This window comes from Brevibacillus sp. LEMMJ03 (assembly GCF_007197875.1).
Taxonomy (GTDB): domain Bacteria; phylum Bacillota; class Bacilli; order Brevibacillales; family Brevibacillaceae; genus Brevibacillus; species Brevibacillus thermoruber.
This window is the reverse complement of record NZ_VKJN01000009.1, coordinates 1-112907: the sequence shown is the minus strand read 5'-3', so window position 1 is coordinate 112907 and position 112907 is coordinate 1. Positions and strand designations below refer to the sequence as shown.

Here is a 112907-nt window from a genome sequence, read left to right as displayed (position 1 = left end):
CTTACCGCGGCGGCCGTCTTCGCTCCCGATCCCGCCTGGCTGTTCGGGGTGATGCTGCTGCGCTCCTGTGCCATGGCCGTCAATGCCCCGGCCCAGCAGGCGCTGACGCGTCACGTCGTCCCCCCGGAACAGCTGTTGCGGGCAGCATCGCTCAACGGCACCGCCTATCAACTGGGCAAACTGCTGGGCCCGCTGCTGGGCGGAACCATGGCCGCCTTCGTCTCCCCGTCCGCCTGCCTGATCGTCAACGCCTGCAGCTTTCTGCTGTCCGCCGCCATTCTCTCCTCCGCCGGAAACGTGGAGGAAGCACGGCCGACAGCCGCAGCGCAGGAGGAGCGGTCCGGCTTCGGCGAATCGTGGAAGGAAGGATGGCAGATCCTTATTCGCAGCCGCGTGCTGTTTGCGAGCACGCTCTATTCCCTGATCGCCCTGATGGCCGTCCAGTTGGTGGATGCCCAGTTCGTGGTCATTTTGCGGGAAAAAGCGCCTGCCCATCCGGAGCTGCTCGGCTGGAAAACCAGCGCGATCGGCTTGGGGGCGCTGCTGACGGTGACCGGGCTCGGCCGGTTTCGCGAGATCACTGCGTACGGCTGGGTGCTGGGGGGAGGGGTGCTGCTGATCGGGGGAGCATTTGCCTGGCTGGGGCTGTACCGGCCGGGGTCCGGGATTCACTGGCTGTTGATCGCAGCCTTTCTCGCCGGCGTTGGCACCGGTCTCACCTCAGTCGGCTCTGCCTACCTGCGGCAAAAGGAAACGCCCAAAGAAGCGATTGGGCGTGTGATGGGCATTTTCGATTCGTTGACGAGCGCGATCTTCATCGCCGCCCCGCTGCTGGGCGGTTTGCTGATCACCGCCTGGGGCGCCAGCCTGTCGTTTCAACGGATCGGCTTCCTGATCGCGGCGATTGGGGCGGCAGGCATTCTGCTGCAGCGGGTCATCTGGGGACGCCGCCGCACCGAGGCGGCTAGCGTCCAGGTCTCAGCCGAATGATGCGGTCGTCTCCGGGCCTAGGGTCACCGCGTCCATCCCGGTTGCTGGTCAGGAGGTAGAGCGAACCGTCCGGCCCTTCCACGACATCGCGAAGCCGACCGTATTTATTTTGGTAAAAAACGGAAAACGATTGGACGGCAGAGGGGTTCCCCGGGTCCAGGGCGACGTTCAGGATTTGTTCGCCGCGCAAATTGGCGACCAGCAGCCGCCCTTGCCACGGCCCTCTGGTGACAAATGTCATTCCCGCAGGGGCCCAGGTGGTGTCGCCGCTGTGCAGGATCGGCGCTTTCATGCCGGCGGCCTGCTGATCCCCCTGGATGACCGGCCAGCCGTAGTTGCCCCCCGGCTCGATCAGGTTGATCTCGTCGTGGGCAAAGGGGCCGTGCTCCGAACTGTACATGCCGCCATGGGACGGACTCCAGCCGATCCCCTGCGGATTGCGGTGCCCCCAACTGTACACCGGTGATTGCGGAAACGGATTGTCTGCCGGTATCGTGCCGTCCAGGTTGAGGCGCAGGATTTTCCCCGCCAGACTGGAGCGGTCCTGGGCCCGATCCGGGACGCGCGCATCGCCGGTGGTGACGTACAGCCGACGGTCCGGTCCGATTTTCAGTCGTCCGCCGTTGTGAATGACGCTCCCCGGAATCCTGTCGATCAGCACCTTGTCTACCCGCGCCCGATTGTTCTCCTCCCGCAGCCGCACGACACGGTTGTACGTGCTGCCTCCCTGGCGATAGGTGTGGTACACGTACAGCCAGTGGTTCGCGGCAAAATCCGGATCGACGACCAGCCCCAACAGCCCGCCTTCCCCTTCGCTTATGAACGGCGCGGGAAAGGTAATGAGCGGTTCCGGAAGCAGCCTACCCTGCTGGATCACGCGCACGCTCCCCGGCCGCTCGGTAAAAAAGATGCGCCCGTCCGGGGCAACGTCCAGCGCCCAGGGCACATTCAGGTTGTCCGCCAGCGTCTCCGGCGTGTACGGCACCTCCTCGTCCGCCAGCACTGTCGGACGGGGAGCCGCGACGACCGGTTCCGCCGCCGGACTCTCCTGCCGTTCCACGCTGTTTGCCTCACACCCGCCGGCGGCCGTCAAGGCGAGAGCCGCAGCGGCGGCCATCATCCACTTCCTCATCTCATCCCTCCGACATCCATCTTTTCTGTCAGTTTGGTCATTTCGGCCCCTGTTCAAACGGCGGTCAGGATGACTCTCCCACTCCTGCAGGCTTTTTTCTACTTTTATCCAGTTTTTTCTGCTACGCTCCCTTTCGGAAGGAGCGTGATTCCATGGTGCATTCCTGCTTCTACTTGGTGCGGAAAAGTCGTCTTCCCCGCTACACGCGCAAATTTATCCGCTTTCGGATTCCGTTTGTGCTGGAAGAGACACACCGCATCATCAGCATCCCAGACGGCTATGTGGCCCTGGTGTTTCCGGATTTGCCCGCACGCCAATACCAGCTTGTTTTCCGGACGTTTGGCTATGACGGCCTTCCTTATCTGCATGTGTAATGACCTCGCTCTCGGAAAGGAGGTGATTGCCATGACGAAGCATCTGTACTTTTCCGTTCGTCTCCAGGACGCGGTGCACTTCATCCGGGTATTGACCAGCCACGGCATTACGCGTTACCATCTGGAGCCGCACGATGAACATGTCGCCTTTGTGTTCCGCAGCGTTTCTGCTGTCCGGTACACCATGCTCCGACATGTCTTTGGTGCAGATGGCAAGTCCCGTCAAAGCCGTTGACAAGCGGGCCGGCGTTCCCATGAGGGGGCGCCGGCCTCCTTACCTTCTCCCCCAAGCAGCAGCACAGAAAAAAATTGGTTCCCTGCAGAACCAATTTGCATTCGGCTATTCCGGTTGAATCATCCTCCGTTCCGCCAACTGCCGCTGCAGCAGGTACTTGCGCAAGGTGTGGAAATACCTGGAGCTGATGCCGACAATTTTGCAGCCGTAGAAGTAATGCGGTCCCTCGACACGCTCGTGGATCACCTGCAGGTCAGCCTGTACGATGCCGTCGGCGCGATTGCGGCCGTACAGCTCCACGTAGAAGAACAGCTTCCGTTCGTCGGGAACGGGCTTGTTGGTGCGGATCGCCAATCCCCCCAGGCTCAGGTTGACGAGATCCACCTTTTGATAGGAAAAGGCATTGGCCGCGGCAGGATCAACGGACTGATACTGGATCCAGCCCTGGACGTCCATGTCAAACCGCGGATAGCGGCGGCGCTGCTCGCGAAATTCCAAGACGGTCGGCGAGTGGAACAAAAAGAGGCGATTGCGTTCTTTGGCCAGCACCACCGCCTCAAAATTGCTGATGGTGTCGTAATTGCTGGTTCGCAAACAAGGCAGTTGGTCCCCCACCGTCACTTCCACCTGGTCGGGAAAGACGGCCTCGATGAGGTCGCCCTCTTCATAGGTAACGCTGCCTTCAAACAATTGCTTGCCTTTTCGAATTTGCAAGATGCTTTCCATCTGCAGTCTCCACCACTTCACACAAAAATTTGCCGGCTTTTCCGGAATGACTTCACGCGATCGTTTTCACGGAAAATGAGGTATAATGGGAACATTGACAGATAGGAGGTTACAGAACCAATGAGTCGTTATCAATGGATTACATTGGCGTTGGCACTTGCCGTGGCCGCATGCTTCATCGGGGTAGGCGTGGCCATCGGCGAACGCAGTTGGCTCGGCGTGGTCGGCGGAATCGTCGGGGCTTGCGTCCTGATGGGACTCGGCTTTTCCTACAAGCGCAAACACATGCGCTGACCCTCCAGCCTCAGCGCCGAACGAGCAGGCTGTTCACGTAAAACAGCACGGAAGGCAACCCCTTGGCCTGTTTCAACAGCTCTCTGGCAATGGTGTAAATGTGCGGCTGGCTCCGGTTTACCTTGCGATCGGCGAGGTAAAAGGCGACCAATCCGTCCACGATCATACGGTGAAACGCAGGATTGGGCAAGCGGTCGACGCTTGCCTTTGCTTGTTGAATAAAGTACCGCATTCGCTCCGTCGCTTCCTGCTCCGAGGCGTAATAGCTGACAAAGTTGAGATCTCCGCCCAACCGGTCCTCTTCCAGGTCGATCAGGTAATCCAGCAGGATGTGCAGCCCGCACACCCACGGAAAGTAGGCCGCGTTGACCGCCTCGATCTCTTCGTCCCGGATGTGCGGCTCCGTCGCCAGGCAAAACAGGGCAAAGATGCCGATCGTCGATCCTGTAACGGCGGCAAACTCCTGCCAGTACAGATCCCGGTGCCGATCCTTGTGCTCGTCCCACCAGGCGAGCAGCCGTTTCTCCCGCTGATCGTGGGCGATGTGCTTGTACACCTGCAGGTCGCTGTAAAGGCAGGACAGCTCCAGCACGCGCGGCATGATTTTGCCGTAGCCGGGAAGCTGCCCGGCATGGCGCTGGCTGGTCAGCACGAGGTCGGCCAAAAAGCCCCCGTCGTCCTTTTCCTTGCGAAACCGGTAGTAATCCCGCAGCGGAGCGCCGGGCGTCAGGGCGTCCTGCATGGACAGGTGAAGCTGCCGGAAGTCTTCGGGATCAAGCGACGTGCTGCGGTCGCAGAGATTGTCCAGGTAATCGCTGATGGTTTGGTAGGCTACGATAAGCGGTACGACGACCTCGACGTGAGGGACCACCTGAGCGGCGTAGACGGATCCTCCCTCGCAGTGGAATTTCTTGCTCTCCATGCTGGACAGCGCCTGCTTGCGGAGTTCCGGGTCCGGAATCGCCTGCGCCCGCCGGTACCAGGCGGCGAACTCCCGCTCCAGCACAGGCCGGACATGGCGGTAGATCCTGTACAGCAGCTGCCACGGTTGTCGTAGTTCCCTCACGTCATTCCCTCCTTACACACATAGCACTATCTTACCACAAATGCCCTCTCTTCTCCTCATTGTTGCCCCGTGCATGCCAAATTCTTCACACCTTCCGAAAAGAAGGGGAACACCTCCTGCCGGAGCCATCTGTCACCAGGCTTGAAAGGGGGAAGGAACGTCATGAGGTGATCGCCAAACGCTATCCGATCAGCCGTTTTGCTTCCAGATAAAGCACCAGGATGAATTTTTTCGCGTTGATCCGGATGGACGACGGAGCCGGTTCGATCCGGGTCTCCAGCTCCATCATCCGTTTGCGCACTTCGGTAAAGTCAAAAAAGGTGGTCGCGTAGCTTTCAAACTTCGGATGGGAATAGTCCGTCAACCCGAGCGACGCGAGGTGGGTCAGCGCCTGATAGATCGCCCGGCGCACCCGCTGCTCCGCGGCCTTTACCTCTTTTTGCACGTCGGCGGCCGCCGCCTGCCGGCCCAATTTCTCCACGGCCACGCTGGCAAAGATGTCTTTCAGCGCGGGAAACCTGTAGTCGCCGGCCTCTTCCTTTTCCAACCGGTACAGGTAGTCCAGCATGTCCAGCAAATCCTTGCTGCCGCTCTCCCCGATCATCCCCAATTCCGTCAGCAGGAATTTGCCCGCCGTGCGGATCGTCTTTTCCCGCAATGGCTGCTCCTTTCGCTCGCCGCCCGCACCTCCGGTCAACACGCTGAGCGATCGCTGGATGCCCTCGATGGAGCGCTGCAGCAGGATGCGCTCCCGCACCTTTTGCAGGACGCTGATCACCTCCAGTCGGTTGATCGGCTTGGTGATGTAGTATTCGATTCCCTGGGAGTACGCTTCCGCGATCATGTCCTTGGATTCAACCTGTGAAATCATGACGACGCGGCCGGAAAAGCCGGCCAGGTGCCGAACCGTCTCAATCCCGTCGCGGTTCGGCATCAACAGGTCGATCAGCAGGATGTCGACTCCCTTCAGTTCCAGGTAGTTTTTGTCGATCCGCGAACCGTCCTCCGCCTCTCCGGCCACTTCCCCCAGATCAGCGTCCTCGATGATGTGAGCCAGCATCGAACGGATGGCCGGATCGTCATCGGCAATGAAATAGCGCATGTCATCATCCTTTCTGCACAAGATGGGCGACCGGCAGGCGAATGATGAAGACAGCGGCGTACCCGTCCGTGTTTTCGCAGATCTCGACGTGCCCCTGCAGGGTTTCCGCCACTTCCCTGACATACGAGAGCCCGATCCCGGTGGACGGTTGGCCCGACACGTCGAACTTGGTGGTAAACCCGGGCTTGAACAGCAGTTCCTTGTCCTTGACGGCGATCCCCGGTCCGTCGTCGCCGACCGCAAACCGCAGCCACTCCTGCCTCTCGTCCAAAGTGGCGGAGACGGCAACCGTACCGCGCTCCCGGATCGCTTCCACGGCGTTGGCGACAAGGTTGTTCACCAACGACAGGGTCGTGTAGATGTGGCAGGGCAGTTCGGGCGCGTCCACGCGAGCCTCAAAGCGGATGTCCTTGCCCAGCAGGCGGGCGTACTTTTCGTTGGCGCGGACGATGATGCGGATTAGTTCTCCCAGCGGCAGGTAGTCCTTAGCGTTTTCGTCGGAAATCAGCTTGGACAGACCGGCGTAAATCCGCTGGTTGTCCTTTTTCACCTCGTGCACCTGCCCGGCGATGCGCAGCGCCTGCCGGGCGAAGGCCTCGCCGTTCTCGTCGCGGGCGCTGTCCTTCATTCGGCGGTACAGATCGTAACACTCCCGCGTGATCTCCTCCACCTGCCGCAAGGTTTTTTTCAGATGAACCGACTCCTCGTACAGGCTGGCGATCAGCATCAGCATGCGCTCGCTGCGGATGCGCTGCTGCTCCTCCATCCACTTGGCCTGGCGGAGCTGGATCACGTTGAAAAAGCTGAGCACGAAAAAGCTGCGAATCAGCGCGATCGCCGACACCGGCCAGATCACCGAAAGCTGAAGCACCGCCTCCCACGACGACGCGCGAAACAAGAGCTCCACCAGGTTGCCCCCTATCTCCGCCAGCGTCGCCAGCCCGCCGACCAAAAGCGGCCGGTGATGCCGCTCGTTGACGCGAAACAGCGAGAAGAGACAGGAATACGTCACGTAAAAGAAAAAGGCGGGCAGGTGCATGTGGATCGACGCAAGCAAGTCAAAGCGCTCGGACCCCAACCAGTCGAGCCCCACCCGGAACAGCACCACCAGGCAGCCGGTCAGCGGTCCGCTCACATACGCCGGGATCTTGCGCAGCCACAGCAGGAAAAAGAAAAAGGCGGTCGTGCCAAAACTCACGCGAAAATCGTCCTGAAACGGGTGAAATTTCAACTCGCCTGCGATCGGCACGGCAATCAGCATCAGCATGAGGATGTATACGCTTTCTCTCATCGGTTTCCGCTTTCGTTTCAAGAAGGTTTCGACATTATTTTATATTTTACTATATTCTTCTATAGATTTTTGTAGTTTTTTGTAGGTATGCGCTTACACTGACCAGGAGTATAGTCCCTTATTTTCCGTAGAAATATTGTATTATTGCGAAAAAAGGGTACTATAGGATATGTATGATTATTTACATAAGGGGGAATTTTCATGAAAAAGCGCAGTCTGCTTCTCTCTCTGACGCTGCTCGTAACAATGTCGCTCATGACGGCATGTGGCAGCGGCGGAAACAATGCGCAAGGGGGCCAGGGCGGCAATTCCGGCGGCGGCAGCAGCGATCCGAGCCAACTGATCATCGCGACCGGCGGCACCGGCGGCACCTACTATCCGCTTGGCGGGGGCATGGCTGATCTCATCGGAAAAAACGCCGGCGTAACGGCGACAGCCCAAGCCACCGGCGCTTCGGCAGAAAACATCCGCCTCATCCGCGACAAGAAAGCCGATATTGCTTTTGTCCAAAACGACATTGCCGAGTACGCAAGCAAAGGCACCAACATGTTCGCACAAGACGGCAAAATCGATTCGTTCCAGGCGATGGGCGCCCTCTACAACGAGACCATTCAGATCGTCGTCTCCAAAGACAGCAACATCAACAGCGTCGCCGACCTGAAAGGCAAGCGCGTCTCCGTCGGCTCTCCGGGCAGCGGAACGGAAATGAACGCCCAGCAAATCCTGGAGGCGTACGGCCTGACCTTTGACGATCTGAAGCTGCAGCGCCTCTCCTTTGCCGACTCCGCGAAAGCCATTCAGGACGGCCAATTGGACGCCGCGTTCCAGACGGCCGGCACGCCGACCGCAGCCATCACCGAGCTGGCTGCCACCACAGGCGTGAGAATCATTCCGGTTGACGCGGACAAGATTGACGCGCTGATCCAGAAGTATCCGTTCTACGTGAAAACGACGATCCCGGCCAACACCTACCAGACCGTACCGGAAGAAATCACCACCGTCTCCGTCAAGTCGATGCTCGTCGTCCGCTCCGACCTGAGCGAAGACCTGGTGTACAAGGTAACCAAGGCAATCTTTGAAAACACCGACAAACTGGGTCATGCCAAGGCAAAGGAAATCAAGATCGAAGACGCGCTGAAAGGCGTCAGCCTGCCGGTACACCCGGGCGCGAAAAAGTTCTTTGACGAAAAAGGCGTAAAGTAAGACCCCATGTTTCTGCGCAAACAGGTAGGAACCGGGAAAGGGCGGACGTCGTTCCGCCTTTTCTCCTTCCTTCTTTTGACCGCTGTCATTCTGGTGGCTCTCATCCCCATGTTCCCCGCTCTGGTCGTTCGCGACACGGAGACAAACCGGCCGGTTTGGAGCGGCCGAATCGCTGAAAACGGCACATTTGCCATACGCTGGACTCATTCCATCAACCGCACGCCCGTCGTGGAGACGTACCGCGTCCGAAACGGGCAGATCATTCTATCCGAACTGACCTTTCAGGATTACGGGATCGGCATGGAAAGCCAACTGGCTCCCGGTGAACACCTGATCAGCCGTGACGGTCTGTTTCGCATCGTCAACATGAACCGCGCCTTCCCCGCCCTCCATCTGTTCATCGGGCAGGTGAGGGCTCATCATACACTGCTGTTCGCCGGACGGGAAATACCGCTCGCCGACGTGGACAACCCTGGCGCGGCGGTAACCATCCGGGTGGAGAAGCGTTCCATCTTGCAAGCGATTGGAGGGTACTAGATGAGCACGCAACACATGAGTCAACAAGAAATGGAACAGTTGATTGCGCAGTACGACAAGGAATCCGCCGTGCGCCAACTGTCCGGCCCGATGAAGTGGATCACCTTCGTCCTGCTGGTTCTGTTTTCCGTCTACCAACTGTCCAGTTCGCTCTTTTTTACACTGCCGCCGCAGATTCACCGCCCCATCCACCTGGCGTTTGGCCTGGGGCTGGTCTTTCTGCTCTACGCCGGCCGCTCCAAGGGAAACAACAGCGGCAAAGTAGGGATCGTCAACATCATCCTGTCCATCGTCGCCGTCCTGGTATCGCTCTACTGGGTCATCGATTACGACGGGCTGGTGATGCGTACGGGGAACTACACCACGCTCGACCTGGTGATCGGGGGCATTGCGATTCTCCTGGTGCTGGAGGCGTCCCGCCGCGTCGTGGGCCTGCCGATCTCCATCATCGCCTCCCTCTTTTTGCTGTACACCTACTTCGGCCCGTACATGCCCGGCTTTTTGGAACACCGCGGCAACGACGTCGACCGAATCATCGGCCATTCCTACTACACGCTGGAGGGGATTCTCGGCACGCCGCTCGGGGTGTCGTCTACGTTTATCTTCCTGTTTATCCTGTTTGGCGCCTTCCTGGAAAAGACCGGCGTCGGCGAATACTTTAACGATTTGTCGCTCGTGATCGCCGGACGCCGCATCGGCGGACCGGCAAAGGTGGCCGTCTTCTCCAGCGCCCTGCAGGGAACGATCAGCGGAAGCTCCGTCGCCAACGTGGTGACGTCCGGTGCCTTCACCATTCCGATGATGAAACGCCTGGGTTACCGTTCCGAGTTTGCCGCCGCCGTCGAAGCATCGTCTTCCACCGGCGGACAGATCATGCCGCCGGTCATGGGCGCCGCCGCCTTCCTGATGGCGGAGTTCATCAACGTTCCGTACCTGGAGATTGCCAAATCGGCTGCGCTGCCGGCTATCCTGTTCTTCACCGGGATCTGGATCATGACGCACTTCGAAGCCAAGCGCCTCGGGCTGCGCGGCCTGTCCCCGGAAGAGCTGCCGGACAAAAAGGAAGTGCTAAAGAAGCTGTATCTGCTGCTGCCGATTCTGGTGATCATCGTCGTGCTGATGATGGGCGTCTCGGCAGAGCGCTCCGCGATCATCGGAATTGCGTCGACGGTCGTCGTCGGCGCGTTCCGCAAAGAGACGCGCATGTCGCTCGCGGACATCCTGGAAGCGTTCGCCTCCGGTGCCCGCACCGCTCTGGGCGTGGTGGCGGCAACGGCCTGCGCCGGCATTATCGTCGGGACGGTCACGCTGACCGGCATCGGGCTGAAACTGGCCAACGGCTTGATTGACCTGGCGGGCGGCATTCTGTTTCTCACCCTGTTCTTCACCATGATCGCGTCGCTGATCCTGGGGATGGGTACGCCGACCACGGCCAACTACATCATCACGTCGACGATCGCGGCTCCCGCCCTCATCCAGATGGGCGTGCCGGACATCGCCGCGCACATGTTCACCTTCTACTTCGGAATCGTCGCCGACATTACACCGCCGGTTGCGCTGGCGGCGTTCGCCGCGGCGGGTATCGCCAAATCAAAACCGATTCAGACCGGCGTGGAGTCGACAAGGCTGTCCATCGCGGCCTTTATGGCACCGTACATCTTCGTGCTGTCGCCGCAGCTGCTGTTGATCGACACCACGTTTTGGGAATCGGTGTGGGTGATGATCACCTCCACAATCGGCATGATCGGTGTAGGCGCCGGGCTGATCGGCTTCTGGATGTCGAAGCTGAATCCGCTGGAGCGTCTCCTGGCGATCGCGGGCGGCGTCCTGGCCGTGATTCCCGGGCTGGCCACCGACTTGTCAGGCTTTGCCCTGCTGGCGCTCGTGTTTGGTCTCTCCTATTACAAGGGGCGCAAGGAAAAGCAGCAGATTCAGGTTGCTTCGTAGCATGTGCCATACGGTTTCCTGAAGCCATTTCAGGCTGTCGATGCCATCTCGACAGCCTTTTTCTTTTTTTACGCGAAGCAGTCAAAAAAATAGCTCTCCTCTTATCCCAGACGGGCCAAGTCGGAGAGCTACATTTTTTTCATCACGTTGCATCAGTATTGTCCAATGGGGTGAATAAGGGTCTTGGATTTCCCTTCATGTTTCACGGGGTGGTTTGGCCAAATCGGAAGCTGAAAACGGTTAAACACAGCTTGTTACTCTAACATTTGCTCAAGAATTTTTTCACCTTTTTTATAAACGGATCCGTCGAGTGTAAATCGGTACAGAACCATCTTTTTGCTCTTGGTGTCATATATCCATAAAAACCTGCTGCCATCTTCCAAAGTGGAATGCAAGATGACAGCATCACCACTGGACAACGCCCCATCCTGAGCGAAGGGCGGCTCTGATAATTGCGGTTTTGTCTGAAGATGACCGATGATTTGTGTTGAAGTCCATTTTGTCACCTCTGCAAACGAAAGGATTCCGTAAACAACCGTCACTGTTAGTACAGAAAGTAAAATGCCTACCCATATTTGAAACCAGTTGCTTTTTATCATCTCAAATCCTCCTTTATTTGATGGGGAAAGCTAAAACAGCACCATAAACGGTGCTGTATCCCCCCTATCTTCTAAACCTTCATTTCCCTTTTTGCCTACTTCTCTTCCGGTTGGCCGTCAACAAACCATTCCTTACCGTTGTCGCCCGTCTTGGACTTCAATTCTATTTTCACTGATGTTTTGTCGTCCCCACGTTGGAAAAGGATCGTTGTTTGGGTTACATCCTTATCGACCAACAACAGAGTCTCATAGTCGCCAATCTTATGGTGAGACATTGCTTGATGCAATGCTTCCGTGTAGCTGACCTGTTCGCGCGTATCAAGTTTGTCCCAAATATGATGGTTGTCCGCATACTCTACCTGATCCAAGCCGTTTGTATCGATGTTGAATGCTGCAATGGCGGCATTCCAGGTTCTTTCCAGCAGCTTGTTTGTCTTCTCAGATCGATGATTCTTTATCTGGTCTTCCGGTTTGATTGTTTTGCTTTCCTTCTTTTGCGCATCCACATAGTAGGGTGCACTTCCCATTCCGACACCTGTGAGTATCGCCACGGTAAGCAGTGATGGAAAAACTGCCATGCGCTTTTTCAACGAAAAAACCTCCTCTTTTCTACCGCCCACCCACATTTCTGTATAGGCTCTCGCATACGTTGTCCCCTATGAACCAATGGTACCTGCATCACCTCTCCATGGTTGATCATCACGGCCGTATGAGATACTTACTCCTGTTCCTGGGACACCGTTGCCGTCTGTACACATCCTCCAATGGAACTTGATGCACCAATTTCTGGAGCAACAAAGCAACGATTCGATATGTATTTCTTTGATGCAAAGGGGATTCTGAAAAATGTGTTCGCGAAATGTTTCCGGGACAGGGAACAAAAGCGGAATGTACAGCTTGTGGAATGAGAGACATTCATTTAGGTTCCAGGTGCATCCTTTAGTGCGATACTATTTACAATTTTTGACGGACACAAGACCACTTGCGTTTCATCATAAGTGTGTAATGCCTGTCTTTCTCCATTTACAGGCGCGTTTCGCGGGATCATCCTGTTTGCAGAACCACCACAATTTACACCCGACATGGAAAACGGGCCCCCTCTCCAGGGACCCGTCTTTTTACTTGCGAATCAACCTCGTCCAGCCCTCGTCCTGCTCCACCTTCTGCTCCTTCATCAGCTTGCCCAGCGCCCGCTTGAAGGCTGACTTGCTCATCGCGAACTTCTCCCGGATGATGTCGGCCGGCGTGTCGTCCGTGTACGGCATCGCGCCGCCCCGGTCGATCAGGTAGTGGAGCAGCTTGTCCGCGTCTTCTGCGTACCGGACTTCCTTGCGCGCCTGCATGGAGCCGTTCAGCCGGCCGTCCGCGCGCACGTAGATCACGCGGCAGCGGACCGACTGCCCCAGGCGGAGCGGTTCCGTCATCTCGTCGCGGTGGACGAACAGCACGTGCTCGTCGTCCGTAAACAGGAACGCTCCCTCCTGGATCACTTTGTAGACTGTACCTTCCACCCACTTGTTGTGCATGTCGCTGTCGGCCGGGACGGCAATCCGGCTGATTTCCTCCTCTGATGCCGGCTTGGCCAGCAGGCGTCCCTGCTTGTCCCGCTTCAGCGTCACCAGCAGGCGGTCACCCGTGCGGGGCCATTCCTGCCGCATCTTGGGGAGATCATCCACGAACAGCAGCAGGTGCTTCTTGATGCCGTTGTCCAAAAAGACGCCCAGGCGCGGGGACACATCCACCACTTCCAGCCAGCCGTACTCGCCCCACGAGACGTAGGGCATCTGCATGGTAGCCGCCAAACGATTCTCGTGGTCGTGGTAGAGAAAGACGTCCGCCTCTTCGCCGATCCGGAGCGGGCCTTCCGCTTCGCTCCGGTGGAGAAACACCTCGTCCTCCCCCTCGTGAAGAAAATAGCCGATATCCGTCTGCCGCGCCACCGTCATCGTCACGGTCATGCCCGCCTGGAGGTTGGCCGGGGCGGCTTGCGCCCGGTTTTTGTTGTGCCTCTTGTTCATTCCGTCATTTCCTCTCTCTCCTGTTTGCATCCTAACTATACCCAACCGGCGGCGATCCATTCCACAACTTTTTGCCCATCCCGCAGAAAATTCGGCCAAACAGGCAAGTCCGGCCGGCGATCACATATGTATGGATTGTACCGGTTCCGCCGTGTAACCAACCGGTCATGACCGTCGTATTTACTGGCAGCCACTACCAGTCTGAATGGATGGGAGCGACTCGCGATGCTTGTGCTTCTGGAACATATCATTCTCGGCATCGTCCAGGGGTTGACGGAGTTCCTGCCGATTTCCAGCACCGGTCATCTGGTGCTGTTCCGCAAGCTGTTCGGTCTTCAGGAAGCCGGCCTGCTCTTTGACACGATGCTTCACTTCGGGACGCTGATCGCCGTCGTCATTGTGTTTTGGCCGGAGATTCGTCACGTCCTGACCAACCCGACCGGCAAACTGGCCCGCCTGCTGGTCGTCGGCACCATTCCCACCGCCGTCATTGGCCTGGCGTTTGAAGATTTTTTTGAGGAGATTTCCCGGACCGGTGTGACGATCGGTTGGGAGTTTCTCGCCACGGGGGTCATCATCTGGGCGGTGGAATCAATGCGCAGGGGGACGCGGACGTTCGACGAGATCAACTACACGGACGCCCTGATCATCGGCACGCTGCAGGGCGCCGCTATCCTGCCCGCCATCTCCCGCTCCGGCCTGACGATCGCCGGTTCGCTTTTGCGCGGCATCAATCGCGCCGATGCGGCCCGCTTCTCCTTTTTGCTGTCGCTTCCGGCCATTCTGGGGGCAACCGTGCTGCAGACGCTCAAGCTGGTCAGGGAACCGGTGGAAACGGCCGCGATGATTCCGATGCTGGTGGGGACGATGTTTGCCGCCATCGCCGGATACGTGGCCATACGCTGGATGCTGAAGATCATCAGCACCGGCTCGATGAAAGGCTTTGCCGTCTACGTCTGGATCCTGGGCATCATCATCCTCGCCCTGCCGTATTTGGGCGGATGAACGAACAAAAAGCCGGCGCTGGCCGCCGGCTCTTTCACTTTATGTGCTCCTTGTCTCCGTACCGGCCGGCCACCAGTTTGGCCACCAGCAGCACGATGCCGTAAAACGCCGTGGCCAAGAGCGATGTGGCCAGCCAGGTGGCGGTTCCCAAGAACAGGTAGAGCAGGACGTGAGCGACAAAAATGCCCAACAGCCATATCCCGATGTTCATCCTGTTGATAAAGGCGACCAGACTGCGCAACCAACAGACACCTCCAACTTGTGCAGATACTGTTGTTATTGCCCTTGCGGCCGCTTCTTATCCCCGTCCGGCCAAACTTCCGGGTCCCGCTGTCCCTCCTGCACCTGAAAGCCCGCCCGCTCCAGAATCTCCGCCAGCACATCCAACGGCGTGTTGGCCACCTGAGCAAACATCCGTTTCGTATACAGATGCTGGGCGTGGGGAAAATCGTCCGAAAGCTGCCTGCGCAATTTTTTTCCGCTGTGGTCCTCATCCGTAAACACGTACACCTCGTCGGCCGTCTCCAGTTTTTCCGCAAGCTGTCCCGCCTTGTCCGCGCTGTATGACCCGTACGTGCAGTAGATCAAAACCGGTTCGGCCAATACCTGCAGAAGCCGCTCCCTGTCCGTTTTCCCCTCGACGATGATGACGCGTTCTTCCACGCGGCCACGCCTCCTTTTCCAGCGAGGTGATACGTTTAGTATACCCGTTCCAAAAGCGGCCGGAAATAGACCGGCGGGAACATCTGGCTGCGTAACACGGACGCATGCCGGGGGAAGCTAAAGGTGAACCAGGGGGAAAGGAGCGTGCAGCATGGCACAGTGGAAAAGCGCCAAAAACTTGAACCAGAAAGGCTTGGCTGTCACCGGCCTGACCAGCAGCACGGTCGCCGACGACACGCACACGGAAGACAACCAGGGAGCTTCGCAGCAGCGCCAGCAGAAGGAGCATCCCCGGCCCATGTAGGGACCGCCTGTCACATGAACAGCCGTCTTATCACAAGGCGGCTGTTTTGGTACGGATGGGGCGAATCGCTTCCCGTACGTGCCCCGGTTTTTTTACCCTTCCCACACCCTGCTGACCTCTCGCAAATCGGTGCCGTCGAACGACAATCGGTAGATATCCGGCATGGAAAGTTGCTGCCAGAAATGATAATCGTACCGTTTGTCAAAAACATTCATGAGTAATACCATCAAATTGCCATGGGTACCAATGACGACATTCTTTCCGGGAAACCTGGCCAAAACCTGTTCCGTTGCTTTGATTCCCCGTTTTTGGGCAGCGGCATTCGACTCTCCGCCTTCCCATGAAAAATGCTCGTCTTCCCATACCCGTGCGACGGCGTATTGAAAATCCTCTACGGGTTTTTCAGACAAGATTCTTTCCTTGAACCCTTCCTCGATCTCAACCTCTTTCCCAATGTAATGGGCAATTCCTTCGACGGTTTGAATCGCTCGTCTGTACGGACTTGAAATGACATGATCAACATTCGCCTGCTTTAGCAATTCGGTTACTTTTTTCGCATCGTGACAGCCGCGTTCGGACAATGGTCGGTTTCTTTCATCCGGCGTATAAACGGAATGGGCGTGCCGTACAACATACAGATTGGTTCTCATAAGGTTCTTCCCCCAAAGAGATTCCCTATTTTGTTTCATTGTATCATTACGGATTCATCATCATCACCGTGTGCCTTGAGCCAGCATCAGCCATGCTCGTCCTGGACAGCGTAGTTTTCGTCATCGTTTCACCTTCGCGGGGGACTGTCCGGGTATCCGTTCTTTTTATCGCCAGTGCTGTCCGAGTTGTGTGCTTGCATGGATGAACAGCTTGGGCCGATGACCATATCCACATCGACCACATTTTAGGCATCGGTGAACAAGAGGGGATATTGGAAAGTGAATATCTCATACAGGAATGGGGATTGCCGAAACATATCGTTGTCATCTCCGGAAGTGGGCATTCGTGGGTGGCCTTCGACTACCGAAACACAAGAGAAGACCCCCCAGTTATATTCATTGATGCTGATCAAAAGCAGATCATTGAATTGGCGCCCAACTTTGATTCCTTTTTGCAGGGGTTATACCTGGAAGAAGTGGAAACGGAAGACGTTGATCCAGAACATCCTGCAAGAAATTGGACCATGGAGGAAATGACCACAGCCTTGGCAAGTAATGATGAGCTGGAGGTCTGCCATGCGTTGGACTATCTGTATGCCAATCCGACAGGACACGCTGCCTTCATCGAACAGCAGCTAGTGACTCTCCTCCAGCATGCAAATCTGGAAATGAAACAGATCGCAGCCAATTATGCTTATCATTTTCATGAAAAAGGGGTCCTTTTTCTTTTGGCGATCATCCCCCCTCCTTTTTGAGCAAACAAGATTCCCCTCACATGCACATGTACGAGCCTTGCGAAAAAGTGATTGCATTCCACCATTTCATGTCATATAATCTCACATAACAAACAAAATGTCAGTTTATCTGACATCAAAAAGGAGTGGATTGCATGGAACCGACACTGCCTCTTCTCGCCTCCGCCGTGGATGCCACCTGGGTGATGGTCTCCGCCGTTTTGGTGATCTTCATGCAGGCCGGATTCGCGCTGCTGGAGGCCGGGTCGACGCGCATGAAAAACGCCGGACACGTCGCCGGCAAAACGGTCCTGACGTTTGGGATCTGCACCTTGGCGTTTTGGGCCCTGGGCTTCGGCCTGACGTTTGGAAACGGCAACTCGTTTATCGGACTGACCGGCTTTTTCTTCAACGGAACGGAGGAACAGGCGGCTGCGGCCTACGAATCCCTTTCCTTCGCCAACATTCCGGTCGGGATCAAGTTCCTGTTTCAACTGGCTTTTGCGGGCGTCTCCCTCTCCATCGCCTGGGGCGGCTTCGCCGAGCGCGCCAAGCTCTCCGTCTACGTCGTTTTCGGAATTTTGTTTACGATCTTTATCTATCCGGTAGTCGGCCATTGGATCTGGGGGGGCGGATGGCTGGCGGAACACGGCAAGCAGGATTTTGCCGGATCGACGGTCGTCCACCTGACCGGGGCGACGGCCGCCCTCGTCGCCACCGTCCTGCTCAAGCCGCGCCTCGGCAAGTACAACAAGGACGGCAGCTCCAACATGATACCCGGCCACAATCAGGTCTACACCACGCTGGGGGTCATCATCTTGTGGATTGGCTGGTTTGGCTTCAACGCGGGTTCCACGTTCGGCTCCGTCTCCGGCCTCTTCGGCCACGTGGCGCTGACGACCAACCTCGCGGCCGCGTCCGGCGCGGTTGCCGCCCTGGGCATCGCGTGGGCCGTCACGGGGAAAGCAGACATCCCGAGCATGCTGAACGGCGTGCTGGCCGCCCTGGTGGCGATCACCGCTTCCTGCGCCTTTGTGGAACCGTGGGCTGCCGTTGTCATCGGGTCCGTGGCAGGTATTCTTACATTCTATACCGCCATCTGGTTTGATCGGATGGGCATTGATGATCCGATCTACGCCTTCTCCGTCCACGGCATCGCCGGCATCTGGGGAACGCTGTCCAACGGCTTTTTTGCCGCCCCCGCCCTGGTCGAAAAAGTGGGCGTCGGGATGCCGGGCCTGTTCTACGGCGGCGGCTTCCACCAACTGGGCGTTCAGGCACTGGGTGTATTTTCCGCGCTGGTGTATGTGCTGGTCGCTTCGTACGTCATTCTCGCCATCATGAAGAAAACGATGGGACTTCGCGTAACCGAGGAAGAAGAGGTGATGGGCCTTGACCTTAGCGAACACGGGGGATACGGATATCCCGAACTGCTGCAGTCGGAGCGCCCTTACGTCTCCGCCGCCCAAGGGCGATCCACTCATTCTCTCACCTGAGGACTGTCACCGCATCGCTGACACCGGTTCGTTTCAGGAGCTGCTCTCCCTGCGCCGGGAGCTTTTGGACCTGTCCAGGCTGGAGGGGGTGAAGCGGGCCGGGGAAATGGCTCCGTACGCCGTGACCGTCAACCTGATCCACGACCGGGTGATCCGCCAGGGCGTGCTGCTCGCCGTGCGCCACCTGGCGAAAATGGGCGTGGGTACGCCGCCCGTCCCGTTCGCCTTTCTCCAGTTTGGCAGCGGGGGGCGAAGCGAACAGGCCGTCATCAGCGATCAGGACAACGGGCTTGTCTACCGGCTCCCCAACGGCATGGACAAACGGGAGACGGAGCGTGTGGAAGGCTACTTTCACCTGCTGGGGGCAGCCATCGTGCAGGGATTGGAACAGGTGGGCTATCCGCCCTGCCACGGCAACGTCACCTGCGTGTCCGCCCGCTGGCGCGGCAGCACGGACCAATGGATGGAGCGCCTCGCCGCCTGGGCCGCCGATCCGGTGTGGGAGCACGCCCGCTATCTCCTGTTGGTGGGCGACGCCCGCGTCCTCTGGGGGGAGCCGGACGTGGTTGCGCCGCTGAACAGGCAGTACCGGAGGCTTCTCGCCCACAACCCGATTCTGATCGGCAGGCTTGTGAGCAACACCCGCTTCCACCGGATTCCGCTCACCTGGCTGGGCCGGATCGCTCCGGACATCACCGGCCGCTACCAGGGAGCGATCAACGTGAAATACGGCGTGTATCTGCCGATCGTCAACGCCGTCCGCCACTTCGCCCTGGCCCACGGCATCCACGCCGCCTCCACGCTGGAGCGGCTGGCGGCCCTGCGGGAAGCGGGCGTCTGGCCGGAGCCGTTCTGCCGGGAGGTGGAGCACCACTTCCGGCTGCTCCTGGGCCTGCGGCTGATCGCTCCGCTGCACTGGCGGGACGGCACCTACGCCAGCAACAGCTACGTCAAACTGTCGGAGCTGTCGTCGGATACGCTCTCGATGCTGCGCGAGACGATGAAGCTGGCGCTGCGGCTGCAGGACCGGACCAAAAAACTGCTGGCCGCATACCCGGAGTAGGGAGGTGCCGGTTATGCCTACCCGAAACCTGTGGGGTCGCTTGTGGCACATGAGCCGGGCCGCGGAGGCGGCACGGATGCCGGCAGCGGAGCGGGACGGCAGCGATCTGGGGCTGGCCGCCTTTCTCCGTTCGCTGCGGCGCGAACGAAAAGAAACGGGGGCCCGCCTGCCGCTCGCCGATTTGGAAGTGGTCGTGGTCGATCTGGAGACGACCGGCTTTTCCCCTGACCGCGGCGACGCCATCCTCTCCATCGGTGCCGTGGCGATGCGGGGAGAGCAGCTGCTCTTGGGAGAATCGTTTTACAGCCTGGTCGACCCCGGCCGGCCGATTCCTCCCCACGTCGCCTCCCTCACCGGGATACGCGACGAGATGGTCCGCACCGCGCCCGATCCGGCTGCCGCGCTCCAGCGCTTTTTCCAGTTTGTCGGCGACCGGCCGCTGGTCGCCCACCACTCCCGCCACGAGCGGCAGTTTTTTCGCGCCGCATTATGGAAGCATGGCCGTCGGCGGTTTTCCCACCGGCTGCTGGACACCATGCTGTTGGTCCGCCTGTCGGGTGAGGTGATCGGCAGCAGTTCGCTGGACGCCCTGTGCGCCGCCCACGGCATTCACATCTCCCGCCGCCACCACGCCTACTGCGATGCCGTCGCCGCCGCCTCCCTCTGGGGGATATACCTGGGAAAGGCGATTCGGCGGGGGTACACCGATCTGGGGGAGATTTACGAGGAACTCAGATAGAAAGGCTGTCCGTCAGTCTCGCCGGACAGCCTTTCGTCATGGTTCCTCCACAAACACCTCGTCGCCTTCCGACACCCGCCCCTGGGTGACGACGGACGCGTACACGCCGAAGTGGTTGCGGTGCCGCTTTACCACCGTTTTCAGCACGGCCGGATGGATCTCCAGCGTATCCGGGTCGATGTTGACGGACATGCAGCGTTCGCAAGGCTTGTTCACCTGCAGTTCCACGTCGTTGATGCGCAGCCGCCTACCCAGCCAGGCATCCTCGGCGAACGGCGTGTCCTCATCCAGCACGACTACGAAATTGGCCCGGAAGCGGCGGGGGTCCAGGCTCTCCCGGCCAACCAGGCGGGCGATCTCCCGCAGCGAGGCATCGGTCACCAGCAGGACGTGATCTTCCCAGTTTTCTCCGCCTTCACGCGGCGTGCTGCGCACAGCAGTCACCGGCCGTCCCGTCGTCTCGGCCACCTTGGCGAACAGCGTCTCCTCCCAGCCGTACACAGTGCCGTCCGGCGCGGTCACGCGCACCTCCGGGTAGGCGTCCTCGCCGCTCTCACCCGCCAGCCGGGCGGTGTAGCCCAAGATGCCCGGAACCGCGTCCGCACTGAGACACTTGCCGTTCCTGGACTCATCCCGGAAGTAATAGCCCCGGTCGCCGTACACGCCGAATGCATCCACGCGGCACGTCGTCAGCCGCTCGCCGCGCATTGCCTTGACGGGATGGCGAAAAATCGCCGCAAGCGTCCCCACTTTTTTCATCCCAACCGCCTCCTCCGCCTGTTTTCGGCGTTTATCCCGTAATAAACGAATTGCGCACCCGGCTCCAAAACGTGAGCCGCTTGTAGCGGGCAAACTTCACTTTGTCCATGCCGACGCGGCAGGTGATGGAGCACACGTCCCGCCAGACCGCCTGCTCCCGGTCCAACCCGATCATGATCTCCGGATTCATCACGATCAGTTCGACCTCATGGTGCTTGGGCAGTACCAGCGAGCTGTTGATCGTCCGGTACGCCTGATTGTTGATCGACGCGATCTCCGAGAGCTGGATCGCTTCGATGGATGGATGGACGAGCGCTCCGTTCACCGCTTTGTTATACGCCGTGCTTCCGGACGGGGAAGAGACGATCAGGCCGTCTCCGCGAAACGTTTCAAACTCGTCGCCGTTTATGTACACACAGGCCACCAGCGTGGACAGGGACGCGTTGCGGATCACCAGTTCGTTGAGCGCCCATTTGTGAATGATGCGGCCGTCGCGGGTCAGAATGCGGCACTGAACGGTGGGGTACTCGGCAACAAACGGCTCCGTCTGCTGCTTCAGCGCCTGCACGAACGCATCCAGCTCATTCGGCCGCCAGTCCGCGTAAAAGCCCAAATGGCCGGTGTGGATGCCGACGTACGTCGGCTCAAAGCCGTATTGATGCACCGCCTCCAGCAGCGTTCCATCCCCGCCGATGGAGAGCACGAGATCGGGCCTCTCGCCCTCCTTCTGGACAAAGCGGTACGGGCTGTCGGCTCCCAGCAGTTTTTCCTTCAGCTCCCGTTCTACCTCCCGGGAGTAGTCGTCATTCCGCAGTACGGTGGCGATTTTCATGGTGGTCTACCCTCACTTCTGCACATAACAAACAATCGTCATGCCTGCTATTCACAATGTCACAGGAACACTCCGGCGGCCGGGATACCGGGCGCGGGCTACCAGCGCTCCGCCGCAAAACGGCCGGCGCGAAACTCCTCCAGTCGGCGCCTCGTCGCAGGCGACAACTGCTCCGGCAGTTCCGACCAGGCAAAAAAGCGCATGTCCGCCACTTCCGGGTCCGTCTCCGGCCGTTCATGCTGGCGGTACCGGGTGACGTGGAACAGCGCGATGTGATCCCGCTTCCCTTCCCGCTCGCTGTAGTAGAGGTGGCAGAGCCTCATCTCCCTCGCCTCTACGCCGCACTCTTCCCACAGCTCACGCCGGGCCGCCTCCAAAAACGTCTCTCCCTTTTCCACTCCGCCGCCCGGCAAATACCATCCGCCCACATACGTGTGGCGCACCAGCAGCACGCCTTTTTCGTCGTCCGTGACAATCAGCCGGACGCCCAGCGTCAGCGGCTTGCGGATACGCCAATACAGTTTGAGCAGCGGGTAGTACCAGGCCATCGTTTTCAACTCCCTGAAGGGAATCCATTCCTGTTGCTACCATTCTACACCACCGCGGAATCCCCCGCCATAGACAGGGCCCCCGGCAGGTCAGACCGGTGCTGGCCGGCGAGCCCCGGAAGCGGCGGGCAGGTCCATCCGGCGGGCGGAGCTGGCGTCGTCCGCAAAAAAAACGAGCCCCTGCCCAAGGCCCGTTTGATGCTACGCAAACCGTTTTTCCAACTCTCTGACGATCGCCTCCGCCTTGCGCATCCAGACCTGTTCCACAGGCGCGTCCTTGTCCGCCGGCTCCTGGAACTGGTTCATGGCCGCCGAAGCGACGGGCACGTAATAGCCGATGTCTTCCTCCACACCGGTCTGGTAGACGTGTTTCAGCACAAACGGCGTGCCCAGTTCCAACCAGGCGTCCGGGCTGTCCAGTTCCCCTTCCTTGACCGTCACCGGCAGCCGCAGATACACCATCCCCTGATCGTCCAGCTTGCGGTCAAAAAATCCCCGGTGGTAATCCCAGTTGGCCAGGGTAAAGCCGTTCGGTTCGAGCGACTCGCGAAAGTATCCGAACGTGCCTCTCGTTCCCGTCAAACTGCTGTCAATCGGTTGCATCTCCATCCCTGCCTTTCCGGATTCTAACCGGTAGTGTGCGACAAACGGCGCGGTTGTACTCAACCAACGGGGAAAATGGAAAAAGCCTCCCGCCGGAAACAGCCCGGCAGAGGCTTTTACATTTGCTGGTTCCATGGTCAAATCAGGGCAATCGACAGCAGGGTAAACAGCGCCAGGGGAATGACCTTGCGGCGACAGCGGCGCTTTTTTTTCTTGAAAACAGGCGCCTCGTACACGCCGTACGGAACATACGGGTAGAACGGAACGTAGGGATAATCGGGCGGGTATGGGTACGGACTGACGTCAGTATACGGGCTTACCTGGGGATACGGGCTGCCGTACAGATTGATGTTGTTTTGCAGCGTGACGTTGCCCTGGGGACCGACGGTTTCATAGGGACTGACCGCTTCGTACGGGCTGACCGCCTCGTACGGGCTCACCTTCTCGGCAGGCTGTTCGTACGGACTGGCTTCCTCGTAGGGGCTCACCGCTTCGTCAGGTTTGCCGGGCGGACCGGCCGTCTCATAGGGACTCACCATTCCGTACGGGCTGGCATCGGGGCCGCCTGTTTCGTAGGGACTCACCAACCCGTACGGGCTGACGTTGGGACCCGTCTCGTAGGGACTCACCAACCCGTACGGACTGACATTGGGACCTGTCTCGTAGGGACTCACCAACCCGTACGGACTGACATTGGGACCTGTCTCGTAGGGGCTCACCAACCCGTAGGGGCTGACGTTGGGACCCGTCTCGTAGGGGCTTACCAACCCGTACGGACTGACGTTGGGACCTGTCTCGTAGGGACTTACCAACCCGTACGGGCTGACGTTGGGACCTGTCTCGTAGGGGCTCACCAACCCGTACGGACTGACATTGGGACCGGCCGTACCGTATGGACTGACGGCATTGCCGCGAGGCGGGCATCCGTTATGCGGCCGCGGTTTTTGCGGATACCGGCTGGAGACCTGCTCCACCGCTCCCAGATCTTCGTCCGGCCCCTCGTCGTTCTCCTCGATCTCCACGTAGACGTGGAAATCGTCAACATCGAGGATTTTGCCCTCGTACACGCGGCCGTCCAACGCTTCGATCCGTACCTTTTGCCGCGCGTGCTCCTTGCAAATGTTCTGCACGGTTTGGCGCATATCCTTCAACATGCTGACCGCCGCCGGTTCAGCCTGAAACAGTTGTTTTTGCGACGACTCCATGAAAACTCCTCCCCTCTTGTTGTTTCTGTATTACGATATACGGCTGCGTGTGGGGAGGTGTCTATTTTTCCAGGCAAGTCTAGCCCATTTTGCGGCCCAACCATTCCTGAATGGCAACCAAGGCGCCCCAGCCCGGCACCCCGAACACCCCCTTTTGGCCAAGCCAGCGGCGAAACGAAAAAACCGGCGCCTTCTTAGGAGAAAGCACCGGTCTTATTATGGAAGGAAGATCGTTTACAACGAGACGCCCGCAAATCGTTCGGGCAAAAACGGCTGCAGCCGCTCCGCCCTTCCCTGTTCCAGATAATCCGCCATCAGCTTGGCCGTGATCGGGGAGAGCAGGATGCCGTTGCGGAAGTGGCCGCCGGCGAGCGACAATCCCGTCCATCCCGGCACCGGCCCCAACAGCGGCTTGCCGTCGGCGGTAGCGGGGCGCAGTCCGGCCCACGCTTCCAAAAACGGGGAAGAGGAGAGCGCCGGCACATACGGCATGACGCCGTTGAGCACGCCGGTCAATCCCGCCAGCGTGACCTCCCGCTGGAAGCCGGCCTCGTCTTCCGTGGCGCCGATGACGATTTTGCCGTCCCGTTTGGGCGTGATGTAGCCCGTGCTGCCGAAAATCACCGTGCGCAGCGGAATCCCGGCCGAGGCAACCGCCGCGATCTGTCCGCGTACCGGCCGAACGGGAATGGACAGCCCCAGCCAGCCCATCATGATGCCGGCCCATGCCCCGGAGGCGATGACGGTTTCGTCGGCCCGCAGCGGTCCCGCCGTCGTCTCGACGCCCACCACCCGGCTTCCTTCCGTGGCGATGCCCGTCACCACGCAGCCGGAAAGCAGCGTCACGCCCCGCCGCCTGCACGCCGTCACCAGCGCCTGCAGCAGCAGCCGGTTGTTGATGTGCCCTTCGGACGGCGAGTGGATCGCCGCCACCGCCCGATCCGTCAACAGCGGTTCGACGTCCCGGATGGCCGCTCCGGTCAGCCAGTGGACGTCGTAACCGCTCTCCCGCTGCCAGGCGAACTTTGCGCGCAGCCGCTCCGCTTCCTCCTCCGTCAATGCCACGGTCAAAAGCCCGTCGACGCTGAGCTGCACGTCACCGCCCGCCTCCGCTTCCAGCTCCGCCGCCCACTCCGGATAGAGGCGAAGCGAATCCATTCCCAAATCAAGCAGCGGTCCGGGCTCGGAAAACTCCTTGAGCGGAGCCAGCATTCCCGCCGCCGCGGAAGACGCCTGGCCGCCCCATGGCCCCTGCTCTGCCACCGTGACGGACAACCCGCGCCGCGACAGTTCGTATGCCAGACTTAATCCGATGATGCCTCCGCCTACGATCAAACAATTTGTCATGGTTCTTCCTCTCCTCGCTGGAACTGCGCCCCGCCCTGCCGTGCGGCGAAGCCTTGGTAAACGGCCGCCATCCCCCGCCCGCCGATGCCGCCCCGCCGGACGAACGCATGCGAAAAGCCCACCTTCCCCGGCAGGAAAGGTGGGCCGATGCGCATCCGCAAACACAGACAGCTCTTTTGCTTGCAACCACTTCCCTGCGCCAGCATGATCTGGATCAGGTGCAAAGGGTCGACGGTCAATCGCTTCCGTCCTCTCAGCCCTGCGTGATGGACTCCCCCAGTTGCTTTCCGTTATGTCGTTTACACCCTTCAGTATAGACCGGTGGCCGCTCCCTGGCAAGAGCGCGGCGCTCAGTCCTCGTCTTTCACGTCGTAGCTTTCGGGAATGGGTTCGTTCCTGGTCGCTTCCTCCCATTCCCGCAGCTTGCGGATCTGCTCCAGATGATGCTGGAACTGGTCCTTGTTGATCAGGTATTCTTCGCCGTTGTGAACGGCACGGATGCGTCCCTCGCGGATTTTTTCCAGAATAAACGTCTCCGGCAGTTCCAGGTAGGCGGCGGTCTCGGCCACAGTCAGGTAGGTCTTACTGTTTTCCACGCAGTCTCGCTTCCAGTTCCGCTTTTTGCCGTTCGTACCCCGGTTTGCCCAGCAGGGCGAACATGTTCGCCTTGTAGGCTTCCACCCCGGGTTGGTCGAACGGGTTGACCCCGAGCAGATAGCCGCTGATGCCGCACGCCTTTTCGAAGAAGTAGATCAGTTCGCCGAGGTGATAGGCCGTCGCTTCCGGAATTTCCACCACGAGGTTGGGCACGCCGCCGTCCACATGGGCCAGGAGCGTTCCCTCAAACGCTTTTTTGTTGACGAAGTCCATGCCCTTGCCGGCGAGAAAATTCAACCCGTCGAGATCGTCCGGGTCTTCGCCGATCGTCACGTCCACCGCCGGCTTGGACACGGCCACCACCGTTTCAAACAGGTGGCGCAAGCCGTCCTGGATGTACTGTCCCAGCGAGTGCAGATCGGCGGAGAACTCGGCGGAAGCGGGAAAAATCCCCTTGCCGTCCTTGCCTTCCGACTCGCCGAAAAGCTGCTTCCACCACTCGGCAAAATAGCGGAACTGCGGCTCGTAGCTGACCAGGAGCTCCACGGTTTTGCCTTTGCGGCAGAGCGCGTTGCGGACGGCCGCGTACTGGTAGCACGGATTCTCTTCCAGGACGGGCGTCAGGTAGCGCTCGCGGGCGGCCGCCGCTCCCTGCATCAGCGCGTCGATGTCCGCGCCGCTCACGGCGATCGGCAGGAGGCCCACCGCGGTCAGCACGGAGTAGCGTCCGCCGACGTCGTCGGGAATGACGAAGGTTTCGTACCCTTCTTCGTCCGCCAGCCGTTTCAATGCGCCCCGCGCCTTGTCCGTGGTCGCGTAGATGCGGTTTTTCGCTGCCTCGCGCCCGTATTTTTTCTCCAGCCAGGCGCGAAACAGGCGAAACGCGATGGCCGGCTCCGTCGTGGTGCCCGATTTGGAGATGACGTTGATAGAGACGTCCTTTCCTTCGAGAACGTCCAGCAGGTGGGAGACGTAGACCGGGCTGAGATTGTTGCCGACGAAGTAAATCTCCGGCGTGCGCCGTTTGGCTTTGGGCAGCAGGTTGTAAAAGTGGTGGCCCAGCACGTCCACGGCGGCCTTGGCGCCCAGGTACGAACCGCCGATCCCGATGACCAGCAGCACGTCGGACTCCGCCTGGATTTTCGCCGCTGCCTGTTTGATCCGTTCAAATTCGTCCCGGTCGTAGTCGACGGGCAGATCGACCCAGCCGAGAAAATCGCGGCCGGCCCCCGTCTTTTCGTGCAGCAGCTCGTGGGCCTGTTTGACCGCCGGGGCAAGCTGCGCCCATTCGTGCGGCCGGACAAAGCCCAGGGCGTTCGAGTAGTCGAAACGAAGCGCTTGGTTCATGGCTCCCTCCCCAATAGACGTGGTTGTTTCTGCTTCTCATCTTATCATGTTTGCCGCCGAACCGGCAGCGCAAGAAGTCCGATCTGTCCATCCATCATGGATTCGCCGCATAATTGTGAACATTTTGTGAACAACCTGTACCCGTTGTTACCTTTTCCCTCCAGCCCCGTAAAACCATTCGAACCTCATAACATGATTGGGCAAGGAGACAGGAACGTATGAAGAAACGCTGGTGGATCGTCGGCTCCGTCGCTGCCGTACTGGCCGTGGGAGCCGCAAGCATGACCCTGATGGGCTCACAGCAGGCAGCGGGAACGCCTGTCAGCGTGGGAAAGGTCACCACGGCCGCGCTGGAGACCAAGGTACTCACCTCCGGGATCGTCACCGTCGAAGACAAGCAGCGGATATACGCCAACGTCAACGGAATCCTGCGCGAGTTTGCCGTGAAGGAGGGGGATGCCGTCAAAAAGGGACAGGTCATCGGCAAGATCGACACCTCCGACGTGGAAAGCCGGATCATGGAGATCGACGCGCAGATCGAACTGGCCCGGGCCAACCTGTCCAAGGCACAGGCCGGCAGCGAACCGGAAGAACTGGCGCAGGAGCGGGAACGCGTCGCCCAGGCGGAGCGGGATTACGACAACGCCAAACGGGAGTACGAACGCATCCGGCAGCTTCATGAGTCGGGCGCCACGACCCAGCAGGAGCTGGACAAGGCGAAGGCGCAGGTGGACTCGGCGCTGTCCGCGCTCAACGTGGCCAGGCAGCAGTACGCGCTGAAGCAAAAAGGGCCGCGCAGGGAAGAGATCGCCTCCCTAGAGGCACAGATCAACTCCCGCCTGGCGGAGAAGGCCCTGCTGGAGAAAGAACGCGTGCAAAGCGTGCTGGTCGCGCCGGCCGACGGAACGGTCATCGAACGGGCCGCAGAAAACGGCCAATACGTGAACAAGGGAACGGAAATCCTGACGCTGGCCAATCTGAACCATCTGCTGATCGAGGCGGACATCAACGAGTCCGACGTCAGCAAGATCAGGCTGGGGCAGACCGCGGTGATCGAAGGCAGCGCGCTGGGCAAGCAAAAGCTGAGCGCCAAGGTGATCCGCATCTCCCCGATCGCCGTCACAACGCCAAACAGCTCGGGACAAGGGGAGAAGACCCGGGTAAAAGTGACGCTGGAACCGAGCGGCGACCTGTCCGCCTTGAAACCGGGCTTCCACGTCGACATCGACATCTCCGTGGAAAAGATCGACAACGCCCTGCAGGTGCCGATCGAAGCGGTTCAGCAGGAAGCGGACGGCAGCACGTTTGTCTGGGTGGCGGAGAACGGCGTGGCGAAAAAGCGGAAAGTGACCGTGGGTGTGGAAAACGAGCTGTTCGCTGAGATCAAGTCGGGATTGAAAGGGGACGAACAGGTGATTCTCGGTCCGTTTGACTCCCTCCAGGAGAACGCCCCGGTCCAGCCATCCGCGGAACCGCAGAATTCGGGCATCTAACCTGTTCGGAAGAAAGGAGGTCGACCGATGCTGCACGTCGAAGGCCTGACAAAATCGTACAAGACGGGCGAGTCGGTACTGCCCATCCTGAAAGGCGTCTCGCTCACCGTGGAAAAAGGGGAATTCGTCGCCATCATGGGGCCGTCCGGCTCCGGCAAATCGACATTCATGAACATGCTCGGCTGCCTCGACAGGCCCGATTCCGGCACCTACACGCTGGACGGGATTGAGGTCAGCAAACTGACCGACAAGCAGCTCGCGCAGGTGCGCAATCAAAAAATCGGCTTCGTCTTTCAATCCTTTAATCTCCTGGCCCGTTCCACGGCGCTGCACAACGTGGAACTGCCGATGATGTACGCCGGCGTAGGACGGGCGGAACGGCGAAAACGGGCGCTGGAGGCGCTTGGGCGCGTCGGGCTGGCCGAGCGCGTCCACCACAAGCCGACGCAGCTATCCGGTGGCCAGCGGCAGCGTGTGGCCATCGCCCGCGCGCTCGTCAACCGGCCGTCCATCCTGCTGGCCGACGAGCCGACCGGCAACCTGGACAGCCGCTCCGGCACCGAAATCATGGCCATGTTTCAGGAACTGCACGGCCAGGGCGTCACCATCATCCTGGTCACGCACGAGCCGGACATCGCCCGGCACGCGGAACGCATCGTCACGTTCAAGGACGGCGTCATCATCCGTGACGAACGGGTGGAAAACCGGCTGATTGCCGTTCCGTCCGACGAGGTGATCACGACATGAACGTCTGGGAAAGTTTTCGCAGCGCCCTGGAAGGCATTTGGGCGAACAAGATGCGCTCCGGCTTGACGATGCTGGGGATTGTGATCGGGATTACCTCGGTGATCGCCGTCACCGCGCTGGGGGAAGGCGGACAGAAAGCCATCGTCAGCGAGATGGAGAAATTCGGTCAAAACTCGTTCAACGTCTTCGTTGACTTCGACAGCAAGGAAGAGCATGCGCCGGACGACCTCACCGTGGAGGACGCCGACGTGCTGAGCAAAATCAGTCCCAACATCGAGCACATCGTGCCGATGAACCAAACCACGGCGATGCTCAAGGGGCCGAAAAAGGAAGAGCGCGTCAACCTGTACGCCACGACGGCCGATTTTCCGAAGGTGCAGCCGACCGTAAAAGTGTCCAGGGGACGTTTTTTCAGCGCGGCGGATGACAAAGAGCTGCGGGCGGTGGTCGTCCTCGAGGAGGAGCTGGCGACGAAGCTGTTCGGCCGGATGAACCCGTTGGGCCAGCGCGTCCGCATGGGCAGCACCTCGCTGGTCGTGATCGGCACGTTCAAGGAGGACAAGTTTCGCTTCGACATGGAGCAGTCCTACAGCGCCTACGTGCCCATCCGGTTTGACCAGAGCCGGTACGAAGAGCCGTGGGTCAGCTACCTGATCGGCAAGGCGACCGACAAGGAGTCGGTCAATGCCGCCATGCAGCAGTCGATCCAGTACCTGAGCCGCAAGCACCAGAAAGAAGGCCACTACCGGGCCGTGAGCATGCAGCAGCAGGTCAGCCAGTTCAACCAGGTGACCGGCACACTGACGATGGTGTTCAGCGTGATCGCGGGCATTTCGCTGGTCGTCGGCGGCGTGGGCGTGATGAACATCATGCTCGTCTCCGTCACCGAGCGGACCCGCGAGATCGGCATCCGCAAAGCGCTGGGAGCGCGGCGAAGGGACATTCTCGTCCAGTTTTTGATCGAGTCGGTGATCGTCTGCCTGATTGGCGGTCTGATCGGCGTCCTGCTCGGCCTCGGCACCGCCGCGCTGATTTCCTACTTCGCCAAGCTGCCGCCGCTCATGTCCTGGCACAGCGTGTTTATCGCCTTTGCCTTTTCCAGCGCGATCGGCATCTTCTTCGGCCTCTATCCGGCCAACAAGGCGGCCAAGCTGGACCCGATCGATGCGCTGCGCTACGAATAACGCCACCTTCGCTGCGGCTTTTCGCCAAGCCGCACGGGAGCGTCCGCCGACCTGATGGCCTGATCCCGGACGGGACGCAAAAAAAGCACCTGCAAGCGCTACGCTTCAGGTGCTTTTTCAATAGAGGGCAGGGGTGTCCGTGACCAGCTTCAGGAGAAAAAAGAGCGTAATCCCCACGCTGGCCACCGTCCACCAGAGCCATTTGCCTTCGGGCTTGCCCTCCTTGTAGATGCCGATCAGCCGCCAAGTGCCTACCGCCACGCAGAAGATGCTGACAAGCAGCAGGATTGTCCCCACAGGGCTCCCCCCTTTCCTTCTTTTAGCTATATGGGAAAGGCGGGGAAAAAATCCCTGTACGCCGCCTATCTGTCCCTCTTCCCCAGCCGGGACAAGATATCACGTCCCCGCTCCTTGACGGATTCATCCTTGACCAAGAGCTGCCGCTTTTTCATCAGGCCGTTTTTCGACGTGTCCGGCCGCTGCTTCCGGCCGCCAGCGCCCGCCGTCAACTGTACTTGCCTCCGCCTTTTTTGTCGTACTCCTCCAGCAGTTCGGCAAAGCTCTTGTTGCGCTCCCGCTCTTCCTGCTCCCGCCGTCTGCGCTCCGCCGCTTCCTTCTCCTCCCGCTCGCGGGCAGCCTGTACCTCCCGCTCCAGCATTTTCAGCTTGTCCAGCGCTTCCTGGCTCAGCATCTCTTTCAGGTTCAGACCCGTTTTCGCCTCCGCGGCAGCCGGTTGTGCAGTCGGCCGCTGCGGTTTGCGCTGTTTCTTTGCCATGGACCATCGTCTCCTTTCACCGTTGCCTGTTCATCATCACTGCCGCTTCCGGTCATACTAACACCATGCGACACAAGAGGAGGGCAGATGATGGTACGAAATAAGGAAAAAGATTTCGGCAAGACCCCCGAGATCCGCGGGCCGAAAGCCCAATCCGAAGCGGTCCGCTCTGACGGCTCCATCAATAGTGAACCACAAGAGCGGCTAAAAGAAAACCGGTAAGAATGACACGCGCGAAACAACCGCCGGGCCTTTACTTCGCGCGGCGGTTGTTTCTGGACTTCCGTTGACCGGGGCCGCCGACGGGCGGACGCTCCTGCCTGAGCAGGGTAAGCTTCTCGGCAAACCGGAACTGGCAGCCGGCTTTCCACAGCCGTTTGGCCATGTCCCGCTCCGTCTCCCGCCGCGGCAGTTCCTTGAATCCCCCCGCCTTGATCAGCGCCGCACGGGGAATGGACACGTGCTCCGTGCCAAACAGCACCCAGGGTCTCCGGAATCCTTCCAGCCTGGTTCCAAACTTGTCGCAAATGACCTGCCGCCGATCCGCTTCCGGGCAGGGCAGGCCGATGTGAAACGGCAGTCCGCTGGCAATCTGTTTTTCTTCCAGGAGCGGCACCACGCAGGCGCTGGAATGGGGCCGTTTGATCTGCGGGTAATGTTCCAGCCAGGCGCTGCATTCCTCCATCTGGGCCGGGCTGAATCGCGGATCGTAGACGGAATAAATACGGCGCTCCCCCAATCCCAGCAGGAGCTGCTTCGCTTCCTGCGCGTGAACGTGCTGGTGGGTGCCGACAAACTCCCGAGGCACGATCATGCTGCCGGACAGGAAGACGATGATCTCCCCCTTTGCCCGGGAAATGCCCGCGTTCAGCAGACGGTGCATCGCAAGCCGTCTCCGGAATCGCTGACAGTGCAGGGAATAGTGGGCAGGGAAGGCGGTCACCTTATCGCTCGTGTCGTCCTGGGACGCGTTGTCCATGACGATCACTTCAAATTGGTCAAACGGCGTATACTACAGGTTGAGGCTGAACAGGGTGTACAGGAGCCGATCGGCCGCATTTCTTGTCGGAATGACGACGCTGGTAAACATCGGATCTCCCCCTTTTTATACCCTATGCACGACCGCGTCCAATGGAACGGGAGCAGTCTGGCCGTGCCTGCGCATTCGCGAAAAGGCCGAGTCGAATGCTCACAACACAACCTTCGCCGGGAGGAGGTGCTCACGATGGACCGCAAGCAAAAGACGGAAGTGAATGAAGACGTCTCGATCGATGGCACGCTTCCCCATCAGATCAGCGCACCCGATTTCAAAAACTCGACCCGCTCCATGCAAAAACCGTTCGTCAACGAACACGGCGTCGTGATTGGCGACAGCTTCTACAATTCGCCCGAATCGCCGCTCAACCAGTGGAGCACGGAGACGGACCCGTCCGTCATGTCCGGCGACAAATGGGTTCACCCGACCAACGACATCGGCTGGAACACGGCGGAAAACAAGGGTCTGCTGGAAGACAAGCCGCCCAAAGGGGTGCCGTTCATGCACCCGACTCACGACGTCAGCATCGGCAAGGATTGACGACGACGCTTGCGCCGCTGTGCCATCAGCGGCGTTTTTCCCGTTTATGGTACAATGGATGTACATGACCTGTGAGAGAGGAGTCCCATCATGAGCATCCACGTGACCATCGAACCGGCGTTTGCCCAGGCCTACCAGCGATACGCCGGATTTCGCCCCGGCGACACGCTGCGCCTGTACGTCCGCACGGGCGGTCCCGGCACCGGCGGCCTGTTTTACGCGATAGAAAAAGACGAGGTTCAGCCGGGCGACGCGGTCTTCGAGGTGGAGGGCATGCGCTTTGTGATCCGCCCGAACGACTTCTGGTACTTTGACGGCGCCGAACTGCGCTACAACGCCTTGTACGGGGAATACGGCTTTACCTTTCACAATCCGCGGCTGGACGCGTAGACACATCAAAAGCCGCCAAACCGGGCCCGCAGCCAGCCGGCCCCTTGCAGAGAAACTTTCCCCGCTGCTGTTCGTATATCCGGATGACAGCCTAGCATTACCGTTCGGGAGGAACTGGCATGAACAAAACCAGGTCGGCTCTATTGGCCCTTGGCGCTTTTCTGCTAACCAACCTGAAGTGGCTTGTGGGCCTCTTGAAATTTTCCAAATTCGGCACCACGCTGCTGTCGATGATCGTCAGCCTGTGGGCGTACGCCATGGTGTACGGCTGGAAATTCGCAGCAGCCATCGTCTATCTGATTTTTGTCCATGAAATGGGGCACGTCATCGCCGCCAAACGAAAGGGGATCAAAACGTCGCCGGCCGTGTTCATTCCCTTTGCCGGGGCGTTTATCGCGATGAAGGACCAGCCGCGCGACGCCGGCACCGAAGCGTACCTGGCCTACGGCGGGCCGCTGGCGGGCATGCTCGCCTTTTTGCCGGCCCTTCCCCTCTACTGGTGGACGCATGATCCGTTCTGGGCGCTGGTGATCTACCTCGGCGCGCTGCTCAACCTGTTTAACCTGCTGCCGGTCTCGCCGCTGGACGGCGGGCGGATCGTCTCCGTGCTGTCCACCAAACTCTGGTTCTTCGGCCTGCTCGGGCTGGGCGCCATGCTGTTAGCCAGCCCCGGTCCGATGATGGTCTTCATTTTTGTGATCGGGTTGATTACCTGGTGGAGCCGTGCGCGGGAAGGGTACCGGCAGCGCGTGCTGCGGTACGAAAAAGAAAAGCTGGAGGGCGTACTGCAGGAGATTGCCCGCTGGCCGCTTCTGGACTCGTCGATCGAGACCCGGGAACGGCTCTACGCCGAGAAGCAGGAGGCGTTCGCCGCCCAAGCGCCCAAAGGCTTCCTGATCCCGTTTTTGCAGGATGACAAACGCTTTGTCCGCGACCGCATCGCCATGGACAAGGAGTATGCGGAGCGGACCTGGGAATTGTTCCGGAAGTGGGAGCACGAACCGGTGCTGTTCGTGGACGGCGATCCGTCCCGTCCCGCTCCCTCCGCGCTGCTCACCGAAGCGGACCAGGCCGCCCGCCAACGGCTGGCCCAGGTGGAGGAGCTCCTGCACCGTCTGACGACGTATTATGAGGCACCGGCCTCCACCAAGTGGAAAGTGCTGATCGCCTATCTCGCCCTGGCCGGCGTGCTCTCCGCCTTCTTCGTCTACGGCCAGCACCTGCTGCACGTGCGCTGACGAGCCGCCTTTTCCGTACAGGCCTCTGCGGGCCGTTGCGGGAGCAAAAACACGTGAGACGGCCACCTTACCGCCGTTTTTCCCGGGCAGCGGGTCCCCAGGGGCCGGGACGCCGGTTTTTCGGCTTTGTGCATCAGGGGCCAATCTTGTATCATAAAAAAAGAATCAATCAAAATATTCCAGAGAGGATGACTGTTTGCTTGGAGAGTATTCCGATAGTGCTGAACCTGCTGCTTGTCGCTTTTCTCGTCTTTCTGAACGGCTTTTTCGTAGCCGCCGAATTCGCCCTCGTCAAAGTGCGCCAGACGCGTTTGACCCAACTGGTGAATGAAGGGCACAAACGGGCCGGCTTCGCGCAAAAAGTGACGCAAAAGCTGGACGCCTACCTGTCCGCCTGCCAGGTGGGGATTACGCTGGCCTCGCTTGGTCTGGGCTGGGTCGGTGAACCGGCGATTGCGCACATGATCGTCGAGCCGCTGCTGCACAACTTCGCGCTGCCCGACTACGTGATTTCCGCGATTTCGTTCGGCGTGGCCTTTGCCATCATCACGTTCCTGCACATCGTGTTGGGGGAACTGGCGCCGAAATCGCTGGCCATTCAGAAAGCGGAAGCGACCTCGCTGTGGGTGGCAGCACCGTTGATGCTGTTTTACAAGATAATGTACCCGGCCATCTGGGTCCTGAACGGAACCGCCAACCGGCTGCTGAAGTGGGCCGGACTGGAACCGGTGTCCGAACACGAAGCGGCCCACACGGAAGAGGAAATTCGCCTGCTGGTCAACCAGAGCCATCAAAGCGGCCACATCGACCAGACCGAACTTTCGCTCGTGGAGCACGTGTTTGACTTTTCCGAAACCCTGGCCCGGGAAGTCATGATCCCGCGCATCGACATGGTTTGCCTGTATACCTCCAACACGTTCGAGGAGAACCTTGAAATTATTCGCACCGAGCGCCACACGCGCTTTCCGGTGGCGAACGAAGATAAGGACAACATCGTCGGGTTTGTCCACGCAACCGACTTTTACCTGGCCGCCCTGCAGAACAAGGACGTGCGGCTGGAGGATTTCCTCCGCCCCGTGCTGACCGTACCGGAATCGATGGAGATCAGCCACGTGCTGCGGCTGATGCAGAAAAAGCGCTCGCAGTTGGCGATCGTCATCGACGAATACGGCGGAACGGCCGGTCTGGTCACCATGGAAGACATCCTGGAAGAGATCGTCGGCGACATTCAGGACGAGTTTGACACGGACGAACGTCCCGACATCGAAAAGACGGTCGACGGCCTGTCCGTCGCCGGGAAGACCCTGCTGACCGATCTGAACGACCACCTGCCGTTTGAACTGGTGTCCGAAGACGTCGATACCATTGGCGGCTGGCTGTACAGCCAGCTCGAAGAAGAGATTGCCGTCGGCGCTTCCGTCGAGTGGGAAAACCACCTGTTTACGGTCACCGACATGGACAATCACCGCGTGACGCGGATCGCAATCAAACAGTTGGTCCCCCCCGAAGCAGAACAACAGGAATCGCAATTGACGGTGGTGTAACAGCATACGACCGCAAGCCGGCATCTGCATTCGACAGATGCCGGCTTCTTCATGGTGAAAGACGTTTTCGCCCAGGCGGACTCCACGTATGTTTCGCGGGCCGCTAAAACAGCAGGAAGCCCAGGCTGATAATCGCGCCGGTGACGAACAGCATCATCAGGCAGTACCCCATGATGTCCCGCGCCCCCAGCCCCGCCAGAGCGAGTACCGGCAGCGCCCAGAACGGCTGGATCAGGTTCGTCCAGGCATCGCCCCAGGCGATCGCCATCGCCACTTTGGCATGGGAAACGCCCAGTTCAGTGGCGACCGGCATCATGATCGGCCCCTGCACCGCCCACTGACCGCCGCCGGAAGGGATGAAGACGTTGAGCAGGCCTGCGCTCCAGAAGGTAAACAGCGGGAAGGTGGTTGGCGTGGAGATGCTGATGAACCACTGCGAGATGCTGGCGGCCAGCCCCGACCCGGTCATCATCCCAATGATGCCGGCGTAAAACGGAAATTGCACAACGATCCCGGCGGTCGCCTTGACCGCTTCGTTCATGGCGTCGAGAAACTTGCGCGGTGTACCGTGCAGCAATATGCCGAGGAACAAAAACCCGAAGTTGACGATGTCCAGGTTGAGTTTGAAGCCGTTTTTCACAAAGTAGGCGATCAGAAAGACCAGGCCCAACGCGGAGATGAGCACGGACACGATCCGGCTGTTCTCCAGCCTGGCGGCGGGACTGTCCTCTGCTGTCGCAGCAGACGCGGCTGCCGTCTCTTCATGATCGATGCCCGGCCCCTTGTACACCACCGTATCCTTTTCCGCCGGCATCATCATCCGGTTGATCAGCGGCAGGGCGATCATGATGGCGATGACGATCGTCAGGTTCATCGGCGAAAAGAGCGTTTCCGACGTGGGAATCACTCCGATGACGTCCTGCAGGATGTGCTTCTCCGTGGCCACCGTCAACGGGACGGATCCGGACAGTCCGCCGTGCCAGACGACAAAACCGCCATACGCGCTGGCGATGAGCAGACGGTAATCCACTTTTTCCACCCGCTGGGCGATTTCCCGGGCCAGCAGGGCGCTGATGACGATCCCGAACCCCCAGTTGATCCAAGCCGCCAAACAGGAGACCAGGCTGGTCAGGACGATTGCCTGCCCCGGTGTTTTGACGGTGGAAGCCACCGAGCGCAATCCCCGCTTGCACAGGTCCGTGCTGGCCAACGTATGACCTGTGACAAGAATCAGCACCATCTGCATGGTGAAGCTGAGCAGTCCCCAGAAGCCGTCTCCCCAGTACGTTACCATCTCCAGCGGCGACTTACCGTTGACGGCCATTCCGGCAAAAAAGACGACGAACGTAAGGATAATGGCGAAGATAAAGGCGTCGGGCAGATAGCGCTGCACCAATCGGACCGACGCGTTGGTCATGGCTTGAAACACGTGACATTTCCCCCTTTTCGAAAGAATTGGCTGCCTTCCATTTTTGGAAGTAGCAAAAGGCATGCCAACCGTCAGCGAGGACAGGAGCCGCTTGGATGTATGCGCTTTCAAAACAATACTTGCCGGTCATTGACTACTTTTTGCACACGTTGACTCCAGTTTGCACAGTTCGTGTGCGTAACGGTGCAGCCCGTGTGCGTGTGGTCGGCACCTCTACTCCCACTCCTGACCGTCCAGCCCGTACGCTTCCAGCTTGTACAGGAGCGCGCGGCGGGAAATGCCCAGCCGTTTGGCCGTCCGCAGCCGGTTGCCCCGCTCTTTGCGCAGCGCGCGGACGATCGCTTCCCGCTCCACCTCGCGAATGATGTCCCGCATCGTCCGATTCTCGATGCGGATCGCGGCGAGGCCGTCTGCTGCGCCAGCCGGTTCGTTTTCCCTCGGGTGCACCTCCACGTGCTCCGGCAGGATGGCGGAGCCGCCGGCCAGCACCAGGGCGCGTTCGATGGTGTTCTCCAGTTGGCGGACGTTGCCCGGCCAGTCGTACGCCATCAGGACGTCCAGCGCAGCGGGCGAGAGATAGCAGCCCTCCTTGCCCAGCTCCCGGCCGTATTTGGCGAGAAAGTGCTGCACCAACAGCGGGATGTCTTCCTTTCGTTCCCGCAGCGGCGGCATGTGAATGGGAACGACGTGCAGCCGGTAGAACAGGTCTTCGCGAAACTGCCCCCGCCGTATCAGCTCCCGCAGGTCCCGGTTGGTGGCCGCGATGATCCGCACGTCGACCGGCACGGGTTCCACGCCGCCCAGCCGAACCAGCGTCCGATCCTGCAGCACGCGCAGCAGCTTGACCTGCAGCGGCATGCTCAGCTCGCCCACCTCGTCGAGAAACAGCGTGCCGCCGTCCGCCAGCTCAAACAGCCCCGGTTTGCGGCCGGCCGCCCCCGTAAACGCGCCCCGTTCGTAGCCGAACAGTTCGCTTTCCAGCAGGGTTTCCGGGATGGCGCCGCAGTTGACGGGGATCATCGGCTTGGCCGCGCGCGGGCTGTTGGCGTGTATCGCCCGGGCGATCAGCTCCTTGCCCGTTCCGCTCTCTCCCTGGATCAGCACCGTAGCTTTGGTCGTGCTGACCCGCCCGACCAGCTTGTACACCTCCTGCATCGCCGGACTCAACCCCACCAGCCCCGGCTGGTCCGTCAGCTCCTCCGTCGGCCTCCTGACCGCCCCCGCCGGTTCGTCCGGCTCGCGCTGATGCACCGCTCTGGCCACCACCTGCTTGATCCGTGCCACGTCAAACGGCTTTTGCACGTAGTCAAACGCTCCCAGCTTCATCGCTTCCATCACGTCCGCGGCGGACCCGTAGGCGGTCATCATCACCACGCTGGGACGCGGCCCGTCCACCTGCTGCAGCCGCCGCAGCGTCTCCATGCCATCCGGCTCCGGCATCCTGAGATCCAGGAGCATCACCTCGGGCCGAAAGCTGCGCACCAGTTCCAGCGCTTCCGCTCCGCCGGACGCCTCTCTCGTCTCGTACCCCGCCCTGCGCAGCGTCGTCGTCAGCGCCTTACGCACATTGGCCTCGTCATCGACCAGCAGCACCCGTTTTTTCATCCTCTTCCTCCTTTCTGTCGGTCGCCGGCAGCGTCACCGTGAACCGGACTCCTCCCGGCACGTTGCGGGCGCTGATCTGTCCCCCGTACGCCTGGACGATTCGTTGGGAGATCGCCAGCCCCAGCCCCGTCCCGGCCGGTTTGGTGGTAAAAAACGGATCAAACACGGACAGCAGGTGTTCTTCGGCGATGGGCGGGCCGTCGTTGGTGACGTGGATGCGCGCCTCCCGCTCGTCTCCCTCCGCCTCCACCCTGACGCTGCCGCCGTTCGGCATGGCCTGCTGCGCGTTGATCAATATGTTGAGAAACACCTGTTTCAGCAGTTCCGGCGAGGCCAATACAGCCGGCAGAGAAGCGGCGTACGTCTTTTCCACCGCAATGCCCTGCCTGGCCATGCCCGGCTCCACCAGCGCCAGCGTCTGGTCCAGCACGTCGCAAACGGACGAGGGGACGTGCCGCTCCTCGTTGGGGCGGGCGAACAGCAGCAGCTCGTCCGCAAAGCGGTTCAGCCGCTCCACTTCTTCCACGATGATCCCGGTGTACTCGCGGTTGTCGTGTCCGGGCGGCCATTCTTCCTCGAGGATTTGCGCAAACGCCTTGATCGACGTCAGCGGATTGCGCACTTCGTGGGCGATGCTGGCGGCCAGCTCGCCCACCACGGCCAGCCGTTTCGCCTGCGCCAGCTTGGCCTCCATCCGCTTCCACTCCGTCCGGTCGTCCAGCACGGCGATGGCACCCAGCACCTCTCCCGCCGGTCCGCGCCAGATGGAGGTGGTCACGTTGACAACCTGTGCTCCCCGCTCGCGGCGGGCGGGCCGCCACTCCGCGTCCCGGGCCGTCCGGCCGTGATGCAGGGCGTCGGTCAGCGCAGCCACCAGCACCTCCTCCTCCGCAAAGATGTCCGTATACGTCTGCCCCACCGCCTGCTCGGCCGCCAGTCCGGTCATCCGGGCTGCCGCGTCGTTCCAGGCGGTGATCCGTCCGCAGTGGTCAAGCGCGACGATGCCGCTGTCCATGCTCTGCACGATCGTCTCCGTATGGCTGCGGCTCGCCTGCAGGTCACTGGCCAGCTTGTTGATCGCGTCGGAAATCTCCCCCGGCTCGCCGTCCAGCCGTTTCATGCGAAAGGACAGGTCAAACCGCAGCCGCCTCAGCCCCGCCTTGATCTCGGCCAGGATCACTTCCAGCCGGTGCATGAGCAGACCGCTGGCCGCCGCCGCCACCATACAGCCGATGCCCAGGATGGCGTAGATGCTCTTCCGCATGCCCGCGAGCTGCACGTCGATGCTGCTCATCAGTTCGTTGGCCCAGGCGTAGCCGATGATCCGGCCATTGCGGGTCAGCGGGTGCATCGCGTTCATGATGTTCCCCCGCACCTGCTGGCCGACCGCCACCTCGACGACGCCGTCACGCATCACCCGCCGCCCGGGATGGTCGGGAGGGATCGACTTGCCCACGTAACGGCTCATCTCCTCGCTGGGATCGTACGTCACGATCGCGTCCAATCCCGCCGCGTAATAGCCGACCCCGATCCCCGGATGTGCGGCGGCGAGGCGGTCCGTCAGCGGCGCCAGAGCCCGGTTTAACGCCTCGATCTGCTGTTCCCGCGGCGCCGCCTGCATCCCCCGTTCCCGGAGCATGGCGTCAAAATCTTTCGACAACACGTAATCGAGCTGCTCCGTTACCGCGATCAGTTTTTGCTTTTTCTCCTCCAGCAGCGCCTGCTCGGCCGCTCTCAGCAAAACCGCTCCGGTGACGAGAATCGGCAGCACGGTCACGGCGATGACGGAGGCGACAAAGCGGATGCGGTACAGGTATGCTTTCACGAATGAATCCCGTCCCTTTTTGCTTTTGCCTTTTGGTGTGATCCTATTCTATCATACAACTGTATCCGTTTTTGAGATGTGCGAAAGGAGCTTGTCCATGATTCGAGTCTTGTTTGTCTGTCTCGGCAACATCTGCCGCTCGCCGATGGCGGAAGCCGTCTTCCGCCGGCTGGTGGAGGAGGAAGGGCTGGCGGAGCGAATCGCCATCGATTCGGCAGGCATCGGCGGATGGCACGCCGGTGAGCCGCCGCACGCCGGCACGCGCAAAGTCCTGAGCGAAAAGGGCATCCCGCACGACACCCTGCGGGCCCGTCAGATCACGCCGGTGGATTTTTCCGAATTTGACTACATCGTCTGCATGGACGAGGAAAACCTGTCCGCGCTGAAGCGCATGGCCCCGCCCGGCAAAGCTGTTTACCGCCTGCTGGACTTCGCGCCGCACCTGCCGGAGAGCGACGTGGAAGACCCGTATTACACCGGCCGGTTCGACTACGTCTACCAGTTGGTGGAGGCGGGCTGCCGCGGCCTGCTCGATCATATCAAGGCAAACGAAAGCCCCTCTGCGTGAGGGGCTTTTGCCTTATAGCCGCAAATCTATATGCTCGGCACACATCCCAAAAACGCTCTTTGGACATGTGTCCTTGCTCGGATGATCCGTCCTCCGCGTCACACCGCCACCGTCTCGTTCCCCGCCTGTTGTGCCAACCACGCGGTCGTTCGGCTGATCAGGCGCTGATACGCGTCGTGGGCGGAAAACGTATGATCGCCGCGGACGATGACCTCTGTCTCGCAGCGCCCCGTCTGCCGCAGGCGCAGCTCCCGTTCATAGTGAAAGACGGAATCGACCGGGATGACCTCGTCGCGGTTGCCGTGCAGGAGCAGCACGTCTCCTGTAAACCGCTTCGCCTCCCGCAGCGGTTCATATCCCCGCAGCGACTGGAAAAACGTATCCCGCAGCACGTACCCGCGATGGTCGGTCTGGCCGTACTGGAGCGCCTCCCGGTAGGATTCCTCTCCGACAATGCGGACGATGTCCTCAAACGGGCGGAGAACCGGCGCCCACAGCACCAATCCGTCCACCCGGCTGTCCCGGGCCGCGGTCAAGAGCGAGACGGCACCGCCCAGGCTGTGCCCGAGCAGAATCAGCTTGCCGGGAGCGCCCGATTCCATGTTCCTCACATGCTCCAGGACATCCCGTGTCTGCCGCAGCAGCGCATCCATCCCGCCCGCACCGTATTCACCCTCGCTCTCGCCGCATCCGGCGTAGTCGAACCGTACCACGTTGAAGCCATGCGCGGCCATGTCCCGTGCGGCTTTGACAAACAAGCGGTCCACACCGATCCGGCTGCCGACGAAGCCGTGGCAGATCAAGACGGTGATTCGGGAGAAAAGGTCCACCTGATTCCTGCAGCAAAAAAAGGACAGCGTGTTTCTGACGCTGTCCCTTCTTGTTCGTCCTGTCTGTCAATCAGGAAGCTTGTACCTGTTTGATGAACTCCTTCATCAACTGCGGCAGATCGTTCCAGGCATGGCCGGAAATCAGGTTGCGATCCACATGGAAGCGGGTTTCCACGTAGGTCGCCCCCGCTGCCTCCACCTCCGGACGGCACGCCATGTAGGCGGTCATCTTCCGTCCCTTGATCTCGTCAGCGATCACCGTCAAGGCCACGCTGGCGTGACACAGAATCATGATCGGCTTATCCTGTTGGAAGAAATGGCGGGCGATGCGGGGAAAATCCTTGTGCATCCGGATGTGTTCCGGAGCGCGCCCACCCGGAATGATCAGCGCGTCGTATTCTTCGGGGTTGATCTGTTCAAACGAAGCGTGGGCTTCCACCTGGTAGCCCCGTTTTTCCGTAAACGTCTGCCAGTCTTCAAAGTCGTGCACGACGGTATGGAGTACCTTTTTATCCGTAGGGGAAGCGATCGTTACCTCAAATCCTTCCTCCAGGCATCGATAATACGGGTAATACACTTCCAGTGCTTCCACGGCGTCGCCGGTCAGGATCAGCACTTTTTTCGACATTCTTGCGCCACTCCTTTACAATGGGTTATGTGACAGAAAATATTATAGTCATGTACGCCATCCTTTGGAAGCATGCACTTTTTCGTGCGATGGTTACGAAAAGGGTACTTTTGACGAAATACAAGCGAGCAAGGAGAAGGACATGTCTGACATTCGAAAAGAAATTCGGGAAAAAATCCGAAACGGAGATTTCAACTGCGAGAAGGAACTGACGCTGTCCATCATCAGCGGCAAGTGGAAAATCGTCATCCTGTGGCATCTCGGGGTGGAAGGGCCGCACCGCTTCAGCGAGCTGCAGCGGCTGTTCCCCAAAATTACCCACAAGATGCTGACCAGCCAATTGAAAGAATTGATCGAGGACGGCATCGTTCATCGGGAAGTCTACCCGGAAGTGCCTCCGCGTGTGGAGTATTCCTTGACGGAGCTGGGGATGACCCTGCTGCCCATCATTCAGATGATGTACGAATGGGGGAAAAAACGAATGGCCGCGATCCAAAAAGAGATGGGCCTCGCTGAACCGGAAGCCGAAGAGCCGTCAAAAAAGGGATAGCCGCTTGCCGCGCTATCCCTTTGCCTTTCCTTATGGTTATGGCTGCACGCTGTTTTTCGGCGGTGCCGCCAGGTCGCGCAAAATAGCCACTTCCACCCGCCTGTTTTTGGCCCGCCCTTCCGGCGTCGCGTTGCTGGCCACCGGATGGTACTCGCCCATGCCGGTCGCGCTGAACTTGGCCGGGTCGAGCTGCTTGTTTTCCAAGAGGACCTTCAAAAAGTTGACCGCCCGTTTGACGCTCAGGTCCCAGTTGGAGGGAAACTCCGGACGGTGAATCGGGACGTTGTCCGTATGTCCGGTGACCGTCACCTTTTTGGGGTGGGGCACCAGCATCGCCGCCAATTCCGTCGCCAGCTTCCGCGCCTCCGGCTTGAGGTCGGCCTTGCCCGAATCAAACAGCGCGTTGTCCAGGATGGTGATCAGGAGCCCTTCTTCCGTCATCCTGGTCTGGAGCTTGTCTTCCAGCTTGTTGCTGATGATGTATCCTTCCATCTGCTGCTGCAGCTTTTTCAAGTCTTCCGTTTCCTTGCGAATGGCCTCTTCCAGCTTCCGCTCTTCTTCCGTCTTTTCCCGTTCCGCCTGCTGCCCCTTGTGCAGGGTCTGCTGGGCGAGGGTCGGATCGAGCGGCACCGGGCTCGGCTGGTTCAGCACGCTCAGCCCGCCGTTCAGCGCGACGTTGAAGGAGCGGACCAGTTGGTCAAATTTCTGCGCATCCAGCTTGCTGGACGCAAACAGGACGATGAACAGCGCGAGCAAAAGCGTCAGCAGGTCTGCATACGGAATCAGCCAGGTCTCGTCCATGTGCTCCTCGTGGTGAGCCTGACGTTTTTGTCGTCTAGCCATTTACCACGGCCTCCTCCTCCTTCTTCTCATCCTTCGCCCCCACGCGTTCCTGGGTCGGGATGTAGACCAGGAGCTTTTGCTCGATGGCCGCCGGCGATACGCCCGCCTGAATGGAGAGCAGCCCCTCCACCATGATCTTCTTGATCTCGATTTCCTGCTTGGATTTGCGCTTCAGCTTGTTGGAGAACGGGTGCCACAGCACGTACCCCGTAAAAATCCCGAGCAGGGTAGCGACGAACGCCGCCGCGATGGACTGCCCCAGCGCATTGACATCACTCATGTTGCCCAGTGCGGCGATCAGGCCGACCACCGCCCCCAATACCCCGAGCGTCGGGGCGTAGCTGCCCGCCTGGGAAAAAATTTGCGCGCCCGCTTGATGGCGCTCCTCGATCGAGTGGATTTCTTCATTGAGCACGTCGCGGACAAACTCCGGTTCGCCGCCGTCGATGATCATCTTCATGCCGTTTCGCAGGAACGGATCTTCAATCTCATCGGAGGTGTTCTCCAGCGCCAGCAGGCCTTCGCGGCGGGCGATGGAGGCCCAGTTCATGAACTGGTCGATCAGCTCCCGCTTGGACGGCAGCTTTTGTTCGGTAAACAGTACGCGAAACAACGCCGGAATCCGTTTGATTTCCGACAGGGGGAACGCGTTGAACACGGAGGCAGCCGTACCCACGATAATGATCATAAACGCTGCCGGATTGATCAACGATGTCAGGCTGGCGTGTTTCAGCACCATCCCGACACCTACTGCGAGGATGCCTAGTACAATACCGATCAAGGTCGACTTTTCCATGGTGACACTCCCTACTTCCCGTAATCAAAAATCTCTATATATATGGTTTCGGTATTTCCGCTCCGGGTTGTGAGAGGAAGTTGAGGAAAAATCGAAACTCTTTGTGACGCCACGGAGCCAAACCGCTCAGCCAAACCACTGAATCAGCCCGATCATGACCAGGAGGCCGATAATAAACGAAAAGGTGGCCGACCGCTCGTGCCCGTCGCCGTGACTCTCGGGAATCAGTTCCTTGTAAACGATAAACAGCATCGCGCCGGCGGCAAACGACAGGCCGTAGGGGACCAGTCCCTCCACAACCGCCGTCAGGTGGTAGCCGACCAAGGCGGAGACGACCTCCACCGAGCCGGTCAGCGTAGCGAGCAGGAACGCCTTGAAGCGGCTTACCCGCTGATTGATCAGAAACAGGGCGACGAGGAAGCCCTCCGGGGCGTTTTGCACTCCGATCGCAAAGGCGATCAGCCCGCCCAGTCCGGTCTGCTCGGCGGAGTAGCTCACCCCCACGGAGAGCCCCTCCGGTATGTTGTGCAGCGTGATGGCCGACAGAATCAACACCGCCTGCGTATCCATCGAGATGTTGACCCGCGTGTGCTCCAGTTCGATGTGCGGAATGACGCTTTCCAGCACGGTCAGCACAAGCGTTCCGGTCAACACGCCGAGACAGACGACGACAAACCGCTCTTCCGCCAGCGCCTGCGGAATGAGACTGAAGGTGGCTGCCGCCATCATGATGCCCGCTGTAAAGGCAAGCAAGATATCCCGCCAGCGGTGCGTCACCGTTTTAAAAAAGAGAATCGGCAAGGCTCCTGCGCCCGTGGCCAACGCCGACAGCAGACTCCCGATGACCAGTTGTTCCATTCCCACTCCTCCAGCGCTTCGTGTCGACGATACCCACATGATACCACGGAGAGCGGACAGGAAGGAAACAGGTAGGTGTCCGTCGATCCCGGGCGCCGGACTCCCGGATCCCCTCTTTTCCGCCTGCACGCAAAAACAGCGCCGTCCAAAACGGCGCTGTCAGTGTCCGAGAGCGAGTATCTGTTCCGTCCGCTTTTCTTCGTTCAGAAGCGGGCATGTGTAGCAGCACCGGCCTCCCGCCAGGCGGTACTGGAAGCAGCATTGGCGGCGGATGCGGATCGGCCGGTCCGGCTGCTTGGGATGGGAGACGACGGTAAAGCTGGTGTCAAGCGGATTGCCTGTTGTCAGGCCGAACAGGTCCGGCCCGGCCTCGCGGCAAAGAAAACGGAAATCGGCGGCAAGCTGCCCGCGAAGCGCAGACAGCTCGTCCCGCTGCTGCCAGTCCTCGTAATAGTAGTGCACGATGTAGGCGGTATGCGCCCACAAAACGTTCGCGTGTATGCCGGTAACCGCAGACAGGGTCGCAATCAGCGGTTGAACCGTTTCGGCAAAAAAGCGGCGCAGCACCTGTTCCCGCCAGACGTCCCGCCCCGGGCCGCCGGGCGTGCTGACACTCCCGTCGCGCAGGACAAACCGGGGAAGGGCCCAGTTTTTCTCAGCGGTCAAGAGAACGTTGCCCAGCGACAAATCGAGCCCGGCCGAATGGACGGACATGGCGTACAAGCCGCCGCAAATCACGGTCAGGAAGCGTTTGAAGAAGATGGACGCCGTCACCACGGCCGTGGGGGAACCGATCTGCTCGCCCACCTGGCGCAAAAACGGCTTGACGGTCTCTTTCCGCAGGAGACCGTCTGCGGCAAACACCAGCGGCGCCGTCACTTCCCCTGCGATCGAGAGGCGGTATGTTTGTTCCAAGACGGACAGGTTCAATTCGGAGGACATGGGCGACTTCCTTTCGTGTTCTCTCCTTGCAGTATGTTCAACTACAATGATTTTCATTATCATCCTTGTGCTGATTTCCATTATAAGACGCCCTCCCTCCCGGCACAAGGGCACGGCGACGAAATCGGCACAACCGATGCATACGATTTCCATGTACCGCCAGAATAACAATGTAACCACGAAAAGGAGGGCTGTTATGTCACTGATTCCCTATGAACCATTTCGCCATCTGGAGAACGTGCGCCGGGAGCTGGACCGCTTCTTTACCACCGGATTGCCCGGCCTCTTTGCCGGCACGGAGGGGTTCCTGTCCACTCCCCGCATCGACGTGTACGAGACGGATACGGAAGTGGTCGCGACGTGTGACATTCCCGGTCTGGAAAAAAAGGAAGACGTGCAGATCGATATCGAGAACAACGTCCTGACCATAACCGGCAGCATCAACAAGGTCAACGAGGTGAAGGAAGACCGGATGCACCGGCAGGAGCGGTTCTCCGGCCGCTTTTCCCGCTCCGTCACGCTCCCTGCCCGTGTCTCTTCGGAAGGGGTAAAAGCCACCTACAAAAACGGCGTCCTGGAAGTGCGCATCCCCAAGGCGCATCCGGATGAGAAGCGGCGCATTGACGTGGAGTTTCACTAGATTCCCGGCAGCATGGAACAACGCCTCCCCGCACAGGGAGGCGTTGTTTTTTGGGCCAGGCGCTCTGGACCGGCGGCCGGGAACGGTTCACCGGAGGGGGTGACGTCCGGAGCCCCTTCCTCCCTTTACGTCTCCGACCGGTACGTTTTCCCCAGTTCCGGACTCAGCCCGAAATAGTGGCGGAAGTTGTAGATCAGCGGATTCCAGGCGTTCGGGTTGACATGGTGCCGCCCCAGGACGATGTCCTCCCGGGCGTGGACGCGCAGCACCTCCGTCTCGACGATGGCAAAGAACCCGTCGTACTCGGGGGTGCGGATATGGCGAACCGCCGCTTCCAACTGCAGCGGGCATTCGGCAATCCGCTCCGGCGCCACCGTCTCGGCAGGCTGGGCGGTCAGGCCTGCGGCGGCAAACTTCCGCTTTTCGTGGCGAAAGCCCAGCGCCTGTTTGTAGTCCGGCACCGGGTCCCGCCCGGTAAGCGGCGCGAGCGCTTCCACCTGCCGCCACATCGCCGCCTCGGGGATGTTCAGCACGCATTCCGGATGCCGCTTGAGATTGTCCAATCCTTTCGACCCGCCTCCGATGCCCAGCACCACGTAACGGCCCAGCGCCCACGAGGAGGAGATCGGGCTGATGTTGGTGCTGCCGTCTTCGTTTAACGTGGTCAGCAGGATGACAGGCGTTCCGTAGTAAAGAATCTTGGGTTGGATGGTGACGTGATGGATCATGGTGGGTTCGGCCTCCCTGTACTGCGAGATCGTCTTCGGCCCCCATTGTAAACGACAGTTATTTCCACTACGATCGAAGTATGCCTGCACACGGAGGTGTTCTTTCGATGACCCACACCGGCTTTGCACAGACCGCTTCTCTGATCGGCGACCCGTCCCGCGCGGCCATGCTGCTCCAGTTGATGGACGGACGCGCCCTGCCGGCCGGCGAACTGGCCCGCCGGGCACGCATTTCGCCGCAGACGGCCAGCGCCCATCTGGGGAAGCTCGTGGCGGGCGGCCTGCTCGCTCTGGAGACGCACGGACGGCACCGCTACTACCGGCTGCGCGGTCCCGAAGTGGCTCAGGCGTTGGAGGGGCTCTTGATCCTCTCCCCGCCCGGTCCGGTCCGTTCGCTGCGCGAGTCGGAGGAGCGGAAGGCGCTGCGCTTTGCCCGCACCTGCTACGACCACCTGGCCGGCCGGGTCGGCGTCCGGCTTGCCGAGCAGTTGACCCACCGCGGCTGGCTGACGCGACTCGACGCTCCCTCCGCAGCGGGGAAGTGGGAGTTGACCCCCGCTGGCGAGGAGGCGCTGGCCGCCTTCGGGCTGGACATCCCTGCCCTCAGACGAAGCCGCCGCGCGTTCGCCCGCCCCTGTCTGGACTGGATGGAACGGCGCCACCACCTCGCCGGGGCGCTCGGCGCCGCCTTGACCGCCCGCCTGTTCGAACTGGGCTGGCTGAGACGGCATCCTTCCTCCCGCGCCGTCATCCTGACCGAAGCGGGACGAACGGGATTGCACGACGCCTTTGGCGTTTCCCCCGACACAGACGAAAACGGGCGGGAATCGTAGCGTTCCGCCCGTTTGCCGCTCCATGCTGTGCCTTGAACCTGTCCCCCGATTTTGTCGATATCAGTATCGATCTGCTTTTTTACCCCCGCCTCTCCCCACGGGTAAACCAGGTATTCGGGGGGCGAAAAGGGAGCTCGACCTGCGCGCGCTTCTGTAGGATAATGGAACAAACGCAAGAGAGACAAGGAACAACGGAACAGGGTAACGGAAAAGGAGGAACCCATCGTGCGACACTACGACGCGATTGTCATCGGAGCCGGTTCAATGGGCATGGCCGCGGGGTATTACCTGGCCCGGCAGGGGGTCAAAACGCTGCTTCTGGATTCCGGCGATCCGCCTCACCAATGGGGGAGCCATCACGGGGATACCCGGATCATCCGGTACGCGTACGGAGAAGGCAGGCTGTACGTGCCGCTGGCGCTCAGGGCCAAAGAGCTGTGGAGCGAGCTGGCCGAAGAAACAGGAAAGCGCCTGTTCGTGCAGACAGGCGTCCTCAGCGCGGGGCTGGCGGACGCGCCGTTCTTGCGGGAGGTGCAGGAGAGTGCGGCGCAATACTCGCTGCCGCTGGAGGTGCTGGACGCGGCGGAAGTCGGGCGGCGCTGGCCGGGCATCCGTCTGCCCGCGGAGTTTATCGGCTGTTTTGAACCGACATCGGGCGTTCTCTACAGCGAAGAGTGCATCCGCGCCTACCGCAGCCGGGCGCTGGTCTGCGGCGCGGAGCTGCGCACCGGCGAGCGGGTGACCGGCATTCGGGCGGAGCGGGACGGTGCCATCGTGCAAACGCAGACAGACACCTACAGCGGGAGTACGCTGCTGATCAGCGCCGGCGCCTGGAACGCCGGGCTGCTGGCATCGCTCGGCCTCTCCCTGCCGCTCACCCCCACCCGCAAAACCGTCTCCTGGTTTGCCGCGGACGAGCAGCTCTACAGCGCCGATCGCTTTCCTGCCTTTCTTTTCACACTGGCCGATTCGATGTTTTACGGCTTTCCCAGCCTGGACGGCGCGGGGGTCAAGGTGGGGCGGCACGACGGCGGGCAGCCGGCCGACCCGGACCTGCTGGACCGGACGTTTGGCCTTTATTCCTCGGACGAAGCGGATACGCGGTCGTTCCTGGAACGGTTTATGCCCCAGGCCGCCGGGCCGCTCCGCCAGGGCAAGGTCTGCCTGTACACGTATACACCCGACGAACACTTCATCATCGATCGTCATCCCGAATATCCCCATATCGTCATCGCCGCCGGTTTTTCCGGCCACGGGTTCAAATTCGCCAGCGCCGTGGGAGAAGCGGCCAGCCAGTTGATCACCCGGGGGAAATCGGAAATCGACCTGTCTCTGTTTGCGGTGACCCGTTTCTAATCGATCGCGCAAACAGCCTCGCCCTGTCAGGGGCGAGGCTGCCAGACTGAGACAAACCGATTGGATCGAAGGAGAAGCATTGTTTCCTGGCAGATCGACTTGTGAGCCCTACCGAGCGGAGCAGCGATGTGCAGGAAAAAGAGCGCCACCTTGACATAGGCTGCGCAGCGATACGACTTTGGCAATCCCCCGTTCCACTACGCCTCCCAGACGGACGAGCCGATCCGGGCGATGATCCGCTCCCATGTCGGCAGCGGCTCCGCGTGTGAAGCCTGGGCGAACGAACTGCCCTCAAACTGGGACAAATACGCAAACCCGGGCCGCGTCGCCCGATCAGTCAGGTAGGCGGACCGGGTGGCTCCCGGTCTCCGCTGCCGGTTGAGATGGTGGATGATCATCTCGGCCGGACCGATGCCGATGCCGTGACCGTAGTACTCGCCCCCTCCCAGCACCACCGCGTTTTCTCCCTGCCACTCCGGTGTGTTCGGATTGAAGTCGGGGTTTTCAAAATACACAATGTCCCCCGGCAGGAAGGACGTCGTCTGTACCGTTGCCAACCGCAGGTCCTGGTCGTACCGCCAATCGTACAGGAGCATTCCGGAAAACAGCCGGTCAAAGTCGGACCGCCGAATCGACTGCAGCACGGCGTAATAGATCACGACCACCATCGCCGTGGCGCACTCCAGCGCATATGCCCGGCCGCGGCGGAAAATATCCTCGATGGCGACGGACGGCGGCACGTTTTCCCGGAGAAGGCACCCGCCGTACTCGGTTTTGATCCAAAACTCCTCGTTGCACCTCGTCCGTTCGAAAGTGGCGAATGCCAGCCCGCTGTGGGCAAGCGCCACGGCCGATTTCACCATCCGGTCGCGCAGCTTCAGTTCAAACCGCAGCACCTGGGCCGAGGGATACGCGTACACGTCCCGACTGCGCGCCATGGCCGTCACAACATCCCGCTGTCCCCCGGATAACGACCACGCTCCCAGCAGATCGGACGGATCGACCGGTGAACCCGCGATTGTAATCATGCTATCACCTCTCCCTAACCGGATCCTTGTAAATGTCTATGCGACGAGGCGGGGAATATCACCCCCATCTCCGCTTCGGATCCCGCGTCGAGGTGCGCATTCCCGCTAGGCCAGCCACGTCTGAATCACCGGCAGCAGGAGAAACGCCCACACCACGGTGATGAGCGCGCCGGCGATCACGGCCAGCGTGGAAGAGCTTCCCTCCAGATCGCCCCGCTCAAACGCCTTGACCATGCCCAGCACATGTGCCCCCATGCCGTACATCAGCCCGATCGACACGGGCCGGCGGAGAGCGCAGCGCTTGATGATTGCCGGTGCCATAAAGACGCCTGCAAAACTGGTCAGCATGCCAAACACGGCCGTCAGCGACGGCACCCCGCCGATCGCCTGCGACAAGCCGACGGCGATCGGCATTGTGATGGAACGGGGGATTACGCTGATTGCCGCCGTTTCCCCCAGGCCCACGAGCATCGCCGTCGAGACGCCGGCGATGATGGACACCAGCGAACCGGCAGCCAAGCTGCACACAATGATCCGCCAGTTGGCGGCGAGGATCGTCCAGTTCCGGTACAGAGGGACGGCAAACGCCACCGTCACCACGCCCAGCATCTCGTTTAAAAAGGAGGTGGCTTCACTGTATACCTCGTAGGGCAGACCGGTGACGGCCAGCACCGCGATCACCGCCGCCGGGGTCAGCACGGCGGGAGAGAACAGCAGGCCCGGCCTGCGCCGGTTGAGCCGCTTGCTGATCCAGTAGAAGAGGACGGTCAGCGGCAAGCTACACACGTTCCACGGAATCATGCCGCTCCCCCTCCCCCATCCGGTGCAGCCGCTCGGATACGACACCGGTGGCCGCCATCACCAGCGCGGTTCCGCTCAACACGACGACAAGCACCAACAGCCCCTTTGCGCCCAGCAGCCACGGGTACTGCACAATCCCGACGATAGCCGGCACGAAGAACAGGATCATGTCGCCAAAGAGCAGCGCCGCTCCCGCTTCCACCCACGTGAGCCGCACCCATCCCGCCTGCAGGGCGAGAAACAGCAGCAGCAGCCCGATCAGGGAGCCGGGCACGTGCAGGTGGAAAAGCGCCGCGACCGCCTTTCCCAACCAGGAAAACAGGAGCAGAAGCAGCAGTTGCGGGATCGCCTGCAGCCATTTTTTCATCGAGACCGCCTCCTCCGGACATGCCAAGTGGTTACGTTCATTCTACGCGGTCCCGATTCCATTCGTACAATACATAATCGTCATCGAATCGATGCCTGTTGGTTATGATGTGAGGTGCTGTTGAACAAAGGCGATAAACGCCCGCGCCGCGTGCGACAAATAGCCGTCCTTGCGGTAGATCAGCGCGTACTGCCAGTCGATCGGCGGCGAAGAGATGCGGACGGTTTTCAGGAGGCTGTTGTTGAGCCGCCTGGCTACGGAACGGGGAACCAGTGAGATGCCCAGCCGGGTCGCGACCATTTCCCCGACGAAATCCCAGAGCGAACTCATGTAGGCGACATGCGGCTCAAACCCGGAGCGCCTGCACGCCTGCCGCACCACATCGTGCAGGGCGTACTCCTCGGTGAACAGGATAAACGACTCGGCCTTCAGTTCCGCCAGACTGACCGACTCCCTGCCGGAAAGCCAATGCTCCCGGTGAACGATGGCAACCAGGTCCTCCGCCGAGAGCGGAACGGCGGCAAATGATTGCGTGTTGACCGGGAGCACCGTCAGCCCGACGTCGATGTGTCCCTGCTCCACCTGCACCTCCAGCCGCTTGGCGCTGTACTCCCTCATCTCCATGTCGATGCCGGGGTATTCCTGCTTGAACCGGGCAATCACATGGGGCAGCAGAAACGACCCGACCGTCGGCATCATGCCGATTTTGACTTTGCCCCGCTGCAGGTTTCTCATCTCGGCGACAGAGGCAGTGAGGCTCTCCATCAACTGAAGCACCTTGGTCGCATGCTCGTACACCAGCTCGCCCGCGTCGGTCAGCTCCATCTTCCGGTCGCTCCGATCCAGGAGCGTCACCCCGAGCTCCGCTTCCAGGCTTTTGATCATCTTGCTGATGGACGGCTGGGAGACGTGCAGGACCTCCGCCGCCCGCGTAAAGCTCCGCTGCTTCACCACTTCGGCAAAATACTGAAGCTGCCTGATGTCCATGGCTCTGCCTCCTCCTCGCGCAGCTCGTCTGTCCTTCCAGATTACCACACATGTCCGCGCGCGCAGAAATCCTCCCGCCTCCGGGTCCGTCTCCCACTTCCCGGGGGGACCCCCGCCGCCTGTCCACGCGCAAAAAAACCATCCGATCAGCTCGGATGGTTGGCGTCTCCGGCGCTAGCGGATGGCGTTCCAGTCGTACGGCGTTTCCTGGTAGACGTAGTAGTTGAGCCAGTTGGAAAACAGCAGGTTGGCGTGGGCACGCCAGTTTACCACCGGCGGCTGGCTCGGATCGTCGTTGGGGAAATAGTGTTTGGGGATGGCGATGTCCAAGCCCCTGCTGCGGTCCCGCTCGTACTCGTCCCGCAGCGTCCCCTGGTCGTATTCCGAGTGGCCGGTGACGAAGATCTGCCGGCCGTCTTTGGTGGCCACGATGTAGACGCCCGCCTCCTCCGACTCGGAGAGAATCTCCAGTTCCGCCACCTTTTCGATGTCCTCCCGCCGATTTTCCGTATGGCGCGAGTGGGGGATGTGGAACACGCTGTCAAACCCCCGGAACAGCTTGACGTTTGGCTTGTTCACCGTGTGCGCAAAGACGCCGAACAGCTTCTCGGGCAGCGGGTGCTTGGGCACGCCGAAATGATGGTACAGGCCCGCCTGCGCCCCCCAGCAGATGTGCAGCGTGGAGGTGACGTTGGTCAGCTTCCAGTCGAGAATCTGCTGCAGTTCCTTCCAGTAGGTGACCTCGTGAAACGGAAGCTGTTCGACCGGCGCGCCGGTAATGATCATGCCGTCAAACTTCTCGTCCTTGATCTCTTCAAATGTCTTGTAAAACGTGGACAGGTGCTCTTCCGAAGTGTTCTTGGAGGTGTGGCTGCCGGGATGGAGCAGAACGATCTCCACCTGCAGCGGCGTGTTCCCCAAAAGGCGGAGCAACTGCGTTTCCGTCGTCTGTTTGACCGGCATCAGGTTCAGGATGACGATGCGCAGCGGCCGAATGTCCTGCGTAAAGGCCCTGCTCTCCTTCATCACAAAAATGTTTTCATTGGCCAATATCTCCGTTGCCGGCAGTTCGTCAGGCAATTTGATTGGCATGCTTCTCCCCCTTCCGTCCGTCGCAGTGATGTCTGCCAGACAATAATCCGACAAATTCGACAAGTATACTTTTCTTTCCTGCTTCCAGCATAGGATCAAGGAAAGAAAATGATGACAATCTGCGCAGCAAAAAACCCCTGACCACATGCGGGTCAGGGGCGGATGCCATGTTCGAGCCCAAACGCGGCTCCCTTTTCTCTTTGCGGCAGACCGGCGTGTACGGGTCACGCCTCCGCCGGCTGCTGTTTCGTTCCGTTGAACATGCCGGAATCCAGCTCTCCCGTCACTTTGCTGGTCAGCAGGCCCGCCGTCATGCTGCCGCTTACGTTGAGAGCCGTCCGGCCCATGTCGATGAGCGGCTCGACGGAGATCAGCAAACCGACGATCGCCACCGGCAGATTCATCGTCGACAGCACCATCAGAGCGGCAAATGTCGCACCGCCGCCCACTCCCGCCACTCCGAACGAACTGAGGGCAACGACGAGAATGAGCGTCAGAATGAACGACGGCGTCAGCGGGTCGACGCCAGCAGCCGGAGCCGCCATCACGGCCAGCATCGCCGGATAAATCCCCGCGCAGCCGTTTTGGCCGATGGACAGTCCGAACGACCCGGCGAAGTTGGCAATTCCCTCCGGCACGCCCAGTTCGTCCGTCTGCGTCTTGACGTTAAGCGGCAGCGTGCCCGCGCTGGTCCGGGACGTAAAGGCGAACGTCAGCACGGGCAGCGCCTTCTTGACATAGATGACCGGATTCAATCCCGCAAGAGCCAGCAGGAGCAAATGAACGGCAAACATGACGAGCAGGGCCGCATACGACGCCACGACAAATTTTCCCAGGTTCCAGATGGCTTCGTAGTCGCTGGTGGCGGCCACCCGTGTCATGATGGCCAGCACGCCGTATGGCGTCAGGCGCAAAATGAGCGTCACCACCCTCATCAAGACCGTGTAGAACGTGTCGACGATGCCGACGAATTGTTCGGCGTGTTCGGGATGCTTCCGCTTCACTCCCAAAAACGCCAGGCCGATGATCGCGGCAAAGATGACGACGGCGATCGTCGACGTTGGGCGTGCTCCCGTGAGATCCAGGAACGGATTGGCCGGCAGCAGCTCCAGGATTTTTTGCGGCAGCGTCATCGTTTGGAGCTCGCCCAGCTTCTGCTCCACCTGCTCGATGCGCGCGGTCTCCGCTTCTCCCTGCTGAAGCTGCACGCCGTCCAGATCGAACGCGAATGTGAAGCCAATCCCGATGGCCGCAGCCACTGCGGTCGTGCCCACCAGGATGCCGAGAATCAGCGTGCTGATCCTCCCGATGTTCGCGGACAGCTTCATTTTGGTAAAGGCAGCCAGAATGGAAAGAAAGACCAGCGGCATGACAATCATTTGCAGCAGTTTGACATAGCCTTTCCCCACAATGTTGAACCAGTCGATCGACGTCTGCAGTACGTCCGACTTGATTCCGTAAACAGCCTGCAGGATCAGTCCGAATGCGATCCCTGCCCCCAGAGCGGCAAAGACGCGTTTGGAAAACGACACATGCTTCTTCTGCATGGCGTACAATCCGGCCATCAACAGCAGCATGAACACGATGTTTACGATGGACAACAACGTCAGCATGATTCTCCCCCCGATTGGCCAGCATGAATTCCGAATTCCGTTCCGATGCGGAACAATACATTTATATGACACAAATACCGATGGGTCAAGTGGGGTTTGCACCTCAGATGCACCCGCATCACCAAACGCCCGCGCCAACGTCCGAAATGGGCAGAATCCGGATTGACGGCAAAGGTTTCCATCGGTTATTGTATAACCAACGGTTACTAACCAATGGTTACAACAGATCTGATCACGACAAAGGAGCGAGAATCCCCATGCCGAACAGACAGGAAATCCGTTCCGAGGAAACCCGACGGGCGATTTTGGCAGCGGCCGGAACGCTGTTTGCCGAACGCGGTTTTGACACCGTGACCATGCGGGAGATCGCCAGGACGGCCGGATGCTCCCACACGACCATCTACCTGTACTTCAAAGACAAAGAGGCGCTGCTTCACCATCTCTCCATGGAGCCGCTGCAATCCCTGCACCGGCAGATGGAGGCAGTCCTGCGCGACCGGACGCTCGCTCCCGCAGACAGCCTGCAGGCGGTTACCCGGGCATTCGTCCGCTTTTGTCTCGCGAACCGGAACATGTACACGATTTTTTTCATGGCGAAAGCGTCCCGCGTCGACGAGGAGACGCCGGCGCTGGAGGTGCAGCAGCTTCGCAACCGGTTGTTCGGCCTGCTCAGGCAGGCGATCCGGGCGTGTCTGCCGCCGGATACGCCGGACGACCGGGTGCTGGCCTACACCCGCATCTATTTCTTTACCCTGCACGGGATCATCGGGACGTACACTCATTCCGACGAGCCGCTCGACCACCTGCTGGAGCGGCTGGAACCCACGTTTGACCTCGCCTGGGAAGTCATGCTGGCCGGATTTCACCAAACCGCAACAAAAGGAAGTGGTGCGTAGATGAAGGCGGAACAAGTCTCCGAGCACATTTGGAGCCTCAAGTCGTGGCTGCTGATCCCCGTGCGCGTCTGGGTCGTCACCGCTGACGACGGAGTCACGCTGGTCGACGCCGGCCTTCCTTTCATGACCACCGGCATTTTGCGGTTTATCGACAGTTTGAACGCCGGTCCGCTGCAGCGCATCCTGCTCACGCACGGCCATTCCGACCACGTGGGGGCGATCAGGGGGATTCTGGACAGATACGCGGTTCCCGTATACGCACACCGCATCGAGATTCCCTACATGGAAGGGGCGCTTCCGTATCCCCGCCGCAAGAAACCGGAGCGCATCGTTGCCAAAGGACTGGCGGCTCCGCTCGCCGAAAGCCCGGACGGCCAGCTCGAACCAATCGCCGGCCTGAAGCCCTATCTGACCCCCGGCCACTCTCCCGGTCATGTCGTCTACTATCACGAGCAGGACCGCGTGCTGCTCGCCGGCGATCTGTTCACCTCCAAAAACGGGCAGCTCCGCCGACCGATGCCGATGTTCACGGCGGACATGGCGGAAGCGGTGAAAAGCAGCGCCATTGTGCAGGAACTGATGCCCAGGCGGCTGGAGGTTTGTCACAGCGGACCGGTGTTTGCGGCCGGGGAGCAGGTGGCGGAGTATATGCGCATGTACGGGTAAAGCCGCGTAAGAAAAAGGAGGGGCATCCCCCCTCCTCAGTGTGTAGACAAAGTGACTGCTGGGGGGAGAAGCACATTTCCGGCATCCGCTCCGTGCTCGCCCAGCCGGGAAGCAGAGACTGCCCGCTCCGCACCGATTTGCGGGGGATCGCCAAAGCCGCATCGCTTTGCAGCCCATTCAGAGGTGGCGCTCCTTTTTCCCGCAAATCGCTGCTCCGCTCGGTTGGGCTCACAAGTCGCTCTGCCTGGAAACATGCTTCTCCTTCGATACAATCGGTTTGCCTACAGTCTGAAGAGGGGGATGCCCCTCCGTTCATGGTCTCACCGGTGCAATCGCTACGCCCGCTGCTCCGTTTCCTTGGACCGCCCAAGGAACAGGTTGTCCAGCGCAAGCGCCGGGCTGCCGCTGATCAGCAGGTGCAGCCCCATCGCCATCAGGGCCACGTCCAATTCGTACCCGCCGAGAAATCCGCCTTTCAGCTTTACGGTAACAATCGCGCCCAGCATGATGACGACGAAAGCCCCGGCGATGATCCGCGTGCCCAGGCCAAGCACCAGGCAGATGCCGCCGATCCCTTCGAGAAACGCCACGACATAGGCCAGAAAGCCGGGGATGCCGACGCTTTCAAAGAACCCTGCCGTCTTGTCGAGGCCGCCTTGAAACTTCTGCAGGCCATGCGCAAAAAAGATCACCCCCAGCACCACGCGAACAATGAAAGAGCCGAATCCGTTTTGTTGAATCATCGCCATTTCCCCCTATTATTTTCTAACTACAACCTGTAGTGTAAGCGGCCAAAAAAAATTCAGGAGAATTCGATCAGAAACAGGGAACACAGCAAAAGCAGCACCTGCACCGAAATCATCGTCGGCGCAAACGGCAGCCTCAACGGAATGTCCATGTCCGGGTCGAGCAGCCGCAGGATCCGGTAGTTAATCGACGTGTCGGAAAAGGAGACGGCAGCCTGCACCGTAGCCGTTCGTCCGTATTTCAGCATTTTGACCAGGGCGCCTCCCAGGTCCTGCCCCGATCCCAGCCGGTTCACCGCGTAATGATCCGCCAGCACTTCCCTGGCGATGTTGTAGTGATGTCTGAACCATTTGAGGATCGGCAGGTACCACATCACCGCAGCGACCAGGGACAAGACGAACGTTTTGACCGGGTCCCGATGCTTTTGATGATACATTTCGTGATAGATGACCGCTTTCAGCTCGTTGTGGTCAAGCAGCTTCACCAACCCGGTGGAGAGGATAATGCGGGGCTTCCACATGCCCATCGTAAAGGCAACCGGTGCCGGGTGTTCCACCACCAGAATCGCATCTTCCCCCCCGCTGCGGCAAAACGCTTGATTGAGCGCGGTACAGTGCCCTTCATGCCGAAGATGCCGCAATCGCTTATAGGTTCTCGCAGAGAGGACGATCTGCCTGACAATCACCTTTGATCGCTTTTCCCACATCGCTTACGTTTCCTTTTTCCATTGCTTCAGTTTTTCTTCCAGCTTGTCCAGAAGTTCCTGATCCACTTCTTCCAAGGCGTCGAGCATGTGGTTGACCACCAGCGGACCAAACTCATCCATCAGCTCATGCGTCAATTCCCTGGATTGCGTCTCCATGAATTCCTCCCGCGACAGCACCGGACGGTACAGGGAAGTTCTTCCCTCCGTTCGCTTCACCAGGACCCCCTTCTCCACCAAACGGTTGATGACGGTCATGACGGTGTTGAAATTCAGGTGTTTCTCCCGCTCCAGCTTTTTCTGGACGTCCTTTATGCTCATTTCCGAACCGCTCCACAGCACATCCATCACCTTTGCTTCCAGCGGTCCGAAGAACCGGTTCAGCCCCCTCTCATGACATTTGAAGGTGAGAATTTTCATGATGGTACAACCTCCCACTACAGATTGTAGTGCTGTGATACGCAGTTGTCAAGTATTTCCAAAAGCGAAGGAAAGGACGAAGTTCCCCTGCCCTCTCCGCTTACGATTCAATCCCGGCAAAGGAGAAATTATTGAGAGATGATTCTCACAAATTGAATGATAATCGGAGCGCCTTGTACCGGAACGTCGCTCAGGATCAGGGTGCCCGGCTGAATCACATAGGAGTGGGGCGGCTGGAGTATGCCATTGATAAATAGACTGGCGAACGTGAACGTGCCGGGATCAAGAATGCCGGATGTACTGAACTGGGGCACCGCATCGCCGCTGGTATACACGTTTCTTACGCCGTCAGCAATCGCCGTATATTGGAACGTTTCGCCTCTCAGCAGTGTCGGACTCTGCGGAGCAGACGGTTGGCGCGGAAAGATTAGCGGGCAGCCCAACGGCCCCATCAACGCCAGCGGACTGCACCCCGCCTGATTTTTGGGGTTGATGTCCCTTGTGACCACATAATGTCTGACCCGATTATTCATGGGTGAACCTCCTTTTCCAACATGACCCTGCTGTTCCTCTTTCCCGCTTGTCGGCAGGCTGGAACTTTGGGAGTTGATCCTTTCTGAAACAGGAGAAAAGGGCTGACCCGAATACAATCCAGCCCTCGTGTAAGCCCTGTTTCCCCCAACCCGTGCCTAGTTTACCACAAACTCAACAATAACCGGCGTAGCGGGGTTTTCGGCATCGCCATCCGGAATGGTGATGGATGTCGTGGTGACGGTCGAGGTATTCCCCGGCTGAAGCACGCCGTTGATGTAGAGGTTGTAGAAAGCAAACGAACTCGGAAACGCCGTGGCGGCCGCGCCTGCGTCGTCGTTGAAGGCGGTTGCGGCAATCGCAAACGTGGCCCCCGTGCCCGTTCCGGCTCCAATCGTGGACGTAAACCGCAGCGAGGTCATAAACGGCTTGATGATCGGCATGGTTTCACCCCCTTTTTTGATCGTGAAAGGATCCTTTCACAATGCTATACAATGCTATCTTTCTTTCTTCTGAAACGGACAAACGTTATCGGAGAAACGCGGAATTTTCGCCGTGCAACCACATGCCGCCTCCTGAAAGCCGCGTACAGGGACTCTTGTTCGGCCCTGCTTCACGCGGACAGGTCCTTTTTCAGCAGCATGAGACTTGACACCCACTGCGTTACGACGCCGCTCGCGATCTGGAAATAGCAGGGATTGATAGCTATAATAGGGATTGTTTGTTTGTGCAAACCAAGCGAGGGGATGGCCGATTCCGATGAAAAAATGGGCAGTGGCTGCATTGTGCGCCTCACTGACAGCTGCCGGCGGTTGGGCACTTGCGAAAAACACCGATGCCATCACGCTGATCGTCAACGGAAACAAAGTCGAAACGGATGTGGCGCCGCAGATCATCAACGGACGCGTCATGGTTCCTGTGCGAGCGGTGTCGGAGGCGATAGGAGCTGAAGTGACATGGGACAGCGAACAAAAGTCGGTGATCGTCAGGAAGCCGGAAGGGCCGAAACCGATCGCCCGTTTGCCTCTTGATCAGACCACGCTCTATGCCCTGAAAGAAAAAGATGGCCAGTATGCTCCGCTGCTCGTGGAACACAAGGGCCAATTCAAGCTGGTCGACTGGAAAAACGTGACAAACCCAACCTATGCACCAAAGATTGATTCCAGAGACCTGACGGGGGACGGAAAAAACGAGCTGATCATCATTCTGACGACAGGATATGGAACCGGGGCGCTGACACAGGACATCCACGTACTTCAACCGGATACATTCGAGGAACGAAGGGTTCCTGATCCGGTCGAGACAGTGAAGCAAAACGTGACGAGCAAGGTCGCCAGGGAACAAGTCGAGATTTCGATTGGCGGAAAAACAACGGTGATCACCGCAAACAAAATCCCCGCGGCACCGTCCACCTGGTTTTCGTCCGTCGGATTCGGCGGCATTGTGACCTATGAAACGCAGGGAAACACGCTGCTTGCCCGGGTTCCCGCGCAGCTGTCACCCGCACATTTTTTGGGACATTTTCACATCACCTATCAGTTTGTGCAGGATCAATTCCAGGTAACATCAATCGAATTCGTGCAAGACTAGCAACGAACATGAAACCGGACAGTGTTTTGCTGTCCGGTTTTGGTTTGATTCATAGCCCTCCCCCCAGGGAATCATCTGCAAATTGACGAACATGATTCAATCCTGAATAATTATACAAAAACGTATAGCAAGGAATTGTACGGCAAACTCACCGCCACATGAAAGCGTACAGCCGGCATCTATTCAAAAATGGATAAGGGACGCAAGCAAAGGGGGACAGCGACGTGAGTGATCAACACACGTGGAGCGAAGACCTGGCCATCTTGCAGTCGCTCAAGGACGATCTGCTGGTCACGAATACGGACGGCATCATCGTGCGGGCCACTGAAAAAACCGGGCAGATTTACGATGTGGACACAAAGGACCTGATCGGCAAATCGGTGTACGACCTGGAAAAGGAAGGGCTGTTCACGCCGATTGTCACGCCGATGGTCATCAAGGAACGAAAGAAAATCACCGTGGTGCAGACGACAAACAAGCGGAAAAAGCTCCTGGTCACGGGCATCCCGGTGTTTCACCCCAACGGCGAGCTGATCTTTATCGTCAGCTACTCCCACGACGTGACGGAGCTGATCAACCTGCAGCACTACCTGCAGGTGCTGGAAGAAGACATCGAGCGCGTGAAAAGCGAGCTGGACATGCTGCGAAACAAGCATCTGCATGCGGATGGAATCATCGCCAACAGCGAGGAAATGAAAAACGTGATCGACACCGCGCTCAGGGTGGCCGAAGTGGATGCCACCATCCTGCTGCTCGGCGAGTCCGGGGTGGGCAAATCGCATATCGCCAAGTTTATTCACAACCACAGCGGACGCGCCAAGGGACCGTTTATCGAGGTAAACTGCGGCGCGATTCCCGATGCACTGTTTGAGGCCGAACTGTTCGGGTACGAGAGCGGTGCCTTTACCGGGGCCAACCCGAAAGGAAAGATGGGGCTGGCCGAGCTGGCTTCCGGCGGGACGCTGTTTCTCGACGAAGTGGGCGAACTGTCGCTGATCAACCAGGTCAAACTGCTGAAGATGATTCAGGAGAGGCGATTCTTCCGGCTGGGCGGCACCCGGGAACGGGAGGCGGATTTCCGTCTGATTGCCGCCACCAACAGGGACCTGGAAGCGGCGGTGATCGAGAAAACCTTTCGCGAAGACCTCTATTTTCGCCTCAATGTCGTGCCGATTACCATTCCGCCGCTGCGCAGGAGAACGGAGGACATCCTGCCGCTGATCCAGTACTTTTTGAGCCAGTTTGAGCAAAAATACAACCGGAAACGGACGCTGGACGAAGCCGTGATCCACCGCTTGATCTATTACGAGTGGAAAGGGAACGTGCGGGAATTGATCAACGTAATCGAGCGGCTGGTCGTCACGTCTTCCTCCCCGGTGGTGACGGTCGATCTGCTTCCGGAGTACATCAACCGGCGATACGATCTGCCGCTGTTTGATGTGCACGAAAATCGGCCGCTGCAGGACATTTTGGATCACGTCGAACGGCAGGTTCTGCTGAAGGCGAAACGAACGCACAAGACCACGGTGAAAATGGCGCAGGCGTTGGGGATCAGCCAGCCGTCCGTGGTGCGGAAATTAAAAAAACACGGAATCACGTAGGGGGTTGGAACGAAACTTGCAACTCTTTCCCGGCAGACACACGAGGAGGGTTGCAGCATGTCAAGCGATTGGAGTTATTTGGTTGGTCAGATGCATGCCTTGCTGGCGCCAAGCATGGCCAAAGACCACCCGAATCTGCCGGTGGTCAAGGCGGAAGGAGAATATTACTACGGATTGGACGGCAAAACCTACCTGGACTTTACATCCGGCATTGCCGTAGCCAACACCGGGCATCGCCACCCGAAAGTGGTGGAGGCGATCAAGCAGGCGGCGGACCAACTGGTGCACGGTCCGTCCGGCGTCGTCATTTACGAGTCGATCCTGCGTCTGGCCAAGGAATTGACCACCGTGCTCCCGGCTGGGCTGGACTGCTTTTTCTTTGCCAATTCCGGCACGGAAGCGATCGAAGGGGCAATCAAGCTGGCGAAGCACGTGACGAAACGCCCCTATGTCATCTCGTTTCTCGGCTGCTTTCACGGTCGTTCGATGGGTTCCCTGAGCGTGACGACATCCAAAAGCAAGTACCGAAAATTTCTGCAGCCCGGCGGCTTGACCTACCAGCTCCCCTACGCAAGGGTGGAGGAGTGTCCGGCCGGGGCGGACCCCGACGCGTATTGCGCGGAACGACTGGAAAAGGATTTTGAGACGCTGTTCGCCCATCAGGTAACGCCCGAAGAAGTGGCCTGCGCGATCGTCGAGCCGGTTCTCGGCGAAGGCGGCTACATTGTTCCGCCCAAGGGCTGGCTGAAAAAGCTCCGGGAGATCTGCGACCGGCACGGAATCCTGTTGATTTTCGACGAGGTGCAGACCGGCTTTGGCCGCACCGGAAACTGGTTTGCCGCACAAACCTTCGGGGTCACCCCCGACATCATGGCGATTGCCAAGGGGATTGCGTCCGGCCTTCCGCTCAGTGCCACGGTCGCTTCCCACGACTTGATGAAGCAGTGGCCGCTGGGCAGCCACGGCACCACGTTTGGCGGCAATCCGATCGCCTGCGCGGCGGCTCTGGCCACGCTGGAAGTGATGAAAGAAGAGAACCTGGTGGAAAACGCGCGCGTGATGGGCAGCTACGCCCGGGAACAGCTTTGCCGCTTGCAGCAGAAACACCCGACGATCGGAAGCATCCGCGCCGTCGGGCTGATGATCGGCATCGAAATCGTGGATCCCCGCACGAACGCTCCCAATGGAGAGGGATTGATGACGATTCTAAACAAGTGCCTGAGCAAAGGCGTGTTGTTCTACCTGTGCGGGAACCGCGGTGAAGTCATCCGCATGATTCCTCCGCTCACCGTTACCAAAGAGCAAATCGACTTCGGCCTGCGCATGCTGGACGAAGCCATCACGGAATACGAACACGAAACGCTGTGCATCGGCAGCAGTGCCGTGTAACGAACCTTTCACACAAGGAGGCCGGCTATGGTTGCGTACAAACCCAAGGATTCATCCCAATCCCCCCGCTTCTGCGGCGTGCGCACGTTCATGAGGTTGGAGCAGGTGCGGACGACGGACGGAGTCGACTTCGCGGTGGTGGGCGTCCCTTTTGACACAGGGGCGTCCAACCGAACCGGTCAGCGGTACGGCCCGCAGCATATTCGGAACGCTTCGGTGCTGCTTCGCCCGTACAATCCCGATCAAGACATCCATATCTTTGAATACTGCTCCGGTGTCGATTACGGCGATATCGACGTGGTTCCGTTCAACATTCACAAGACATACGACATCATGGAGCGGGAACTGTTTTCGCTCATCGACAACGACGTGACCCCCGTCATTCTGGGCGGGGATCACTCGATTTCGCTCGGCAGCCTGCGCGCATTTGCCAGAAAATTCGGTCCAGTCGCCCTGATTCACTTCGACTCCCACGGGGACACATGGGACAGCTATTTTGGCGAAAAGTACACGCATGGAACGCCGTTCCGCCGGGCGGTGGAAGAAGGATTGATCGATACGTCCCATTCGATACAGGTGGGGATGCGCGGACCGCTCTACGGACCGGAAGACATCAACGACGCCCGGGCGCTTGGCTTTGAAGTGATGCCGATGAGCGAACTGCGCGCCATCGGCTGTGAGCAGGCAATCCGCCGCATCCATCAGCGGGTGGGCGATCGGCCGGCGTACGTGTCGTTTGACATCGATTTCGTCGATCCTGCGTACGCACCGGGCACAGGAACCCCGGAAGTCTGCGGGCCTACCAGCTATGAAGCGATTCAACTGGTGAGAGGACTGGACACCCTTCATCTGGTCGGTTTTGATCTGGTCGAAGTCCTGCCGTCACACGACCCCAGCGAAATTACGGCCGGACTGGCCGCGGCCGTGGCGTACGAAATGATCAGCCTGATCGCATGGAAACAGCGCCGAAAACAGGAAAACCTGGAGGGATAAAGGATGAACAGCGTCGATACGATCGTCATTCTGCTGTATTTCGCGTCGCTGATTGCAGTGGGCGTCGTCGGCTCCAAGCGTGCCCGGACAACGGAAGAGTACGCATTGGCGGGGCGCAACCTGGGCATGTTCATGTATCTCGGCTGTCTGTCCGCCGTCATTTTGGGCGGGGCCTCCACCATCGGCACGACAAAGCTGGGCTACACATTCGGCATTTCGGGCATGTGGTTTGTCACCATGATCGGGGTAGGCATCATGCTCCTTGGCGTTTTGTTCACCAAGCGGATATCCCAGTCCAACGTAACGACGATCAGCGAGTTTTTGGGCAAGCGCTACAATGCCGAAACCCGGCTCGTCAGTGCCCTGGTGGCGGCGATTTACACGCTGATGGTAGCCGTGACGCAGGTGATCGGGATGGGCACCATCATCAACGTGCTGCTTGGCTGGGACATGACCCTCTCGATGATCGTCGGCGGCGGAATCGTGCTGTTCTATACGATTTTGGGGGGCATGTGGAGCGTAACGGTAACGGACATCATCCAATTCATCGTCATGACCGCGGGCGTTTTCCTGATCATGCTGCCGATGAGCCTGTCGCATGTCGGCGGATGGGATCAACTGGCATCCAGACTGCCTGCCGCCCATTTTGATCTGACCGCCATCGGCGGTGGTCAAATTCTTCAATATTTCCTGCTCTACGCGCTCGGCATGGTGGTCTCCCAGGATATTTGGCAGCGCGTCTTTACCGCTCGCACGCTGCAGATTTCCCGTACCGGGTCCGTATTGGCCGGCGTCTACAGCATTTTGTATGCGGTTTCATTGACCATCGTCGGAATGTGCGCATTCATTGCCCTCCCCCATCTGGAAAACCCGCAAAATGCGTTCGCCAACATGGCCATCTCCATTCTGCCCAATGGGGTGTTGGGCATCGTCCTGGCCAGCGTCTGCTCCGCGCTGATGTCGACCGCCTCCGGGACGCTGCTCGCTTCCTCCACGCTGCTTACCCACGACATCCTAAAGCCGTACTGGTTTCGGGACATGGACGATCGGCGGCTGCTGCGGCTGTCCAGGGTAACGACGCTGTTCATCGGCGCGCTCGCCATTGTCTTTTCGATCTGGATTCAGGACGTGCTGGTCGCTCTCGACGTGGCGTACGCCATTTTATCCGGTGCGATATTCGTTCCGCTCGTGGTCGGATACTTCTGGAAGGGAGCGACAGCGAAAGCGGCCTTTTCCTCGATCATTGCCGGCACCGTCGTCGTGCTGGCCGGATTGGCGATCGAAGGACTCAGCTCGACAAACCCGATCATGTACGGCATCGCCGTCAGTTTGGCCGTGATGATCGGCATGACGTACGCAACCGCCCCGAGCGTTTCCGACAACGTCCATTCGGTCAAGTGACGGGACGCGCTTCCGCCGCGAACCTGAAGTGACGGGACACGCTCCCGCCGCGAACCGGAATGGAGAGCCGCAAGGGAAAGAGGCTGACATCCCCCATGTATCCAGGGATGTCAGCCTCCTTGTTTTCCTTGCGATGCCGGTTTGTCGTACCAGCGCTCAACCGCTCATGTTCGCCGTGCCGCCGCTCAACGCACGCCCAGGATGATTTCCATGGTGAGCTGATCCAGCTTCTCGTAGGCCAGTCCTTTTTCGCCAATCCCGTCGCGGTCGAACTGAGCGGCTTTCAAAGCCTGGTGCTTGGCCGGCGAGTACGTGAAGTCGAATCCGGGAACGCCTGCGTCATGATGTTTCAATTCCTGCAGCAGTCCCTGGATCTCCGGATCGCTGTTGAACCGCTTCACTTTCTCCTTCAGGATCAGGTACGTCCGCATGCAGCCCTTGGCAAATTCGCGCACGCCTTCCAGATCCTCAGTGCGATAGGCATGGGCGTCAAAATGCAGGGGCCCCTGATAGTTGTAATCTTCCAGCAGTTTGACGAGGAAGAAGCTGTTCTTCACGTCTTCCGAGCCGAATCGCAGGTCTTGGTCAAAACGGCCCGACTTCTGGTCATTCAGGTCGATATGGAACAGCTTGCCGCATTCGAGCGCCTGCGCCACCGCGTGGTAGAAATTGAGGCCGGCCATTCTCTCATGGGCCACCTCCGGATTTACCCCGACCATGTCCGGATGGTCCAGCGTGGCGATAAATCCCAGCATGGCGCCCGTCGTCGGCGTGTAAATGTCCCCTCTCGGTTCGTTCGGCTTCGCTTCCAGCGCGAATTTGATGTCGTATTTGCGGTCGCGTGCGTACTCACACAGATAGTTGATGCTTTCGCGATACCGCTTCATCGCCTCGACGGCGTCCTTGGACGCATCCACTTCCGTTCCTTCCCGTCCGCCCCACAGCACGAAAATGGAGGCGCCCAATTCCACGCCCAGATCGATGGCGTCGGTGGTTTTTTGAATCGCGTAGGCCCGTACACGCGGATCGTTGGAGGTGAACGCCCCGTCCTTGAACACCGGATGCGTAAACAGGTTGACCGTGGCCATCGGCAGTTTCATGCCGGTCTCTTCCAGCGCCCGCTTGAATTCGTTCACGATCCGGTCCCGCTCGCCGGGTGCTGCGTCAATCGGAACCAGATCGTTGTCGTGCAGACTGACGCCATAGGCGCCGATTTCTGCCAGCATTTTCACGGCTTCCACTGGCGAATACCCGGTCCGGACGGCATCGCCGAACGGGTCCCGCCCCGGGTTGGCAACCGTCCATAGGCCAAAGGTAAAACGGTCTTCAGGTGTCGGTTGGTATGCGTTTGTCATGATAACTCCTCCTGTGGTCCAAATATGGAAACTACAATTGCAAAATGGCCGGGCGGGCATAGATTCGCTCCTGTACGCGGCACTCGATCATCGGCCAATGGCCGCCTCCCCTGGTGAGGATGGTGGGGCCGGTTTCTTCCGCCAGGATCGTATCTTCGGATTTGCTCCCGGTTATCGACGGATTCCAGGCCAGAGCCTGACCGTCCTGAATCAATCCGGGGGTGTCAGGGGTAACGAGAACGTCGCGATTGGCGTATCCAAGCGGTCCCCCTTGATGATGAAGCCGCCACTCATTCCCGTATCCGGCTTCCGCGTAAGCTTCCATGCCCCGCCGCAGCACGTCCCGATAGGGGGTGCCGATCCGGCTGGCATCCATCATCACGCTGTCGATCTGCGCCACCCGTTCATGCAGGGCGAGCAGGGAATCAGGCGCCGGTCCCAGATGCACGATGCGGGTCAGCGCGACGATCAACCCGTACCTTCTCGCACAGGAAATGACCATGCTGTGCCGCTGCAGCGGCTTTTCTGTAGGGATCGGATGGCGAAAGCGCGCGATCCGCTCATCGTGGGCGACCAGGGTGACGGTTGGATCGAGGCCGTGTTTCATCAGCGCGGCATTCAGGCCAGCCGCGACTTCCCGCTCGGTAACCCCCGGTTTCAACCCGAAGCAGATCTCTTCGGTGATCCTGGCGGCCGCCGCTCCCAGTTCCTTGATTCTCTCCACTTCCAGCGCTGTCAGCGTGAAGCGCAGCGCAGCCAGCTCATGCGGCATGTAGCGGCAGCCTTCTATGGGCACATCCGAAGCGATCCGCCCCGGTTCGGCCGCACGGGACAGCACATCGACCAACTGCTCATGCCAGGGGTACTCCATCCACGCCGCGTCAACCCCGACCAATTCTTCGGCCCGAAGCCTCGGCGCTTCGATGTTGTTGGTCACGACGATGTAATCTGACGGCGTGACCAGAACACCCGCCTCCCCCTGCTCCGAGCTGCTCGGTACATGGTTGTCTCCGCCGCTGGTGATCCAGGCAAAGGAAGCGCGGCTCATGAAAAAAGCACCTGCCAGTTCCTTTTCCTGCAAAAAGCGGCGAACCCGCTGAAGTTTGCAGTCGATGTCTTCCTGCCGCCTCATCCCTGCTCTCCCTCTTCCACCAGCTTGTGCAGGAGGTGCATGCTCTCCCGCAGATCGCCGTACAGCCGGCGGTACACGGCGTAGTACTTTTGATAGACCGGCACATGGGCGGCAACGGGCAGCAGCCGATCCGCGGTGCGAACGGCCGCCTCGCAGGCTTCCTCCACGCTGCCGTACACACCGGTGCCCACGCCGGCCAACAGCGCCGCTCCGAATGCCGGCCCCTCGTTCGCTTCCACCGTGTCCACCTCACGATTGAAAATATCGGCCATGATTTGCCGCCACACGCGGCTGCGGGCCCCTCCGCCCGACGCCCGGACATGCGAGATGTCCATGTCGAGCGCCTTCATCAGTTCGATGCTGTCCAACAAGCTGTACGCCACGCCTTCCATCACCGCGCGAATGAAGTGATTTTTTGCGTGGCGTGCGGTGATGCCCACAAAGGCGCCCTTTGCGAACGGGTCCAGGTGCGGCGTGCGTTCACCCATCAGGTAAGGGAGAAACAGCAGCCCCTCGCTCCCTACCGGCGCATGTTCCGCCTCTTCCGAAAACAATTCGTACGGATCTTTTTGCAAAAACGACGCAGCGCTTCGTTCCACATCGCCAAATTGATTGCGGAACCACTGAAGCGAGCCGCCCGCCGCCTGCGTCACGCCCATCACATGCCACTTTCCCGGAACAGCGTGGCAAAAGCTGTGCAGGCGACCTTTCGGATCGGTGACGATCTTGTCGGTGCAGGCAAAAACCACGCCGGAGGTGCCAATCGTGCCGGAGACGATGCCCGTCCTGACAATGCCGTTGCCGACAGCGCCCGCCGCCTGGTCGCCGCCCCCGCCCGCAACCGGCGTTCCCTGGGCCAATCCCGTCTCCTGCGCCGCACCGGCGGAGACGCGGCCCGATATTTCATGCGACTCGTACACGGCGGGCAGCCACTCGGGGCGAATGTCCAGATGCCGCAGCATGTCCCGGGACCATTGGCGGTGGGCCACATCCAGCAGCAGGGTCCCCGAAGCATCCGACACTTCCGTCGCCCATTCGCCGGTCAGTTTGTAGCGGATGTAATCTTTCGGCAGCAGGACCTTGGCGATGTTTTCATAGACCTGCGGTTCATGTTCCCGCACCCAGAGCAGTTTGGTCGCGGTGAAGTTGGGCAGCGGTGGATTGGCCGTCATCCGGATGATGGCGTCCCGCCCGATCTTCTCCTCCATCCACTCCACTTCCGCCTGCGTGCGCTGATCGCACCAGATGATGGCGGGGCGCAGCACGTTCCCACTCCGGTCGAGCAGCACAAGCCCGTGCATCTGACCGGAAAGCCCAATCCCCGCAATATCCGCCGGCCGGATCCCGGCCTTCCTGATGATGTCCTGAATGGTATGCTTCACCGCCCGCCACCAGTCTTCGGGATGCTGCTCGGCCCATCCCGGCTTTGGCTGCAGGAGCGGATAATCGGCACTCGCCGCCGCTTGCAGTGATCCATCCATCCGAAACAAGCAGGTTTTCACGCCGGAGGTTCCGACATCAATGCCCAACAAGAATCCCATCTGTGCTGCCTCCTTTCACGCTTCGGTCACAAGGCGACGATTTCTCCTGTCCGCAGCGATTCATAGCAGGCGTCGATCACCCGCATGTTGTTGATCATTTGCTCGTGAGAATACCCGGCGGCCTTGCCGTACACGATCATTTCGTTCATCTCGGCCACTTCGAGGACGTACTGATCGGCGATGATTTTCTCCTCGCGCACGCGGCCATCGTCCGTCGTCACGATCACAAGCCCTTCGCCGCCTTGAAGATCAGGCCGGTACGCACGCGGAACGCGTATCGTCCCCTTCGTTCCCACCACTTCGTATTGATTGTGGAAAACGGTCTCGAAACCGCAGTCAAACACGACGCGCACGCCGCTGTTCATCCGAAGCAGGGCGGTAACCAGCGTGTCCACCTGCCGCCGTTCGTGCATGCGGCCCTGCGCAAAGACGGATACAGGCTCCTCCCCCAAAATGTGGCGGGCGGAATGGATGCAGTAGCAGCCGACGTCATACAGGCTGCCGCCGCCCAGCGCCGGGTCCATGCGGATATCCCCTTCCACATCTTCGAGCAGGAAGTGGAGCGAAGCGCGGAACAGGACCACCTCGCCGATTTCCCCGGACTGCATGATTTCTTTTACCCGCTGATGCTGCGGGTGGTGGCGGTACATGAAGCCTTCCATGAAGATCACGTTGTGTTCGCGGCAGGCCTCCAGAATCTCCCGCGTTTCTGCGCTGGTCAGCGCCGACGGTTTTTCGCACAGCACATGTTTTCCGTGCCGGGCCGCCTTGATGGCCCATTCCTTGTGCAGCCCGTTTGGCAGCGGAATGTAGACCGCTTCCACCGCCGGATCGCCCAGCAGCGCTTCATAGTCGTCGTAGGCGGCGGGAATCCCGAAGCGGTCAGCCACGTCCCGCGCCTTTCCGCTTTTGCTCGCGATCGCGACAACTTCGCTGTGCCCCTCCCGCTGCAAAGCCGGGATCAGTTGTTCCCGGGCAATCCGCGCCGTCCCCAGAATCCCCCATTTCACGGTGCGCATGTTTTCTCCATCCTTTCCGCAAAAAGTTTGCCAGGCTGCTTACGATTTGTTCTTGGTGGCGATGTCCAGCCATACCGCGAAGACCAGAATCGAACCCTTGACGATGTACTGCCAGAAGGGCTGCACGTTCATCATGCTCATGCCGTTGTCAAGGCTGACCATGACCAGCGCCCCGATGATCGAGCCGACAATGCTGCCCGTTCCGCCGGCCAGGCTGGTTCCGCCGATCACGCACGCCGCGATGGCGTCCAGCTCAAAACTTTGACCTGCGCCCACCGTTGCCGCATTGAGCCGGCCCGTCAACACGACGCCCGCCACGCCGGCCAGCGCCCCCATCATCACGAAAACCGAAAGCATGTGCGCCTTGATGTTGATGCCGGAAAAGCGGGCCGCCTCCGGATTGCCGCCGATGGCGTAGAGATAGCGGCCAAATCCCGTTTTCGTCGAGATGAACAGGAACACCAGACCCAACACCAGCACGATCAGCATGGGGATCGGAATGCCGTAATAGCGGTTCATCATATAGGTGAAGCCCATGAGGATGACCGCGTAGGCGAACGCTTTGCCGTAATCGCTCGCCGCGCTGTTCAGGGGAAGCTGAAGGCGGGCGCGTTTTTGGCGCCTGCGCGCCGTTCCGTAAAAAATGGCCGCACACATGATCGCCGCCAGCACATACCCCCACACATAGGGCAGATAGCTTTGGCCAATCTGCACAAAACTCTCGTGCAAAGGGGCCACGGTTTCCCCTTTGCTGACACCAAGCAGCACCCCGCGCCACACCATCATCCCGCCCAACGTGACGATGAAGGCGGGCACAGCCTTGTAGGCGACCAGCCACCCCTGCAGGAGCCCGATGGCGGCTCCGGCCAGGATCGCGACCAGCACCGCCGGAACCGTTCCCCAGTCGTACCACACCTGGAGAATTGCCGCGATCCCGCCGGTCAGCCCGACAATCGATCCAACCGACAGGTCAATCTGCGCCGCCACGATGACAAGCGTCATGCCGATCGCCAGAATGGAAATCACGGACATCTGCCGGAACAGGTTGGACAGATTGCGCGAGGTCAGAAATCCGCCGTCCGTCAGCACCGTGAACAGGACTGCGATGAAAATCAGCGCGATGACCAGCGTGTATGCGCGAATGTCAAATCGAAAGGACAGCTTCTGTTTTTCCACTTGCCCCACCCCCGGTTGCGTACATCATGACCTTTTCCTGCGTTGCGTCCTCGTGCGTCAATTCGCCGACGATCCTCCCTTCCGCCATGACCAGAATGCGATCCGACATGCCCAGCACTTCGGGCAGTTCGGACGAAATCATGACGACGGCCATTCCCTGCCGAACCAATTCGTTGATCAGTTTGTAAATTTCGTATTTTGCGCCCACATCGATGCCGCGTGTCGGCTCATCGAGAATCAGGATTTTCGGCTCGTTCATCAGCCACTTGCTGAGAACCACCTTTTGCTGGTTTCCCCCGCTCAAGTTGTTCACGGTTGCTTCCAGGCCGGGCGTTTTAACCTTCAATTTTTCGATGAAACGGTTGACCGTGCTCACCTCTGCCGCTTCATCGATGACGCCGTTCCTGATCATTTTGTCCAGTGCCGCCAGCGTCGCGTTTTTCCGGACGCTCATGTCGAGGACCAGCCCGTATTTTTTCCGGTCTTCCGAGACGTACGCGATCCCGCTCTCGATGGCATCCCGCTGGGTTTTGATAATTACCGGCCTTCCGTCGATCCGGATTTCGCCCTGCTTCTTCCCCTCGTACGCGCCGAAAATGCTGGTAAACAGCTCTGTCCGTCCCGCTCCCATCAAGCCTGCGATGCCCAGAATCTCTCCCTTGTGGAGCGAGAAAGACACGTCCCGGACGACCTGTTTGTTCTGGTACGGACTGTAGACGGAGAAGTTTTTTACCTCCAGCACTTTTTCGCCCCGCTGCTTTGGCTCGTACGGGAAGAGTTCCGTCAACGTCCGTCCCACCATCAGCGAAATGATTTTCTCTTCCGTCAGCTCTCCGATCGGGTGAGTCGCGACCGTTTTGCCGTCCCGCAAGACCGTGACGGAATCGGCGAGGGACATAACTTCGTTCAGCTTGTGCGAGATGTAAATGCAGGTGACGCCTTTTTTCCGCAGCTGCCGCAGCATCTCCATCAACAGCGATACTTCCGCTTCCGTCAGCGCCGCGGTCGGTTCATCCAGAATGATGATGTCGCTGTTCTTTGCCAGCGCCTTTACAATTTCCACGAGCTGCTGCTGGCCAATGCCCAGATTCTTCACTTTTGTTTCCGGATTGATCTCAAGCCCAACCGATTTCAGCCATTTTCTCGCCTCGAGGTAAAGGGTATCCCAGTCGATCACGCCAAACGTTTTCGGTTCGTTTCCGAGAAAGATGTTTTCCCCGACCGTCATCTCTTTGACGAGCGCCAGCTCCTGATAAATGATGGCGATGCCCGCCTTCTCCGAATCCTTGATGCTTTTGAAACGCTGCTTCCGGCCGTTGACGATGATGTCCCCCGTAAACGTGCCGTCGGGGTACACCCCGCTCAACACTTTCATCAAGGTTGACTTGCCTGCGCCATTTTCGCCGCACAGCGCATGAATTTCCCCCTTTTTTACGGAAAAGGTGACGCGGTCAAGCGCGCGAACGCCGGGAAACTCCTTGGTGATCGATTTCATTTCCAGCGCATACATGCTATCACCCCCGAAGATGGTTGGGAGCAGGGGGAAGGCAGGCTCCCCCTGCTGATGACCTGGCTACCGTTTCGGACGCTGGTCTTCCGGAACGTTTTTATACACGTCTTCAAACGAATGGAACCCGTCCTTGATGATCGTCTCCATCACGTTGTTCTTGTCGACCTGGATGGGATCGAGCAGAATCGTCGGCACGTCCACTTTGCCGTTGTTCATCGTGGTCGTCGCTTCAATCTTTTCGCCTTTGGCCAATTTTACGGCCACTTCCGCCGATTTGGTCGCGATCGCCTTGATCGGCTTGTAGACGGTCATCGTTTGCTTGCCTTCCACGATCCGCTGGACGGCGGCGAGGTCGGCATCCTGGCCGGAAACGGCAACCTTGCCGGCCAATCCCTGCGCCGCCAGGGCCTGAATGGCGCCGCCCGCCGTGTTGTCATTGGACGCGACGATGGCATCGATGTTGTTGTGGGTCGACGTGAGAGCGTTTTCGATAATCTGCAGCGCGGCGTCCGCCTGCCAGTCTTTTGCCCACTGGTCGCCGACAATTTTGATGTCTCCCTTGTCCACCAACGGCTGAATGATGTTCATCTGCCCTTTGCGGAAAAGCTTCGCGTTGTTGTCGGTGGGCGAACCGCCCAGCAGGAAGTAGTTCCCTTTGGGGACCAGCTTGGTCAGGGATTCGGCCTGCATCTCGCCAACGCGCACGTTGTCGAAGGTGACATAGGCGGACACGTCGGAATTGGTGATGAGACGGTCATAGGCCAATACCGGAACGTTTTCCTTTCGGGCCGCGTCCACTGCCGCTGCCATCGCTTCGGAGTTGTGCGGAATGATGACGATCACGTCGACGCCTTTCGACAGCATGTTTTCCACCTGGGCCAACTGTGTGGCGTCATCGCCGTTGGCCGACTGCACGTCCACTTCGGCTCCCAGCTCCTTTGCCTTTTCGATGAAAATGTCCCGGTCATGCTGCCATCTTTCCAGCCGCAGGTCATCAATGGAAAGACCGATCTTGATGACTTTGCCCGCCGCCGCTTGCTGGCTTTGCGATTCGCCCGGTTTGGCAGCGCTTTCAGTTTGCGGCCGCGCATCCTGGCCGCAGCCCGCGACGGCAAAGGCCAACAGGAAAAGACTCACTGCACCAGACAACAATCTGCCCCTTTTCTTCATGACGATTCCCCTTTTTCCCAATTTTTCGCGAATGTGTACCCTTATCATATCATCCACCTTTACTTTGTTCAACCGACAAACTAATAAAATTTTCGTGATTGTCTAGCGACGGCGAATCATCGGGCGAATCAACGGAATACAAGGGAATACAAGAGGATTTTTGCTGAAATGTATGTCATTTTCGCACAATCAACGTGATTTTTGGAAAATTTTCATGTATAATTGGTATATCCGATAAACAAAGTGGTGAGATACATGCTGCAAACTGGCGACCAATTTCTGGTGAAAAAGATCAACAAATCGATCGTGCTGGAGACGATTAAAAAGAATGGCCCCATTTCGCGGGCGCAAATTTCGGAAGTAACCGGCCTGAATAAATCAACGGTATCGTCGCTTGTCAATGAATTGATTCAGGAGGAGTTTGCGTACGAGATCGGTTTGGGGCAGTCCAAGGGCGGGCGCAGACCGCTCATGCTTTTGTTCAACACGACCGCGGGCCATGCCATCGGCGTGGACATCGGCGTCAACTACCTGCTCGCCGTGCTCACCGATCTGCAGGGGAATATCGTGCAGGAAACGATGCTGACGATTGCGAACCTCTCGTTTGAGAACATTGTTGACCTGCTCAAGCAAACGATCCAGGCCCTGATCGATCAAGCGCCGCCCAGCAAATACGGCATTGTCGGGATTGGCATCGCCGTGCCGGGCATCGTCGACGAGCATGGGCAGATTTTGTTCGCGCCCAATCTGGGATGGGAAAACGTCGATGTGAAGAGCATCATCCAAGGTCACTTTCAACTGCCGGTCACGATCAACAACGAAGCGAAGGCAGGCGCGATGGGGGAAAAGATATTCGGCGTCGGCAAAGGGATTGCCCACTCCGTCTACGTCAGCCTGGGGATCGGGATCGGTACGGGGATCATCATCAACAACGAGCTGTACAAGGGATGCAGCGGGTTTGCCGGTGAAATGGGGCACATTCCGATCGAGCCCAACGGCAAAAAGTGCCGCTGCGGCAACCGGGGATGCTGGGAGCTGTACGCCTCTGAAAACGCTCTGCTCGAACAGGCGAAAGCCCTGGCGATTCCCCCGGCCCCGAACGAACCGGAGATCACGCTCGCCCATCTTGTCACGCTGGCCGATGAAGGCCATCACGAGGTGATCAATCTGTTCAACCAGGTGGGCGAATACATCGGCCTCGGTCTCACGACGATCATCAACACGTTCAACCCGGAACTGATCGTGATCGGCAACAGAATGACCTCCGCGGAAAAGTGGCTGATCAACCCGATCACACGGGTCGTGGAAAACCGGTCGCTTGCGTACAGTCGCAAGCAGCTTCGGATCCAGTTTTCCGGCCTGAACATGCATTCGGCCGTATTTGGCGCCGTTTCCTTTGCGATCGACGACTTCTTTGCCAACACGCGGATTTCCCTGTAGCCCGCCTCCTCGAAACGTTTTGTGGCATGCACGCGTCAACGTAAAAAACGTTTCAACTCGACGTTTGACGAAGACGAGGGGGGACCGGGATGTCCGTAAAACTCCCGAAACGAACGGCGTTTGTTCTGTGGGTGTTCATCTGCCTGCTCATGCTGGGGTGCAGCAGTCACGTTCGTCCGGAAAATGGGGACGTGATTGATATGCACGGCGGCGTAACACATTTGGAAAAAATGGACGAATTTATTGCCAGCGTATCCCGCAATCAACCTGCGACGCTGCGGTTGATCCGATACACCATCGAAGGCGATCCCATCTTCCATGACTTGTCCTATCAAAATAAAAAAATTGAATTTTGCCTGGATAGTACGGAAGATCAGTTCGGCAAAGGAGAAGTTGCAACCTATTTCTGCGATGCGCTGGAACGGAAGGAAACCGATACGCTGCTGCAGTACACACTGACGGGTTGTACGGGAAATACCGGGACCATGGAGTTGTTGACGATAACGGGGCCATTCGTGAGTTCAACTGGGCCGAATGCGATCAGAGTGAAGACGGAAAAACCATGACCGCATTGGCAAAGGATATCATTGCAATCGCGACATCCAAAGAGGAACGGAAACAGGCACCAGAAACAAACGGTCAGGCCCGGTAGTCCTTGTACAGAGGGGGCGCTCCGTTTTCGCGCAGACCGCCGCTCCGCCCGGTAGAGCTTCGCAAGTCGCTCCGCCTGGCAGCATGCTTCTCCTCCGCTCCCCTCGGTTTGTCCTCAGTCCGAGCCGGGGGATGCCCCCCGGCAACCTGACCGGACCTTTATGGAGACGGCGCGCCTCCTTTCTTCCGAATGGTTGCGATGCGTTTCTGCTGATCCCACTCGATTTCCCCATCCAGCAGCTCCGCCACCAGCCGGAGCGGGACCATCTCCGTGCCGGCAATCATTCTCTTTTCTACCAAAAGGGGGACCGCCTTTCCATCCCGGAAAACCTTCCCCTGTTTCGTTATTCGGATGACCGTTCCCTCTTTGGCTGCCACCAGTGCGCCGTCCTGCTGGTCAACGTGAACGGCCGCCCCCAGTTTCTCGAAGGCCTCCGCGGTCGGAACGTAGATGCTCCCGCGTATCAGTACGGGCGGAGTGAGGAAGGAAATCCGCTCTGTTTGCCGCATGACCTGGATGGGGGCGGCTTTTCGGGGGACGACCACCAGGGCGTTGCTCAATTCCCTGCCCGGCGCCGTCAGCAGCTTTCCATGCGCGTAAAGGCCGGACGACGCTCCGCCGTCCAGGTTCATCGCCGCCACCAGTCCCATCGACTGGCAGATGCCGGCCAATTGGGCCAGGGTGACGTTGGGGACCGTTCCCATCACCAGTTGATGGTTCGCCGTGTAGCCAATGAACGAACGCTGTCCGCTTGCCTTGGTCAGCTTCGGATCGTTCATTCCCTCCGCGACCGGATTGACGACGATTTTACCGTCTTTCACCAACGTGGGGCCCGCACTGGTGACATGTTGAAACGAATCCGCATCAAACCGGGAGGAACGGTCGATCACCGGCAGGGCGTTTCCGTTGAATCCGATGGACGACCCGCTGACGCCGTCGTGTTTCTTCTCGTAGTCAATGACGATCAACCCCCAGGGCGGCTTGTAGTCCCCCTTGTTGTAGGCCATGAAAAACGATCCGTTAATGGCGGCCAATGCCCCCGTTCGTTTCGCCATCCCCGCCAGGCTTTCCGTCCTGCCCAGCTCGTCCCGCGCCAGAACCGGACGGACTTCCAGCCGGGGATCGTTGAGGTTGATCGTGACGAACTGGACGGTTCGGCTTCCGGCGGACGTGGAAACCTTCTTGCTTCCCGCCATCACGCTCGCGGATACATCCTTCGTCTGCGGCGCTCCCTGCGCGGCCAGTTGCGCCGGCAGGACAAGCACGCCGAGCAAAACCATGGTTGCTAGCCATTTCCCCATTCTCATCTCTACCTTCACCTGTTCCGAAACTTTTTTCCCTCTTTCAAAAAACAGGATTATTTTATCATGTTTTTCCATTTGTGGCACCGCGTGAACGCTTTGCATGTTTCCCTTTTTCCACCGCTTCCTCGGCGCGCCGTAGAACAAAAAAGTGATCGGGACGCTGTTCATCGGATATCCGGAAGCGGATGTCCCCCCTACAGACCGAATGCCGGCGGAAGAAAAATCAACGTGGCTGTAAGGGGTATGGCGATCCGCCGGAAACAGAAAGCGCAGGTGATCCATCATGCTGTCCATTCGGGTCGTACGCATCCCGGCAGACCTGCCGCCGGACTATGTGGACCTGTTCCTGTCCAGGGTTTCCGCGGAAAGAAGACAGAAAATCGTGCGGTTTGTTCGCAAGGAGGACGCTTACCGCTCCTTGCTGGGCGAGGTGCTGGTCCGCTCAACCCTCTCCGAGCATATCGGTGTGACCCCCGATGCGCTTCATTTTGTCTACAATTCATATGGAAAGCCGTTTTTGCAAAACAACCCGGATGTGGGGTTCAATCTCTCCCACTCCGGGAACTGGATTGCCATGATCTGGGGCGACAGCCGTTCTTGTCCGGGCATTGATGTGGAGCGAATCGTGCGCATGGATCTGCACATCGCCGACCATCTCTTTACTCCTCAAGAGAACCGGATTCTTGCCTCCAAAACCGGGGATGCCCGGCTGGCGTATTTCTTTCACGTATGGACTTTGAAGGAAAGCTATGTGAAAGCGGTGGGCAAGGGCTTGTCCATTCCCCTTGATTCCTTTTCCGTGGTGTGTGCCAACGAAAAGGAGTGGTACTCCCCGGAGGCGGACGGTTTCCACTTTACCAGCTTCAGATTGGACCGGGAGCACATCCTGTCGGCCTGCTCGTATATGGCTGCGCTCCCTGATCACATCCAGCACGTCTCCCTATCGACCCTGTACGAAACCCTCCTGTAGCGAGATGCAAAACAGCCGGATTGCCTGGGCAACCGGCTGTTCCCTTTGCATTTGCTGCGTTCACACCGGCAGCCCCGTCATCCTTCCGTGTGAACGGACCGTTCTGCGGTCGGCTTGACCGTTGAACGCTTTCGGATGGTGGAAGCGGCATCTTCGTCCCGGATCCCCAGCGCAAAGCACAGGCCAATCAGCAGGAAGCCCGCTGCGCCGAGCAGAGCGGAACGGTACGCCGTCAGATTCGGTTCAAGGCCCCCGGCAGCGTCCGCCGTGCTGGTACCCACTGCGGCAAGGATGACGGAAAGCAGCGCCACGCCTGTCGCCGAACCAAGCCTGTTTTGAACAGTGAACCAGGTGGAGGCGCGCCCCATGGAAGACGGGGGAATGTTGGCGAAGGAAGCGATCTGCACCGCTCCGACCGTATGGCCCAGGAAGACGCCGACGCCGAACAAAAGGAGGCGGATCAGCTACGGGCTGGTGCCATGACCGACCTGACTCAGCACGATGAATATTGCAGCCGTGCACAACAACCCCATGACGATTACGCGTCTCGGTCCAAGCCTCGAATAGGACCAGGGCACAAGCTGGGAGGCCAGCATCAATCCAAGCGCCTCCGGAAAGGTGGCCAGACCGGTATCGAGTGCCGATGCGTGAAGAACGTGCTGATACATCAGCGGGAATACATAGAGCATGCCCATCAGCCCGGCTGCCGAGAACATGGCGACGATACCTGCAGACCGAAACAGCCGGTCGCCCAGCAACCGCAGATCGAGCATCGGCTGTTTCACGCGCAGCTCGACACCGACAAAAGCGGCGACAAGGATCAGACCCACGATCCCCGTGCCCAGTATCACAGGGGAATCCCAGCCTCTCATCGGCCCCTGACTGAGCGCATACATCACCATGGCCAAGCCGGGCGCGGACAGCAGGAAGCCTGGAACATCCAGGTGCCCCGCCTCAGGCTCCACGTGCTCCTTCAGATACTTCATCCCAAACAGCAAGGCCGGAATTCCGATCGGAAGATTCACATAGAAGATCCACCGCCAGGAAAACTGGTCCACCATGAACCCGCTCAAAATCGGCCCCAGCGCAGGTGCTACCGCAATGGGGAGCACCAAGGCCCGGGATACCTTGGCCCGCTCGTGTGGAGGAAAGGTCCTGAACAGCATCGCCATTCCAACAGGAGTAAGCACGCCGCCGCCTGCGCCTTGGAGGACGCGATATACGGTCAACGAAGCCAGACTGTCGGCAAATCCGCACAGCGCGGAGGCTCCTGTAAACACGCCCAGCGCCAGCAATACAATCCGCTTGGTCCCCCATCTGTCTCCAAGCCAGCCCGCCACCGGAAGGAATACGGCGAGGCTCACCAGATAGCCGACGTTGAGCGCGCTCGAAGCGGCTGGCGGAACCTGGAGTTCCTGGCTGATGGTCCTAAGCGCGACGTGTAAGACGGTGGCGTCCATGGCGACCATGAACATGGCCGCCACGTATACGACGCTCACGACTGCTTTCGGATTCAGACGTGCGTTCATTGCCTCTGCCCGGCAACAGACTCTGCCGCGGCTTGCAGGCTTCGGGGCCGCAGGTCCGTCCATTGCGACCGGATGTAGTCCAGGCATTCCTGACGCGTCTCTGGCCCCAGCACAACGGTCCAGCCTTCGGGCACTGTGATGAATGCCGGCCACAGGGAATACTGCCCCTCGTCATTGATCAGCACCAGAAAGGCGCCGTCCGCTTTTTCAAAAGGATTGGTCATCGATTCATTCCCTCCTCGAGTGTCCGGATGCCGGACGATTCATGGCCTGCAGCTTGGCCGCAAGAATCCGGCCGATCTCGGCAAGCGGTCCGGGCTGACACAGATCCTTGTGCCGGCACGCGATATCATGCCGTTCGATCCGTCCGCTTACATAGGGTATCCACATGTCCGGTTCGATCGGATCAAACCAGTCCGGGATGATCGTTGATCGGAAAAACAGAAGATCTCCCTCGAATCGCTCCGGAACATACGCGCCCAGAATGCGGACCGAGTTCACATACGTCTGTTTCAGATTCATGATGGTCGCTTCATCCAGGCTGGCCAGTGCGCTGGCGTCGCTGCGGAGAATCTCGAGCGCGCTGGCCATGTTGAGCGGGACGTCACCCAGGCTGTCCGGATCGTAGCCGCCCAAGGCAAGCAGCGCGATCAGGGCCTCCTCCTCATCCGGTTCTCCGCGAAGCGGCAGGAGATGGCTGGGGTACGAATCCAGCATGGCAAGAAACGAGACCTCTTCCCCCTCTTTCTGAAGCTGCACGGCCATGGCATGCGCCACATTGCCGCCAAACGACCAGCCCAGCAGCCGATACGGGCCGGCAGGCTGAACCGAACGGATATGTTGAAGATAATCGGCCGTCATCTCCCCCAACGTTTTCGGAATCTCCTCGGGCTGGGCAATGCCGCGGGCCTGCAGGCCATAGATCGGATATTCCATGCCGAGATGTTTCATCAGCCCGGCATAGCACCAACTGAGTCCGCCCGCAGGATGCACGCAGAACAGCGGAAGCTGCTCTCCGTGGGCGCGGAGCGGCAGCAGCACCTGGAGCGCGCTTTGGCCCGCGTCCATGTCGAGCCTTTCAGCGAGACCGGCAACGGTAGGCGCTTCAAACAGGACGCCGATGCCGATTTCTCGGCCCATGGCCTCGCGGATGCGGCTCATCAGGCGAACGGCCAGCAGCGAATGGCCCCCCAGCTCGAAAAAGCTGTCATCAATACTCACGCGCTGCAATCCCAGCACCTCGGCGAACAAATCGCACAAGACCTCTTCCTGCGGAGTTCTGGGGCCTCGCCCGTCAGGGGTCAGGGAGAAATCAGGCGCCGGGAGCGCCTTGCGGTCCAGCTTGCCATTCGGCGTAAGCGGCAGGGCGTCCATTTCCACGATCGCTGACGGCACCATGTATTCAGGCAGGCTGGAGGCAGCATACCGGCGCAGTACAGCAGGTTCGGCGCTTGCGTCCGGGGCCGGAACCACGTAAGCCACCAGGCGTTTGTCTCCCGGCTGATCCTCCCGCACCACGACCGCCACCTGGGCCACTGCGGGATGTCTGGCAAGCACGGCCTCGATCTCGCCCGGTTCGATGCGGAACCCCCGAATCTTCACCTGCTGGTCAGCACGGCCCCAATACTCCAGGGAACCGTCGCCGAGCCGCTTGGCAAGATCTCCGGTTCGATACATCCTCGTACCGGGGGGACCGAACGGATCGGCAACAAACCGCTCAGCCGTCAAATCCGGTCGTCCCCCATAACCGCGGGCCAGTCCGGCACCGGCAACATACATCTCCCCCGTTACTCCCGGCGGAACAGGCTTCAGCGAATCATCCAACACATACACCCGAAGATCGGGTATCGGGCGGCCGATGAGGCTGGTGGCCCCGGAGGCAGCGCGGTGACGGTCAAGCTCCATGTAGCTGACATGCACGGTCGTCTCGGTGATGCCGTACATGTTGATCAGCTTGGGAGCATCATCCGGATGGCGCTGATACCAGTCCGCCAGACGTCCCAGTTCCAGCGCCTCGCCGCCGAAGATCACGAAGCGCAAGGAGAGCATCTGGCCCAGGTCAGGATGTTCCCGGTCCGCCTGCATCAATTGATAGAAGGCTGACGGCGTCTGATTCAGAACCGTCACGCCCTCTTGCACGAGAAGCCGGAGGAACTCTCCCGGCGACCTGCTGATCGCATGGGGCACCACAACAAGACGGCCGCCATGCAGAAGCGCTCCCCAAATCTCCCACACGGAGAAGTCGAAGGCATAGGAATGGAACAACGTCCACACATCGTCGGAGCCAAAGCAGAACCAGTGATCGGTAGAAGCAAACAATCTCACCACATTCTGATGAGGGATGACGACGCCTTTGGGCCTTCCCGTGGAGCCCGAGGTGTAGATGATATACGCAGGGCTATGTGGAGACAGGCGCCCTCTGCGTTCACGGTCACCGGGATTGGCAGGGGAATGCTGCCCGAGCCGCTCCAGAGTCTCCGGCTCATCCAGCACGATCCGGGGCAGATCGCCTGTATCAGGCAGTCTGGAGACCACCTGCGTGCTCGTAATGATGGAAACCGGCCCTGCGTCCTTCAGCATATAAGCCAGCCGGTCTGCCGGATAATCCGGATCGAGAGGCAGGTAGGCGGCTCCGGCCTTCAGCACGGCCAGCACGCCGACGACCATCTCTACAGACCGCGGTAGCGCCAGGGCCACAATCTGCTCCGGACCGACCCCCTCTGCCATCAGCAGATGCGAGAGCCGGTTCGCCCGGGTGTTCAGCTCCTCGTAGCTCAGGGAGACATCCTCATGGACGACGGCCACGGCCTCAGGGCTTCGGGCAGCCTGTGCCTCGAACAGGTCCGGCAGCGCTGCCTGCGGCACCTCGTTCACAGCCGCGCTCCATTCCTGCAGCATGCTTTGGCGCTCTTCCGGGGCCAGAATATCAAGTTCCCCGATCGATTTGCCCGGATCAGTGGCCACAGCCTCCAGCACCCGCAGGAATCGGTCCGCCATCGCTTCGGCCGTACTGCGCTTGAACAGATCCGCGCTGTATTCCAAGATTCCATCCAGACCCGCAGGGGTGCCATCCGGAGAACGGCGCTCCTTCAGTTCCACCGTCAGATCGAACTTGGCCGTGCCCGCACTTTCAATCTGCAGGCTGCTTTCCACACCCGGCAGTTCCAACGCGGCATCGGGCGTGTTTTGGAGCACCAGCATGATCTGAAAAAGCGGGTGCCTGGACCGGGACCGGACGGGGTTCAGAACCTCAACCAGCCGTTCGAAGGGCAGGTCCTGATGCTCGTACGCAGCCAGATTCACCTCACGGACTCTGGCAAGCAGTTCGCGGAAGCTGGGGTTTCCGGACGTGTCGGTACGAAGCACCAGCGTGTTGATGAACAATCCGACAAGGCCGTCCAGCGCATCGTCGCTCCGCCCGGCAATCGGACTGCCGATCGGGATATCGGTGCCTGCGCCGAGCCGGGTGAGAAGAGCGGCGAGGGCGGACTGCAGTACCATGAACAGGCTCGCCCTGCATTCACGGGCAATCGCCAGCAGTTGGCCGTGCAGCTTCCGGCTGATGTGGAACGGGATGACACCGCCTCGGTAGCTGGCTTCTGCCGGTCTCGGATAATCGCTCGGCAGTTCCAACTGATCCGGCAGGTTCGCAAGTGTCCGCGTCCAGAACGCAAGCTGTCTGGCAATCAGACTGTCGGGATCGCGCTCGCTCCCCAGAAGCCGCTCCTGCCAGACCGCATAATCCGCATACTGTACCGGCAGCGGCGACCATGACGGGAGCTCCCCCCGGCAGCGGGCAGCGTAGGCGGTGGAGAGATCGCGGGCCAACGGGGTCAGCGACCAGCCATCCCCGGCGATATGGTGCAGGAGCAGCAGCAGCACATACTCGTTCGGGCCGAGTACGAACAATTGGGCGTGAATCGAAGGCTCTGACGAAAGCTGGAAGCTGTAGCGCACAGCGTCGGCCAAAAGACCGGGCAGTTCAGCCTCGCTCGTTTCCGTTAGAATCAGCGCAGGTCGGGCGTCGTCGGCGTCCAGGATGAGCTGATGCGACGCACCCATCCTGTCGGGAAAAACGGTGCGCAGGGTTTCATGGCGAGCTACAACATCGCCAAGCGCCTCCTCCAGCGCCTTGCAGTCCAGTTCACCGGACAGGCGGGCTACGAGCGGAATATTATAGGTCGGATTCGGTCCATCCAGTCGATACAGGAACCACAAGCGGCGCTGGGCAAACGAAAGCGGTACTGCCTCCGGACGCGCGACCGGCCGTACAGGCGGTCTGGCATCCCGCGCATGATCGAGCCGCTTGACGAGCCCCGCAACCGTGGGCGATTCGAAGAGGCTGCCAATGCTCAATTCGACACCGAAGACATCCCGGATACGGGCGATCACCCGTCCGGCAAGCAGGGAATGACCGCCCAGCACAAAGAAGTCCTCGTCGATCCCCACATGAGCCAGGCCGAGCACCTCGGCGAACAGGTCGCACAGCATCTCTTCCTGCGGAGTCCTCGGGCCGCGCCCTGTAACCGTATGGAGATCAGGCGCGGGAAGCGCTTTGCGATCAATTTTCTTGTTCGGAGTCAAGGGCATTTCGGCGAGTTCGACAAACGCGGACGGGATCATGTAATCGGGCAGTTCATCGGCGACATAACGGCGAAGCTCGGCTGGGTCTGCACCTGCGGGAGAATGCGGGACCACATACGCCACCAGACGCTTGTCCCCAGGCTGGTCTTCACGGGCGACGACCGCAACCTGCGCGATCGCAGGATGCCGGGAAAGGAGAGACTCGATCTCGCCGAGTTCAATCCGGAACCCGCGAATCTTGACCTGATGATCGACGCGGCCCACGTACTCCAGGGAACCGTCCGGCAGCCATCTCACGAGATCTCCCGTGCGGTACATCCGGGTGCCCGGCGGGCCGAATGGGTCCGCAACGAAGCGCTCTGCCGTCAGTTCCGGCCGTCCCAGGTAGCCACGAGCCAAGCCGGCACCGGCAATATACAGCTCCCCCACCACTCCCGGCGGAACGGGCTTCAGTCCGGCATCCAGCACATACACCCGCGTATTCCAAATCGGCCTGCCAATGGGGGGCGTCCCTGCGCGCTCATCGCCAAGGAGCATGGCGGTGGAATAAATGGTGGTTTCCGTCGGGCCGTATTGATTATGGACGCGGCAGCCCAGTTCCTGCAGGGCGAGCTTGAGCCCGCTGGGAAACGCCTCGCCTCCCGTGATGATGCGGAGGCCGTCGAATTTGTCGGGCTTGCTTGCTGCCAGCTCGTACCACAGGGTCGGTGTGGCCTGCATGATCGTCGTGCCCGTCTCGTGGATCATTCTCGCCAGAACCGGCGGGTCCATGATCGTTTCCTTCGAGGCGATGACAACGCGGGCCCCTCTCGTGAGAGGCAGGTACAGCTCCAGAACCGATATGTCAAACGAAATGGTGGTAACCGACAGCAACCGATCCCGCTCGTCCAGCGCAAACCGGTCCTGCATCGCCAGGAGCAGGTTGGTCAGATTGCCAAACGTGACCATGACCCCCTTGGGTCTTCCGGTCGAACCGGAGGTGTACAGCACATAGGCAGGGGTGAGAGGCGACAAGCAGCCTGAGCGGTCGGCATTGCCGGGATTGCGATCGGCTTGCTGCATCAGCCTGTCGATGGTTCCGGGCTCATCAAGCACGAGCCTGGGGGCCGCACCACAATCCGGCAGCTTGGAGGCAACCTGCCTGACCGTTATGAGGCATACGGGCCTGGCGTCCTCCAGCATATAGGCAAGCCGGTCGGACGGAAAGTCCGGATCCAGCGGCAGATACGCCGCTCCCGCCTTGTGTACCGCCAGTATGGCGACGACCATCTCCAGCGAACGCGGCAGCGCAAGCGCAACCACACGCTCCGGTCCGACACCATGCGCCATCAGCAGATGGGCAAGCCGGTTTGCCCGTTTGTTCAGCTCGGCATAGCTGAGCGAAGCGCCTTCAAACACCACGGCGGCAGCCTCGGGAGTGCGGGCGGCCTGTTCCTCGAACAGCTCGTGCGCGCTGGTCTTCGGCAGGTCATGAGCGGTTTCATTCCACTCGATCAGCACCTGCCGGCGTTCCTCGGGCAGGAGCAAATCAATCTGCGAGACCGGCTGGCCGGGATCGGTCGACGCAAGATTGTCCAGGAAACAAAGAAAGCGCCGCTGATGAGCCGCCAGCTCGTCGGCGCCGTAAATCGCGGGATTGGCGTCGAAATCGAACTGCAGCCCGCTGCCGTCTGATCTGTGGTACACGTTTATCGACAGGTCGTCCACGGGGCCGGCCGACAGATTGCGCGTTGTCGCGCGATGCCCGGCGAAGCGCAGATCATAGTCAAACGGCATCACATTCACCAGGGGACCGAACAATCGCCGGTTGTCCCCCAGCAGTTTCAGGTCACGTCGCAGATCTTGATGCCGGTAGCGCTGATGCCGCCTGATCTCGCGGATTTCCTGCGAGACCTGCTGCAGGAGAGCGGCCAGACTCATGTCCGGGCGTACCGTCAACCGCAGCGGCAGTACATTCATGACCATCCCCGGAACGCGCAGCGATGCAGAGCCAAGACGGCACATCATGGGCAAGCCGAGAATCACATCGTTCGCGCCGGTCATCCGCTGGACGTAAGCCGCCGCAGCGGCAATCACGACGTCAGACCAGTTTGTCCCCGCCTGGCTTGCCAGCGCCTGCAGCCCAGCCATGCTGGTTGGCGGAAGCTGAGCCGACTGGCGCAAAAAGCTTCGGGAGGTCCTCGCCGCCCTGTCTCCCAGACTGACCACCTCCGGTTCATCGGCGAAGCGTGACAGCCAAAATTGCCGATCCCGCTCCATTTGCTCCGAAGTGCGATAGGCCGCCTCTTCCTGCAGGATGGACTGAAAAGGACCAAAGGCTCCCTCGTCGAACGGCCGGTCATGGACAAGAGCCGTATAAATGTGTGCCACCCTTCGCGCCAAAAGCGAAAAGCCGAAGCCATCGATCGCAATATGATGGATGCGCTGATACCAGCAGAACCGGTCAGGCGCCAATTTCAACAACGCTTCTGTAAACAGGGGACCACGGATCAGATCAACCGGTTGGGCCAGATCATGCTTCATCCATGTTTCCGCCGCTTCCTGCGGGTTTTCCTGGCCGCTGACGTCTACGACATGCAGCGGCCAGTCGACAGACGGGCAGATGGTCTGCCAGGGTCCGTTCCAATCCTCACCGAAGCGCACATGCAGCGTTTCCGCCTCCGTCACGGCTTGGCGCAAGGCAGCCTCGAAGAGCGCGGGATCGACGGGGCTATGGATTTCGATGCATTCGGCGGTGTTGAAGATCGGATTCTCCGGGTCGAGCTGCTGTGCGAACCAAATGCCGCTCTGCGCACCCGACAAGGGCCAGCGTACATCCTGATGGTCCGGCATGATAACCACCTCCTTCATACTGCAAAATAATCCTCATTGGGCAAAGCCTGCCTCATTCGTGAGGACAACAGCCCCCACCAATCGGCCAGTGTCGGCCGCTCAGCCAGTTCCACAAAGGTCACCTCCGCACCGCTGCGGCGCCATCTCTCCACCAGGGTCATGATCCTGACGGAATCAAGCCCCCACACGTTAATCAGGTCGTCGTTTTCCGCAATGTTTGCCGGCAGCTCCTGGAGAAGCCCGGCCACCTGCTCGCGGATGGATTCCCGCGTGAACGGCTGGCGGTCACCCTCACGGACGTCCGGCGCTGCAGTCCGCCCTCCTCTCAGCATATCGATCAGACGCTGCGTCGTTATGGTGACCGCGCAGCGCTCAGCCGCGTAGGTCAGCGCCATCCTGTGCTTCTCCAAAGAGAAATCCGCTACCGCATCGGCCACGAAGAAGGGCTGCACATCCTTCATGAACGCTTCGCACGCGGTCATCAGGCAGCCGATATGGGCGTAGATGCCGCACACGATAAGCTGATCCCGGCCGCGCTGCTGCAAAATCTCCAGCAGATCGGTCTTTTGAAAGGCGCTGTACCGCCATTTGGTCAGAACCAGATCATGCTCGCCCGGCGCAAGCTCCTCCACGATGTTCTTCTGATCGGGGCATTCATTAAGCCCCGGCCCCCAGAAATCCTGCAGAAGTCCGCGCTGCTCAGGGGACTGTCTGTCAGGCTGCGCCGAGTAGACGACGGGGATCCCCTGCTCGGCGCAATAGGTTCGGAGCTTCCGAATGTTGGCCAGAAGCTCCACGACCGGGGACTCCGTGACGGTGAACGCATTCAGAAAATACTGCTGCATGTCATGAATCAGCAGAACCGCTCGTTTCGGATCAGGTGTCCACGCCACCCTGTTCACCGGCAGGTCAGACTCTACAGGCATCGGATACGGCAATATGGCAGGAATCGCCATACTATCTCCTCCCTTACTTGTGATGGTGCGTTCGCAACTGCTGCTGTTGGGCAATGAGTTCACGCAGCATTTTTTTGCTTACCTTGCCGACTGCCGTCTGGGGAAACGAATCGACGAATTCCACTCGATCCGGAATCTTGTAAGCCGCCAATCCTCGCTCTCTCAGGAAGGCTTTGAGTTCGGCTGCTGTGGGAGACGGATGATGCGGAATAACGAAGGCGCACGTGCGCTCGCCCAGATACTCGTCCGGCATGGCGACCACGGCCGCGTCGTGTACGCCGGGATGAGCGAGGAGATGGTTCTCCACTTCTTCAGCCGCCACCTTGTCACCGCCCCGATTGATCTGGTCCTTGGCACGTCCCTCTACGACCAGGTGACCCGTTGCGGTCCACCTTGCCAGATCGCCCGTGCGGTAAAAACCGTCAGCAGTGAACGCCTTGGCGTTATGCTCCTCGGCCTTGTAATATCCGCGAATGGTATAAGGCCCCCGCGTCAAAAGATGTCCCACCTGGCCCGGCTCGACTTCACAATCATCATCGTCAACCAAACGAATCTCATCATACGGCGACATCGGTCTGCCCTGTGTGTTCACGATGATCTCCTCAGGATCATCCAGTCTCGTATAATTGACCAGTCCCTCCGCCATCCCGAACACCTGCTGCAGGGTGCAGCCCATCGTCGGTTTGACCATCCTGGCTGCCTCCGCAGCGAACTTGGCCCCACCCACCTGCAGGACTTGCAGGCTGGACAGATCGTACCGGCGCGATGCCGCTGCATCCAGCCAGATCAGGGCCAGCGGAGGCACCACGGCCGTTATCGTGACGTGCTCCCGCGCAATGAGAGGGAACGCCTCGTCCGGGCTGGCGCTGCGCGCGAGAACCACTCTGCCGCCGGCGTACAGCGTCCCGAGTACGCCGGGCGAGCTAAGCGGAAAGTTGTGGGCGACAGGCAGTACCGCGAGATACACGCTTCTCTCATCGAGGTGGCAAATGTCGGCGCTCACCCGCAAACTGTAGATGTAGTCATCGTGAGTCCGGGGAATCAGCTTGGGCAGCCCGGTGCTCCCGCCGGACAGTTGGAGAAAAGCCACATCGCTGGCGCTCGGCTCTTCCGGCAGACTGTCGGGATCTCTGCGCAGGTCATCCAGCGCGATAAACTGCCCCGGGTCGCCCGCCACAATCACGTGACGCAAGGTGGGAACGCTCTCCCTGACGTGAGCGGCAAGCTCGCGATAGTCAAACCCCGAGTCGACGTCAGGGATAACGTACGCAACCGCTTCGGTGAACTCGCACAAATAGGTAATCTCACTCTTTCGATGCAGGGGAAGGGCAAACACGGGCAGCGCTCCCAGCCGAAACAGCGCAAAAATCACTTCAAAAAATTCCGGGATATTGGGAAGCTGCACAATGACCCGATCCATCGGCTTGATTCCCCGTTCATGGAACCCCGCCGCCAAACGGTCTGCCCGGACGTCAAGCTCCGCGTAGCTGATCCGTCTGTCACCGCTGACGATGGCGATGCGGTCCCCGTAAGCGGCGGCACGCTTCCGCAGCATGTCTCCAAACGTCTCTCCCCGCCAGCACCCTGCCGCCCGGTATCGATCGGCAAATTCCTTGGGCCACGTTGGGCATCCTGACAGCATGACTCACGCCTCCTTCCTTCCGGCCATCTGCGGCTGGTTCAGCCCCATGGCCAGAAGCATGGTGCGAAACTTGGCCGACGTTTCCAAAAGTTCTGCCTCCGGACTCGATCCGGGGACGATACCCGCTCCCGCAAAAAGACGAATCACGCGGCCTTCCACTTCTGCGCAGCGTATCGTGACCGCCCATTCCCCGTCGCCGTTTGCATCGCACCAGCCGACCATTCCCGTAAAGAAGCCCCGCTCAAACGGCTCCATCTCCTGAATCACCGCACGCGCCAGATCGGTAGGCGTTCCGCAAACGGCGGGAGTCGGGTGAAGCGCCGCCGCCAGCTCCAGCGACGAGGTAGAGGGATCGGCAAGCTCCCCGTTTATTTCGGTGGAAAGATGCCACATGGTGTTGGTCTGCACAAGCGAAGGTTCCAAGGGAACGTCCAGTTTTTTGCAATAGGGACGGAGCGCTTCGGCGACTGCTTCGACGACCACCGCATGCTCATGTCTGTCCTTGGCGGAAGCAAGCAGCGAAGCCGCGCGCCGCTCATCCTCGTAGGGATCGTCACTGCGGGCCGCAGAACCTGCCAAGGGATTGGCCTTGATGTACGGTCCTGTCTTCGCCACGAGCAGTTCCGGACTGGCACCGATCAGCGTCCGCGGTCCTTCGCTCCCATCCGCTGCGCTTCGCAAAGACTTGTGATCTCCCCCCGTCGACAGATTCGCCGCGAAGGTAAAGCCGCGCGTATTGTGCCGGGCCAGGTTGCGAAGCAGTTGTTGGATATCCACAGCGGCAGACGAGGTAAGATGCAGCGATCTCGCCAGCACGACCTTCCGAAGGTCACCCTGTTCAAGACGCGCCAAAATCCGGTTCACGCCATTCTCATATTCCGCCGGTGCCGGAACCGCGCGCATCTCAAAGGCAGACGCGGGGTGCTGTTCAGCCTGAACGCCCGGATCGAAGCCAAGCGGCCCTGCCCACTGGATGGTCATCGGCACGACTAGCTGTGCAGGCTTCGTGTGATCAAAGGGAACCGCGCCGACAACGACCGATGTGCCGTGTCCGGACTGCCCGGTGCTGGCAAGAAGCTCGGCAGCTCTTCGGGGCAGGCTCTTCAACCCGTCCGGTCCCTCGTAATCCGGCAGCCTGGCCCATTCCCCCTTCGCCAGCAGGGTCCGCTGCGGCGAAGAGAAAAAGAAGGACGAGCCCGCTCGATATTCTTCGAGAAGCGCTGTGGCGCTTGCTGCGGAACCAGCATCTTGTTTCAGCATTCCATCGTCATCTCCCATCCGTTTTTACATTCCCAGGGTTGCACCGCCGTCGACGCGCAGGTCATGCATCGTAATATGCCGCGCCCGGTCGGAAACCAGAAACACTACCGCATCGGCAATGTCCGAGGGCAGGGCCAGCCTTCCAAGCGGTATGCCCAGGCGGTACTCCTCCAAATTGCCGGCGATGACAGCCTGCGCTCCATCGTCATCCGCCCACAACGCCCGCTGCATGGCTGTGTCGGTTGAGCCGGGCGATACGACATTGCAGCGGATATTGTGCCGGGCGTACTCCAGCCCCAGACACTTGGTGAACATGGTCGCCGCAGCCTTCGAGGCCGCATAGGCCGACATCTGCATGCGCGGCACCCCTGCGGCATTCGAGCCGACCGTCACGATCGAACCGGATCTGCGGGGTGCCATGCGCCTGGCTACCGCGCGGGAAACATAGAACACTCCGCTGGCATTCACCGCAAAAGTCGCCGCCCAATCCTCGTCGCTGAGCGATTCGATCGGCCCCGTTCGCAGCAGGCCGGCGACGTTGACCAGGATCTCGACGGGACCGACCTCCCGTTCGATTTGGTCCACCATCGCTTCAACAGCCGCGCTGTCGCTCACGTCTGCCGGAAATGCCGCAGCCTGGTGACCGCCGGCACGCAGTTCTGCCACGAGATCCCGAACTCCTTCGGCATGCTGATCCACTGCCGCAACCAAGGCTCCACGCTCGGCAAGGGCCGCTGCCACCGTTCTCCCGATCCCCTGCGCGGCTCCTGTGACCAAGGCAACTTTTCCCGTAATTCCCGCAACCTCCATCTCTGTCTCTCTCTCCCCTATCTCCCATCGATTTCACGGTGCGCCGACCCACACGCTCTCCACTCGTCATGCACCGCATCGCCTTGCTATTTCTCCGGACGCAAGGCAAACCGCAAGGCCCGACTGATCAGGACCGGCAGCACCGATACATGGTTTTCGTCCTCAAACTCTTTGAACACCACCTCCAGTCCACGAGCAGAATGGGCGGACAGGCGTTCTGACAGCTCCCGCGCGTGATCGCTGTTTCGGGATACATGACCCTTTTCCAATTCTCCGACGCCAAGCAGGACTTTGATGCGGAGAGGCTCCTGCTCCAGACGGGATACGAATTGCTGCTCCGCCAGCAGCAGATGCTGCCTGTTCCAATGGATGGAGGGGCTGCCGGCGACATAGCACTGAAAGGCATGCGGCTTTGTAAACAGCACATGCAGGACGAACAGTCCACCGAGAGAATGGCCGAAGATCGTTTGTCTGCTGCTGTCGATCTTGAATTCCCGTTCGATCCGCGGTTTCAACTCCTCTTCAATGAACTGCAGGAACGCCGCTGCTCCCCCTTGTGCAGGCAGGGCAGTCCCGTCCGGCGCATGGAGATATTCCGTGGCGGGCATGGGCGTCAGATCGTAATACCGGTCCGGCGAAAACGGGCCGTCCGTTTGATAGCCGATGCCGACGACAACGGCCGGAACAACCCCCGTCTTTTCGGGTCGACCTCCTTGCAAGCGGACGGCCTCCACCATCGTTCCGAATACGGAATTCGCATCCAGCAAATAAATGACCGGATACCCTGAGGGAGGAGGCGCTTCCGCTGGGGCTGCCACCATGATCTGATAGCTGCGGTTTTCCGCGCGCGACTGCATCATCCATCGTTTGGAACGGGGAATTTCGGTCTTGCCGCTCGCGGTCTCCTTGAGCGAGACGACACGCTGTTCCGGATGATCGAAAGACATGTACCACAATTCCTCCCTTTATTTGCTTACATTTACAATCATGCGGCGTACAAAAGCTCCCTTCCAGGCTGCAAGGTGGAACCATCGTATCGATGTCGTTTCTCTTGTTTGCCCCAAAGGGAGACGATCAGACATCCGTTTGTTTCCGCTTATTTGACCAGCAGTTTGACCGTATCGTCAATAATCTTCTCATAGGCGATCAGACCGCTGCCAAGCCAGTACTCGTCGTTCACCTCGTACACGTGCCCCTGCTTCACGGCAGGAATGCTCTTCCAGATGGAACTTTCCGTCATCTCCTTCATGCGCTGCGTCCCTTGGCCATACGCATTGATTACAAAAATGTAGTCAGCGTCAAGGGTCGATAGTGTTTCCATCGTCACATTCGCACTGTTCTCTCTCTCCACCAGCTTGGACCTTCCGACTCCCAACTGCTGGTGCACAACATACCCGCACAGATAATTCCCCCCCATCAGGCTGACGCCTTTGGCGGCGAAGCGCATAATCGCGACCTTTTTTCCTCCAACCGCCTGATCCAGCTTTTCTTTTGCCTCATTCACTTTCTGCCGGTACGCCTGCAGCGCTTGATCGGCTTCGGCAGATTTGCCGAGCAACTCTCCCAGCGTGCCGAGCGACTTCTCCATATCGCCGGAAGCATTCTGAAACACGTAGGTCGGCGCGATCTTGGCATACTTTTCATAGGTGCCATTCGCGGCATACGTCGCGGTGTGCAGGATGATCAGATCCGGATTGTAGGACATGACCACCTCCGGCGACGGCAGTCCCCCCGAGAAGTCAAGCTTCGGCACATCCTTCAAGTCCTCTTTCAGATATTCGTGTTCCATATTGCCATTGGACCATTGAGCCACCGGCTTTATGCCCAGCTTGAGCAGAGAATCCTCGAGATAAGGGGCAAAAATCCGCTTGGGCTCCGCTGGCACGGTGACCTCATGGCCAAGTTCGTCCTTGACCGTCCGTTCACCTGACGGTACGGGAGTGTTCGCCCCCGATGCGGAAACGTCGGCGGCAGTAGACAGCGATCGTGGCTGTTCGGACGACTCCACACTGAGTTCTTGATTGGAGCCGCAGCCGGCCAGCAAACTTCCTGCCAGCACCAGGCACAGCCATACGGAAAGATGGAATCGAAAGACAGCGCCAAACCGATTGGCCAGATGAAGCATGGTGTTCCTCCTTTTGTGAAAATCATTCTCACTGAGGACGATTATAGATCATGCTGCTCAAGCGTCACCATGGGTTCTATCCAGAAGAACGTTTGGACAATATCCCGTAAACAGGAGCAGGGCTTCATCCAACATCCGGAGAATGGCCACTGCCGAATATTCAAACCACGGATCAGAAGAGATCAGGTACACATGCATGTTTCTGACTGCTTTCAATTGACGCCAGGCTGCTGTATGCTGCAGCGCCAGCCAGTAAGCCCGGGACGATGCCTCGGGGCACACCACCAGCAAAATCCGGTCAGGGTTTAGTTCTGCCACCTGCTCCAGCGTAAGCTGCACGTTTTCGGACGGTTCTGGCCGAAACACTGCCTTGAGCTTCAGATCCCGGTGAAGCACGTCCTCCAGCCCGCGGTTCCAGTAGGCATGGATAGCGTGGCCGTAGATGCGCAGCACCAGGATGCTGTCATGTCCCAGCTCCGCATCAATCTGCTCCCGGGCCGACTGAACCCTCTGTTCATATCGTTGGATCCACAACTCCGCCTGATCCTCCCTGTCCAAAAAGCGGGCAATCATTCGGAGCTGGTCTCTCCACCCCACGTTCTCCGTCGGAACAAAGAACGAAGCCGCCATGTCCATCAATTTTGTTTTCTCGGCGGGGCGCAGTTGGTCGGTTCCGACAATGGCGTCGGGACGTATCCGGACGACCTTGTCCAGATTCGCTTCGAACTGCCAGCTCGTGTACGGATCGGTAAGCGTTAGATGAGACTTTATCTGCGTGCGGTAGGCGTTGTAGTAATAGGGGGTCCACTTGGGATCCAGAGGCGCTGCAATCGGCACCACATTCAGCGCAAGAAGATGACCTGTAACCGAAGAGGAGCACGCTGCGATTCGTTTCTTGAAATGTTTCGCGAAATCAGACGGGGATACGCCCACCTCCTTCTTGAACTTGCGGCTGAAGTAAAACTCGTCGCTATATCCAACCTTTGCGGCGATATCCCGCAAACGCTCCCCGGATTCAGCCAGATAACGCTTTGCCCGGTTGATGCGCAGATCCGTCAAATAATCCATGGCGCTCTGTCCATATGTCTTTTTGAAGAGATCCACAAAATACTTGGGACTGATATTCGCCATCTGCGCAAGCTGCCTGATTGAAAGAGGTTCGTTGTAGTGCTGGTCCATGTACTCCCTGATTTTAGCCAGGTTCGCTTTTGGATTCCGTCTCGGCCTGCACGAGCTGATGTCCGCTACCTTCCCTTTGTCTGTACGCATGAGACGACTCCTCCTTCCGATTATCAATAATGATAATCATTATCAATAAAAAGGTAGCACAGGCCGTTCCTTCCAGTCAATCCCATTATGGAAAATGGATCGTATCCCAATATGTCTGGGCAGCAAAAAGACACGGAACAACCATTCCGTGCCTCGAAGCAGCAACTTTCCCAGTTTATGAACCCCGCTCCCGCTCCAGACGAAGATCAGGTACAGAAACAACTGCTGCAGCGCGTCAATCTTCCATCAGCCGTCCTCCGGCCACCACGACGCGCCCTTTCTTGATCACCGTGTCCACGTGGTTGATGCCAAAGTGGTACGGCACATACGCCAGGTTTTCCGCGTTGAACAGCACCAGATCCGCCTGCTTGCCGGGCTCGAGACTGCCAATCTGGTCTCCCCGGCCGATCGCATAGGCTGCGTTGATGGTCATGGCGGTGATCACTTCCTCCGGTGACATGCCCAAATGCAGGCAGGCCAGGGTCATCACGAGCTGCAGCGATTCCGTGGGGGAACTGCCCGGATTGTAGTCCGTGGACAGCGCAACCGGCACTCCTTCCTCGATCATGTCCCGGGCTCGAGCGTGGGACTTGGCGCGCAGGTTGAACGACGTCGCCGGCAGGCAGACGGCGATCACGCCCGCATCCCGCATCGCTTTCAGCCCCTCATTGGTGGCGGCGAGCAGATGCTCCGCGGAAATGCAGCCCATCTCTGCGGCAAGCTGCGCTCCGCCGAGCGGTTCAATTTCGTCGGCATGCAGCTTCAACCCGAAGCCCAGCTCTTTCGCGGCGGCGAGAATCGCTCGCGACTCGTCCACTGAAAACACCTCGTGCTCGCAAAAGACGTCGCAAAACTCGGCCAGCCCCTGCCGCTTCACTTCCGGCAGCATCTCCTCGATCACCAGTTTGACGTATTCGGCGGAGCGGCCTTTGTACTCCGACGGCACGGCGTGCGCCCCCATGAACGTCGACACCAGGTCGATCGGGTGTGTTTCGTCCAACCGCCTGGTCACGCGGAGCTGCTTCAGCTCGTCTACCAGCGTCAGCCCGTAGCCGCTTTTGGCCTCTACGGTCGTCGCCCCGTACAGCATCATGATATCCAGACTCTTCCTTGCCTTTTCATACAGTTCGTCTTCCGTCGCAGCCCGTGTGGCCCGCACCGTGCTGAGAATCCCGCCGCCCTGGGCGAGGATGTCCAGATACGACAAGCCCTTCTGTTTCAAGACCAGTTCGTTTTCCCGGGAACCTCCGTGCACCAGATGGGTGTGCGGGTCGACCAGCCCCGGCGTCACCAGCCGCCCTTCCGCATCCAGGGTTCGCTCGACGGGCAGCCCGGCGATTTCCGCCCGGACGTCCGCTTCCGCTCCGGCGGCCACGATTTTGCCGTCCGCGATGGCCACGGCTCCTCCCGTCACGAGGCCGACATCCGACATCTCGCGGCCCCGCCGCGGTCCCGGCCTGCCGCCCATCGTCACCAGCACACCGATGTTGTGTACCAACAGATCAATCCGTTCCGGTTTCATGCTCTCCCTCCTCATGGGAAGCATCCCGAGGAAAACCTCCCTCGGGATGCCGCTTTTTTTCGCGGTTGTTCCGCACTTCATTTCCCCAGACCGTTCAGATGCCCAGCATCGGCACGCGCACGCCGCGCTCCTTGGCCGTCTGGATCGCCAGGTCGTACCCGGCATCGGCGTGTCGAATGACCCCCATGCCCGGGTCGGTGGTGAGCACGCGGGAGAGCCGCTCTTCCGCTTCCGTGGAGCCGTCGGCCACCACCACCATGCCGGCGTGCAGGGAGTAGCCCATGCCCACGCCGCCGCCGTGGTGCACCGACACCCAGCTTGCACCTGCCGCCGTGTTGACCAGCGCGTTGAGGATCGCCCAGTCGCCCACCACATCGCTGCCGTCCTTCATGCTCTCCGTTTCCCGGTTGGGAGACGCCACCGAACCGCAGTCGAGGTGGTCGCGGCCGATGACGATCGGCGCGGAAATTTCCCCTGTACGCACCATCTCGTTGATGGCGAGCCCCATTTTGACCCGCTCGCCGTACCCCAGCCAGCAGATGCGCGCCGGCAGACCCTGGAAGGCCACTTTTTCGCGGGCCATGGTGATCCAGCGGCGCAGGTGCTCGTTTTCCGGGAACAGCTTCAACACCAGTTCGTCCGTCTTGTAGATGTCTTTTGGATCGCCGGACAGCGCCGCCCAGCGGAACGGGCCCTTTCCTTCGCAGAACAGTGGACGGATGTAGGCCGGGACGAAGCCGGGGAAGTTGAACGCGTCTGTCACGCCTTCGTCGTAGGCCACCTGGCGGATGTTGTTGCCGTAGTCGAACACGACAGCTCCCATTTTTTGCAGTTCCAGCATCGCCTGCACGTGAACCGCCATCGACTCGCGGGAGAGGCGGACGTACTTGTCGGGATCGTTCTTGCGCAGTTCAGCCGCCTCTTCCAGCGTAAAGCCGCGGGGCACGTACCCGTTGAGCGGATCGTGCGCGGACGTCTGGTCGGTGACGAAGTCCGGCACGATGCCGCGGCGCACGAATTCCGGATAAATGTCGGCAGCATTGCCAACGAGACCGATGGACAGCGGCTTGCCCTTTTCCTGCGCCTCCCGGGCCAGCTTCAGCGCTTCGTCTAGGTCGTACACCATCACGTCGCAATAGCGGGTGTCAATCCGGCGCTGAATGCGGGACGGATCGACGTCGACGCCGATCACCACCCCTTCATTCATCGTAACGGCAAGCGGCTGAGCTCCCCCCATGCCGCCCAGCCCGGCTGTCAGTGTGAGCGTCCCTTTCAGCGTGCCGCCGCAGTGCTGGCGGGCCGCTTCCGCAAAGGTTTCATACGTCCCCTGCAGGATGCCCTGGGTGCCGATGTAGATCCAGCTTCCGGCGGTCATCTGGCCGTACATCATCAGCCCTTTTTGCTCCAACTCCCGGAACGTTTCCCAGTTGGCATACGCCGGCACCAGCACGGAGTTGGAGATCAGCACGCGGGGGGCGAGCGGATGTGTCCTGAAGATGCCGACCGGTTTCCCCGACTGTACCAGCAGGGTTTCATCCCCCTCCAGGTTCGTCAGGCACTCCACGATCTTGTCAAAGCAATCCCAGTTGCGCGCCGCTTTCCCGATTCCCCCGTACACCACGAGGTCTTCAGGACGCTCCGCCACTTCCGGGTCCAGGTTGTTCATCAACATACGCAGGGCTGCTTCCTGCTGCCACCCTTTTGCGCTCAGATTGTTGCCGCGAGGTGCGCGGATGACGCGCGCCTTGGTTTCTGCCATGGGGTCCTCTCTCCTTTTCTCTTAGTGTTTTCTCGTCATGACGCCTGCCAGGAACGTGAGGATCACGTGCAGCGCCGTTCGAACCGTCGCCCGGCGCGGGTCCTGCAGGGGATCGATGCAGACCACGTCAAAGCCTTTGACCTTCGGGTTTTGGCCAAGCAGGTACACAGCGTCGAGGAGCTGCCACGACGTCATGCCAGCCGGCACCATGGCCGGGACACCCGGTCCGAACGCCTGATCCAGCACATCCATGTCCACCGTCACGTAGATGGCGTCCGTGCCGTTGCCGGCGATCTCCATCGCCTTGTGAATCAGCGGCTCGATCCCTTCCCGGGCCACCTGCCGGGCGGTAAACTGGGTAATGCCCTGCGAAACCGCGTATTCCTGGTACGGCTTGGAGTTGGCAAAGCTGTGAATCCCCACCTGGGCGATGTGCTGCCCTTCCACCGTGCCCGATTCCAGTAGGCCGCGGATCGGAGTGCCGTTGGTCGGTCCGCCGTCTTCCAGATTCCGTACATCCATATGCGCGTCAATTTGCACGATGCCCACCTTTCCGGCAAACCTCCTTTTAAATGCCTTGACCGACGGGCAGGTGATGGAGTGGTCTCCCCCTGCGATGATCGGGAGCAGGTCGGGCAGCGATTCGTAGACATTGGTCAGCGCCTGCTCGATGTTGGCGTGGCAGCGGTACAGGTCCGTGGGATGCATCTGGATGTCCCCCAGGTCGCCTGCCCGCAGCTCCTGAAGGTCGACGTCGTAGTCGATGCTGTACGTCGTCACAGTGGGAAACAGTTCCCGCAGCGCATTGGGCGTCATGGACGCCGCCGACACGCTGATCGACGTCTTGGAGAGCGGCACGCCGATAAACCCGATGTCGACCGGTTCCTCCCCGTCCCACGGCGTCAGCCACTGGGACACTTTGGTCTCATACCGGTCCCGCCAGTTGGACCGGCGGACCAGTTCCGGAGGATTCAACAAATCAATCCTTTTTTTCAATAAAATCCCTCCTTGTATAACAACGATCCAGCCTTTAGCCACCGAGATACGCTTTTTTCACGATGCCCTGCTCCTTCAGTTCTTCAGCCGTTCCGTGGAAACGGATCTCCCCGTGCTCCAGGACGTAGCCGCGATCGGCAACGGAGAGAGCCATTGTCGCATTTTGCTCGACCAGGAGGATCGTCATGCCCTGCCGCTTGATCTGCCGGATCGTCTGAAAGATGTCTTTCACTACGATCGGCGCGAGCCCCATGGACGGCTCATCCAGGATGAGCAGACGCGGCTTCGCCATCAGCGCCCGGCCAATCGCCAGCATCTGCTGTTCGCCCCCGCTCATCGTGCCGGCGAGCTGGTCTTTGCGCTCGGCCAGGCGGGGAAACAGTCCGAACACGGTCTCCATCTCCCGCTCCCGTTCCGCTTTGGACGCCTTGCGCGAATACGCGCCCATCAAGAGGTTGTCGGTGACGGTCAGCTTGGGAAAGACCCGCCGCCCTTCCGGCACCATTACGATCCCTCCCTGCACGATGCGGTGGGTGGGAACTCCATTTAATTCGTTCCCGCCGTAACGGATCGAGCCCTTGGCCGGGAGCACCCCGCAGATTGCGTTGAGCGTCGTGGTCTTGCCCGCCCCGTTGGAGCCGATCAGCGTCACCACCTCGCCTTCCTCGACGGAGAGCGACAGGTCGCGCACGGCGTGAATGCTCCCATACCAGACATTCAGCTTGTCAATGTGCAGCACCGCTGGCCACCTCCTCTCCCTCTTCCTTGCCGATGTACGCTTCGATCACGGCCGGATGGGAGACGACCGCCTCCGGCACGTCGTCGGCGATCTTCACCCCGTGGTCCAGCACGGCGATGCGGTCGCACAGCCCGACAACCATGGAGACGTTGTGCTCGATGAGGATGACGGTCGTGCCCTGCTCGCGGATACGGCGGATGAGCGCCGTCATCTCCTGCACTTCCTCGGCGTTCATGCCGGCGGTCGGCTCATCCAAAAGAAGCAGCTTGGGCCGGGAGACGAGCGCCCGGGCGATTTCCACCCGCCGCTGGTTGCCGTAAGACAGGTTTCCCGCCTGCTCGTGCTCGCAGCCCGCGAGTCCGACTGTCTCCAGCATGCGCAGGCTTTCTTCCGTCACCCTCCGCTCCTCGTCCCGGGCGGAACGGAGGCCCAGGATCGACGCCCAGAGCCCGGTGCCGGTTTTGTGGAACATCCCCACCTTCACGTTGTCCAGCACCGTCTCTTCCTTCAACAGCCGGATGTTTTGAAAAGTCCGGGCGATCCCGCACCGGGCGATGCGAAAGGGACGCAGCCCCTGAATCTCCCGTCCTTCAAACGCGATCGTGCCGGCGTCCGGCTTGTAAATGCCCGTCAGGATGTTAAAAAATGTGGTTTTTCCTGCGCCGTTGGGGCCGATGAGCCCGACAATTTCTCCCTGGCGGACCTTGAGGCTGACGTTGTCCACCGCCGTCAATCCGCCGAACCGCTTGGTGATCCCCTGCATGTCAAGCAACCCGATCACCGCCTTTGTCCAAGGTTTTGACCGCTGACCGGCGGATGTTCACCAGCTTTGTGCCGTTTTTGCCGAACAACCCTTTCGGCCGGTACCGCATGATCAGCACCATGAGAATGCCGTACAGCATCATTTTGTAGGTGTCCAGGTACTTCGGATCGACGAGTTCGAACTCAAAGAGCCGAAACATCTCAGGCAGCATGTACAAGAGCGTAACCCCGAAGAAGGTGCCGAAGATGCTGCCCAGCCCTCCCAGCACCACCATGCTCAGCACCGTGGCCGAAACGGTGAAGCCGAATGATTCGCCGCTGATAAACGACACCTTGTGAGCAAACAGCGCTCCGGCCGCTCCCGCGTAGGCCCCTCCGATGGCAAACACCAGCACCTTGTAATACGTCGTGTTGATGCCCATCGACTGCGCCACCGTCTCGTCCTCGCGGATTGTCATCCAGGCCCGGCCAATGCGCGACCCGGTCATCTTTTTCATGATGACCACGGCGAGAACCAGCACAACCGTCACCAAAAGCAGGTACCCGGTGTTTTTCAACGGTGTCCCGAACAGGGAAGGAGCCGGGATCGAGTCAATGCCGTAGGCCCCGCCGGTGATATCCGCGTTCTTGAAGAAGGACTGGGCGATCAGCCCGAGCCCGAGCGTGGTGATCGCCAGAAAGTCTTCCCGCACCCGCAGGCTGGGAAGCCCAAACAGCGCGCTGATGAGGAAGGTGACGACCACGGCGGCTGCCATGGAAAGCCAGGCATTCCACCCGTACTTCACGGACAGGATGGCGGAGGTGTAGGCGCCGATGCCGTAGAACGCGGCGTGCCCCAGCGACACCTGTCCGGCGTAGCCCGTGATCAGATTCAGTCCCAACCCGAGCAGCAGGTAGATCATCCAGAAGACAACAATGTCGACGTAATAGGGGTTGAAGAGATCGTCCATCGCGACCACCTACACTTTCTCCACGTGCTTGCCGAACAGTCCGGACGGCCGCACCAGCAAGATCAGAATCAGGATCACAAACGCGATCGCATCTTTGTCGACGACCATCCCGGTCATGAAACCGTCGCTAAGCGATTCCACGATACCGAGGATCAGGCCGCCGGCGATGGTCCCCGGGATGGACCCCAATCCGCCGAGGACCACCACGCAGAACGCTTTCAGCCCGGGGATCGCCCCCATCGTGGGAAAGAGCGCGTTAAAATTCCACGCGACCAGCACACCCGCGACAGCGGCCAGCGCCGATCCGATCATGAACGTCACCGACACCACGCGGTTGACGTTTACACCCATCAGCGACGCCGCCCGCATGTCCTGAGCGGCCGCCTGGATGGCGATCCCCATCCGGGTACACTTCAGGAACGCGTACAAGAGTCCCAGCCCGATCAATCCGGCCAGGATGATGAACAGTTTCACGTTGGTAAACGTGACCGATTCCGTCAATTGGATGACGGACACCTCGACACCCGTCTCGGGAAACGCCTGGGTATCGGAGGTGAAGATCACCTGGAACAGGTTTTCGAGGAAAATGGCAACACCTACGCCGCTGATCAAGGTGGCGATGGGATGGGCTCCCCTGAGCGGCCGGTAGGCAATGCGCTCGACCGCCACGCCGGCCAGAGCAGCCGCCGCCATGGCAAACAGGATGGCAAGGGCAAACGGCAGGTGCAGATACGTGATGGCAATCATCGCCGCAAACGCGCCGACCATGTAAATGACGCCGTGAGCAAAGTGGAGCAGTTTCAACACCCCGTACACCATGGTCAGCCCCACGGACACCAGAATGTAGATAAAGCCGAGCGCCACTCCGTTCAGGATTTGCTGTGCCAGCACCCGTCTCACTCCTTTCAAGCCGAGAGTCAAAGCTGAGAGAAAAAAGGGAGGACCAACGGGCGATCCTCACCTGCATAAAACACCAAGCCGAAACCCTCACGAAACGATCAGTTAGTCGTACACCTTGGATTTGACAAACTGGAACGTGCCGTCCTTCACCGTCATGAAGATGACCGGCTTGATCACCTCGTGATCAGGGCCGAACGTGATCTTGCCCGACGTGCCCTCGAAGTCTTTCGTCTCGTTGATCGCTTTCGCCAGTTTCTCGCGGTCCGGGCCCGCTTTCTTGAGCGCCTCAAGAATCACCATGGCGGCGTCGTAGCTTTGCGAGGAAAGCATGTCCGGTTCGCCCTGATACTTTTCCTTCCACGCTTTCACAAACTTCTGCACGACCTCGCGCTGGTCGGCGGTGTAGAACGAAGTGGTGAAGACCGAACCTTCCGTATTTTCCTTGCCGAGCTCCAGGTACTTGGGCGAATCAAACCCGTCCACCCCGAGCAGTTGGGCGGTGATGCCGGCTTCCCTGGCCTGCTTTACAATCGCGGCCGCTTCGTTATAGTACCCGACGATATACAGGGCATCCGGGTTGGCTGCCTTGACCGCGGTCAAGAGAGAGCTGAAGTCCTTGTCCCCCATCTTGAACGGGCGGTCGATGACGATGTTCGCCCCCCGTTTCCCCGCCTCTTCCTTGAACGCGCCGAAGATGGACTTGCCGTAGTCGATGTCCACGTACAGCACGGCGAACTTCTTCTTGCCCAGATCGTTGACGGCGTAATCGGCCATTGCTTTTCCCTGGATCGGGCCGGTGTAGATGATCCGGTTTACGTAGTCCCCGCCTTTGGTAATCTCCGGGTGAACCGCGTACGCGACTGTCATGGGCACTTTCGCTTCCTGTACCTTGGGCGCTACCGTCTTCGAGGGGCCGCTGTACGCTCCCCCGACGATCGCCACCACCTTGTTGCTGTTGATCAGCTTTTGCACCGCTTTGAGCGCTTCTTCCGGCTTGCCCTGGTCGTCTTCCGCAACCAGCTCCACCTTTTTCCCGTCAATCCCGCCTGCGGCATTGAACTGCTCAACAGCCAGCAAAGCGGCGTCACGGCTGTGCGTCCCGTCCGTCGCTGTCGGGCCGGTCAGCGGGCCGAACCAGCCGATTTTGATCGTGTCGCCACCGCCGCCGGAACCTCCTGTGCCGCCGCTGCCGGAACCGTTCCCTCCGCAAGCGCTTACAATCAGAGCCAAACTTACCAATCCCGTCAGCAACAACGAACCTTTTTTCAAGCTCACGCGACCCCCTTGATCATTATCTGACAACTACACCTACTATGAATTGTCTGATTCTTCTGCGATGTCGTCATCTCGTATTCTACTGGATTGATTGGGCCTCTCCACTAGGCGATATTGTCAACTGTTAGCACAATTTTGCTCGGCGGTAGCCGATGGGGGAACACTTCGCGTACTTTTTAAACGTCCGGGTAAAGTAGTTGGCGTCCTGAAAGCCGACAAAAGACGCGATCTCCTGGACCGTGCAGTCCGTCGACTTCAGGTAGTACATCGCTTTTTCCACCCGCTTCCTGTTGAGAAAGTCGATCGGGCTCATGCCTGTCTCCCGCTTGAACAGGCGGCTCAAGTGATACACACTGACGCAGCAATATTGTGCTATTTCTTCCAGCGTGATCTTCCGGTGAAGGTTTTCTTTCAGGTATTGGACGGCCTTGCGAATGACCGGCGAAACTGCGGTCAGGTCGTTCGGCTCCATGTACGCTGCCAAGCGGCGGGCGTATTGGCATACCTTCTGCACGAACTTGTCGTACCGGATGGTCACGTACAGATCCTGAATGAACCTGGCGTTTTCCGACAGGATGAGGGCCGCATTGGCCCCCGAATCCAGCACCTGACGGGACATCGTAATCACCAGTTCGACCGCTTCCGATTTGAACATGTTCACGTCATGGCGGTACGTCTGCGCCATTTTGTCGAGCAGCGCCCGCAGAGACGCGACGGTTCCCTCTTCATCGCCGATCCGAAGGCGGGCGACCAGTTCCGCCCGCTCTGCCGACGCGAGCGGCGAGTGCCAGCCGTCTTCCTGTCCCTGTTTCTTTTCATAGTGAAAAATGAGCGCGTTGCCTTGAAAAAACCGGTCCACCATGGACTCTTTCGCCTCTTCGTAGGAAAAGTGCAGCATGTAGGGGTTGTCGTAAAAGCCGCCGATCCCGATCGATACGTTCACCCCGCGCTTCTTGCACCGCTGCTGAATCTGCCGGGCGATCCGGCCGGTGACCTGCCGGAAGCCGGGCTCCTGCGGGGATTCCAGCGCCAGTTCCACCAGGACCGCGAGAACGCCCTCGGCCACCCACACCCAGACAAACGGTTCGGTGACCGCCTCGCACACGCCTTCCACCACCTGATGGCCGATCTCCATGCGCCAATGGAACGGCTTGCCGATCACCAGATCGGTATAGCGGTCGATCGAGACCACCATCACGACCTGCGGATGCACCCAGATGCCGAACGATTCCTGCATCTCCTGAAAACTGCCTTCGTGCACCAGCGTCCCCGACAACAGCAGATGAGAAAACGTCGCCTGTGCAGGGTCTTGCTTCATTTCGCTCCCTCCTCGCCCCGGACTGCGGTTGTGGCTCGGGCATGATCCGTGAACCGTACCCGCAGCCGCCGATCGTATCATTTCTCGTGTGAGTTACATTATGAGACTTTTCTGTATCTAGTACGTACAATTGTGTATGGATGCAAGGAAGTTGCTGCCCAAACACACATACTGCGTATGGGGACGGTGCAGTCAGGACCATGAAGAAGCGAAGCACAAGGAACAAACAGGCTAAAACGAACAAATGGGCAAGGGCGGGTGTGCACATACTCTTCTGGTGTTTTTCCCTTCTCCTGGCTTACTTGTGGATTTCATTGGAAGACGCCGGGGAATCCGGTCAGTTTGCCAAGTTTGTGATTCACACCGTAATTTTGAGCAATCTGTTTGGCCTTTTCTCCATATTGCTTGGCATCGGATTTGCTGGATTCGCCGCCTACAAACTGATTACCCGAACAGCCTACGATCCAAAGAAAACCGTCTTGTATTCCATCCCGTTGTTTGTGTTCTTTGTAGGATTGGGAGCGTTCCTGACTAAAGACCTGTCGAAAAATATGATGGATGTCAAACACTACGTAACCGGACATATCGTGGAAGAACGCGTCGTGATCACCCATTTTACCATCTATGAAAACAACCATGGCGAAGATGGGTACGAGTATACCTTTTCCGATGGACGGACGTTCTATGAAAATCATGAGGGCAACGGTTTTGATGATATTACCGTAGGCCAGACATATGTCATCCGGTACCTGCCGGAAACGCCCAAGTTGTTAAGCATAAAACCAGCCGAATAAGTTGTCTCCGTTCCAAGGACAGGGGAAACGAGTGGCTTGTAACGTTGCCGTATCTCCCTGCCGGGGACAAAGAGGGATTTCTTCGTCAGGAATCGTACGATGGCAGCAGCTAATGTGGTCAAAGTGTGGTCCATTCCTGTTTCTCTTTCTAAAAATCACTTTATAAACAACGAAAACCCTTGAAATCAAGGGTTCAGTGTGCGGCAAAGTGCTGAGGGGAGAAGCACGTTTCCGGCTCCGTCATTTCCCACCGAACATAAGCTAGCACTCGCGTTCGGCGGGGGCCCAGTTAGCGCCCAGCAGGGAAGCCACAAGCTACACGCTTCGCACTGACTTAGGGGACGCCAAAGCCACATTGCTTCGCAGCTCATTCCAAGGTTACTTTTTAATCCTTAATTTGGGGTAATGTTTCGCTTCGTGTAACACCATTTATTTTGCTAAGCTTTTGCTTAACTTCGTCAGGGATTAATGTTTTATCAACTAGCATATACCACACAGTGAAGAGAGCAACCTTCAGCCTTCTAATAAGTTTCTCAGCATCGTGTTTAAAACTTGAAAGAAAATTTGTGAAAGTCTGACGTGTTGTTGGGCTAAAAGCATTATATATCTTTTCCTGGAAATATTCGTCCGTAAGTTCAAAGTTAATTTGATGTGCATATTTATTTCTTATTTTATTGATGTTTACAATCTTTTCTAACTCATCCACTGCTCCTAATGCAAAAACTAAACTTACTTTGGTCATAAAGTCCATTCTTTTATCCAAATGCTGAGGATATTTTAGATTCTTATTGAGAAGTAAATTTAGTTCCTGTTCAATGTATAAATGTCCTTTTAGGATCTGTCTGAAAACTAATCATCGAGTCAATTTGAAGATGGAAGCAGCATAAATAAACGCCAAAAAAGAGGTCGCTAGCTTGTCATATCGAGTGGCGATTCTGCGGAAATGCTTAAGTTTATTGAAAAAACATTCAATGAGATGCCGTTCTTTATAGAGATACCAGTCTACATCCCATGGCTGTTGTGCGTTCGTCTTTGGAGGAATGGTATAGCGTCGCCGTGATCGGTGATGTAATCCCTGATGTTTTGGGAGCCATAAGCTTTGTCTCCAAGCACATTGCTCCCCGCGATGTCGAAATGCTCTAGCATATCACAGATGGGGCGGGAATCATGTACGTTGCCGCTAGTTAATTCAAAAAGAAGCGGATTGCCTAAGCCATCCACAATGGCATGAATCTTCGTGGTTTTTCCTCCCCGACTGGTGCCGATATGCTGATTATTTTCGTGATTTAGAGCCCCTTTTTAGCCCCAGCACTATGCTGATGAGCTCGAATGACGGTGGAATCAATACTAAGATTTTCAAAATCTGCTTCTTCGTTTAGCGCTTGAACGTTGAACATGGAACGATTGCTTCTTTTCGGCGGACGACCTGTTGTGTACGGCGGAAAGAAACACTCGATTTGTTCCCATTGTTCATCTGACACTTCGTAACGATACTGACTCATGTACGTAATCTCCTCTTGATGTGTTCTTCTTAAGAAGTTACCATATTTCGAGTTTTCAGACACACCCTAATCAACACGCGTGATGCAGTCTATTTGTCGTGCTCTACGACCAACTCTTGCGGTTATTTGGTTTCCATCACTGCTCTGATTTCCGCTTCACGGTCAGATTTGATTTTTCCTTTTCCATCGAAAGATAGAATGAATTTAGCCAAGAGTGCACCCATCATGCAGCCAATTAAATTCAAAATTAAATCGTCAATGTCGATAATGTTAGCAGATGAATTTAACACCAGATTGATGATGAGTTGAATAGGTTCAATTGATAGCGTCACAATCAAAGAAATGAGAAACGTTTTTTTGAAGGTAAGTTTTCGAAAGGAAAGTGCGATCAAGAACAGTATCGGAACAGTAATCAGGATATTACCGAATATCTGAACTTTGTTCCCTGTCATTATGTACTCTGTGATCGTTTTAAACGGTATATAGTTACCATGAAAGGGGCTAACATCCCCATCGACCGTACGTCTCAATTTAAAAAACACAGGGGCAACTGTGATAATATAAAACGCATCCATCATCACAATCAGAAAAAACTGTGCCATTTTTTTTACGTTAGGCTTGCGTAGTATGAAATAAAATACTGACGCAACAGCGGCAATCGTACATGCAAGAAGGATGATGGGAGCAAAAAATTTTGGACTCAACAGTAACATTTTGATTCTCCTTATCCGGTTTCAGTCAGTTTAACCGACCTTGTTCAGTTTAACTTGCCTTATTTTTTTTGTCCAGATAAGTGTAATCGATCCAGGTGGACAAGGACATCATGATGTGTACGGCGGAAAGAAACACTCGATTTGTTCCCATTGTTCGTCTGACACTTCGTAACGATACTGACTCGTGTGCGTAATCTCCTCTTGATGTGTTCTTCTTAAGAAGATGCCATATTTCGAGTTTTCAGACACACCCTAATTCTTTCTGTACAGAAAGAGGAATCTTTTTTGAGACAAATATTTTGGAACGATAAAAAAAGATAATCATGAAAATAGAAACAATGACATGGTTCCTCCAAAAATCCTGCATTTTGATTGGTCTTTCGACAAAAATTAATTCCATTCCCTGCATGTAGTACGACAAAGATTTACTAAACACCAGCCTATATAGCCAGTGCAACGGCCAAATGTGTTTTCCTCACGCCAGGCGGACCGAGGAAGATGTGATTCTCCTGGTGCCTCGATTGATCCCGGATTCGCCGTTCAGCGATGGATGGTTGAAACCGAAAGTCGAACTGATCCAAGGCCTTGTGAAAGGGCAAATTGGCCAGTTCTTCAGCGTGGTAGTGAAGCCCCTCGGGAATGTGTGTCCATCCGAAAGAAGCCCTCACAGGCTTTCTGAGGGCTATCCCATGTCTTCTATTTCCGCCAAAAAGTTGAACAGTCTGCTTTATCCCGAATATTAAATTCAATTATTTTCGCAAGCAATTCGTAATTTACCGGCTCATTCCACGGAATTCGAAACAATCCTTTGGTAGCGCTGTAGCCAGCTTGTGCAATGTCATCGGCATACTGCGCAATGCCCACTTCTTCGGGTGAAACGCTCAAATGATGCTTCGCAGTGGAAAAGCCGATGATAAATGTGCCGTGATCGGTAAACATTGGCGTATTCCACTTGATTTGCGGTTCCAAATTCGGGAATGTATTCGCAACCCACGCCAAAATTTCCTCTGTTCGCTCACGGTGGTCGGGGTTATCGATACCTGCTAAATATTTTGCAAAAACCTCCATGTAGTTGCCTCCTAAAATAATGTCGTTCAGAGAAGTTCCTAAGGTGTTAATTTCAATAAAAATGATAAAAACCACCTGTTAAGTCATTTCATTCAAGGGCACTTTTCTTGAATAAGGAGAGCGCTTTTTACGTAATTCCCACTGTCCTATCCGATAAGTTTATTCCACCAACCTGCCCGTTAGCTTTATCATTACCGTCAGTTTCACACTTTATTTTCAGTCGAAGACTTTATTATCTTCGAACACCAGTTACCTCAATTCGTTCAATTCGGATATACTGTATATGCTTTCCTCATTGCTTATGCTGATGCCACTTTTGCCTTCTGGTTAAACCGCCTTCTTCCAGGAAGAATTCCTGGTTTTGGTAACATTTTTGTAGTGTGAAAACCGTTCAGCAAGCCCTAAAATAGTCCCTACCTTTACGAAAGGATCGGGACTTTTTTTTACACTTACTGATCAACTGTCAACGCCGACTTTATTTTGACCCACCATCGCCGGTTTAGAATTGACCCACCCGGCGATTTTTTGTTGGTTAGGTGGTAGAGGGGGAGCCGTAGGCTCCAGTCCTCATCTTCTCACGAAGTCGGTAACTATTCCCCCTAATATTGACGATGTGGGAATGGTGTAAGAGCCGATCCAGGATAGCCGTAGCAAGTATCGGATCGCCCATCAGTTCCCCCCATTCACCGAAACTCTTGTTGCTGGTCAACAGAATACTCCCTCT

Annotated in this window: 111 protein-coding genes, 3 pseudogenes and 1 riboswitch (1 of these 115 running past the window's edge); of the genes and pseudogenes, 37 read left to right on the top strand and 77 right to left on the bottom strand. The window is 58.9% G+C overall.

Annotated elements, in window-relative coordinates; genetic code table 11:
- Nucleotides 1-990, top strand: the 3' portion of a protein-coding gene (locus tag FOI68_RS13200; RefSeq protein ID WP_255433464.1) for an MFS transporter. It extends 30 nt beyond the left edge of the window; the window shows 990 of its 1020 coding nt (coding positions 31-1020); its start codon lies off the left edge, out of view; it ends in the stop codon at nucleotides 988-990.
- On the opposite strand, the gene FOI68_RS13195 is transcribed toward FOI68_RS13200, so the two are convergent.
- The gene (locus FOI68_RS13195; protein ID WP_143863450.1) at nucleotides 965-2122 is read right to left on the bottom strand and encodes a PQQ-dependent sugar dehydrogenase; all 1158 of its coding nucleotides are present in this window, start codon (nucleotides 2120-2122) and stop codon (nucleotides 965-967) included. The two genes, FOI68_RS13200 and FOI68_RS13195, sit on opposite strands and share 26 nt — an antisense overlap.
- Before the next feature lie 152 nt (nucleotides 2123-2274).
- Between FOI68_RS13195 and FOI68_RS13190 the strand changes: the two genes are divergently transcribed.
- Nucleotides 2275-2496, top strand: a complete 222-nt coding sequence (locus tag FOI68_RS13190; protein ID WP_035290384.1) for a hypothetical protein — start codon at nucleotides 2275-2277, stop codon at nucleotides 2494-2496.
- Between the two features lie 31 nt (nucleotides 2497-2527).
- Entirely contained in the window at nucleotides 2528-2731 is a 204-nt protein-coding gene (locus tag FOI68_RS13185; RefSeq protein ID WP_035299077.1) for a hypothetical protein, read from the top strand.
- A gap of 105 nt (nucleotides 2732-2836) precedes the next feature.
- Here the strand turns inward: FOI68_RS13185 and FOI68_RS13180 are convergent, their stop codons facing one another.
- Complete coding sequence (locus FOI68_RS13180; protein WP_029100668.1) at nucleotides 2837-3457, bottom strand: PilZ domain-containing protein; 621 nt, start codon at nucleotides 3455-3457, stop codon at nucleotides 2837-2839.
- Nucleotides 3458-3577: 120 nt separating this feature from the next.
- Here FOI68_RS13180 and FOI68_RS23480 point away from each other — a divergent pair, with 120 nt between their 5' ends.
- Nucleotides 3578-3751 carry a DUF5325 family protein gene (locus FOI68_RS23480; protein ID WP_029100669.1) on the top strand — a complete coding sequence of 58 codons (174 nt, stop codon included), beginning with the start codon at nucleotides 3578-3580 and terminating at the stop codon, nucleotides 3749-3751.
- A gap of 10 nt (nucleotides 3752-3761) precedes the next feature.
- Here the strand turns inward: FOI68_RS23480 and FOI68_RS13175 are convergent, their stop codons facing one another.
- The 3 genes from FOI68_RS13175 to FOI68_RS13165 all read right to left on the bottom strand — a co-directional run bounded on the left by FOI68_RS13175 (nucleotide 3762) and on the right by FOI68_RS13165 (nucleotide 7210).
- A complete protein-coding gene (locus FOI68_RS13175) occupies nucleotides 3762-4817 on the bottom strand; it encodes a tetraprenyl-beta-curcumene synthase family protein (RefSeq protein WP_029100670.1) in 1056 nt (351 codons plus the stop codon).
- 181 nt (nucleotides 4818-4998) lie between these two features.
- Nucleotides 4999-5919 carry a response regulator gene (locus tag FOI68_RS13170; protein ID WP_143863449.1) on the bottom strand — a complete coding sequence of 307 codons (921 nt, stop codon included), beginning with the start codon at nucleotides 5917-5919 and terminating at the stop codon, nucleotides 4999-5001.
- Between the two features lie 4 nt (nucleotides 5920-5923).
- Nucleotides 5924-7210 carry a sensor histidine kinase gene (locus tag FOI68_RS13165; protein WP_143863448.1) on the bottom strand — a complete coding sequence of 429 codons (1287 nt, stop codon included), beginning with the start codon at nucleotides 7208-7210 and terminating at the stop codon, nucleotides 5924-5926.
- Between the two features lie 201 nt (nucleotides 7211-7411).
- Between FOI68_RS13165 and FOI68_RS13160 the strand changes: the two genes are divergently transcribed.
- Genes FOI68_RS13160 through FOI68_RS13150 form a run of 3 tightly spaced genes read left to right on the top strand, consistent with a single transcriptional unit; the run spans nucleotide 7412 to nucleotide 10897 of the window.
- Nucleotides 7412-8413 (top strand): TAXI family TRAP transporter solute-binding subunit, encoded by a 1002-nt coding sequence (locus tag FOI68_RS13160; RefSeq protein WP_143863447.1) that lies wholly within the window; start codon nucleotides 7412-7414, stop codon nucleotides 8411-8413.
- Between the two features lie 6 nt (nucleotides 8414-8419).
- Nucleotides 8420-8950 (top strand): DUF1850 domain-containing protein, encoded by a 531-nt coding sequence (locus FOI68_RS13155; RefSeq protein WP_143863446.1) that lies wholly within the window; start codon nucleotides 8420-8422, stop codon nucleotides 8948-8950.
- Nucleotides 8951-10897 carry a TRAP transporter permease gene (locus FOI68_RS13150; RefSeq protein WP_029100675.1) on the top strand — a complete coding sequence of 649 codons (1947 nt, stop codon included), beginning with the start codon at nucleotides 8951-8953 and terminating at the stop codon, nucleotides 10895-10897. It begins immediately after the preceding gene.
- 254 nt (nucleotides 10898-11151) lie between these two features.
- Here FOI68_RS13150 and FOI68_RS13145 read toward each other — a convergent pair whose 3' ends face one another.
- The 3 genes from FOI68_RS13145 to FOI68_RS13135 form a co-directional block, all read right to left on the bottom strand.
- The gene (locus FOI68_RS13145) at nucleotides 11152-11496 is read right to left on the bottom strand and encodes a hypothetical protein (protein ID WP_029100676.1); all 345 of its coding nucleotides are present in this window, start codon (nucleotides 11494-11496) and stop codon (nucleotides 11152-11154) included.
- A 95-nt stretch (nucleotides 11497-11591) separates the two neighbouring features.
- Complete coding sequence (locus FOI68_RS13140; protein WP_143863445.1) at nucleotides 11592-12086, bottom strand: hypothetical protein; 495 nt, start codon at nucleotides 12084-12086, stop codon at nucleotides 11592-11594.
- 528 nt (nucleotides 12087-12614) lie between these two features.
- A complete protein-coding gene (locus FOI68_RS13135) occupies nucleotides 12615-13514 on the bottom strand; it encodes a CvfB family protein (protein ID WP_143863444.1) in 900 nt (299 codons plus the stop codon).
- 225 nt (nucleotides 13515-13739) lie between these two features.
- On the opposite strand from FOI68_RS13135, the gene FOI68_RS13130 reads away from it, so the two are divergent.
- On the top strand, nucleotides 13740-14519 hold the full coding sequence (locus tag FOI68_RS13130) for an undecaprenyl-diphosphate phosphatase (RefSeq protein WP_029100679.1): 780 nt from the start codon (nucleotides 13740-13742) through the stop codon (nucleotides 14517-14519).
- Nucleotides 14520-14553: 34 nt separating this feature from the next.
- Here FOI68_RS13130 and FOI68_RS13125 read toward each other — a convergent pair whose 3' ends face one another.
- Together FOI68_RS13125 and FOI68_RS13120 are read right to left on the bottom strand one after the other, a co-directional pair.
- Complete coding sequence (locus FOI68_RS13125) at nucleotides 14554-14760, bottom strand: hypothetical protein (RefSeq protein ID WP_029100680.1); 207 nt, start codon at nucleotides 14758-14760, stop codon at nucleotides 14554-14556.
- Nucleotides 14761-14795: 35 nt separating this feature from the next.
- Entirely contained in the window at nucleotides 14796-15182 is a 387-nt protein-coding gene (locus FOI68_RS13120; protein ID WP_044900356.1) for a toprim domain-containing protein, read from the bottom strand.
- 151 nt (nucleotides 15183-15333) lie between these two features.
- Here FOI68_RS13120 and FOI68_RS23475 point away from each other — a divergent pair, with 151 nt between their 5' ends.
- Nucleotides 15334-15486 (top strand): hypothetical protein, encoded by a 153-nt coding sequence (locus FOI68_RS23475; RefSeq protein WP_162836753.1) that lies wholly within the window; start codon nucleotides 15334-15336, stop codon nucleotides 15484-15486.
- Between the two features lie 92 nt (nucleotides 15487-15578).
- Here FOI68_RS23475 and FOI68_RS13115 read toward each other — a convergent pair whose 3' ends face one another.
- Entirely contained in the window at nucleotides 15579-16136 is a 558-nt protein-coding gene (locus tag FOI68_RS13115) for a histidine phosphatase family protein (protein ID WP_029100681.1), read from the bottom strand.
- A 227-nt stretch (nucleotides 16137-16363) separates the two neighbouring features.
- Between FOI68_RS13115 and FOI68_RS13110 the strand changes: the two genes are divergently transcribed.
- From FOI68_RS13110 to FOI68_RS13095, 4 genes are all read left to right on the top strand, one after another.
- Nucleotides 16364-16891: an SMI1/KNR4 family protein gene (locus FOI68_RS13110; RefSeq protein ID WP_143863443.1), complete on the top strand. Its 528-nt coding sequence runs from the start codon at nucleotides 16364-16366 to the stop codon at nucleotides 16889-16891.
- Between the two features lie 134 nt (nucleotides 16892-17025).
- Nucleotides 17026-18366: an ammonium transporter gene (locus FOI68_RS13105; protein WP_044897098.1), complete on the top strand. Its 1341-nt coding sequence runs from the start codon at nucleotides 17026-17028 to the stop codon at nucleotides 18364-18366.
- Entirely contained in the window at nucleotides 18263-19429 is a 1167-nt protein-coding gene (locus FOI68_RS13100; RefSeq protein WP_185973944.1) for a DUF294 nucleotidyltransferase-like domain-containing protein, read from the top strand. The genes FOI68_RS13105 and FOI68_RS13100 overlap by 104 nt, the downstream gene beginning before the upstream one ends.
- Before the next feature lie 13 nt (nucleotides 19430-19442).
- Nucleotides 19443-20168: an exonuclease domain-containing protein gene (locus tag FOI68_RS13095; RefSeq protein ID WP_143863442.1), complete on the top strand. Its 726-nt coding sequence runs from the start codon at nucleotides 19443-19445 to the stop codon at nucleotides 20166-20168.
- Between the two features lie 36 nt (nucleotides 20169-20204).
- Here the strand turns inward: FOI68_RS13095 and FOI68_RS13090 are convergent, their stop codons facing one another.
- The 8 genes from FOI68_RS13090 to FOI68_RS13055 form a co-directional block, all read right to left on the bottom strand.
- Nucleotides 20205-20927, bottom strand: coding sequence for an MOSC domain-containing protein (locus tag FOI68_RS13090; RefSeq protein WP_143863441.1), 723 nt, complete (start codon nucleotides 20925-20927; stop codon nucleotides 20205-20207).
- 31 nt (nucleotides 20928-20958) lie between these two features.
- Entirely contained in the window at nucleotides 20959-21759 is an 801-nt protein-coding gene (locus FOI68_RS13085) for an NAD kinase (RefSeq protein WP_044897095.1), read from the bottom strand.
- 98 nt (nucleotides 21760-21857) lie between these two features.
- On the bottom strand, nucleotides 21858-22307 hold the full coding sequence (locus FOI68_RS13080) for an NUDIX domain-containing protein (RefSeq protein ID WP_029100687.1): 450 nt from the start codon (nucleotides 22305-22307) through the stop codon (nucleotides 21858-21860).
- A 201-nt stretch (nucleotides 22308-22508) separates the two neighbouring features.
- Nucleotides 22509-22910: a YugN family protein gene (locus FOI68_RS13075; RefSeq protein ID WP_029100688.1), complete on the bottom strand. Its 402-nt coding sequence runs from the start codon at nucleotides 22908-22910 to the stop codon at nucleotides 22509-22511.
- 137 nt (nucleotides 22911-23047) lie between these two features.
- Nucleotides 23048-24115 (bottom strand): S1 domain-containing protein, encoded by a 1068-nt coding sequence (locus tag FOI68_RS13070; RefSeq protein ID WP_143863440.1) that lies wholly within the window; start codon nucleotides 24113-24115, stop codon nucleotides 23048-23050.
- A gap of 234 nt (nucleotides 24116-24349) precedes the next feature.
- A complete protein-coding gene (gene thiO, locus FOI68_RS13065) occupies nucleotides 24350-25462 on the bottom strand; it encodes a glycine oxidase ThiO (protein WP_143863439.1) in 1113 nt (370 codons plus the stop codon).
- 174 nt (nucleotides 25463-25636) lie between these two features.
- Nucleotides 25637-25750: riboswitch (TPP riboswitch) on the bottom strand.
- Between the two features lie 62 nt (nucleotides 25751-25812).
- On the bottom strand, nucleotides 25813-26058 hold the full coding sequence (locus FOI68_RS13060) for an excisionase family DNA-binding protein (protein WP_029100692.1): 246 nt from the start codon (nucleotides 26056-26058) through the stop codon (nucleotides 25813-25815).
- Complete coding sequence (locus FOI68_RS13055) at nucleotides 26045-27406, bottom strand: glucose-6-phosphate isomerase (protein ID WP_143863438.1); 1362 nt, start codon at nucleotides 27404-27406, stop codon at nucleotides 26045-26047. The genes FOI68_RS13060 and FOI68_RS13055 overlap by 14 nt, the downstream gene beginning before the upstream one ends.
- A gap of 218 nt (nucleotides 27407-27624) precedes the next feature.
- On the opposite strand from FOI68_RS13055, the gene FOI68_RS13050 reads away from it, so the two are divergent.
- Genes FOI68_RS13050 through FOI68_RS13040 form a run of 3 tightly spaced genes read left to right on the top strand, consistent with a single transcriptional unit; the run spans nucleotide 27625 to nucleotide 30830 of the window.
- The gene (locus FOI68_RS13050; RefSeq protein WP_143863437.1) at nucleotides 27625-28899 is read left to right on the top strand and encodes an efflux RND transporter periplasmic adaptor subunit; all 1275 of its coding nucleotides are present in this window, start codon (nucleotides 27625-27627) and stop codon (nucleotides 28897-28899) included.
- Nucleotides 28900-28926: 27 nt separating this feature from the next.
- Complete coding sequence (locus FOI68_RS13045; RefSeq protein WP_143863436.1) at nucleotides 28927-29646, top strand: ABC transporter ATP-binding protein; 720 nt, start codon at nucleotides 28927-28929, stop codon at nucleotides 29644-29646.
- Nucleotides 29643-30830, top strand: coding sequence for an ABC transporter permease (locus tag FOI68_RS13040; RefSeq protein ID WP_044897089.1), 1188 nt, complete (start codon nucleotides 29643-29645; stop codon nucleotides 30828-30830). The genes FOI68_RS13045 and FOI68_RS13040 overlap by 4 nt, the downstream gene beginning before the upstream one ends.
- 117 nt (nucleotides 30831-30947) lie before the next feature.
- On the opposite strand, the gene FOI68_RS13035 is transcribed toward FOI68_RS13040, so the two are convergent.
- The 3 genes from FOI68_RS13035 to FOI68_RS13030 form a co-directional block, all read right to left on the bottom strand.
- The gene (locus FOI68_RS13035) at nucleotides 30948-31127 is read right to left on the bottom strand and encodes a hypothetical protein (protein ID WP_029100697.1); all 180 of its coding nucleotides are present in this window, start codon (nucleotides 31125-31127) and stop codon (nucleotides 30948-30950) included.
- Between the two features lie 65 nt (nucleotides 31128-31192).
- The gene (locus tag FOI68_RS23470; RefSeq protein ID WP_160297061.1) at nucleotides 31193-31339 is read right to left on the bottom strand and encodes a hypothetical protein; all 147 of its coding nucleotides are present in this window, start codon (nucleotides 31337-31339) and stop codon (nucleotides 31193-31195) included.
- Entirely contained in the window at nucleotides 31336-31605 is a 270-nt protein-coding gene (locus FOI68_RS13030; RefSeq protein ID WP_044897088.1) for a DUF3886 domain-containing protein, read from the bottom strand. Before FOI68_RS13030 ends, FOI68_RS23470 begins: the two co-directional genes overlap by 4 nt.
- Nucleotides 31606-31692: 87 nt before the next feature.
- On the opposite strand from FOI68_RS13030, the gene sspK reads away from it, so the two are divergent.
- Nucleotides 31693-31827, top strand: a complete 135-nt coding sequence (sspK, locus tag FOI68_RS13025; protein ID WP_218059943.1) for a small acid-soluble spore protein K — start codon at nucleotides 31693-31695, stop codon at nucleotides 31825-31827.
- Nucleotides 31828-31858: 31 nt separating this feature from the next.
- On the opposite strand, the gene FOI68_RS13020 is transcribed toward sspK, so the two are convergent.
- Nucleotides 31859-32593, bottom strand: coding sequence for a glycosyltransferase family 2 protein (locus tag FOI68_RS13020; RefSeq protein WP_483296168.1), 735 nt, complete (start codon nucleotides 32591-32593; stop codon nucleotides 31859-31861).
- A 237-nt stretch (nucleotides 32594-32830) separates the two neighbouring features.
- On the opposite strand from FOI68_RS13020, the gene FOI68_RS13015 reads away from it, so the two are divergent.
- From FOI68_RS13015 to FOI68_RS13000, 4 genes are all read left to right on the top strand, one after another.
- Nucleotides 32831-33181, top strand: a complete 351-nt coding sequence (locus FOI68_RS13015) for a DUF3905 domain-containing protein (protein WP_029100701.1) — start codon at nucleotides 32831-32833, stop codon at nucleotides 33179-33181.
- Nucleotides 33182-33271: 90 nt separating this feature from the next.
- Nucleotides 33272-33571, top strand: a complete 300-nt coding sequence (locus FOI68_RS13010; protein WP_029100702.1) for an iron-sulfur cluster biosynthesis family protein — start codon at nucleotides 33272-33274, stop codon at nucleotides 33569-33571.
- Nucleotides 33572-33690: 119 nt separating this feature from the next.
- Entirely contained in the window at nucleotides 33691-34809 is a 1119-nt protein-coding gene (locus FOI68_RS13005) for a site-2 protease family protein (RefSeq protein WP_029100703.1), read from the top strand.
- A 200-nt stretch (nucleotides 34810-35009) separates the two neighbouring features.
- Nucleotides 35010-36353: a hemolysin family protein gene (locus FOI68_RS13000; protein WP_029100704.1), complete on the top strand. Its 1344-nt coding sequence runs from the start codon at nucleotides 35010-35012 to the stop codon at nucleotides 36351-36353.
- A 103-nt stretch (nucleotides 36354-36456) separates the two neighbouring features.
- Here FOI68_RS13000 and FOI68_RS12995 read toward each other — a convergent pair whose 3' ends face one another.
- The 3 genes from FOI68_RS12995 to atoS all read right to left on the bottom strand — a co-directional run bounded on the left by FOI68_RS12995 (nucleotide 36457) and on the right by atoS (nucleotide 41212).
- Nucleotides 36457-37782, bottom strand: coding sequence for a short-chain fatty acid transporter (locus FOI68_RS12995; RefSeq protein ID WP_143863435.1), 1326 nt, complete (start codon nucleotides 37780-37782; stop codon nucleotides 36457-36459).
- A 213-nt stretch (nucleotides 37783-37995) separates the two neighbouring features.
- A complete protein-coding gene (locus FOI68_RS12990) occupies nucleotides 37996-39387 on the bottom strand; it encodes a sigma-54-dependent transcriptional regulator (protein ID WP_143863434.1) in 1392 nt (463 codons plus the stop codon).
- Entirely contained in the window at nucleotides 39359-41212 is a 1854-nt protein-coding gene (gene atoS, locus FOI68_RS12985) for a two-component system sensor histidine kinase AtoS (RefSeq protein WP_143863433.1), read from the bottom strand. Before atoS ends, FOI68_RS12990 begins: the two co-directional genes overlap by 29 nt.
- Before the next feature lie 97 nt (nucleotides 41213-41309).
- Between atoS and FOI68_RS12980 the strand changes: the two genes are divergently transcribed.
- Nucleotides 41310-41780 carry a low molecular weight protein-tyrosine-phosphatase gene (locus FOI68_RS12980; RefSeq protein ID WP_029100708.1) on the top strand — a complete coding sequence of 157 codons (471 nt, stop codon included), beginning with the start codon at nucleotides 41310-41312 and terminating at the stop codon, nucleotides 41778-41780.
- Nucleotides 41781-41878: 98 nt separating this feature from the next.
- Here the strand turns inward: FOI68_RS12980 and FOI68_RS12975 are convergent, their stop codons facing one another.
- Together FOI68_RS12975 and FOI68_RS12970 are read right to left on the bottom strand one after the other, a co-directional pair.
- Complete coding sequence (locus FOI68_RS12975) at nucleotides 41879-42610, bottom strand: alpha/beta hydrolase family protein (protein ID WP_238551016.1); 732 nt, start codon at nucleotides 42608-42610, stop codon at nucleotides 41879-41881.
- A 70-nt stretch (nucleotides 42611-42680) separates the two neighbouring features.
- A complete protein-coding gene (locus FOI68_RS12970; protein WP_029100711.1) occupies nucleotides 42681-43238 on the bottom strand; it encodes a DJ-1/PfpI family protein in 558 nt (185 codons plus the stop codon).
- 142 nt (nucleotides 43239-43380) lie between these two features.
- On the opposite strand from FOI68_RS12970, the gene FOI68_RS12965 reads away from it, so the two are divergent.
- A complete protein-coding gene (locus FOI68_RS12965) occupies nucleotides 43381-43788 on the top strand; it encodes a winged helix-turn-helix transcriptional regulator (RefSeq protein ID WP_143863431.1) in 408 nt (135 codons plus the stop codon).
- Between the two features lie 36 nt (nucleotides 43789-43824).
- On the opposite strand, the gene motB is transcribed toward FOI68_RS12965, so the two are convergent.
- The 4 genes from motB to FOI68_RS12945 form a co-directional block, all read right to left on the bottom strand.
- Nucleotides 43825-44631 carry a flagellar motor protein MotB gene (motB, locus tag FOI68_RS12960; RefSeq protein WP_044897081.1) on the bottom strand — a complete coding sequence of 269 codons (807 nt, stop codon included), beginning with the start codon at nucleotides 44629-44631 and terminating at the stop codon, nucleotides 43825-43827.
- Nucleotides 44624-45427 (bottom strand): flagellar motor stator protein MotA, encoded by an 804-nt coding sequence (motA, locus tag FOI68_RS12955; RefSeq protein ID WP_035299045.1) that lies wholly within the window; start codon nucleotides 45425-45427, stop codon nucleotides 44624-44626. The genes motB and motA overlap by 8 nt, the downstream gene beginning before the upstream one ends.
- 126 nt (nucleotides 45428-45553) lie before the next feature.
- Entirely contained in the window at nucleotides 45554-46285 is a 732-nt protein-coding gene (locus FOI68_RS12950) for a ZIP family metal transporter (RefSeq protein WP_044897080.1), read from the bottom strand.
- Nucleotides 46286-46444: 159 nt separating this feature from the next.
- Nucleotides 46445-47227 (bottom strand): IucA/IucC family C-terminal-domain containing protein, encoded by a 783-nt coding sequence (locus FOI68_RS12945; RefSeq protein WP_185973943.1) that lies wholly within the window; start codon nucleotides 47225-47227, stop codon nucleotides 46445-46447.
- Between the two features lie 196 nt (nucleotides 47228-47423).
- Between FOI68_RS12945 and FOI68_RS12940 the strand changes: the two genes are divergently transcribed.
- Nucleotides 47424-47867, top strand: a complete 444-nt coding sequence (locus FOI68_RS12940) for an Hsp20/alpha crystallin family protein (RefSeq protein ID WP_029100717.1) — start codon at nucleotides 47424-47426, stop codon at nucleotides 47865-47867.
- A gap of 125 nt (nucleotides 47868-47992) precedes the next feature.
- Here FOI68_RS12940 and FOI68_RS12935 read toward each other — a convergent pair whose 3' ends face one another.
- Complete coding sequence (locus FOI68_RS12935; RefSeq protein WP_143863429.1) at nucleotides 47993-48595, bottom strand: flavin reductase family protein; 603 nt, start codon at nucleotides 48593-48595, stop codon at nucleotides 47993-47995.
- A gap of 107 nt (nucleotides 48596-48702) precedes the next feature.
- Between FOI68_RS12935 and FOI68_RS12930 the strand changes: the two genes are divergently transcribed.
- Entirely contained in the window at nucleotides 48703-49428 is a 726-nt protein-coding gene (locus FOI68_RS12930) for an ArsR/SmtB family transcription factor (protein WP_143863428.1), read from the top strand.
- Between the two features lie 225 nt (nucleotides 49429-49653).
- Nucleotides 49654-50784, top strand: coding sequence for an N-methyl-L-tryptophan oxidase (solA, locus tag FOI68_RS12925; protein ID WP_143863427.1), 1131 nt, complete (start codon nucleotides 49654-49656; stop codon nucleotides 50782-50784).
- Nucleotides 50785-50981: 197 nt separating this feature from the next.
- On the opposite strand, the gene FOI68_RS12920 is transcribed toward solA, so the two are convergent.
- The 6 genes from FOI68_RS12920 to FOI68_RS12895 form a co-directional block, all read right to left on the bottom strand.
- Nucleotides 50982-51812, bottom strand: coding sequence for a protein-glutamine gamma-glutamyltransferase (locus FOI68_RS12920; RefSeq protein WP_143863426.1), 831 nt, complete (start codon nucleotides 51810-51812; stop codon nucleotides 50982-50984).
- A gap of 105 nt (nucleotides 51813-51917) precedes the next feature.
- On the bottom strand, nucleotides 51918-52613 hold the full coding sequence (locus FOI68_RS12915; protein WP_044897074.1) for an LrgB family protein: 696 nt from the start codon (nucleotides 52611-52613) through the stop codon (nucleotides 51918-51920).
- Complete coding sequence (locus tag FOI68_RS12910; RefSeq protein ID WP_143863425.1) at nucleotides 52591-52980, bottom strand: CidA/LrgA family protein; 390 nt, start codon at nucleotides 52978-52980, stop codon at nucleotides 52591-52593. Before FOI68_RS12910 ends, FOI68_RS12915 begins: the two co-directional genes overlap by 23 nt.
- Nucleotides 52981-53082: 102 nt before the next feature.
- Nucleotides 53083-53967, bottom strand: a complete 885-nt coding sequence (locus FOI68_RS12905; protein WP_143863424.1) for a LysR family transcriptional regulator — start codon at nucleotides 53965-53967, stop codon at nucleotides 53083-53085.
- 174 nt (nucleotides 53968-54141) lie between these two features.
- Complete coding sequence (gene metA / locus FOI68_RS12900) at nucleotides 54142-55059, bottom strand: homoserine O-acetyltransferase MetA (RefSeq protein ID WP_143863423.1); 918 nt, start codon at nucleotides 55057-55059, stop codon at nucleotides 54142-54144.
- 224 nt (nucleotides 55060-55283) lie between these two features.
- Nucleotides 55284-56672 carry an L-cystine transporter gene (locus tag FOI68_RS12895; protein WP_143863422.1) on the bottom strand — a complete coding sequence of 463 codons (1389 nt, stop codon included), beginning with the start codon at nucleotides 56670-56672 and terminating at the stop codon, nucleotides 55284-55286.
- 257 nt (nucleotides 56673-56929) lie between these two features.
- Between FOI68_RS12895 and FOI68_RS12890 the strand changes: the two genes are divergently transcribed.
- Complete coding sequence (locus FOI68_RS12890) at nucleotides 56930-57568, top strand: TetR/AcrR family transcriptional regulator (RefSeq protein ID WP_143863421.1); 639 nt, start codon at nucleotides 56930-56932, stop codon at nucleotides 57566-57568.
- The gene (locus tag FOI68_RS12885) at nucleotides 57569-58234 is read left to right on the top strand and encodes an MBL fold metallo-hydrolase (RefSeq protein ID WP_143863420.1); all 666 of its coding nucleotides are present in this window, start codon (nucleotides 57569-57571) and stop codon (nucleotides 58232-58234) included.
- Nucleotides 58235-58569: 335 nt separating this feature from the next.
- Here FOI68_RS12885 and FOI68_RS12880 read toward each other — a convergent pair whose 3' ends face one another.
- From FOI68_RS12880 to FOI68_RS12860, 5 genes are all read right to left on the bottom strand, one after another.
- Complete coding sequence (locus FOI68_RS12880) at nucleotides 58570-58977, bottom strand: DoxX family protein (protein WP_255433463.1); 408 nt, start codon at nucleotides 58975-58977, stop codon at nucleotides 58570-58572.
- Between the two features lie 59 nt (nucleotides 58978-59036).
- On the bottom strand, nucleotides 59037-59687 hold the full coding sequence (locus FOI68_RS12875) for a M56 family metallopeptidase (RefSeq protein ID WP_143863418.1): 651 nt from the start codon (nucleotides 59685-59687) through the stop codon (nucleotides 59037-59039).
- Between the two features lie 3 nt (nucleotides 59688-59690).
- Nucleotides 59691-60104: a BlaI/MecI/CopY family transcriptional regulator gene (locus FOI68_RS12870; protein WP_029100731.1), complete on the bottom strand. Its 414-nt coding sequence runs from the start codon at nucleotides 60102-60104 to the stop codon at nucleotides 59691-59693.
- Between the two features lie 128 nt (nucleotides 60105-60232).
- On the bottom strand, nucleotides 60233-60637 hold the full coding sequence (locus FOI68_RS12865; RefSeq protein WP_143863417.1) for a DUF4183 domain-containing protein: 405 nt from the start codon (nucleotides 60635-60637) through the stop codon (nucleotides 60233-60235).
- Nucleotides 60638-60793: 156 nt separating this feature from the next.
- Nucleotides 60794-61078, bottom strand: a complete 285-nt coding sequence (locus FOI68_RS12860; RefSeq protein ID WP_143863416.1) for a DUF4183 domain-containing protein — start codon at nucleotides 61076-61078, stop codon at nucleotides 60794-60796.
- Nucleotides 61079-61394: 316 nt separating this feature from the next.
- On the opposite strand from FOI68_RS12860, the gene FOI68_RS12855 reads away from it, so the two are divergent.
- The 5 genes from FOI68_RS12855 (at nucleotide 61395) to FOI68_RS12835 (ending at nucleotide 67609) form a co-directional block, all read left to right on the top strand.
- Nucleotides 61395-62225, top strand: coding sequence for a copper amine oxidase N-terminal domain-containing protein (locus FOI68_RS12855; protein WP_143863415.1), 831 nt, complete (start codon nucleotides 61395-61397; stop codon nucleotides 62223-62225).
- A gap of 224 nt (nucleotides 62226-62449) precedes the next feature.
- The gene (locus FOI68_RS12850) at nucleotides 62450-63826 is read left to right on the top strand and encodes a sigma-54 interaction domain-containing protein (protein ID WP_143863414.1); all 1377 of its coding nucleotides are present in this window, start codon (nucleotides 62450-62452) and stop codon (nucleotides 63824-63826) included.
- Nucleotides 63827-63883: 57 nt separating this feature from the next.
- Nucleotides 63884-65215 carry an aspartate aminotransferase family protein gene (locus tag FOI68_RS12845; RefSeq protein WP_143863413.1) on the top strand — a complete coding sequence of 444 codons (1332 nt, stop codon included), beginning with the start codon at nucleotides 63884-63886 and terminating at the stop codon, nucleotides 65213-65215.
- 27 nt (nucleotides 65216-65242) lie between these two features.
- Complete coding sequence (gene speB, locus FOI68_RS12840) at nucleotides 65243-66208, top strand: agmatinase (RefSeq protein WP_029100736.1); 966 nt, start codon at nucleotides 65243-65245, stop codon at nucleotides 66206-66208.
- 3 nt (nucleotides 66209-66211) lie between these two features.
- A complete protein-coding gene (locus FOI68_RS12835; protein WP_143863412.1) occupies nucleotides 66212-67609 on the top strand; it encodes a sodium:solute symporter family protein in 1398 nt (465 codons plus the stop codon).
- Nucleotides 67610-67794: 185 nt separating this feature from the next.
- Here FOI68_RS12835 and xylA read toward each other — a convergent pair whose 3' ends face one another.
- From xylA to xylF, 7 genes are all read right to left on the bottom strand, one after another.
- The gene (xylA, locus tag FOI68_RS12830; RefSeq protein ID WP_044897062.1) at nucleotides 67795-68964 is read right to left on the bottom strand and encodes a xylose isomerase; all 1170 of its coding nucleotides are present in this window, start codon (nucleotides 68962-68964) and stop codon (nucleotides 67795-67797) included.
- Nucleotides 68965-68995: 31 nt separating this feature from the next.
- Complete coding sequence (locus FOI68_RS12825) at nucleotides 68996-70096, bottom strand: M24 family metallopeptidase (protein ID WP_143863411.1); 1101 nt, start codon at nucleotides 70094-70096, stop codon at nucleotides 68996-68998.
- Nucleotides 70093-71637, bottom strand: a complete 1545-nt coding sequence (gene xylB, locus FOI68_RS12820) for a xylulokinase (protein WP_143863410.1) — start codon at nucleotides 71635-71637, stop codon at nucleotides 70093-70095. The genes FOI68_RS12825 and xylB overlap by 4 nt, the downstream gene beginning before the upstream one ends.
- 26 nt (nucleotides 71638-71663) lie before the next feature.
- Nucleotides 71664-72656, bottom strand: coding sequence for a Gfo/Idh/MocA family protein (locus FOI68_RS12815; protein WP_143863409.1), 993 nt, complete (start codon nucleotides 72654-72656; stop codon nucleotides 71664-71666).
- Nucleotides 72657-72695: 39 nt separating this feature from the next.
- Nucleotides 72696-73832, bottom strand: coding sequence for a sugar ABC transporter permease (locus FOI68_RS12810; RefSeq protein ID WP_231558734.1), 1137 nt, complete (start codon nucleotides 73830-73832; stop codon nucleotides 72696-72698).
- A complete protein-coding gene (locus FOI68_RS12805; RefSeq protein WP_143863408.1) occupies nucleotides 73801-75342 on the bottom strand; it encodes a xylose ABC transporter ATP-binding protein in 1542 nt (513 codons plus the stop codon). The genes FOI68_RS12810 and FOI68_RS12805 overlap by 32 nt, the downstream gene beginning before the upstream one ends.
- Nucleotides 75343-75405: 63 nt before the next feature.
- Nucleotides 75406-76512 carry a D-xylose ABC transporter substrate-binding protein gene (gene xylF, locus FOI68_RS12800; protein WP_143863407.1) on the bottom strand — a complete coding sequence of 369 codons (1107 nt, stop codon included), beginning with the start codon at nucleotides 76510-76512 and terminating at the stop codon, nucleotides 75406-75408.
- A 255-nt stretch (nucleotides 76513-76767) separates the two neighbouring features.
- Between xylF and FOI68_RS12795 the strand changes: the two genes are divergently transcribed.
- Together FOI68_RS12795 and FOI68_RS12790 are read left to right on the top strand one after the other, a co-directional pair.
- Complete coding sequence (locus FOI68_RS12795) at nucleotides 76768-77952, top strand: ROK family transcriptional regulator (RefSeq protein ID WP_044897056.1); 1185 nt, start codon at nucleotides 76768-76770, stop codon at nucleotides 77950-77952.
- An 89-nt stretch (nucleotides 77953-78041) separates the two neighbouring features.
- A complete protein-coding gene (locus tag FOI68_RS12790; RefSeq protein ID WP_143863406.1) occupies nucleotides 78042-78518 on the top strand; it encodes a DUF4362 domain-containing protein in 477 nt (158 codons plus the stop codon).
- Nucleotides 78519-78762: 244 nt separating this feature from the next.
- On the opposite strand, the gene FOI68_RS12785 is transcribed toward FOI68_RS12790, so the two are convergent.
- Nucleotides 78763-79911 (bottom strand): phosphodiester glycosidase family protein, encoded by a 1149-nt coding sequence (locus FOI68_RS12785; RefSeq protein WP_185973942.1) that lies wholly within the window; start codon nucleotides 79909-79911, stop codon nucleotides 78763-78765.
- Nucleotides 79912-80191: 280 nt separating this feature from the next.
- Here FOI68_RS12785 and FOI68_RS12775 point away from each other — a divergent pair, with 280 nt between their 5' ends.
- Nucleotides 80192-80878, top strand: coding sequence for a 4'-phosphopantetheinyl transferase family protein (locus tag FOI68_RS12775; RefSeq protein ID WP_143863404.1), 687 nt, complete (start codon nucleotides 80192-80194; stop codon nucleotides 80876-80878).
- Between the two features lie 77 nt (nucleotides 80879-80955).
- On the opposite strand, the pseudogene FOI68_RS12770 reads toward FOI68_RS12775, so the two are convergent.
- The 19 genes and pseudogenes from FOI68_RS12770 to FOI68_RS12680 form a co-directional block, all read right to left on the bottom strand.
- Nucleotides 80956-82407: pseudogene (locus tag FOI68_RS12770) on the bottom strand (DHA2 family efflux MFS transporter permease subunit).
- Nucleotides 82404-82631: an MbtH family protein gene (locus tag FOI68_RS12765; RefSeq protein ID WP_035299008.1), complete on the bottom strand. Its 228-nt coding sequence runs from the start codon at nucleotides 82629-82631 to the stop codon at nucleotides 82404-82406. Before FOI68_RS12765 ends, FOI68_RS12770 begins: the two are co-directional and overlap by 4 nt.
- A gap of 4 nt (nucleotides 82632-82635) precedes the next feature.
- Nucleotides 82636-89823 (bottom strand): amino acid adenylation domain-containing protein, encoded by a 7188-nt coding sequence (locus FOI68_RS12760; protein ID WP_143863403.1) that lies wholly within the window; start codon nucleotides 89821-89823, stop codon nucleotides 82636-82638.
- 14 nt (nucleotides 89824-89837) lie between these two features.
- Nucleotides 89838-90779 carry an isochorismatase gene (locus tag FOI68_RS12755; protein WP_143863402.1) on the bottom strand — a complete coding sequence of 314 codons (942 nt, stop codon included), beginning with the start codon at nucleotides 90777-90779 and terminating at the stop codon, nucleotides 89838-89840.
- 13 nt (nucleotides 90780-90792) lie between these two features.
- Nucleotides 90793-92421 (bottom strand): (2,3-dihydroxybenzoyl)adenylate synthase, encoded by a 1629-nt coding sequence (locus FOI68_RS12750; RefSeq protein WP_143863401.1) that lies wholly within the window; start codon nucleotides 92419-92421, stop codon nucleotides 90793-90795.
- A gap of 3 nt (nucleotides 92422-92424) precedes the next feature.
- Nucleotides 92425-93681, bottom strand: coding sequence for an isochorismate synthase DhbC (gene dhbC, locus FOI68_RS12745; RefSeq protein ID WP_143863400.1), 1257 nt, complete (start codon nucleotides 93679-93681; stop codon nucleotides 92425-92427).
- A gap of 24 nt (nucleotides 93682-93705) precedes the next feature.
- A complete protein-coding gene (locus tag FOI68_RS12740; protein WP_143863399.1) occupies nucleotides 93706-94491 on the bottom strand; it encodes a 2,3-dihydro-2,3-dihydroxybenzoate dehydrogenase in 786 nt (261 codons plus the stop codon).
- An 86-nt stretch (nucleotides 94492-94577) separates the two neighbouring features.
- Complete coding sequence (locus FOI68_RS12735) at nucleotides 94578-95438, bottom strand: alpha/beta hydrolase (protein ID WP_143863398.1); 861 nt, start codon at nucleotides 95436-95438, stop codon at nucleotides 94578-94580.
- A gap of 149 nt (nucleotides 95439-95587) precedes the next feature.
- Complete coding sequence (locus tag FOI68_RS12730; RefSeq protein ID WP_185973941.1) at nucleotides 95588-96616, bottom strand: ABC transporter substrate-binding protein; 1029 nt, start codon at nucleotides 96614-96616, stop codon at nucleotides 95588-95590.
- Nucleotides 96617-96673: 57 nt separating this feature from the next.
- Nucleotides 96674-97885 carry a helix-turn-helix domain-containing protein gene (locus FOI68_RS12725; RefSeq protein WP_143863397.1) on the bottom strand — a complete coding sequence of 404 codons (1212 nt, stop codon included), beginning with the start codon at nucleotides 97883-97885 and terminating at the stop codon, nucleotides 96674-96676.
- 235 nt (nucleotides 97886-98120) lie between these two features.
- Nucleotides 98121-99407 (bottom strand): imidazolonepropionase, encoded by a 1287-nt coding sequence (gene hutI, locus FOI68_RS12720; protein WP_143863396.1) that lies wholly within the window; start codon nucleotides 99405-99407, stop codon nucleotides 98121-98123.
- A 94-nt stretch (nucleotides 99408-99501) separates the two neighbouring features.
- Nucleotides 99502-101166 carry a urocanate hydratase gene (gene hutU / locus FOI68_RS12715; protein ID WP_143863395.1) on the bottom strand — a complete coding sequence of 555 codons (1665 nt, stop codon included), beginning with the start codon at nucleotides 101164-101166 and terminating at the stop codon, nucleotides 99502-99504.
- Between the two features lie 21 nt (nucleotides 101167-101187).
- Nucleotides 101188-102162, bottom strand: a complete 975-nt coding sequence (locus FOI68_RS12710; RefSeq protein WP_051967997.1) for an agmatinase family protein — start codon at nucleotides 102160-102162, stop codon at nucleotides 101188-101190.
- Between the two features lie 34 nt (nucleotides 102163-102196).
- Complete coding sequence (locus FOI68_RS12705; RefSeq protein ID WP_029100751.1) at nucleotides 102197-102901, bottom strand: ABC transporter ATP-binding protein; 705 nt, start codon at nucleotides 102899-102901, stop codon at nucleotides 102197-102199.
- On the bottom strand, nucleotides 102888-103664 hold the full coding sequence (locus FOI68_RS12700) for an ABC transporter ATP-binding protein (protein WP_370512128.1): 777 nt from the start codon (nucleotides 103662-103664) through the stop codon (nucleotides 102888-102890). Before FOI68_RS12700 ends, FOI68_RS12705 begins: the two co-directional genes overlap by 14 nt.
- Nucleotide 103665: 1 nt before the next feature.
- A complete protein-coding gene (locus FOI68_RS12695; protein WP_143863394.1) occupies nucleotides 103666-104613 on the bottom strand; it encodes a branched-chain amino acid ABC transporter permease in 948 nt (315 codons plus the stop codon).
- A 9-nt stretch (nucleotides 104614-104622) separates the two neighbouring features.
- Nucleotides 104623-105504, bottom strand: a complete 882-nt coding sequence (locus FOI68_RS12690; RefSeq protein ID WP_143863393.1) for a branched-chain amino acid ABC transporter permease — start codon at nucleotides 105502-105504, stop codon at nucleotides 104623-104625.
- Between the two features lie 111 nt (nucleotides 105505-105615).
- Nucleotides 105616-106782, bottom strand: a complete 1167-nt coding sequence (locus FOI68_RS12685; protein ID WP_143863392.1) for an ABC transporter substrate-binding protein — start codon at nucleotides 106780-106782, stop codon at nucleotides 105616-105618.
- Between the two features lie 130 nt (nucleotides 106783-106912).
- Nucleotides 106913-108106 carry a helix-turn-helix domain-containing protein gene (locus FOI68_RS12680; protein WP_143863391.1) on the bottom strand — a complete coding sequence of 398 codons (1194 nt, stop codon included), beginning with the start codon at nucleotides 108104-108106 and terminating at the stop codon, nucleotides 106913-106915.
- Between the two features lie 200 nt (nucleotides 108107-108306).
- Here FOI68_RS12680 and FOI68_RS12675 point away from each other — a divergent pair, with 200 nt between their 5' ends.
- Nucleotides 108307-108900 (top strand): hypothetical protein, encoded by a 594-nt coding sequence (locus FOI68_RS12675; RefSeq protein WP_143863390.1) that lies wholly within the window; start codon nucleotides 108307-108309, stop codon nucleotides 108898-108900.
- Between the two features lie 385 nt (nucleotides 108901-109285).
- On the opposite strand, the gene FOI68_RS12670 is transcribed toward FOI68_RS12675, so the two are convergent.
- From FOI68_RS12670 to FOI68_RS12645, 6 genes and pseudogenes are all read right to left on the bottom strand, one after another.
- A complete protein-coding gene (locus FOI68_RS12670) occupies nucleotides 109286-109642 on the bottom strand; it encodes a hypothetical protein (RefSeq protein WP_143863389.1) in 357 nt (118 codons plus the stop codon).
- 111 nt (nucleotides 109643-109753) lie between these two features.
- Nucleotides 109754-110402: pseudogene (locus tag FOI68_RS12665) on the bottom strand (IS5 family transposase).
- Nucleotides 110403-110524: 122 nt separating this feature from the next.
- Nucleotides 110525-111115, bottom strand: coding sequence for a VanZ family protein (locus tag FOI68_RS12660; protein ID WP_143863388.1), 591 nt, complete (start codon nucleotides 111113-111115; stop codon nucleotides 110525-110527).
- A 443-nt stretch (nucleotides 111116-111558) separates the two neighbouring features.
- Nucleotides 111559-111783: pseudogene (locus FOI68_RS12655) on the bottom strand (ATP-binding protein); the annotation flags it as partial.
- Between the two features lie 28 nt (nucleotides 111784-111811).
- Nucleotides 111812-112183, bottom strand: a complete 372-nt coding sequence (locus tag FOI68_RS12650; protein ID WP_143863387.1) for an iron chaperone — start codon at nucleotides 112181-112183, stop codon at nucleotides 111812-111814.
- A 532-nt stretch (nucleotides 112184-112715) separates the two neighbouring features.
- Nucleotides 112716-112907: ATP-binding protein (locus FOI68_RS12645; protein WP_185973939.1), on the bottom strand; the 192-nt coding region annotated here is incomplete at its 5' end.

Excerpts from the sequence above, each read along its gene's own strand:
- FOI68_RS13195 (WP_143863450.1), bottom strand. The coding sequence starts at position 2,122 with ATGAGGAAGTGGATGATGGCCGCCGCTGCGGCTCTCGCCTTGACGGCC.
- FOI68_RS13190 (WP_035290384.1), top strand. The coding sequence starts at position 2,275 with ATGGTGCATTCCTGCTTCTACTTGGTGCGGAAAAGTCGTCTTCCCCGC.
- FOI68_RS13185 (WP_035299077.1), top strand. The coding sequence starts at position 2,528 with ATGACGAAGCATCTGTACTTTTCCGTTCGTCTCCAGGACGCGGTGCAC.
- FOI68_RS13180 (WP_029100668.1), bottom strand. The coding sequence starts at position 3,457 with ATGGAAAGCATCTTGCAAATTCGAAAAGGCAAGCAATTGTTTGAAGGC.
- FOI68_RS23480 (WP_029100669.1), top strand. The coding sequence starts at position 3,578 with ATGAGTCGTTATCAATGGATTACATTGGCGTTGGCACTTGCCGTGGCC.
- FOI68_RS13170 (WP_143863449.1), bottom strand. The coding sequence starts at position 5,919 with ATGCGCTATTTCATTGCCGATGACGATCCGGCCATCCGTTCGATGCTG.
- FOI68_RS13165 (WP_143863448.1), bottom strand. The coding sequence starts at position 7,210 with ATGAGAGAAAGCGTATACATCCTCATGCTGATGCTGATTGCCGTGCCG.
- FOI68_RS13160 (WP_143863447.1), top strand. The coding sequence starts at position 7,412 with ATGAAAAAGCGCAGTCTGCTTCTCTCTCTGACGCTGCTCGTAACAATG.
- FOI68_RS13155 (WP_143863446.1), top strand. The coding sequence starts at position 8,420 with ATGTTTCTGCGCAAACAGGTAGGAACCGGGAAAGGGCGGACGTCGTTC.
- FOI68_RS13150 (WP_029100675.1), top strand. The coding sequence starts at position 8,951 with ATGAGCACGCAACACATGAGTCAACAAGAAATGGAACAGTTGATTGCG.
- FOI68_RS13145 (WP_029100676.1), bottom strand. The coding sequence starts at position 11,496 with ATGATAAAAAGCAACTGGTTTCAAATATGGGTAGGCATTTTACTTTCT.
- FOI68_RS13135 (WP_143863444.1), bottom strand. The coding sequence starts at position 13,514 with ATGAACAAGAGGCACAACAAAAACCGGGCGCAAGCCGCCCCGGCCAAC.
- FOI68_RS13130 (WP_029100679.1), top strand. The coding sequence starts at position 13,740 with ATGCTTGTGCTTCTGGAACATATCATTCTCGGCATCGTCCAGGGGTTG.
- FOI68_RS23475 (WP_162836753.1), top strand. The coding sequence starts at position 15,334 with ATGGCACAGTGGAAAAGCGCCAAAAACTTGAACCAGAAAGGCTTGGCT.
- FOI68_RS13115 (WP_029100681.1), bottom strand. The coding sequence starts at position 16,136 with ATGAGAACCAATCTGTATGTTGTACGGCACGCCCATTCCGTTTATACG.
- FOI68_RS13105 (WP_044897098.1), top strand. The coding sequence starts at position 17,026 with ATGGAACCGACACTGCCTCTTCTCGCCTCCGCCGTGGATGCCACCTGG.
- FOI68_RS13095 (WP_143863442.1), top strand. The coding sequence starts at position 19,443 with ATGCCTACCCGAAACCTGTGGGGTCGCTTGTGGCACATGAGCCGGGCC.
- FOI68_RS13090 (WP_143863441.1), bottom strand. The coding sequence starts at position 20,927 with ATGAAAAAAGTGGGGACGCTTGCGGCGATTTTTCGCCATCCCGTCAAG.
- FOI68_RS13085 (WP_044897095.1), bottom strand. The coding sequence starts at position 21,759 with ATGAAAATCGCCACCGTACTGCGGAATGACGACTACTCCCGGGAGGTA.
- FOI68_RS13080 (WP_029100687.1), bottom strand. The coding sequence starts at position 22,307 with ATGGCCTGGTACTACCCGCTGCTCAAACTGTATTGGCGTATCCGCAAG.
- FOI68_RS13075 (WP_029100688.1), bottom strand. The coding sequence starts at position 22,910 with ATGCAACCGATTGACAGCAGTTTGACGGGAACGAGAGGCACGTTCGGA.
- FOI68_RS13070 (WP_143863440.1), bottom strand. The coding sequence starts at position 24,115 with ATGGAGTCGTCGCAAAAACAACTGTTTCAGGCTGAACCGGCGGCGGTC.
- thiO (WP_143863439.1), bottom strand. The coding sequence starts at position 25,462 with ATGACAAATTGTTTGATCGTAGGCGGAGGCATCATCGGATTAAGTCTG.
- FOI68_RS13055 (WP_143863438.1), bottom strand. The coding sequence starts at position 27,406 with ATGAACCAAGCGCTTCGTTTCGACTACTCGAACGCCCTGGGCTTTGTC.
- FOI68_RS13050 (WP_143863437.1), top strand. The coding sequence starts at position 27,625 with ATGAAGAAACGCTGGTGGATCGTCGGCTCCGTCGCTGCCGTACTGGCC.
- FOI68_RS13045 (WP_143863436.1), top strand. The coding sequence starts at position 28,927 with ATGCTGCACGTCGAAGGCCTGACAAAATCGTACAAGACGGGCGAGTCG.
- FOI68_RS13040 (WP_044897089.1), top strand. The coding sequence starts at position 29,643 with ATGAACGTCTGGGAAAGTTTTCGCAGCGCCCTGGAAGGCATTTGGGCG.
- FOI68_RS13030 (WP_044897088.1), bottom strand. The coding sequence starts at position 31,605 with ATGGCAAAGAAACAGCGCAAACCGCAGCGGCCGACTGCACAACCGGCT.
- sspK (WP_218059943.1), top strand. The coding sequence starts at position 31,693 with ATGATGGTACGAAATAAGGAAAAAGATTTCGGCAAGACCCCCGAGATC.
- FOI68_RS13015 (WP_029100701.1), top strand. The coding sequence starts at position 32,831 with ATGGACCGCAAGCAAAAGACGGAAGTGAATGAAGACGTCTCGATCGAT.
- FOI68_RS13010 (WP_029100702.1), top strand. The coding sequence starts at position 33,272 with ATGAGCATCCACGTGACCATCGAACCGGCGTTTGCCCAGGCCTACCAG.
- FOI68_RS13005 (WP_029100703.1), top strand. The coding sequence starts at position 33,691 with ATGAACAAAACCAGGTCGGCTCTATTGGCCCTTGGCGCTTTTCTGCTA.
- FOI68_RS12990 (WP_143863434.1), bottom strand. The coding sequence starts at position 39,387 with ATGAAAAAACGGGTGCTGCTGGTCGATGACGAGGCCAATGTGCGTAAG.
- FOI68_RS12980 (WP_029100708.1), top strand. The coding sequence starts at position 41,310 with ATGATTCGAGTCTTGTTTGTCTGTCTCGGCAACATCTGCCGCTCGCCG.
- FOI68_RS12970 (WP_029100711.1), bottom strand. The coding sequence starts at position 43,238 with ATGTCGAAAAAAGTGCTGATCCTGACCGGCGACGCCGTGGAAGCACTG.
- FOI68_RS12965 (WP_143863431.1), top strand. The coding sequence starts at position 43,381 with ATGTCTGACATTCGAAAAGAAATTCGGGAAAAAATCCGAAACGGAGAT.
- motB (WP_044897081.1), bottom strand. The coding sequence starts at position 44,631 with ATGGCTAGACGACAAAAACGTCAGGCTCACCACGAGGAGCACATGGAC.
- motA (WP_035299045.1), bottom strand. The coding sequence starts at position 45,427 with ATGGAAAAGTCGACCTTGATCGGTATTGTACTAGGCATCCTCGCAGTA.
- FOI68_RS12950 (WP_044897080.1), bottom strand. The coding sequence starts at position 46,285 with ATGGAACAACTGGTCATCGGGAGTCTGCTGTCGGCGTTGGCCACGGGC.
- FOI68_RS12945 (WP_185973943.1), bottom strand. The coding sequence starts at position 47,227 with ATGTCCTCCGAATTGAACCTGTCCGTCTTGGAACAAACATACCGCCTC.
- FOI68_RS12940 (WP_029100717.1), top strand. The coding sequence starts at position 47,424 with ATGTCACTGATTCCCTATGAACCATTTCGCCATCTGGAGAACGTGCGC.
- FOI68_RS12935 (WP_143863429.1), bottom strand. The coding sequence starts at position 48,595 with ATGATCCATCACGTCACCATCCAACCCAAGATTCTTTACTACGGAACG.
- FOI68_RS12930 (WP_143863428.1), top strand. The coding sequence starts at position 48,703 with ATGACCCACACCGGCTTTGCACAGACCGCTTCTCTGATCGGCGACCCG.
- FOI68_RS12920 (WP_143863426.1), bottom strand. The coding sequence starts at position 51,812 with ATGATTACAATCGCGGGTTCACCGGTCGATCCGTCCGATCTGCTGGGA.
- FOI68_RS12915 (WP_044897074.1), bottom strand. The coding sequence starts at position 52,613 with ATGATTCCGTGGAACGTGTGTAGCTTGCCGCTGACCGTCCTCTTCTAC.
- FOI68_RS12910 (WP_143863425.1), bottom strand. The coding sequence starts at position 52,980 with ATGAAAAAATGGCTGCAGGCGATCCCGCAACTGCTGCTTCTGCTCCTG.
- FOI68_RS12905 (WP_143863424.1), bottom strand. The coding sequence starts at position 53,967 with ATGGACATCAGGCAGCTTCAGTATTTTGCCGAAGTGGTGAAGCAGCGG.
- metA (WP_143863423.1), bottom strand. The coding sequence starts at position 55,059 with ATGCCAATCAAATTGCCTGACGAACTGCCGGCAACGGAGATATTGGCC.
- FOI68_RS12895 (WP_143863422.1), bottom strand. The coding sequence starts at position 56,672 with ATGCTGACGTTGTTGTCCATCGTAAACATCGTGTTCATGCTGCTGTTG.
- FOI68_RS12890 (WP_143863421.1), top strand. The coding sequence starts at position 56,930 with ATGCCGAACAGACAGGAAATCCGTTCCGAGGAAACCCGACGGGCGATT.
- FOI68_RS12885 (WP_143863420.1), top strand. The coding sequence starts at position 57,569 with ATGAAGGCGGAACAAGTCTCCGAGCACATTTGGAGCCTCAAGTCGTGG.
- FOI68_RS12880 (WP_255433463.1), bottom strand. The coding sequence starts at position 58,977 with ATGATTCAACAAAACGGATTCGGCTCTTTCATTGTTCGCGTGGTGCTG.
- FOI68_RS12875 (WP_143863418.1), bottom strand. The coding sequence starts at position 59,687 with ATGTGGGAAAAGCGATCAAAGGTGATTGTCAGGCAGATCGTCCTCTCT.
- FOI68_RS12870 (WP_029100731.1), bottom strand. The coding sequence starts at position 60,104 with ATGAAAATTCTCACCTTCAAATGTCATGAGAGGGGGCTGAACCGGTTC.
- FOI68_RS12865 (WP_143863417.1), bottom strand. The coding sequence starts at position 60,637 with ATGAATAATCGGGTCAGACATTATGTGGTCACAAGGGACATCAACCCC.
- FOI68_RS12860 (WP_143863416.1), bottom strand. The coding sequence starts at position 61,078 with ATGCCGATCATCAAGCCGTTTATGACCTCGCTGCGGTTTACGTCCACG.
- FOI68_RS12855 (WP_143863415.1), top strand. The coding sequence starts at position 61,395 with ATGAAAAAATGGGCAGTGGCTGCATTGTGCGCCTCACTGACAGCTGCC.
- FOI68_RS12845 (WP_143863413.1), top strand. The coding sequence starts at position 63,884 with ATGTCAAGCGATTGGAGTTATTTGGTTGGTCAGATGCATGCCTTGCTG.
- speB (WP_029100736.1), top strand. The coding sequence starts at position 65,243 with ATGGTTGCGTACAAACCCAAGGATTCATCCCAATCCCCCCGCTTCTGC.
- FOI68_RS12835 (WP_143863412.1), top strand. The coding sequence starts at position 66,212 with ATGAACAGCGTCGATACGATCGTCATTCTGCTGTATTTCGCGTCGCTG.
- xylA (WP_044897062.1), bottom strand. The coding sequence starts at position 68,964 with ATGACAAACGCATACCAACCGACACCTGAAGACCGTTTTACCTTTGGC.
- FOI68_RS12825 (WP_143863411.1), bottom strand. The coding sequence starts at position 70,096 with ATGAGGCGGCAGGAAGACATCGACTGCAAACTTCAGCGGGTTCGCCGC.
- xylB (WP_143863410.1), bottom strand. The coding sequence starts at position 71,637 with ATGGGATTCTTGTTGGGCATTGATGTCGGAACCTCCGGCGTGAAAACC.
- FOI68_RS12815 (WP_143863409.1), bottom strand. The coding sequence starts at position 72,656 with ATGCGCACCGTGAAATGGGGGATTCTGGGGACGGCGCGGATTGCCCGG.
- FOI68_RS12805 (WP_143863408.1), bottom strand. The coding sequence starts at position 75,342 with ATGTATGCGCTGGAAATGAAATCGATCACCAAGGAGTTTCCCGGCGTT.
- xylF (WP_143863407.1), bottom strand. The coding sequence starts at position 76,512 with ATGAAGAAAAGGGGCAGATTGTTGTCTGGTGCAGTGAGTCTTTTCCTG.
- FOI68_RS12795 (WP_044897056.1), top strand. The coding sequence starts at position 76,768 with ATGCTGCAAACTGGCGACCAATTTCTGGTGAAAAAGATCAACAAATCG.
- FOI68_RS12790 (WP_143863406.1), top strand. The coding sequence starts at position 78,042 with ATGTCCGTAAAACTCCCGAAACGAACGGCGTTTGTTCTGTGGGTGTTC.
- FOI68_RS12785 (WP_185973942.1), bottom strand. The coding sequence starts at position 79,911 with ATGAGAATGGGGAAATGGCTAGCAACCATGGTTTTGCTCGGCGTGCTT.
- FOI68_RS12775 (WP_143863404.1), top strand. The coding sequence starts at position 80,192 with ATGCTGTCCATTCGGGTCGTACGCATCCCGGCAGACCTGCCGCCGGAC.
- FOI68_RS12765 (WP_035299008.1), bottom strand. The coding sequence starts at position 82,631 with ATGACCAATCCTTTTGAAAAAGCGGACGGCGCCTTTCTGGTGCTGATC.
- FOI68_RS12760 (WP_143863403.1), bottom strand. The coding sequence starts at position 89,823 with ATGCCGGACCATCAGGATGTACGCTGGCCCTTGTCGGGTGCGCAGAGC.
- FOI68_RS12755 (WP_143863402.1), bottom strand. The coding sequence starts at position 90,779 with ATGGCGATTCCTGCCATATTGCCGTATCCGATGCCTGTAGAGTCTGAC.
- FOI68_RS12750 (WP_143863401.1), bottom strand. The coding sequence starts at position 92,421 with ATGCTGTCAGGATGCCCAACGTGGCCCAAGGAATTTGCCGATCGATAC.
- dhbC (WP_143863400.1), bottom strand. The coding sequence starts at position 93,681 with ATGCTGAAACAAGATGCTGGTTCCGCAGCAAGCGCCACAGCGCTTCTC.
- FOI68_RS12740 (WP_143863399.1), bottom strand. The coding sequence starts at position 94,491 with ATGGAGGTTGCGGGAATTACGGGAAAAGTTGCCTTGGTCACAGGAGCC.
- FOI68_RS12735 (WP_143863398.1), bottom strand. The coding sequence starts at position 95,438 with ATGTCTTTCGATCATCCGGAACAGCGTGTCGTCTCGCTCAAGGAGACC.
- FOI68_RS12730 (WP_185973941.1), bottom strand. The coding sequence starts at position 96,616 with ATGCTTCATCTGGCCAATCGGTTTGGCGCTGTCTTTCGATTCCATCTT.
- FOI68_RS12725 (WP_143863397.1), bottom strand. The coding sequence starts at position 97,885 with ATGCGTACAGACAAAGGGAAGGTAGCGGACATCAGCTCGTGCAGGCCG.
- hutI (WP_143863396.1), bottom strand. The coding sequence starts at position 99,407 with ATGAAACCGGAACGGATTGATCTGTTGGTACACAACATCGGTGTGCTG.
- hutU (WP_143863395.1), bottom strand. The coding sequence starts at position 101,166 with ATGGCAGAAACCAAGGCGCGCGTCATCCGCGCACCTCGCGGCAACAAT.
- FOI68_RS12700 (WP_370512128.1), bottom strand. The coding sequence starts at position 103,664 with ATGCAGGGGATCACCAAGCGGTTCGGCGGATTGACGGCGGTGGACAAC.
- FOI68_RS12695 (WP_143863394.1), bottom strand. The coding sequence starts at position 104,613 with ATGGACGATCTCTTCAACCCCTATTACGTCGACATTGTTGTCTTCTGG.
- FOI68_RS12680 (WP_143863391.1), bottom strand. The coding sequence starts at position 108,106 with ATGAAGCAAGACCCTGCACAGGCGACGTTTTCTCATCTGCTGTTGTCG.
- FOI68_RS12675 (WP_143863390.1), top strand. The coding sequence starts at position 108,307 with ATGAAGAAGCGAAGCACAAGGAACAAACAGGCTAAAACGAACAAATGG.
- FOI68_RS12670 (WP_143863389.1), bottom strand. The coding sequence starts at position 109,642 with ATGACCAAAGTAAGTTTAGTTTTTGCATTAGGAGCAGTGGATGAGTTA.
- FOI68_RS12660 (WP_143863388.1), bottom strand. The coding sequence starts at position 111,115 with ATGTTACTGTTGAGTCCAAAATTTTTTGCTCCCATCATCCTTCTTGCA.
- FOI68_RS12650 (WP_143863387.1), bottom strand. The coding sequence starts at position 112,183 with ATGGAGGTTTTTGCAAAATATTTAGCAGGTATCGATAACCCCGACCAC.